This window comes from Vibrio sp. V30_P3S12P165 (assembly GCF_009904905.1).
Classification (GTDB): domain Bacteria; phylum Pseudomonadota; class Gammaproteobacteria; order Enterobacterales; family Vibrionaceae; genus Vibrio; species Vibrio fujianensis.
Map to the genome: position 1 here is coordinate 1 of NZ_WXWH01000060.1, position 115,343 is coordinate 115,343.

General features: G+C 45.6%; 109 protein-coding genes and 2 pseudogenes (1 of these 111 running past the window's edge). 45 read left to right on the forward strand and 66 right to left on the reverse strand.

Going from position 1 to position 115,343, the window contains the following annotated elements; translation table 11 throughout:
• Nucleotides 1-198: 198 nt before the first annotated feature.
• The 14 genes and pseudogenes from CAG57_RS12045 to pilM form a co-directional block, all read right to left on the reverse strand.
• The gene (locus tag CAG57_RS12045) at nucleotides 199-777 is read right to left on the reverse strand and encodes an aminodeoxychorismate/anthranilate synthase component II (protein ID WP_099610489.1); all 579 of its coding nucleotides are present in this window, start codon (nucleotides 775-777) and stop codon (nucleotides 199-201) included.
• A 69-nt stretch (nucleotides 778-846) separates the two neighbouring features.
• The gene (trpS, locus tag CAG57_RS12050; protein ID WP_099610490.1) at nucleotides 847-1,869 is read right to left on the reverse strand and encodes a tryptophan--tRNA ligase; all 1,023 of its coding nucleotides are present in this window, start codon (nucleotides 1,867-1,869) and stop codon (nucleotides 847-849) included.
• Nucleotides 1,870-1,999: 130 nt separating this feature from the next.
• Nucleotides 2,000-2,680 (reverse strand): phosphoglycolate phosphatase, encoded by a 681-nt coding sequence (locus CAG57_RS12055; protein ID WP_099610491.1) that lies wholly within the window; start codon nucleotides 2,678-2,680, stop codon nucleotides 2,000-2,002.
• Nucleotides 2,681-2,708: 28 nt separating this feature from the next.
• Nucleotides 2,709-3,380 (reverse strand): ribulose-phosphate 3-epimerase, encoded by a 672-nt coding sequence (rpe, locus tag CAG57_RS12060; protein ID WP_161427858.1) that lies wholly within the window; start codon nucleotides 3,378-3,380, stop codon nucleotides 2,709-2,711.
• A gap of 103 nt (nucleotides 3,381-3,483) precedes the next feature.
• Complete coding sequence (locus CAG57_RS12065) at nucleotides 3,484-4,317, reverse strand: Dam family site-specific DNA-(adenine-N6)-methyltransferase (protein WP_161427857.1); 834 nt, start codon at nucleotides 4,315-4,317, stop codon at nucleotides 3,484-3,486.
• 70 nt (nucleotides 4,318-4,387) lie between these two features.
• Nucleotides 4,388-4,747: an SPOR domain-containing protein gene (locus CAG57_RS16300; RefSeq protein ID WP_425445493.1), complete on the reverse strand. Its 360-nt coding sequence runs from the start codon at nucleotides 4,745-4,747 to the stop codon at nucleotides 4,388-4,390.
• A gap of 75 nt (nucleotides 4,748-4,822) precedes the next feature.
• Nucleotides 4,823-5,869, reverse strand: a pseudogene (locus CAG57_RS12070) (ATP-binding protein); the annotation flags it as partial.
• Nucleotides 5,870-5,901: 32 nt separating this feature from the next.
• Nucleotides 5,902-6,984, reverse strand: coding sequence for a 3-dehydroquinate synthase (gene aroB, locus CAG57_RS12075; protein ID WP_161427855.1), 1,083 nt, complete (start codon nucleotides 6,982-6,984; stop codon nucleotides 5,902-5,904).
• A gap of 27 nt (nucleotides 6,985-7,011) precedes the next feature.
• Entirely contained in the window at nucleotides 7,012-7,530 is a 519-nt protein-coding gene (gene aroK, locus CAG57_RS12080; protein ID WP_099610495.1) for a shikimate kinase AroK, read from the reverse strand.
• A 186-nt stretch (nucleotides 7,531-7,716) separates the two neighbouring features.
• Nucleotides 7,717-9,339 (reverse strand): annotated as a pseudogene (locus CAG57_RS12085) (type IV pilus secretin PilQ); the annotation flags it as partial.
• A gap of 123 nt (nucleotides 9,340-9,462) precedes the next feature.
• Nucleotides 9,463-9,984, reverse strand: a complete 522-nt coding sequence (locus tag CAG57_RS12090; protein ID WP_161427853.1) for a pilus assembly protein PilP — start codon at nucleotides 9,982-9,984, stop codon at nucleotides 9,463-9,465.
• A complete protein-coding gene (locus tag CAG57_RS12095; RefSeq protein WP_099610498.1) occupies nucleotides 9,974-10,564 on the reverse strand; it encodes a type 4a pilus biogenesis protein PilO in 591 nt (196 codons plus the stop codon). Before CAG57_RS12095 ends, CAG57_RS12090 begins: the two co-directional genes overlap by 11 nt.
• Nucleotides 10,557-11,150, reverse strand: coding sequence for a PilN domain-containing protein (locus CAG57_RS12100; protein ID WP_161427852.1), 594 nt, complete (start codon nucleotides 11,148-11,150; stop codon nucleotides 10,557-10,559). The genes CAG57_RS12095 and CAG57_RS12100 overlap by 8 nt, the downstream gene beginning before the upstream one ends.
• Nucleotides 11,134-12,138, reverse strand: coding sequence for a type IV pilus assembly protein PilM (gene pilM, locus CAG57_RS12105; protein WP_161427851.1), 1,005 nt, complete (start codon nucleotides 12,136-12,138; stop codon nucleotides 11,134-11,136). The genes CAG57_RS12100 and pilM overlap by 17 nt, the downstream gene beginning before the upstream one ends.
• A gap of 138 nt (nucleotides 12,139-12,276) precedes the next feature.
• Between pilM and CAG57_RS12110 the strand changes: the two genes are divergently transcribed.
• A complete protein-coding gene (locus CAG57_RS12110) occupies nucleotides 12,277-14,754 on the forward strand; it encodes a PBP1A family penicillin-binding protein (protein ID WP_161433665.1) in 2,478 nt (825 codons plus the stop codon).
• 50 nt (nucleotides 14,755-14,804) lie between these two features.
• Here CAG57_RS12110 and oxyR read toward each other — a convergent pair whose 3' ends face one another.
• Nucleotides 14,805-15,695, reverse strand: coding sequence for a DNA-binding transcriptional regulator OxyR (gene oxyR, locus CAG57_RS12115; protein ID WP_161427382.1), 891 nt, complete (start codon nucleotides 15,693-15,695; stop codon nucleotides 14,805-14,807).
• 131 nt (nucleotides 15,696-15,826) lie between these two features.
• Between oxyR and CAG57_RS12120 the strand changes: the two genes are divergently transcribed.
• Nucleotides 15,827-16,081, forward strand: coding sequence for a DUF3624 domain-containing protein (locus CAG57_RS12120; protein ID WP_099610502.1), 255 nt, complete (start codon nucleotides 15,827-15,829; stop codon nucleotides 16,079-16,081).
• 129 nt (nucleotides 16,082-16,210) lie between these two features.
• Here CAG57_RS12120 and argH read toward each other — a convergent pair whose 3' ends face one another.
• The 4 genes from argH to argC all read right to left on the reverse strand — a co-directional run bounded on the left by argH (nucleotide 16,211) and on the right by argC (nucleotide 21,445).
• On the reverse strand, nucleotides 16,211-18,085 hold the full coding sequence (argH, locus tag CAG57_RS12125) for an argininosuccinate lyase (RefSeq protein ID WP_161427383.1): 1,875 nt from the start codon (nucleotides 18,083-18,085) through the stop codon (nucleotides 16,211-16,213).
• Nucleotides 18,086-18,313: 228 nt separating this feature from the next.
• Complete coding sequence (locus CAG57_RS12130) at nucleotides 18,314-19,537, reverse strand: argininosuccinate synthase (RefSeq protein WP_099610504.1); 1,224 nt, start codon at nucleotides 19,535-19,537, stop codon at nucleotides 18,314-18,316.
• A gap of 104 nt (nucleotides 19,538-19,641) precedes the next feature.
• Nucleotides 19,642-20,430, reverse strand: a complete 789-nt coding sequence (gene argB / locus CAG57_RS12135) for an acetylglutamate kinase (protein ID WP_161427384.1) — start codon at nucleotides 20,428-20,430, stop codon at nucleotides 19,642-19,644.
• Between the two features lie 10 nt (nucleotides 20,431-20,440).
• Nucleotides 20,441-21,445, reverse strand: coding sequence for an N-acetyl-gamma-glutamyl-phosphate reductase (argC, locus tag CAG57_RS12140; RefSeq protein ID WP_161427385.1), 1,005 nt, complete (start codon nucleotides 21,443-21,445; stop codon nucleotides 20,441-20,443).
• Between the two features lie 155 nt (nucleotides 21,446-21,600).
• On the opposite strand from argC, the gene argE reads away from it, so the two are divergent.
• From argE to CAG57_RS12155, 3 genes are all read left to right on the forward strand, one after another.
• Nucleotides 21,601-22,737, forward strand: coding sequence for an acetylornithine deacetylase (argE, locus tag CAG57_RS12145; RefSeq protein WP_099610507.1), 1,137 nt, complete (start codon nucleotides 21,601-21,603; stop codon nucleotides 22,735-22,737).
• A 226-nt stretch (nucleotides 22,738-22,963) separates the two neighbouring features.
• The gene (gene ppc, locus CAG57_RS12150; RefSeq protein WP_099610508.1) at nucleotides 22,964-25,597 is read left to right on the forward strand and encodes a phosphoenolpyruvate carboxylase; all 2,634 of its coding nucleotides are present in this window, start codon (nucleotides 22,964-22,966) and stop codon (nucleotides 25,595-25,597) included.
• Nucleotides 25,598-25,958: 361 nt separating this feature from the next.
• The gene (locus CAG57_RS12155; RefSeq protein ID WP_161434098.1) at nucleotides 25,959-26,498 is read left to right on the forward strand and encodes a PadR family transcriptional regulator; all 540 of its coding nucleotides are present in this window, start codon (nucleotides 25,959-25,961) and stop codon (nucleotides 26,496-26,498) included.
• 65 nt (nucleotides 26,499-26,563) lie between these two features.
• Here the strand turns inward: CAG57_RS12155 and cysE are convergent, their stop codons facing one another.
• From cysE to epmA, 5 genes are all read right to left on the reverse strand, one after another.
• Nucleotides 26,564-27,385 (reverse strand): serine O-acetyltransferase, encoded by an 822-nt coding sequence (cysE, locus tag CAG57_RS12160; protein WP_099610510.1) that lies wholly within the window; start codon nucleotides 27,383-27,385, stop codon nucleotides 26,564-26,566.
• 101 nt (nucleotides 27,386-27,486) lie between these two features.
• On the reverse strand, nucleotides 27,487-28,521 hold the full coding sequence (gene gpsA / locus CAG57_RS12165) for an NAD(P)H-dependent glycerol-3-phosphate dehydrogenase (RefSeq protein ID WP_099610511.1): 1,035 nt from the start codon (nucleotides 28,519-28,521) through the stop codon (nucleotides 27,487-27,489).
• Between the two features lie 180 nt (nucleotides 28,522-28,701).
• Nucleotides 28,702-29,172, reverse strand: coding sequence for a protein-export chaperone SecB (secB, locus tag CAG57_RS12170; RefSeq protein WP_099610512.1), 471 nt, complete (start codon nucleotides 29,170-29,172; stop codon nucleotides 28,702-28,704).
• A 170-nt stretch (nucleotides 29,173-29,342) separates the two neighbouring features.
• Nucleotides 29,343-29,777: a rhodanese-like domain-containing protein gene (locus CAG57_RS12175; RefSeq protein ID WP_099610513.1), complete on the reverse strand. Its 435-nt coding sequence runs from the start codon at nucleotides 29,775-29,777 to the stop codon at nucleotides 29,343-29,345.
• Nucleotides 29,778-29,848: 71 nt separating this feature from the next.
• Nucleotides 29,849-30,823 (reverse strand): elongation factor P--(R)-beta-lysine ligase, encoded by a 975-nt coding sequence (gene epmA / locus CAG57_RS12180; RefSeq protein ID WP_161428392.1) that lies wholly within the window; start codon nucleotides 30,821-30,823, stop codon nucleotides 29,849-29,851.
• Between the two features lie 312 nt (nucleotides 30,824-31,135).
• Here epmA and frdA point away from each other — a divergent pair, with 312 nt between their 5' ends.
• The 4 genes from frdA to frdD are packed head-to-tail and all read left to right on the forward strand — an operon-like array spanning nucleotide 31,136 to nucleotide 34,458.
• Nucleotides 31,136-32,941, forward strand: coding sequence for a fumarate reductase (quinol) flavoprotein subunit (gene frdA, locus CAG57_RS12185; RefSeq protein ID WP_099610515.1), 1,806 nt, complete (start codon nucleotides 31,136-31,138; stop codon nucleotides 32,939-32,941).
• A complete protein-coding gene (locus CAG57_RS12190; protein WP_161428391.1) occupies nucleotides 32,941-33,699 on the forward strand; it encodes a succinate dehydrogenase/fumarate reductase iron-sulfur subunit in 759 nt (252 codons plus the stop codon). The genes frdA and CAG57_RS12190 overlap by 1 nt, the downstream gene beginning before the upstream one ends.
• A 2-nt stretch (nucleotides 33,700-33,701) precedes the next feature.
• Nucleotides 33,702-34,085 (forward strand): fumarate reductase subunit FrdC, encoded by a 384-nt coding sequence (gene frdC, locus CAG57_RS12195; RefSeq protein WP_161428390.1) that lies wholly within the window; start codon nucleotides 33,702-33,704, stop codon nucleotides 34,083-34,085.
• Nucleotides 34,086-34,095: 10 nt separating this feature from the next.
• A complete protein-coding gene (frdD, locus tag CAG57_RS12200) occupies nucleotides 34,096-34,458 on the forward strand; it encodes a fumarate reductase subunit FrdD (protein WP_099610517.1) in 363 nt (120 codons plus the stop codon).
• A gap of 103 nt (nucleotides 34,459-34,561) precedes the next feature.
• Here frdD and efp read toward each other — a convergent pair whose 3' ends face one another.
• A complete protein-coding gene (gene efp / locus CAG57_RS12205) occupies nucleotides 34,562-35,128 on the reverse strand; it encodes an elongation factor P (protein WP_099610518.1) in 567 nt (188 codons plus the stop codon).
• A 32-nt stretch (nucleotides 35,129-35,160) separates the two neighbouring features.
• Here efp and epmB point away from each other — a divergent pair, with 32 nt between their 5' ends.
• Nucleotides 35,161-36,183: an EF-P beta-lysylation protein EpmB gene (gene epmB / locus CAG57_RS12210; RefSeq protein WP_099610519.1), complete on the forward strand. Its 1,023-nt coding sequence runs from the start codon at nucleotides 35,161-35,163 to the stop codon at nucleotides 36,181-36,183.
• Between the two features lie 272 nt (nucleotides 36,184-36,455).
• Here the strand turns inward: epmB and groL are convergent, their stop codons facing one another.
• Together groL and CAG57_RS12220 are read right to left on the reverse strand one after the other, a co-directional pair.
• Nucleotides 36,456-38,093 (reverse strand): chaperonin GroEL, encoded by a 1,638-nt coding sequence (gene groL, locus CAG57_RS12215; RefSeq protein ID WP_161428389.1) that lies wholly within the window; start codon nucleotides 38,091-38,093, stop codon nucleotides 36,456-36,458.
• A 51-nt stretch (nucleotides 38,094-38,144) separates the two neighbouring features.
• Nucleotides 38,145-38,435 (reverse strand): co-chaperone GroES, encoded by a 291-nt coding sequence (locus CAG57_RS12220; RefSeq protein ID WP_099610520.1) that lies wholly within the window; start codon nucleotides 38,433-38,435, stop codon nucleotides 38,145-38,147.
• Nucleotides 38,436-38,694: 259 nt separating this feature from the next.
• Here CAG57_RS12220 and CAG57_RS12225 point away from each other — a divergent pair, with 259 nt between their 5' ends.
• Both CAG57_RS12225 and CAG57_RS12230 read left to right on the forward strand, forming a co-directional pair.
• Nucleotides 38,695-39,312: a helix-turn-helix transcriptional regulator gene (locus tag CAG57_RS12225; RefSeq protein WP_161428388.1), complete on the forward strand. Its 618-nt coding sequence runs from the start codon at nucleotides 38,695-38,697 to the stop codon at nucleotides 39,310-39,312.
• Between the two features lie 129 nt (nucleotides 39,313-39,441).
• Nucleotides 39,442-39,780: a DUF3135 domain-containing protein gene (locus tag CAG57_RS12230; RefSeq protein WP_099610522.1), complete on the forward strand. Its 339-nt coding sequence runs from the start codon at nucleotides 39,442-39,444 to the stop codon at nucleotides 39,778-39,780.
• Here CAG57_RS12230 and CAG57_RS12235 read toward each other — a convergent pair.
• Both CAG57_RS12235 and CAG57_RS12240 read right to left on the reverse strand, forming a co-directional pair.
• Nucleotides 39,777-40,208: a DUF805 domain-containing protein gene (locus CAG57_RS12235; RefSeq protein WP_099610523.1), complete on the reverse strand. Its 432-nt coding sequence runs from the start codon at nucleotides 40,206-40,208 to the stop codon at nucleotides 39,777-39,779. The genes CAG57_RS12230 and CAG57_RS12235 overlap by 4 nt on opposite strands.
• 151 nt (nucleotides 40,209-40,359) lie before the next feature.
• Nucleotides 40,360-40,710, reverse strand: coding sequence for a 5-carboxymethyl-2-hydroxymuconate Delta-isomerase (locus tag CAG57_RS12240; protein ID WP_099610524.1), 351 nt, complete (start codon nucleotides 40,708-40,710; stop codon nucleotides 40,360-40,362).
• A 220-nt stretch (nucleotides 40,711-40,930) separates the two neighbouring features.
• Between CAG57_RS12240 and tpiA the strand changes: the two genes are divergently transcribed.
• Both tpiA and CAG57_RS12250 read left to right on the forward strand, forming a co-directional pair.
• Complete coding sequence (tpiA, locus tag CAG57_RS12245) at nucleotides 40,931-41,704, forward strand: triose-phosphate isomerase (RefSeq protein WP_099610525.1); 774 nt, start codon at nucleotides 40,931-40,933, stop codon at nucleotides 41,702-41,704.
• Nucleotides 41,705-41,874: 170 nt separating this feature from the next.
• Nucleotides 41,875-43,212 carry an MATE family efflux transporter gene (locus tag CAG57_RS12250; protein WP_161428387.1) on the forward strand — a complete coding sequence of 446 codons (1,338 nt, stop codon included), beginning with the start codon at nucleotides 41,875-41,877 and terminating at the stop codon, nucleotides 43,210-43,212.
• A 73-nt stretch (nucleotides 43,213-43,285) separates the two neighbouring features.
• On the opposite strand, the gene rraA is transcribed toward CAG57_RS12250, so the two are convergent.
• From rraA to priA, 7 genes are all read right to left on the reverse strand, one after another.
• On the reverse strand, nucleotides 43,286-43,807 hold the full coding sequence (rraA, locus tag CAG57_RS12255) for a ribonuclease E activity regulator RraA (protein ID WP_161428386.1): 522 nt from the start codon (nucleotides 43,805-43,807) through the stop codon (nucleotides 43,286-43,288).
• Between the two features lie 75 nt (nucleotides 43,808-43,882).
• Complete coding sequence (locus tag CAG57_RS12260; protein ID WP_099610277.1) at nucleotides 43,883-44,800, reverse strand: 1,4-dihydroxy-2-naphthoate polyprenyltransferase; 918 nt, start codon at nucleotides 44,798-44,800, stop codon at nucleotides 43,883-43,885.
• A gap of 89 nt (nucleotides 44,801-44,889) precedes the next feature.
• The gene (gene hslU / locus CAG57_RS12265) at nucleotides 44,890-46,221 is read right to left on the reverse strand and encodes an HslU--HslV peptidase ATPase subunit (RefSeq protein ID WP_099610276.1); all 1,332 of its coding nucleotides are present in this window, start codon (nucleotides 46,219-46,221) and stop codon (nucleotides 44,890-44,892) included.
• A 38-nt stretch (nucleotides 46,222-46,259) separates the two neighbouring features.
• Nucleotides 46,260-46,814: an ATP-dependent protease subunit HslV gene (gene hslV / locus CAG57_RS12270; RefSeq protein ID WP_099610275.1), complete on the reverse strand. Its 555-nt coding sequence runs from the start codon at nucleotides 46,812-46,814 to the stop codon at nucleotides 46,260-46,262.
• Between the two features lie 211 nt (nucleotides 46,815-47,025).
• Nucleotides 47,026-47,568: an SPOR domain-containing protein gene (locus CAG57_RS12275; RefSeq protein WP_161428385.1), complete on the reverse strand. Its 543-nt coding sequence runs from the start codon at nucleotides 47,566-47,568 to the stop codon at nucleotides 47,026-47,028.
• 123 nt (nucleotides 47,569-47,691) lie between these two features.
• Nucleotides 47,692-48,735 carry a DNA-binding transcriptional regulator CytR gene (gene cytR / locus CAG57_RS12280; protein ID WP_272870161.1) on the reverse strand — a complete coding sequence of 348 codons (1,044 nt, stop codon included), beginning with the start codon at nucleotides 48,733-48,735 and terminating at the stop codon, nucleotides 47,692-47,694.
• A 218-nt stretch (nucleotides 48,736-48,953) separates the two neighbouring features.
• The gene (gene priA, locus CAG57_RS12285) at nucleotides 48,954-51,155 is read right to left on the reverse strand and encodes a primosomal protein N' (protein WP_161428383.1); all 2,202 of its coding nucleotides are present in this window, start codon (nucleotides 51,153-51,155) and stop codon (nucleotides 48,954-48,956) included.
• Between the two features lie 243 nt (nucleotides 51,156-51,398).
• Here priA and rpmE point away from each other — a divergent pair, with 243 nt between their 5' ends.
• Nucleotides 51,399-51,617 (forward strand): 50S ribosomal protein L31, encoded by a 219-nt coding sequence (gene rpmE / locus CAG57_RS12290; protein WP_078927111.1) that lies wholly within the window; start codon nucleotides 51,399-51,401, stop codon nucleotides 51,615-51,617.
• Between the two features lie 276 nt (nucleotides 51,618-51,893).
• Nucleotides 51,894-53,168 (forward strand): malic enzyme-like NAD(P)-binding protein, encoded by a 1,275-nt coding sequence (locus CAG57_RS12295; protein ID WP_099610271.1) that lies wholly within the window; start codon nucleotides 51,894-51,896, stop codon nucleotides 53,166-53,168.
• 84 nt (nucleotides 53,169-53,252) lie between these two features.
• Here CAG57_RS12295 and metJ read toward each other — a convergent pair whose 3' ends face one another.
• Nucleotides 53,253-53,570, reverse strand: a complete 318-nt coding sequence (gene metJ, locus CAG57_RS12300; protein WP_078927113.1) for a met regulon transcriptional regulator MetJ — start codon at nucleotides 53,568-53,570, stop codon at nucleotides 53,253-53,255.
• A 244-nt stretch (nucleotides 53,571-53,814) separates the two neighbouring features.
• On the opposite strand from metJ, the gene CAG57_RS12305 reads away from it, so the two are divergent.
• The 3 genes from CAG57_RS12305 (at nucleotide 53,815) to metF (ending at nucleotide 58,567) form a co-directional block, all read left to right on the forward strand.
• Nucleotides 53,815-54,981 (forward strand): O-succinylhomoserine (thiol)-lyase, encoded by a 1,167-nt coding sequence (locus tag CAG57_RS12305; RefSeq protein WP_161428395.1) that lies wholly within the window; start codon nucleotides 53,815-53,817, stop codon nucleotides 54,979-54,981.
• Nucleotides 54,975-57,386: a bifunctional aspartate kinase/homoserine dehydrogenase II gene (locus CAG57_RS12310; RefSeq protein ID WP_161428394.1), complete on the forward strand. Its 2,412-nt coding sequence runs from the start codon at nucleotides 54,975-54,977 to the stop codon at nucleotides 57,384-57,386. Before CAG57_RS12305 ends, CAG57_RS12310 begins: the two co-directional genes overlap by 7 nt.
• Before the next feature lie 296 nt (nucleotides 57,387-57,682).
• Nucleotides 57,683-58,567, forward strand: coding sequence for a methylenetetrahydrofolate reductase (gene metF / locus CAG57_RS12315; RefSeq protein WP_161428382.1), 885 nt, complete (start codon nucleotides 57,683-57,685; stop codon nucleotides 58,565-58,567).
• Between the two features lie 86 nt (nucleotides 58,568-58,653).
• Here the strand turns inward: metF and zapB are convergent, their stop codons facing one another.
• Nucleotides 58,654-58,896, reverse strand: a complete 243-nt coding sequence (gene zapB / locus CAG57_RS12320; protein ID WP_099610267.1) for a cell division protein ZapB — start codon at nucleotides 58,894-58,896, stop codon at nucleotides 58,654-58,656.
• 311 nt (nucleotides 58,897-59,207) lie between these two features.
• On the opposite strand from zapB, the gene glpX reads away from it, so the two are divergent.
• Nucleotides 59,208-60,215 carry a class II fructose-bisphosphatase gene (glpX, locus tag CAG57_RS12325; protein ID WP_099610266.1) on the forward strand — a complete coding sequence of 336 codons (1,008 nt, stop codon included), beginning with the start codon at nucleotides 59,208-59,210 and terminating at the stop codon, nucleotides 60,213-60,215.
• Between the two features lie 80 nt (nucleotides 60,216-60,295).
• Here the strand turns inward: glpX and pfkA are convergent, their stop codons facing one another.
• From pfkA to CAG57_RS12340, 3 genes are all read right to left on the reverse strand, one after another.
• Complete coding sequence (pfkA, locus tag CAG57_RS12330) at nucleotides 60,296-61,258, reverse strand: 6-phosphofructokinase (RefSeq protein ID WP_161428381.1); 963 nt, start codon at nucleotides 61,256-61,258, stop codon at nucleotides 60,296-60,298.
• 259 nt (nucleotides 61,259-61,517) lie between these two features.
• Nucleotides 61,518-62,426 (reverse strand): CDF family cation-efflux transporter FieF, encoded by a 909-nt coding sequence (gene fieF, locus CAG57_RS12335; protein ID WP_161428380.1) that lies wholly within the window; start codon nucleotides 62,424-62,426, stop codon nucleotides 61,518-61,520.
• Nucleotides 62,427-62,648: 222 nt separating this feature from the next.
• On the reverse strand, nucleotides 62,649-63,185 hold the full coding sequence (locus tag CAG57_RS12340) for a CpxP family protein (protein WP_161428393.1): 537 nt from the start codon (nucleotides 63,183-63,185) through the stop codon (nucleotides 62,649-62,651).
• A 222-nt stretch (nucleotides 63,186-63,407) separates the two neighbouring features.
• Here CAG57_RS12340 and CAG57_RS12345 point away from each other — a divergent pair, with 222 nt between their 5' ends.
• The 3 genes from CAG57_RS12345 to CAG57_RS12355 are packed head-to-tail and all read left to right on the forward strand — an operon-like array spanning nucleotide 63,408 to nucleotide 65,989.
• Nucleotides 63,408-64,094 (forward strand): response regulator, encoded by a 687-nt coding sequence (locus tag CAG57_RS12345; protein WP_099610263.1) that lies wholly within the window; start codon nucleotides 63,408-63,410, stop codon nucleotides 64,092-64,094.
• The gene (cpxA, locus tag CAG57_RS12350) at nucleotides 64,094-65,473 is read left to right on the forward strand and encodes an envelope stress sensor histidine kinase CpxA (protein WP_161428379.1); all 1,380 of its coding nucleotides are present in this window, start codon (nucleotides 64,094-64,096) and stop codon (nucleotides 65,471-65,473) included. Before CAG57_RS12345 ends, cpxA begins: the two co-directional genes overlap by 1 nt.
• A gap of 42 nt (nucleotides 65,474-65,515) precedes the next feature.
• Nucleotides 65,516-65,989, forward strand: coding sequence for a tRNA (cytidine(34)-2'-O)-methyltransferase (locus tag CAG57_RS12355; RefSeq protein WP_099610261.1), 474 nt, complete (start codon nucleotides 65,516-65,518; stop codon nucleotides 65,987-65,989).
• A gap of 124 nt (nucleotides 65,990-66,113) precedes the next feature.
• Here the strand turns inward: CAG57_RS12355 and CAG57_RS12360 are convergent, their stop codons facing one another.
• Nucleotides 66,114-66,326 (reverse strand): cold-shock protein, encoded by a 213-nt coding sequence (locus CAG57_RS12360; RefSeq protein ID WP_099610260.1) that lies wholly within the window; start codon nucleotides 66,324-66,326, stop codon nucleotides 66,114-66,116.
• A gap of 323 nt (nucleotides 66,327-66,649) precedes the next feature.
• Nucleotides 66,650-67,144 carry an FxsA family protein gene (locus tag CAG57_RS12365; protein ID WP_161430979.1) on the reverse strand — a complete coding sequence of 165 codons (495 nt, stop codon included), beginning with the start codon at nucleotides 67,142-67,144 and terminating at the stop codon, nucleotides 66,650-66,652.
• Between the two features lie 467 nt (nucleotides 67,145-67,611).
• Here CAG57_RS12365 and aspA point away from each other — a divergent pair, with 467 nt between their 5' ends.
• Together aspA and CAG57_RS12375 are read left to right on the forward strand one after the other, a co-directional pair.
• The gene (gene aspA, locus CAG57_RS12370) at nucleotides 67,612-69,063 is read left to right on the forward strand and encodes an aspartate ammonia-lyase (protein WP_161427020.1); all 1,452 of its coding nucleotides are present in this window, start codon (nucleotides 67,612-67,614) and stop codon (nucleotides 69,061-69,063) included.
• A 209-nt stretch (nucleotides 69,064-69,272) separates the two neighbouring features.
• Entirely contained in the window at nucleotides 69,273-70,586 is a 1,314-nt protein-coding gene (locus CAG57_RS12375) for an anaerobic C4-dicarboxylate transporter family protein (protein ID WP_161427019.1), read from the forward strand.
• Between the two features lie 77 nt (nucleotides 70,587-70,663).
• On the opposite strand, the gene pdxY is transcribed toward CAG57_RS12375, so the two are convergent.
• Complete coding sequence (gene pdxY, locus CAG57_RS12380) at nucleotides 70,664-71,536, reverse strand: pyridoxal kinase PdxY (protein ID WP_099610257.1); 873 nt, start codon at nucleotides 71,534-71,536, stop codon at nucleotides 70,664-70,666.
• A 185-nt stretch (nucleotides 71,537-71,721) separates the two neighbouring features.
• Here pdxY and CAG57_RS12385 point away from each other — a divergent pair, with 185 nt between their 5' ends.
• Genes CAG57_RS12385 through CAG57_RS12390 form a run of 3 tightly spaced genes read left to right on the forward strand, consistent with a single transcriptional unit; the run spans nucleotide 71,722 to nucleotide 74,342 of the window.
• On the forward strand, nucleotides 71,722-73,488 hold the full coding sequence (locus CAG57_RS12385; RefSeq protein WP_161427018.1) for a protein-disulfide reductase DsbD: 1,767 nt from the start codon (nucleotides 71,722-71,724) through the stop codon (nucleotides 73,486-73,488).
• Between the two features lie 52 nt (nucleotides 73,489-73,540).
• Nucleotides 73,541-73,708, forward strand: coding sequence for a hypothetical protein (locus CAG57_RS16070; protein WP_202597793.1), 168 nt, complete (start codon nucleotides 73,541-73,543; stop codon nucleotides 73,706-73,708).
• 4 nt (nucleotides 73,709-73,712) lie between these two features.
• Nucleotides 73,713-74,342, forward strand: a complete 630-nt coding sequence (locus CAG57_RS12390) for a response regulator transcription factor (protein ID WP_161427017.1) — start codon at nucleotides 73,713-73,715, stop codon at nucleotides 74,340-74,342.
• Here CAG57_RS12390 and CAG57_RS12395 read toward each other — a convergent pair whose 3' ends face one another.
• Nucleotides 74,343-76,094: a potassium/proton antiporter gene (locus tag CAG57_RS12395; protein ID WP_161427016.1), complete on the reverse strand. Its 1,752-nt coding sequence runs from the start codon at nucleotides 76,092-76,094 to the stop codon at nucleotides 74,343-74,345. It abuts the gene before it with no gap.
• Nucleotides 76,095-76,483: 389 nt separating this feature from the next.
• On the opposite strand from CAG57_RS12395, the gene CAG57_RS12400 reads away from it, so the two are divergent.
• Both CAG57_RS12400 and CAG57_RS12405 read left to right on the forward strand, forming a co-directional pair.
• Nucleotides 76,484-76,750 (forward strand): DUF4212 domain-containing protein, encoded by a 267-nt coding sequence (locus CAG57_RS12400; protein WP_099610254.1) that lies wholly within the window; start codon nucleotides 76,484-76,486, stop codon nucleotides 76,748-76,750.
• A gap of 12 nt (nucleotides 76,751-76,762) precedes the next feature.
• Nucleotides 76,763-78,466 carry a sodium:solute symporter family protein gene (locus CAG57_RS12405; RefSeq protein WP_161427570.1) on the forward strand — a complete coding sequence of 568 codons (1,704 nt, stop codon included), beginning with the start codon at nucleotides 76,763-76,765 and terminating at the stop codon, nucleotides 78,464-78,466.
• 72 nt (nucleotides 78,467-78,538) lie between these two features.
• Here the strand turns inward: CAG57_RS12405 and CAG57_RS12410 are convergent, their stop codons facing one another.
• Nucleotides 78,539-79,213: a 7-cyano-7-deazaguanine/7-aminomethyl-7-deazaguanine transporter gene (locus CAG57_RS12410; protein ID WP_099610253.1), complete on the reverse strand. Its 675-nt coding sequence runs from the start codon at nucleotides 79,211-79,213 to the stop codon at nucleotides 78,539-78,541.
• 357 nt (nucleotides 79,214-79,570) lie between these two features.
• On the opposite strand from CAG57_RS12410, the gene gmk reads away from it, so the two are divergent.
• The 6 genes from gmk to CAG57_RS12440 all read left to right on the forward strand — a co-directional run bounded on the left by gmk (nucleotide 79,571) and on the right by CAG57_RS12440 (nucleotide 87,301).
• Nucleotides 79,571-80,194, forward strand: a complete 624-nt coding sequence (gene gmk, locus CAG57_RS12415; protein WP_099610252.1) for a guanylate kinase — start codon at nucleotides 79,571-79,573, stop codon at nucleotides 80,192-80,194.
• 102 nt (nucleotides 80,195-80,296) lie between these two features.
• Nucleotides 80,297-80,569 (forward strand): DNA-directed RNA polymerase subunit omega, encoded by a 273-nt coding sequence (gene rpoZ, locus CAG57_RS12420; protein WP_099610251.1) that lies wholly within the window; start codon nucleotides 80,297-80,299, stop codon nucleotides 80,567-80,569.
• Nucleotides 80,570-80,607: 38 nt separating this feature from the next.
• Entirely contained in the window at nucleotides 80,608-82,728 is a 2,121-nt protein-coding gene (gene spoT, locus CAG57_RS12425) for a bifunctional GTP diphosphokinase/guanosine-3',5'-bis pyrophosphate 3'-pyrophosphohydrolase (protein ID WP_161427571.1), read from the forward strand.
• A gap of 113 nt (nucleotides 82,729-82,841) precedes the next feature.
• Nucleotides 82,842-83,528 (forward strand): tRNA (guanosine(18)-2'-O)-methyltransferase TrmH, encoded by a 687-nt coding sequence (gene trmH / locus CAG57_RS12430; RefSeq protein ID WP_099610249.1) that lies wholly within the window; start codon nucleotides 82,842-82,844, stop codon nucleotides 83,526-83,528.
• Nucleotides 83,529-83,598: 70 nt separating this feature from the next.
• A complete protein-coding gene (recG, locus tag CAG57_RS12435) occupies nucleotides 83,599-85,677 on the forward strand; it encodes an ATP-dependent DNA helicase RecG (RefSeq protein WP_161427572.1) in 2,079 nt (692 codons plus the stop codon).
• Between the two features lie 223 nt (nucleotides 85,678-85,900).
• Nucleotides 85,901-87,301, forward strand: a complete 1,401-nt coding sequence (locus CAG57_RS12440; protein ID WP_161427573.1) for a uracil-xanthine permease family protein — start codon at nucleotides 85,901-85,903, stop codon at nucleotides 87,299-87,301.
• Nucleotides 87,302-87,457: 156 nt separating this feature from the next.
• Here CAG57_RS12440 and envZ read toward each other — a convergent pair whose 3' ends face one another.
• From envZ to CAG57_RS12460, 4 genes are all read right to left on the reverse strand, one after another.
• On the reverse strand, nucleotides 87,458-88,765 hold the full coding sequence (envZ, locus tag CAG57_RS12445; protein WP_099610247.1) for a two-component system sensor histidine kinase EnvZ: 1,308 nt from the start codon (nucleotides 88,763-88,765) through the stop codon (nucleotides 87,458-87,460).
• A 97-nt stretch (nucleotides 88,766-88,862) separates the two neighbouring features.
• Nucleotides 88,863-89,585 carry an osmolarity response regulator transcription factor OmpR gene (gene ompR, locus CAG57_RS12450; protein ID WP_099610246.1) on the reverse strand — a complete coding sequence of 241 codons (723 nt, stop codon included), beginning with the start codon at nucleotides 89,583-89,585 and terminating at the stop codon, nucleotides 88,863-88,865.
• Between the two features lie 209 nt (nucleotides 89,586-89,794).
• On the reverse strand, nucleotides 89,795-90,403 hold the full coding sequence (locus CAG57_RS12455; protein ID WP_099610245.1) for a bifunctional 4-hydroxy-2-oxoglutarate aldolase/2-dehydro-3-deoxy-phosphogluconate aldolase: 609 nt from the start codon (nucleotides 90,401-90,403) through the stop codon (nucleotides 89,795-89,797).
• A gap of 9 nt (nucleotides 90,404-90,412) precedes the next feature.
• Nucleotides 90,413-91,786: a GntP family permease gene (locus tag CAG57_RS12460; protein ID WP_099610244.1), complete on the reverse strand. Its 1,374-nt coding sequence runs from the start codon at nucleotides 91,784-91,786 to the stop codon at nucleotides 90,413-90,415.
• A gap of 158 nt (nucleotides 91,787-91,944) precedes the next feature.
• On the opposite strand from CAG57_RS12460, the gene CAG57_RS12465 reads away from it, so the two are divergent.
• Both CAG57_RS12465 and edd read left to right on the forward strand, forming a co-directional pair.
• Complete coding sequence (locus CAG57_RS12465) at nucleotides 91,945-92,469, forward strand: gluconokinase (protein ID WP_099610243.1); 525 nt, start codon at nucleotides 91,945-91,947, stop codon at nucleotides 92,467-92,469.
• On the forward strand, nucleotides 92,463-94,274 hold the full coding sequence (gene edd, locus CAG57_RS12470; protein ID WP_161427574.1) for a phosphogluconate dehydratase: 1,812 nt from the start codon (nucleotides 92,463-92,465) through the stop codon (nucleotides 94,272-94,274). Before CAG57_RS12465 ends, edd begins: the two co-directional genes overlap by 7 nt.
• On the opposite strand, the gene CAG57_RS12475 is transcribed toward edd, so the two are convergent.
• Both CAG57_RS12475 and greB read right to left on the reverse strand, forming a co-directional pair.
• Nucleotides 94,275-95,273 (reverse strand): LacI family DNA-binding transcriptional regulator, encoded by a 999-nt coding sequence (locus tag CAG57_RS12475; RefSeq protein ID WP_161433942.1) that lies wholly within the window; start codon nucleotides 95,271-95,273, stop codon nucleotides 94,275-94,277. It abuts the gene before it with no gap.
• 23 nt (nucleotides 95,274-95,296) lie between these two features.
• On the reverse strand, nucleotides 95,297-95,788 hold the full coding sequence (gene greB / locus CAG57_RS12480; RefSeq protein ID WP_099610241.1) for a transcription elongation factor GreB: 492 nt from the start codon (nucleotides 95,786-95,788) through the stop codon (nucleotides 95,297-95,299).
• Nucleotides 95,789-95,924: 136 nt separating this feature from the next.
• Here greB and CAG57_RS12485 point away from each other — a divergent pair, with 136 nt between their 5' ends.
• Both CAG57_RS12485 and CAG57_RS12490 read left to right on the forward strand, forming a co-directional pair.
• Nucleotides 95,925-96,596 carry a hypothetical protein gene (locus CAG57_RS12485; protein ID WP_099610240.1) on the forward strand — a complete coding sequence of 224 codons (672 nt, stop codon included), beginning with the start codon at nucleotides 95,925-95,927 and terminating at the stop codon, nucleotides 96,594-96,596.
• 18 nt (nucleotides 96,597-96,614) lie between these two features.
• The gene (locus CAG57_RS12490) at nucleotides 96,615-98,936 is read left to right on the forward strand and encodes a Tex family protein (protein WP_161427885.1); all 2,322 of its coding nucleotides are present in this window, start codon (nucleotides 96,615-96,617) and stop codon (nucleotides 98,934-98,936) included.
• 88 nt (nucleotides 98,937-99,024) lie between these two features.
• On the opposite strand, the gene CAG57_RS12495 is transcribed toward CAG57_RS12490, so the two are convergent.
• Both CAG57_RS12495 and bioH read right to left on the reverse strand, forming a co-directional pair.
• The gene (locus tag CAG57_RS12495) at nucleotides 99,025-99,495 is read right to left on the reverse strand and encodes an ATP-dependent Lon protease (protein ID WP_161427886.1); all 471 of its coding nucleotides are present in this window, start codon (nucleotides 99,493-99,495) and stop codon (nucleotides 99,025-99,027) included.
• 117 nt (nucleotides 99,496-99,612) lie between these two features.
• The gene (gene bioH / locus CAG57_RS12500; protein ID WP_161427887.1) at nucleotides 99,613-100,395 is read right to left on the reverse strand and encodes a pimeloyl-ACP methyl ester esterase BioH; all 783 of its coding nucleotides are present in this window, start codon (nucleotides 100,393-100,395) and stop codon (nucleotides 99,613-99,615) included.
• 85 nt (nucleotides 100,396-100,480) lie between these two features.
• Here bioH and CAG57_RS12505 point away from each other — a divergent pair, with 85 nt between their 5' ends.
• From CAG57_RS12505 to cysQ, 4 genes are all read left to right on the forward strand, one after another.
• Nucleotides 100,481-101,200: a ComF family protein gene (locus CAG57_RS12505; RefSeq protein ID WP_161427888.1), complete on the forward strand. Its 720-nt coding sequence runs from the start codon at nucleotides 100,481-100,483 to the stop codon at nucleotides 101,198-101,200.
• A gap of 79 nt (nucleotides 101,201-101,279) precedes the next feature.
• Nucleotides 101,280-101,867, forward strand: a complete 588-nt coding sequence (gene nfuA, locus CAG57_RS12510) for a Fe-S biogenesis protein NfuA (RefSeq protein ID WP_099610237.1) — start codon at nucleotides 101,280-101,282, stop codon at nucleotides 101,865-101,867.
• Nucleotides 101,868-102,084: 217 nt separating this feature from the next.
• Nucleotides 102,085-102,648, forward strand: a complete 564-nt coding sequence (gene nudE / locus CAG57_RS12515) for an ADP compounds hydrolase NudE (RefSeq protein WP_099610236.1) — start codon at nucleotides 102,085-102,087, stop codon at nucleotides 102,646-102,648.
• Nucleotides 102,649-102,656: 8 nt separating this feature from the next.
• Nucleotides 102,657-103,490, forward strand: a complete 834-nt coding sequence (gene cysQ, locus CAG57_RS12520) for a 3'(2'),5'-bisphosphate nucleotidase CysQ (protein ID WP_099610235.1) — start codon at nucleotides 102,657-102,659, stop codon at nucleotides 103,488-103,490.
• A 24-nt stretch (nucleotides 103,491-103,514) separates the two neighbouring features.
• On the opposite strand, the gene CAG57_RS12525 is transcribed toward cysQ, so the two are convergent.
• The 12 genes from CAG57_RS12525 to gspC all read right to left on the reverse strand — a co-directional run bounded on the left by CAG57_RS12525 (nucleotide 103,515) and on the right by gspC (nucleotide 114,767).
• A complete protein-coding gene (locus tag CAG57_RS12525; RefSeq protein ID WP_161427889.1) occupies nucleotides 103,515-104,273 on the reverse strand; it encodes a type II secretion system protein N in 759 nt (252 codons plus the stop codon).
• Between the two features lies 1 nt (nucleotide 104,274).
• Nucleotides 104,275-104,769: a type II secretion system protein M gene (locus CAG57_RS12530; protein WP_099610233.1), complete on the reverse strand. Its 495-nt coding sequence runs from the start codon at nucleotides 104,767-104,769 to the stop codon at nucleotides 104,275-104,277.
• Complete coding sequence (gspL, locus tag CAG57_RS12535) at nucleotides 104,766-105,995, reverse strand: type II secretion system protein GspL (RefSeq protein WP_161427890.1); 1,230 nt, start codon at nucleotides 105,993-105,995, stop codon at nucleotides 104,766-104,768. Before gspL ends, CAG57_RS12530 begins: the two co-directional genes overlap by 4 nt.
• On the reverse strand, nucleotides 105,964-106,977 hold the full coding sequence (gene gspK, locus CAG57_RS12540) for a type II secretion system minor pseudopilin GspK (protein ID WP_161427891.1): 1,014 nt from the start codon (nucleotides 106,975-106,977) through the stop codon (nucleotides 105,964-105,966). Before gspK ends, gspL begins: the two co-directional genes overlap by 32 nt.
• Nucleotides 106,961-107,623 carry a type II secretion system minor pseudopilin GspJ gene (gene gspJ / locus CAG57_RS12545; protein ID WP_161427892.1) on the reverse strand — a complete coding sequence of 221 codons (663 nt, stop codon included), beginning with the start codon at nucleotides 107,621-107,623 and terminating at the stop codon, nucleotides 106,961-106,963. The genes gspK and gspJ overlap by 17 nt, the downstream gene beginning before the upstream one ends.
• Nucleotides 107,610-107,963: a type II secretion system minor pseudopilin GspI gene (gene gspI / locus CAG57_RS12550; RefSeq protein WP_337247047.1), complete on the reverse strand. Its 354-nt coding sequence runs from the start codon at nucleotides 107,961-107,963 to the stop codon at nucleotides 107,610-107,612. The genes gspJ and gspI overlap by 14 nt, the downstream gene beginning before the upstream one ends.
• Nucleotides 107,953-108,534: a type II secretion system minor pseudopilin GspH gene (gene gspH / locus CAG57_RS12555; RefSeq protein ID WP_161427894.1), complete on the reverse strand. Its 582-nt coding sequence runs from the start codon at nucleotides 108,532-108,534 to the stop codon at nucleotides 107,953-107,955. Before gspH ends, gspI begins: the two co-directional genes overlap by 11 nt.
• 84 nt (nucleotides 108,535-108,618) lie before the next feature.
• Nucleotides 108,619-109,062, reverse strand: coding sequence for a type II secretion system major pseudopilin GspG (gene gspG / locus CAG57_RS12560; RefSeq protein WP_099610227.1), 444 nt, complete (start codon nucleotides 109,060-109,062; stop codon nucleotides 108,619-108,621).
• Nucleotides 109,063-109,094: 32 nt separating this feature from the next.
• Nucleotides 109,095-110,315 (reverse strand): type II secretion system inner membrane protein GspF, encoded by a 1,221-nt coding sequence (gspF, locus tag CAG57_RS12565; protein ID WP_099610226.1) that lies wholly within the window; start codon nucleotides 110,313-110,315, stop codon nucleotides 109,095-109,097.
• The gene (gene gspE / locus CAG57_RS12570; protein WP_161427895.1) at nucleotides 110,315-111,817 is read right to left on the reverse strand and encodes a type II secretion system ATPase GspE; all 1,503 of its coding nucleotides are present in this window, start codon (nucleotides 111,815-111,817) and stop codon (nucleotides 110,315-110,317) included. The genes gspF and gspE overlap by 1 nt, the downstream gene beginning before the upstream one ends.
• Complete coding sequence (gene gspD / locus CAG57_RS12575; RefSeq protein ID WP_161427896.1) at nucleotides 111,814-113,844, reverse strand: type II secretion system secretin GspD; 2,031 nt, start codon at nucleotides 113,842-113,844, stop codon at nucleotides 111,814-111,816. The genes gspE and gspD overlap by 4 nt, the downstream gene beginning before the upstream one ends.
• A 35-nt stretch (nucleotides 113,845-113,879) precedes the next feature.
• On the reverse strand, nucleotides 113,880-114,767 hold the full coding sequence (gene gspC / locus CAG57_RS12580; RefSeq protein ID WP_161427902.1) for a type II secretion system protein GspC: 888 nt from the start codon (nucleotides 114,765-114,767) through the stop codon (nucleotides 113,880-113,882).
• Between the two features lie 301 nt (nucleotides 114,768-115,068).
• On the opposite strand from gspC, the gene hslR reads away from it, so the two are divergent.
• Nucleotides 115,069-115,343 carry the 5' portion of a ribosome-associated heat shock protein Hsp15 gene (gene hslR / locus CAG57_RS12585; protein WP_161427897.1) on the forward strand. It continues 112 nt past the right edge of the window, so 275 of the gene's 387 nt are visible here — the first part of the coding sequence; the start codon lies at nucleotides 115,069-115,071; its stop codon lies beyond the right edge, outside the window.

Below are 115,343 nucleotides of genomic sequence, written 5' to 3' on the forward strand. Positions count from 1 at the left end.
GTATGACCCAATGTGATTATTTATGCATTAAATCACAAATTTTATGAAGCTTTTTTTCTCTTTAACAAAAAACAGTTCCCAAAGGACAATAAATTCAGAGAATGGATAGAACAGCAGAAAATCTGGCGCATAAGTTGTCAAAACTTAAAATGGCTTATAAAAGAAGGATAAATGTAAAAAAAGTGATCAAACAGAGGATTAGCGACGTAAAAAATTGGCCAATAATTGGTGGCCTTGCTCGGTTTTTATCGATTCGGGATGAAACTGCACCGCATCAATTGGCCAAGTTTTATGGTGATACCCCATAATCTCATCCATTGCTCCATTCGCATGCTCAGTCCAAGCGGTCAATTCAAACTGATCGGATAAGGTGTCTGGTGCTACGACGAGAGAGTGATAACGAGTTACGGTCAGTGGATTATTTAATCCAGCAAACACACCGCTTCCCGTATGGCGAATTCGCGAGGTTTTACCGTGCATGACTTGTCGAGCGCGAACAATATCGGCCCCAAAGACTTGTGCAATCGCTTGATGACCGAGACAAACCCCCAAAATCGGTAATTTCCCAGCAAAATGTTCAATCGCGGCGAGAGAGATCCCAGCTTCATTCGGTGTACCAGGCCCGGGGGAAATCACTAAATGGCTAGGTGCTAAGGCCTCGATTTGCTGAATATTGATTGCATCGTTACGCACAACATCAACCTTTACCCCCAATTGGCAAAAGTACTGGTATAAGTTATAGGTGAATGAGTCGTAATTATCGATAATCAGTAACATAGATGGCGATGAGCAAACGAATGATGAGCAAAAAAGAAAACAGGCCAGTTACACTGACCTGCCAAACCATTAAACGCGAGCAACAAAGCCAACCGCATCAAATACCTTTTTCAAGGTTGTTAATGCTTGGGCTGACGCTTTCTCGGCCCCTTGACTCATCACACTGTTAAGATAACTGCGGTCATCACGAATTCGATGATATTCTGCCTGGACGGGTTCGAGCATCGCAACCAGTGCTTCTCCGACATCTTTCTTAAATGGGCCATACATTTCAACCCCAGCATACTGGGCTTCAATATCTGCAAAAGATTGACCCGTTGCCGCAGAGAATAAGCCCATTAAGTTAGAAATACCGGCCTTATTTTCCACATCGTAAGCGATACGTGGTGGTGTCTCGGTATCAGTTTGTGCTTTGTTGATCTTTTTAATGATAGATTTAGGATCTTCCAACAAAGTGATCACGTTTTTGCGATTATCATCCGACTTCGACATTTTCTTCGTCGCATCCTGTAAGCTCATCACTCGCGCATTCACTTTGGGTATATACGGCTCTGGAATAGTAAAAATTGGCGTTTCAGAATCTGGACAATATATATTATTGAATCGTGTTGCAATATCGCGGGCCAATTCCAAATGCTGTTTTTGATCGCTACCGACCGGCACCTGATGCGCGCCATACAATAAAATATCCGCAGCCATAAGTACCGGATAGTCAAATAGCCCAGCATTGACATCGTTAGCGTAACGCGCTGATTTATCTTTGAATTGAGTCATACGGCTCAATTCGCCCATTTGCGTGTAACAGTTAAGAATCCAACCCAATTGAGCATGTTCTGGTACATGAGACTGAACGAATAATGTGCTCTTTTGAGGATCAACACCAACCGCTAAGCAGATTGCCAATGCATCTAAGGTTGCTTCACGCAATGCTTTCGGATCTTGACGAACCGTGATCGCATGGAGATCAACCACACAATAGTGACAATCATAATCGTCTTGCATCTGTTGCCATTGACGTAGAGCACCCAAGTAATTACCGATACTTAGTTCACCAGACGGTTGAACACCACTCAATACGATGGGTTTGCTCATGAGTATGATTCCTTGTTACTGAATACGAAATAAGACAGAAAACTCTGTGAAAAACAGTGCCCGCCGATTGCGGGCACAAGATAGCAGTGTACTCATTGATGAGTATTTTACTAGTGGCAAGTGATAATTTTTAAGCGCAAACCATAACGACATCAATGAGCTGAGCAATATCATCTGCCACCACATCAGGTTCAGCAGCCGAGATAGGCTCACCGTGGTTGTAGCCATAAGTCAAACCAAACGATGCGCATCCGGCATTTTTCGCAGCTAGAATATCATTTTTAGAATCACCTACCATTAACATCTGTTGCGGAGCTAGTCGATATTTAGCTAATAACCACTCTAATGCCATCGGATTCGGTTTTTTCTCAGCAAATGTATCACCACCAATGATATCGCGGAAAAATTCACGGATTCCATGTTGGGTTAATACATCTGGGACAAATTTACTCGGTTTATTGGTTACTAACGCTAAGATAAACCCCGCTTGATGAAGTTCGGCTAAGGTTTGCTTTACATGTGGGTAAAGGTGACTCTGTTGATGGCCGGTTTTTGCGTAATAATCATCAAATAACTCGCGAGCTTGATGACAGATAGCCGGATCTAATGCTGAATCAACCTGTAAACCTTGGCTCAAACAGCGAGCAATGAGTATATCTGCACCATTACCGACATAATCACGCACTTGCTGTTCAGAAACGCTAGGAAACCCTAACGCTTGCACTGCTTGATCCGCAGCAATGGCTAAATCAGGTACGCTATCGAGTAAGGTGCCGTCGAGATCAAAGGCAATTAACTTTATTGGTTGCAAAACTTATTCCTAATGAGTGAATGAGGGATTACTTAACCTTGGCCAATTCCGCACGCATGGCATTAAGTACCGCTTGATAATCTGGCTGACCAAAAATAGCCGATCCGGCGACAAACATATCGGCACCAGCTTGGGCAATTTCAGCAATGTTATCTACCTTCACACCACCGTCAATTTCCAAACGAATAGAGCGACCACTTTGTTCAATTCGTTCCCGAACAGCACGCAATTTGTCTAACGTGTGCGGTATAAATGATTGACCACCAAACCCTGGGTTTACCGACATCAGTAGAATAAGGTCAACTTTATCCATAATATAGTCAAGATGACTGAGCGGAGTGGCTGGGTTTAATACCACTCCGGCTTGACAGTCGTGTTCTTTGATCAGCTGTAAAGTACGATCGACATGATCTGAGGCTTCAACATGAAAGGTAATCATTGATGCCCCCGCTTTGGCAAAATCAGGAATAATTCGGTCAACGGGTTTTACCATCAAATGAACGTCGATAGGCGCGGTAATTCCATAATCACGTAGTGCTTGACAGATTGGAGCACCAAAGGTGAGGTTCGGCACATAATGATTATCCATCACATCAAAGTGAATAACATCTGCCCCAGCTGCCAGAACTTTTTCAACATCGTCGCCTAGACGAGCAAAATCTGCCGAGAGAATGGATGGAGCAATAAGGAAATCTTTCATGGCTAACCTCTTTGGTGATGGAATGCACAGAACGGCGGTAACGCATTCTACCCTAAGGAAGCGATGAGATCCTAGGATCTGTTGCCGAAAAATAATTGATCAATCAGCAAACAAACCCTTTATTCGGGGTAAACAATGCGAGCAATTCGTCCACTTTATTGCGTCCAGCACCATTACGGCTAATGGTGCGTTTCACTTGAACGACATTCAGTTGGGCACCATGATAGAGGCGACGAGTTAAAATTGTGTCATGGTTAGAGATAAGCACAGGAATACCTCGTTCTTGCGCGGTTTTTTCTGCAATATCAGCCAATGCAGCTTGATCATCAAGTGAAAAACCATTCCCCGCATACGAGGTAAAATTTGCGGTCATAGACAAGGGGGCATAAGGGGGATCACAGTAAATAACACTCTCTTGCGTCGCTTGACTGAATGTTTGATGATAACCGGCACAAATAAAGGTTGCTCGCTGTGCTTTTTCAGCAAAAAACTCTAACTCAGCTTCAGGAAAGTACGGTTTTTTATACGAACCAAAAGGCACATTAAACCCTCCTTTTTTGTTATAACGGCATAAACCATTAAACCCAAAACGATTCATATAAAGGAAGGCCAATGAGCGGTACATGATGTCATCACAGCTGTTGAACTGTTTACGGACATCCAAATAAGCTTCTTTGCGATTATTCTCCGGTGTAAACCAACGTTTTGCTTCGCGGATGTAATGATCCGGTTCCGTTTTTAACAGGTTATATAAATTGATTAAGTCAGGATTAATATCCGCCAACAAATAATGCTCAAAATCACTATTGAGAAAAATTGACCCAGCCCCGACAAAGGGTTCAACCAACTCTCGGGCGGATGGCAAATGGCGTTGGATCTCTTCGACTAGGCCAAACTTACCCCCAGCCCATTTCAAAAAGGCACGCTGCTTTTTCATCTACCGCTCTAATCAATCACCGAAAAAAATAAGGAGCGGAATGTAACATATTTTCCGCCCAAACTCAGCGTTATTTCGCACGTTCAATCTCTCGGTGTACTTGACTGAGTGATTTAGCCCATGGACCTAACGTTTGAATAGCGGTAGGTAAGGTAGCAACGGCGTCACGCGCTAACTGAATGGTTGGATAATTCTGGTAAGTCACGATATACCAATCAACGTCATTGCGTAAGGTAGGATAAACATTCACCTGCCCCTCTAGCTGGTATTGATCGATAAACGCTTGAACTTCTTGTAATGAGTTAACTGCGGCCAATTGCAAAGTGTAGCTGCGAGGTGACATGTCAAGCAACACTTCTCTAGCAAACGAAAAACGAATCAACCCAGGTTGCTCGGGAGGCTCAGTTAAAGCAACGGGCTCCAGTGGCATATCGGCATTATCCGCCTGAATATTGACTGCAGGCTGTACCTCACTGGCACTTGTCTCAACGGGCTGCTGAGGCTTTCCTTCTAACAAGGCATCGACCACATCAGAGCTAATGACCACTCGTTGATGAGCAGAATCAGCAATCCCCACTGCTTCTGAACTTTCTTTCACATCCGGAGGTAGTGCTGCTGAATCATCATCCATACCAGTGAAATCGGGCTGGGATGAGGCCGCATTCTCGACAAGTTCTGGTTGGCTCAACTCGATGTCATTTGGGGGTAGTGTCGGAATCACCGTTTGCTCAATGTTTTTTTGGCTGTCAATGAATTTCTGACTTTTTTCATCCGCAGAGGGTTGCAACCACATCCACCAATACCCCCCACCAATCATGAGTAGCAGCAAAACAGTCACCAGAGCAATATTTATTGGTGAGGCAATAATAGAACGAATAATGATCCGTTTTTCATTTTTCTGTTCAGTTAAAGCCATAATCTCCCCCGGAAGCAGTTTTACTTTTTTATAGGCGGCGCGAACCTGACGTTCGAGTTCAGGCTCGATATAGCGCATGACTCGTTGTTCAAATAACCGATCAGCCTCATATTGACTCAGAGGTTCAATGTCTAATTCTATCGGCTTATGCTCTTGCCCGTAGGTTAAGCGTGTTAACAAGGCATCAAGACGGTTTGCCTGAGCAAATAGCACAACATTAATCGTCCAACGAGGATGACTTTGCGCTTCCAACACCCACATCCATAATTCGGAAAGTAAAGCATCCGATAATAGATGAGCATCATCAATCGCAATCACCATATCGCATTCATCTTCACCAATCAGATAGCAAAAGCTATCGAGCAACGCATCACTCGGATTGAAGAGAGGCTCAGAGACCAATTGATTCAAAATGGTGGTTCTACGTTGCTCATCGCTTTGACTAGGATGACAAAGCAATAAGGATTGGTTCTTGTCTTCAGCCCAATGCTCTAGATAGCGCTGCGCAAGCCAAGACTTCCCGGCACCCAGTCCACCATAAACGTTAACAAAATTAGAACCAAAACGAGTAAGAAGCTGCAAACGTTCAAGCAGCTCGGTCTGAGAATCTAACTCTAATTCATGTGCTAAACTCATCAACTATCCTAATGATCCCAATCAATTGATTATTAGTTACGACACGCTTCAATGGCTTGCTTTATCACCGCTTGAGGAACGCCTTTCACCACTTCTGCACGGCCAATGGCGGTTGGTAATACCAAGCGCAACTCTCCCGCCAATACTTTTTTATCTCGCATCATATGCTGAATAAAATTCTCAAACGTCATGCTCTCAGGGGTGTGTACTGGCAGATGTGCTCTTTCCAGTATGGCACGGATACGCGCTTGCTGCTGCTCAGTAATCAACCCTTGTAATTGTGCTGTCACGGTCGCCATCATGGTACCAGCAGCAACGGCTTCACCATGTAACCAACACCCATAGCCCAGCTCGGCTTCAATCGCATGACCAAAGGTATGGCCTAAATTAAGTAACGCGCGAATGCCTGATTCTTTTTCATCCAAAGCCACCACTTCCGCTTTAATTTGGCAGCAGCGAACAATGGCATAGGATAGTGCTTGCTCATCTAACGCATATAAGGCTTCCATATGCTCTTCTAACCAGACGAAGAAATCGTGATCATAAATAATGCCATATTTGATCACCTCAGCCATTCCAGCAGCAAATTCACGTGCTGGTAGCGTGCTTAAGCACTGAGTATCAATAATGACAGCTTTGGGTTGATAAAACGCGCCTATCATATTTTTACCCAAAGGGTGGTTTACCGCGGTTTTTCCACCAACAGAAGAGTCTACTTGAGCCAATAATGTGGTAGGTATTTGAATAAAGTCGATCCCTCGCTGATAACAGGCCGCAGCAAAACCGACCAAATCCCCTATCACGCCTCCACCCAACGCAATAACCGTTACATCACGGCTATAATTATGCTCCAGCAAATAACTCATGATGGTATTAAACGTTGCTAGACTTTTATACTGCTCACCATCAGGCAATTCTAACACTGCGGATAAACAGCCTCGCTGTTCAAGTAACGAAAGAATACGTTTTGCATATAACGGAGCAACCGTGTGGTTAGTGATCACCAACACGTGTTGTTTTGCAGAAAGAGGAAGAAGGGCCGGATTATTAAATAATCCGGCACCAATTGAGATGGGGTAGCTACGCTCACCTAAACTGACCGTAATCCGTTCCATGGTTTGCACTCCAAATAAAAGAACTGGTTAATGTTCTTCTAGCATTTTTACGATCTGGTTGGCTACCACTTTTGCACTTTGATCGTCGGTACGTACAGTAATATCCGCAATTTCTTCATACAGCGGATTACGTTCACCAGCCAGTGCTTCTAAAACTTCACGAGGGTTATCCGTTTGCAGCAACGGACGTTTTTTATCACGGTTAGTCCGCGCTAATTGTTTTTCGATCGTGGTTTCTAAGTAAACAACCACACCACGAGCAGAAAGGCGATTGCGATTTTCTTTGCTCATCACCGAACCGCCACCCGTGGCGAGAACAATACCTTGTTCTTCAGTGAGATCATTGATCACCGCTTCTTCACGTTTACGGAAGCCTTCTTCACCTTCAACATCAAATACCCAAGCGATATCTGCGCCGGTGCGCTCTTCAATGACAGTATCAGAATCAACAAACTCCATATGCAGTTGTTGAGCTAAGTGTCTACCAATTGTACTTTTGCCAGCACCCATTGGGCCGACAAGAAAAATATTGCGTTTCTCAGCCATGTTTAGCAGTAATTTACAACGTTAATTCAATGACATCGCCACAAAGTTCGCCATACTAATGTTAGCGATGGGAATGCTTGTGGCACCGATTCCTCACAGATAATTCGTGATAAGACCCGAAATTATCTAGATAAGGTGCCACTAATGCAACTTTAATTTCACTTTAGCGAGAACAATGACGCTAAGTCATTGAATTACCACCTTGGGTGTCACGAAAATGAGTAACTCACTTTTGCCCAATTGCTGATAACTACGACGAAATAGCGCACCAAGAAACGGTAAGTCTCCCAATAATGGCACTTTATCTATGGTATTAGTCAGACTATGTTGAAAAATACCACCAAGCACAACCGTTTCTCCATTATTGACTAAAACTTGCGTGCCAATCCGTTGGGTATTGATCGCCACGGCCTCCCCCGTTCCAGTTTTAACCACATCACCAGGACGGTCTTGTGTGACACTTAAATCCAGCACCAACCGGTTATCCGGAGTAATTTGCGGTGTAACTTTTAAACTGAGCACCGCTTTTTTAAACGCCACTGTCGTTGCGCCACTGGAAGATGATTCTAAATAGGGTATTTCTGTCCCTTGTTCAATGTAAGCTGGTTTTTTATTGGTAGTGATCAAGCGTGGGCTAGAAATGATCTCCGCTTTCGATTCACGTTGCATCGCCGATAGTTCGAGATCCAGCAAAGTACCAGAGCCAAGTTTAGCAACCTGAAAAGCAATGCTTGAGGCGTTAGCAGCCGTGGCTCCCAAATTCACGTTCAAGAAATTATTGATCCCTTCGGTACCATCTTCCGGTTCATATAAACCTATCGTGTTCATATTTCCTTCAATTGATCCGCCCACCGTATGGCTACCGTTTTTCGATGACATCCCCCATCGGATCCCTAATTCGTCCAAATTACCCTCATTCACCGTAACAATTCGGGCTTCAATCTGAACCTGTTTGACCGGGATATCGAGCGATGCAATGATTTGATGAATCACTTTAATATTTTCCGGCAACTCACGGATCAACAGTGCGTTGGTTCGCTCATCGATACTAATCGAACCGCGCTCAGAGAGCATATTTACCGCGCCACTTCCACCTATCATTTCCGCGATATCGGAGGCTTTGGCAAAATGCACTTTAATAATATCGGACTGTAAATCACCTAATTCTTCCGCCAACCGCGCTTTTTCTAATTGCTGCTTCTCTCTTAAATCTAACTCTTCTTTCGGTGCCACAAGAATAACACTGCCATCAACTCGCTTATCGAGCCCTTTAACTTGTAAAATAATATCCAGCACTTGCTGCCAAGGCACACCATCTAAGCGAAGGGTTAAGTTTCCTGTGACCGAATCGGAAACCACCAAATTGAATTGGTTATAATCCGCAATCAACTGTAAAACATTTCGTACTGGAATGTCTTGAAAGTTAATGGAAATCAGCTTGCCTTGCTTTTCCATCAAGCTTGGAGGTGGTGTTGGTTCTGCTTGTTTGAGTTCAGTAATAACAACCTCTAAGTATTTTCCTCGTAAGGCATAATCATACTTAAACGGCCCTTGAATAGTCACTTGCAGTAAAGTACTCGGCTCTTGACGAAAGACCTCAACACTCTCAACAGCGGTCGCAAAGTCTTTCACATCTAGTAGGTAGAGTTGATCATCTGCGACATCGGTTTTAAGCAGTTCAATCGCTAACCCTGGCTCTGTTTTTTGTACATCCACCACAGTAGAGGGAGAAGCCAGCTCAACCACTAAAACGGCCGCTTTATCTTTATTTAAACGAAAATCAATATTTTTTAACTGATTTGCTTGTGATAATTCGCTAGCCACAACACTGGTTGCTAACAGCATCCATATCCCAATACACAGATAACGCATATTACGTACCATGGTTGAATTTAATCCTTTAATCATAGTTAGGTCTCTACACTGAAAAACTTACTTTAAAGCCAATTTGACATTGCGCTGATTCCAACACCCTAGGCCATCTGGCAAGGTTTCTTTTATCAGCAAATAATTATCGGCAACCCGAGTAATTCGGCCATTATTTAAACCGATATACTGCCCAGCTTTTACATTGACGACGGTACCATTCGGCGTCTGAATGAGAGCGGAAATATGACCGCCACTACTGATCACACCTCTTAAACGCAACTGATTAAGAGGATAACGTTCTAAAGCGCCACTCTTATTGCGAGCGGCAGGTTGCCAACAATCAGACTTGGTTACCGACTGATTTTGTACTAGCGCTTCTTGTGGCAAGACAAATGGCTCTCGCTTACCGTGTTGCCCATAATGAAAAGCTTGAAAATGAACGGCGGGCGCAAGCTGAGTGACTTGTTTTTGCGTCTCTAGCTCAACCATACGTAAATAATCATCGAGGGAGTCATCATTCGCCTGACATCCAACCAATAACCAAGCACATACCCCACCTAGAAGAAAATAGAACCTATTTTTCATCGCTCACCTCCGCTTTAAACTGGTAAGTGTATGCGCGAACCCTGAAGTGTAATGTGCTACTTTCTTGGCTGACTCTTTGCCAATCAACATCTTCAAAGCTAATTATTCTCGGTAGTTTGGCAATGGCTTCCGAAAAATCGCCGATGTTATGATAATTTCCGGTCAATTCAATATTGAGTGGAAGCCGATAGAGGAATTCTTGATTGAGTTTTTCCCCCCAATCAATTCGAGTGAAGGTGAGCGAATTTTGCAGACCTAACTCATTCACCGACGCCAACATACTGGCTAACTCTTGTTGAACGGGTAATTGACGTAATAAATAATCGTAACGCTCGCTCAATTCATTGAGTTGTGCCTGTAATTGGGGTAAGGCAGCGACTTTACTGGCCTTGATTCGAACAGTCGATTTTAGTGTTTGCTCTTGCTGCTTTAATCCCTCTAACGTTTCTTGTTTCGGTAAGAGATAAAACCAATATCCCACCGCTTGAATGACGATGATCAGTAATGCGATAACCACCAACTGAGCCGTTCTAGGCCATTCCATTAACTCGTCAAAATCGAGGTCACGCGCCTTAGTCATGAGTTCCTACCTCCTTGACCGGTTTTAAAGCCACTTGCTCGGAAGCATGGAATAAGAAAGAGACTTTGAAGCTCTGAAACTGTTTACCAAAACGACGGTTGCCCGATACAATCGAATGCATGCCCACTTCCGATAACTGTGGCGATTTTTCCAAATTATCTAACATGGTGGCTAAACGAGCCGTACTATCGCTGATGCCGCTCATTTCCACTTCTTGCCCATTCATTTTGATTTTATCGACATAGACACCTTCTGGAATTAAATCAGGCATCAGGTGCATAAACTCAGTACTTTTATTGCGCTTTTGCTGTAACGCCTCTACCACGTTTAAGCGCGTTAGTAAGGCCTTATGTTCTTGCTCGGTTACCTTTAATGCATTGAGGCGCTGATCTAATTGCCGGATATGTTGATTCAGAAAATCGAGCCGCCCCTGTTGTTGCTGATTTTGTTGTTCAAAATAGCTACCGGCCAGCCATTGTGCTCCCAATGCGAGCAGTACACCCAGAATCAATAAATGGATAAAATGCTGACGATAGTTTTCTCGCTGCGTTTCTCGCCACGGCAACAAATTAATGGTATGCAGCATGTTCACCCTCCAGCCATTCAATGCCTCGTAACGCTAATCCCGCCGCGGTACTAAACTTTTGTTGTTCATCAAGTGCTCGCCTACGCTTACTCAATTTATGGCTAAATACCGAGAGCGGCATAAAAATCTCACAGGGTAGATTCAACCGCTCAGTAATGGCATCCGTTAACCCAGAGATTGTCGCACCCCCTCCAGACAGCCATATGCCGGCCAGACTTTGCGGGCCATGCACTGAAGTTAAGAGCTGAATTTGACGAGCCAACCGATCGATAAACTCTTGAGTAAAGGTATCAATTCCGCTTATGCCTTGCTCATGTTGCCGAGTTTGATCAAACCAACGCGTTCCTAATGGAATATCCTTACAAAATGGAGCCTTATCGCTAAAGTCGAGGCATAAAGAACTTTGGCTATAGCCGATATCCAATAGCATCCAGTTTGTTCTTTGCTGGGTCTTACTCACTTGCTGCCAAATACGAACAAGACTATGCATCTGCACGTCTAGCAAGACAGGCTCAAGGCCAGCTTTTTCTGTCGCGGCAACCCGACTGTCAACCACTTCACGACGCGTAGCATAAACTTGATAGGTCGCACTGCTGCTTCTTGTTAGTGCTTTTTCCGTCACTTTGACAAAATCTAAACTGAGTTCTTCAATCGGCAATGGCGATTGATGAGAAAATGTCTGATAAATAGCAAACTCCTGCTCTACCGGATCCAGATCACTCTCGATCTGCAAAATCTTGCTGATCACCGCATTATCAGGGACTGCGATCGAAACCTTACGGCTAAACAGGGGTAAGCTCTTTTTTAGTTCTTTGAGTTTCTTTACAATTTTCTGATAATCGAGTGTGTAGTTATCGGCGAAAATATCGTCCGTTACGACGATTTCCTTATAACTAACCAGCGAATATGTTTCGCCGCTTAGTTTTAACACCACAGCTTTAATACTGTGATGTCCGATATCCACACCTGTAACTAATGATTGACTCATGCGATTAACTCCAGTAACAACACCAGCATCGAGCGATAATTTAAAAAAATACTCGCTCATTATTTTTAAGTGTTGAGGTTTTAGTCTAGAGTACAGGGGTTTGCATCAAGACAGCCTCTACTAAACAGGGATTCTCCGGTGAAGTTCATAAAGCGTTTACTTATATTTTCATTGATTTGCATTATTCTTGGAGCCACTACAATTTTTGGCTTCTACTTTTATGTGAAATCTGATTTGCCCGATGTGGCGACACTCAGAGACGTCAAACTGCAAACCCCCATGCAGGTCTTTAGCCAAGATGGTCAATTGATGGCGCAATTTGGTGAGAAACGACGTATTCCGCTGAAACTAGACGAGATGCCAAACGAATTACTTGAGGCGATTATTGCAACCGAAGACTCTCGCTTTTACGAACACTATGGATTTGACCCCATTGGAATTACTCGTGCCGCTTTTGCTGTTGCCGCCTCTGGCAGTGCCTCACAAGGTGCCAGTACCATTACTCAGCAATTGGCGCGAAACTTCTTTTTATCTAATGAAAAGAAGATTATGAGAAAAATCAAAGAGATATTTATCGCCATCCACATAGAACAGCTCTTAACAAAAGATGAAATTCTAGAACTTTACCTTAACAAAATTTATCTCGGTTACCGTTCTTATGGGGTAGGCGCAGCCGCTCAAACCTATTTTGGTAAAGAGGCAAAAGATTTGACTTTAGGTGAAATCGCGATGATTGCCGGATTACCCAAAGCCCCCTCAACCATGAATCCGATCTATTCAGTAGAACGAGCAACCCAACGTCGCAATGTGGTACTACTGCGTATGTTGTCTGAAAAGTACATCAGCGAACAAGAATATGAACAAGCACGCAACGAAGTGCTTGACGGCAAGTTTCATGGTGCAGAAATCGAACTGCACGCACCTTATGTCGCCGAAATTGCCCGCGCTTGGATGGTTGAACGTTATGGTGAAGAAGAAGCCTATACTTCAGGAATGAATATCTACACCACTATCGATTCCACACAACAACAAGCCGCGAATCAAGCGGCGATCAATAACTTACTTGCCTACGATGAACGCCATGGTTACCGTGGAGCCGAGAAAGTACTGTGGAAAACCGGACAAACCGCTTGGGAAGAAAATAAACTCAATACCCATCTTCGTAATCAACCAATATATGGCGATCTTTTCCCCGCGGTAGTCCTACAGGTTGCAGAGCAATCGGCACAGGTGTGGGTAAGAAATCATCAGTTAAACACCATCGCTTGGGAAGATATGAATTGGGCCAGACGCTTTATTACTGACAATAAGCAAGGGCCATTACCCAATAAAGCGAGTGAAATTTTAAGTGAAGGCGAACAAATTTGGGTCCGACGGATGACCGATCCTGAAACGCAAGAGATACATTGGAAACTAAGCCAAGTCCCGAATGCTAATACCGCCTTTGTGGCGATGAATCCAGACAATGGGGCAATTTTAGCGCTAGTAGGTGGGTTTAACTTTGTACACAGCAATTTCAACCGAGCCACACAATCTATTCGACAAGTTGGCTCTAGCATTAAACCATTTATTTACTCCGCTGCCCTTAATAAAGGTCTGACCTTAGCCACTCTTATTAACGATGCTCCGATTAACCAATGGGATGAAAGCCAAGGAACCGCATGGCGACCTAAAAACTCCCCTCCAACCTATGTCGGCCCAACTCGCCTACGAGTTGGCTTAGCACAATCGAAAAACGTCATGGCTGTTCGGGTACTACGTGAAGTCGGTTTAGATGAAACTCGCCAATACCTAACTCGCTTTGGTTTTGAATTAAGCCAAGTTCCTCGCTCTGAAACGATTGCACTCGGTGCGGGGAGTTTAACCCCAGTGAAAATGGCTCAGGGTTACTCAGTTTTTGCCAATGGTGGTTACTATGTTGAGCCATTCTATATCAGTAAAGTCGAAGACGCCTATGGACAACTTGAGTTTACTGCGACCCCAAAAATCGTTTGTCATCATGACTGCCAAACCGCTGATCACGGATTTGATGAACAAGATCTAGACTCACATTATGCCCCCCAAGTCATCTCCGAACAAAATGCCTTTTTAGTTCGCGAAATGCTTTATAGCAATATATGGGGAGGTGGCAACTGGCGAGAAGGGACGGGTTGGAATGGAACAGGCTGGCGTGCTCAGGTTTTAAAGCGGCGCGATATTGGTGGAAAAACCGGCACCACGAATGATTCGAAAGATGCTTGGTATAATGGTTTTGGGCCTGGAATCGTGGCAACGGCCTGGGTTGGTTTTGATGATCACACCCGGAATCTAGGGCGAAGTGTTCCAAATCCGAATACTGAAGATGATATCTCTGGTGCAGAGGCTGGCGCTAAAACAGCTCAGCCCGCTTGGATTGATTTTATGCGTTCTGCGTTAGAAAACATTGCGGTAGAAAAGCCGTCCATCCCCGACAACATCGTGCGTGTCCGAATTGATCGTGAAACTGGGCTACTCACCAACAAACTTGATGGAAGCTCGATGTTTGAATACTTTATTCAAGGTACCGAACCGACTGAATATGTAGTAGAAGAGGCACAAAGCCTCTACTCCACTGACAGTGAAAGCGAACTGTTTTAAGTAAACAAATAGCCATCCTCATAGGGATGGCTATTGAGCAACCCAGCGGATTATCGCCCATTGAGACAGTTTTTCATCGCTTGGGCTAACTGTTCAAAACGTTGTCGTAAAGGAGAGCCGGGACGATAGACTAATACTATCCGGCGTGAAGGCTCTGGATTGACCGCTTTGATGTAGCAAACGCCATCTTTCACCTTCTCTTCAGGCAATGAAAGCTGAGGCAGTAACGTAATACCAGAGCCCGCAGCAACCATATTACGTAAAGTTTCTAAGCTCGTAGCTTTGAATCGTTCATCATCCTTTGCGCCAGCAGCAAAACAGAATCCCAATGCTTGATCTCGCAAACAATGCCCATCCCCTAGAGCCAATACCGTTTTCCCATTGAGTTCCAACATGTCAATTTCATTCCGATTGGCCCACTCATGATCACATGGCACAGCAATACTCATTGGTTCACAAAAAATATCAATCGCTTTAAAAGGCTCGGTCTCTTCTACTGCTGCAAGCACTAAGCAGTCCAACTTTCCTTCTTCTAATTGTTGCACTAATTGATGGGTCTGTGCTTCATATAAATACAACTCTAGTTCAGGGAAGTTTTCTTTCAGGCCCGGAATGATCCGAGGTAGAAGATATGGGCCTAAGGTTGGAATAAAACCGATATGCATAGGGCCATTCATAGCACCACCTTGCTCACTGGCCATATCTTTAAACGTTTTAATTTCCATTAAAATGCGTTTCGCTTGCTCAACCAGCTGTAATCCCGAGTCGGTAAACAAAACGCGCCGACTGCTTCGTTCAAGCAATACCGCACCTAATTCATCTTCCAACTTACGAATTTGGCCGCTGAGGGTCGGCTGACTGACAAAACAGGCTTCTGCCGCTTTACGAAAATGCTTATGTTCCGCAAGAGCGACTAAGTATTCAAAGTCTCGAATATTCATTTTCTTTCCAGATAGGGGTTACCTATTAAAACCATAACATCTTACGATTATGACTATCAAAGTTTTTCTTTTCTTCCCATTCTTCTCGTATACTGTCGACAGATATTTTTACTGCAAATATGACACAAACGATGACTTGTAATGATTGTCGAGAGCACTGGTTTTGGAAAAAAATAGGCCGTTGTCAGCGCTGCATGGATCAACTCACTTTATTCTCCGTAGCTTGCTGGGTAATTTGGTTTTGGTTATTTAGAGATGAGCCGCGTAGCATTGGGTCAATTAGCCTTCTCTTTGCCGGTTTCGCATTTAACGGTTTACTCTTCCTACACTTGTGGATGAAGTTTGTGGTATTGCCTTGGCGTAAACGACAAACAAAAAAGCCCTAAAACGAAAGGAGTTTTAGGGCTCTCTTAGATCATTCTAAGAAAAAGCAGTGGTACAGTTATAGACTCAGCTTTTTCTTAATGGTTCCCAAAAAAATCGATCTTTATTGATCTTTTTTATCTATACGTCTTTTATACCCACGTTGTTTTTATTAGTCGCTGTTCAACTAAGTTCACTTCTAATGCCACTTCATCGCAGGCATGCTGACGTGGACACTGGCCACAATCTTTGAGGACTTTCTCCGGCAACAAGGTTTTTGAGGTAGGAATGAAATCCAACTTCATAAAAAATTCTGGGGTACGCGTGAGCACAAAAACTTTTTTGATTGCCATTTGCCGAGCTTTTCTTACTAAGTATTCAACAATGGCAGAACCCTGCCCTTGGCCTTGCCAGCCCGCCTCCACACCTAACGAGCGAATTTCCGCTAATCCAGAGTCATACACATATAATGAAGCACATCCGGTGATCTCACCGTTATGTTCAGCAACGACAAAAGAACCAATATCTCGAACAATTTCATTGCGTGAACGCGGAAGATTTTCGCCCATATTGGCCCAATAAGCGACCATGCCTTCTAAGGTTTCAATATCGGTCAAACGAGCTGAGCGTACCTTAACTGAGGTCGCATCTCGTTTTGCTAGCCGTTTTTCTGCCGCCCCTACAGCGTAAGCGACTTGATGAGGTGCGACCCCACCTAAAGCACTGCGCTTTTCTAAACAAGAGTCGATAGTTAAAATTGCGTATACATCCTCTTCAATAACCGCAGAGAACGCTTTTAACTCTTCCAGAGATAGTTCTTCTAATGCACAGCCTTTGACTATCGCGCCTACAACTGCGACACCGACGATATGATGAGCTTCACGGAATGGGATACCTTTGGCAACTAAATAATCGGCTAACTCTGTCGCGTTCGCGTACCCTTGTTTGGCCGCTTCTAAGGTGCGCTCGCCATTAACTTTGATGCCATCAAAACACAAGGCTGCCATTTCCATACAGTCATTCCAAGTATCCAACGCATCAAATAGGCCTTCTTTGTCCTCTTGCATGTCCTTGTTATAAGCAAGAGGCAATGCTTTTACGGTCATCATCATACCAGCCAACGCGCCATAGACTCGGCCTGTTTTTCCTCTAATCAACTCTAATGCATCTGGGTTTTTCTTTTGCGGCATTAAAGATGAGCCTGATGTCACAGTATCTGCCAATTCAATAAAACCAGATTCGCCGGAATTATAGAAAATCATGTCTTCTGCTAAGCGAGAAAGGTGCAACATAGAAATAGAAGCAATCGACATCAGTTCCATCACATGATCACGATCTGACACTGAATCGAGTGAATTTCGCGTTGCGCGACGAAAACCTAAGTTATAAGCTAATTTATTACGATCAATAGCATAAGCCGTACCTGCCAATGCGCCTGAGCCGAGCGGGCAAGTATCTAAACGCTCAATCGCATCGTTGAGCCGTGAATAATCCCGTTCAAACATTTCAACATAAGCGAGACACCAGTGAGCAAAGGTCACCGGCTGAGCACGCTGTAAATGAGTATAGCCAGGCAATACGGTACCTTGATGTTGCCGGGCAACCATCACCATCTGACTCTGTAACCGATCAAGCGTCAACAACAACTGCTGCCCTTGTTGACGGCACCAAAGTTTTAAATCGGTTGCGACTTGATCATTACGCGAACGCCCGGTATGTAACTTTTTACCTAAATCGCCAACTTTGTTAATTAACTGCTGCTCAACCCACGAGTGAATATCTTCTGCATCAGATTGTAAAATTTGCTGAGGATCTTCCATCACAGCTAATTTTAACTCATTCAATGCCAGCTCTAATTTTTGTTGTTCTTGTTCGGTCAACACGTTAACCGATAACAGAGCTTTAGACCAAGCAATGGAACCAACAATATCTTGTTCAGCCAATCGATAGTCAAAGCGCAATGAATCATTAAACTGTTTGAATCTTGTATCTGCCGCTTGGGTAAACCTTCCGCCCCACAATGCCATTGCGTTTCTCCTAATGCTCACTATTGACTTGCTACACCACTGCATTATCTAGCCTGAATCAGGCAAGGATTGCTTCTTGCAAAGTTACGGTAAGTGGAGCAAAAAATAAAGTAAAAATTCACTTTTAAAACATATTTATTCAAATAAATTTGAATTTATTTACAAAAACAAAACCCGCATGCAAAGCAATACGGGTCATAATTATCACATGATGCGGCTGATTGATTGTTAATACGCTTTTTTGTTTCCTGCATTGAGCGCTTTAATACGGCTGGATAACGAGTAAAGGCGAATAAACCCAGCGGCATGACTTTGGTCATAAACATCATCAGCACCAAAAGTCGCAAATTCTTCCGAATATAAGCTATTTTCTGAACGTTTTTGCGTTGCTATCGCTTGCCCCTTATAAAGTTTAATGACCACCTCACCATTGACATCTTGTGCTAGCGTTTCCGCTGCGGCAAAAACGGACTGACGTAGCGGCGTAAACCAGCGACCATCATAAACCAGATGTGACGCTTTAATTCCGAGTTCCTCGCGGAATTCAAACGAGGCTTTATCTAACACTAATTGTTCAACGGCACGAAGCGCTTCCATCATAATGGTGCCTCCCGGAGTTTCATAACACCCGCGAGACTTCATTCCGACTAAGCGGTTTTCGACGATATCAATACGCCCAACCCCGTGTTTCGCTCCTTTTTCATTCAAACAGACTAAAGCTTGATAGGGAGAAAGTGGCTGGCCATCCACGGCGACCACTTCACCTTTTGCGACTTTTAGTGTGACATATTCAGCCTCATTGGGTGCTTGCTCAGGATCCACCGTCCATACCCAGCAATCGTCATTCGGTGCATTCCATGTACTTTCTAATACTCCCCCTTCGGTCGAGATGTGCCAAGCATTGGCGTCACGTGAATAAATTTTAGTCAAAGAAGCCGCACAAGGAATATTACGCTCGGCAAGATAATCAAGACACGCTTCACGGCTAACAAGGTCCCATTCCCGCCATGGCGCAATCACATGGAGATCAGGGGCAAGCGCTGCAAACGCGCCTTCAAAACGAACTTGGTCATTACCCTTACCGGTACAACCATGTGCCAGAGCATCAGCCCCCACTTTACGTGCAACGTCTACTTGTGCTTTGGCAATCACAGGGCGAGCCATCGAAGTACCCAACAGGTATTTACCTTCGTAATAAGCGCCCGTTTTCAAAGTCGGATAAATATACTCTTTGACCAACTCGTCTTTTAGATCCACCACATAACATTCTGAGGCACCAGAGGCGATGGCTTTTTCTTCAATACCAACTAATTCTTCCGCGCCTTGCCCAACATCCGCGACAAAAGCAACCACATCACAGTGATAGTTTTCTTTCAGCCATGGAATGATCACTGAAGTATCTAAACCGCCAGAATAGGCAACAACGACTTTTTTGACTTGTACTTTACTCATTTTATCTCTCCAAATCCTGGCGCTGCGCTTGGCGGTTAGTGCTCAGGGTGACGTCCATTAATTGATAATCTCTTTCTTTACTCAATTCTTTTCTTAGCCAAAAGCTAACAGGGCAAGAAACGCGTTCCAATACTTTGCCCAGCAAACAATTTGCTCAGCTTGTCAGGATATCGCCAACTCGCGACTTCAATCGGGCGACCAAGATCGTTGGCCGCACTCAATGCCGCTTTCACTTTAACGATCATGCCATCGGTAATCACTTGCTGGGTAATCAGCGCACTCGCTTGTGGCTCATCGAGGCTAGTAAGCAGATGTCCTTTTCCATCCAGCACACCACTGACATCGGAGAGCAACACTAATTCCGCATCCAATGCTCCAGCGACGGCAACGGCCGCTTGGTCAGCATTGACATTCATCATCTCACCGTCATTAGTTAAGCCAATCGAGCTGATGATTGGCAGGCCACCAAGGTTAAACAGCGCTTGAAGTAGCGCTGGATTACCCGGCGTGGCCAGACCTACCGCCCCCAATTCAGGGTCTAGCTGCTCTATATGACATAACCCGCCATCCGCTAAACACAAACCAATGGCATTAAGCCCATTTTTGATCGCCTGCCCTTGCAACATCTTATTCGCCGTTCCAGCCAGCGCGCCGGCAATAAAAGAAATCTGCTCATGGGGTGTTACGCGTAGGCCATCTTTTTTTATGGTCGTTAACTGTAGCTTTGCCATCAGCTCATCCACTAGATAGCCTCCCCCATGGACGATAACAATCGGCCGCTGGGCTTGCTCCTGGTACTGAGCGATAGCGCCAAATAACTTACTCAATGTTTCACTGCAAGAAAGCGCAGCGCCGCCTAACTTAACCACCAATGGACTTTGCTGATTCGTCATGTTTATTCCCTCACACTAGAGCAGTGAACTGATCAAAACCATAATGAATATTTAAACACTGCATGGCTTGGCTCGACGCACCTTTCAACAGGTTATCGATCGCAGCAACCACCACAATGTGCTCTCCACTAACCTTCCAGCCGACGTCACAAAACGGTGTGAACTCGACATCCTGAATACGAGGCAGGGTTGTCTTATGTAATCGAACTGCAGGTTTATCCTGATAAGCATGGATAAAGGCTTCTGCCACCTGCTGCTCGCTGATACCTTGAGCCAACTTCATGGTAATCGTGGCCAAAATTCCTCGTTTGAAATTACCTAAATGAGGGGTAAATATCACCTCACAGCCTAGGTGAACGGCAATTTCCGGCTGGTGTCGATGAGTAAAAACACCGTAAGGTTGTAAACTGACTTCACAAAAACTATTCGTCATGGTTGCTTTGCGCCCAGCACCGGAGACACCACTCACCGCATTAATCACCGGCCACTGAGACGGATCAACCATTCCTGCAACCAATAAAGGTTTAATCGCCAGTTGGCAGGCCGTCGGATAACATCCAGCAACTGCCACTAGCTGACTTTCCGTAATAGCAGCAGCATGCCATTCAGCTAAGCCATAAGCCGCTTTTGCTAGCCATGTAGGATGCTGATGTTTAAAGCCATAAAATTGTGTATAGAACCCCTCATCTTGAACACGATAAGCACCTGACAAATCAAACACCTGACAGCCTTGCTCTAAAAACAATGGTGCAAGATCATGGCTCACCTCATGAGCAGTCGCTAAAAAAACGACATCACACGATTTCGCCACAGCTGCAACATCCACGAGAGGCTGTACTGGCATGTCAAGTAAGCCCGCTAATTTGCCATGTAACTGACTGATCGGTTTTCCTGCATCAACACTATTGGCGGAAACATATAAACCTGATAGCGTGAGCTTTGGATGTTTTTTTACCATCAGTGCGAGTTCAGCTCCGGTATAACCACTGGCACCGATAATTGTCGTTTTTAGCATCTCAACACGTCCAACATTAGAATAAAAACACCATCAGCAAATGATTATTAATTTAAACAAACATAGCTTTAAATGGTTTTTTATTCATAAAAAGTGATTTAATATGTGTTTTACATTCTTAGCGTTATTCTGTCAATAGTAGGAGCAAAGATAATATGTCATTACCCAGTTTCCTTGAGGTCTATGAAGGTCTCATTTCAACCTCATCGATCAGCTCCACCGATCCTCAGTGGGATCAAAGTAACGAGTTAGTTATCGCTAAATTGGCGGATTGGTTGTCGGCGCTCGGATTTCAGGTTGAAATCAATGAAGTTGCTCCTGGTAAATACAACTTACTGGGAAAAAAAGGGCAAGGTGAGGGAGGGTTACTACTGTCTGGCCATAGCGATACTGTTCCTTTTGACGAAGGGCGTTGGAACTTCAACCCTCACGCTCTGACAGAAGCGAATAATCGTTTTTACGGCTTAGGAACGGCTGACATGAAAGGTTTTTTTGCTTTTATTTTTGAAGCCGTCAAAACACTCGATTGGAGCCAACAACAAAAGCCATTGTATGTGTTAGCAACCTGTGATGAAGAAACGACAATGCTGGGTGCGCGCCATTTTACCCAACACACGCCTTGCCATCCCGATTACTGTATTATTGGTGAACCTACCGGTTTAATCCCGGTTTATGGTCATAAAGGCCATGTTGCTAATGCGATTCGAGTTACCGGTCAATCGGGCCATTCCTCCAATCCCGCACTGGGCGTTAACGCGATAGAGATCATGTATGAGGTGATGTTTGCATTAATGCAACTGCGCGATAAGTTAATTAAAACGTATCATCACCCAGGCTTTGAAATTCCCCACCCAACGCTAAACCTCGGCCATATTCATGGTGGCGATAGCCCTAATCGGATTTGTGGCTGTTGTGAACTCCACTACGACGTGCGACCGCTACCTGGCATCAGTTTAGATGGATTAGACAACCTACTGCGCGGCGCACTCAAAGAGGTGCAAGAAAAATGGCCGGGACGAATTGCTATTGAGCCGCTGCATGATGCCATTCCCGGTTATGAATGTCCGCATGACCATCCATTTATTCATGCCGTCAGTGAACTTTGTCAGCAACCCGCTCAAACCGTGAATTACTGTACCGAAGCCCCATTTTTACAGCAGGTCTGTCCCACCTTGGTATTAGGCCCGGGTTCGATCGATCAAGCGCATCAGCCAGATGAGTTCTTAGCGTTTGAATTTATCGAACCCACCATCCACATTCTTCGTCAAGCGATGCGCAAGTACTGCTTTTAATGGCTAAAATTGATATTGCAGCGGCGTGTCCAGTCGTCACAAAGCTGCAATACGTAAGAAAATTTCAACAAATTTCGATATTTTATTACATATTGTTCAATGTTCATTCCTTACTGATAAATGAAATCTTAGTCTACTTTGTTTGACTCTACTGGACAAACTTAGCTAGATTGTGTAATAAAACACAAGAACATTGGATGTAATTTTTTTACAAGGCAGGATGACAATGAACGAAAAGTACGCCGCTCTGAAAAGTAATGTGAGCATGTTAGGTCGACTACTGGGCCAAACCATCCGAGATGCCGATGGTGAGGTTATTTTGCAGAAAGTAGAGACCATCCGACAACTTTCCAAATCGGCTCGTGCAGGTAATCAAGCTGACCGTGAACAGCTGATTGAAGAAATTAAGAATCTCAATAACGATCAATTAACCCCCGTTGCTCGTGCATTCAATCAATTTCTCAATCTGACCAATATTGCCGATCAATACCATACCATTTCTCGTCATGGAGATGAGCACTCAAATGAGCCTGATCCACTGCAAAGCTTATTCACAAAGTTAGCCACTCATAACATTAGTCAATCAGAGAGCGCACAAGCGATTCGCGATCTGAATATTGAACTGGTTCTTACCGCCCATCCGACCGAAATTACTCGTCGAACCATGATCAACAATTTGGTTAAGATCAACGAATGTCTCTCCGAATTAGAATTAACCGACCTTTCCACGAAAGAACGCCATAAAACTGAGCGTCGCTTAGAACAACTTATCGCTCAAGGTTGGCATTCAGATGTCATTCGTAAGCAACGCCCAACTCCGCTTGATGAAGCGAAATGGGGGTTTGCTGTGGTTGAGAACTCGTTATGGCAAGCGGTACCCGAGTTTTTGCGTGAGTTAGATGAAAGCGTAAAAGGCTACCTTGGTGAAGGGCTTCCTATTGATGCGCGACCTGTGCACTTCACATCTTGGATGGGAGGCGACCGGGATGGCAATCCATATGTGACCCATACCATTACTCGTGAAGTGTTACTACTGTCTCGTTGGAAAGCCGCTGATTTATATCTTGCGGACATTAATGAGTTGATCAGTGAACTTTCCATGGTCAAATGTAATGATGCATTGCGAGCATTGGCAGGGAAAGATGTTCACGAGCCTTATCGTGCCGTTCTCAAAGAGGTACGTACACTACTGCAAGAAACGTTGACGATTTTAGACAGTAAAATCCATGGTCAAAAACTTGCGGTCAAGGCACCACTACAAAACATTAGCCAACTTTGGGATCCCCTTTACACTTGTTACCGTTCATTACATGAATGTGGCATGGGGGTCATTGCCGATGGCTCATTGCTTGACACTTTGCGCCGAGTGAAAGCATTTGGAATTCATCTAGTGCGTCTTGATATTCGTCAGGAAAGTACCCGCCACTCTGATGTGCTCTCTGAATTAACCCGTTATCTGGGCATTGGCGATTATGACCAATGGAGTGAACAAGATAAAGTCGCCTTCTTAGTTAATGAACTCAGCTCTAAGCGCCCACTGTTGCCTCTTGATTGGCAACCATCAGAGCCTGTAAAAGAAGTATTAGACACCTGTAAAATTATCGCGGCTCAATCGCGCGATGCCTTTGGTGCTTATGTCATCTCGATGGCAAGAACCGCCTCCGATGTGTTAGCCGTTCATTTATTATTGCAAGAATCTGGCTGCCCTTATCGTATGGACGTCTGCCCTTTATTTGAAACATTAGACGATTTAAATAACGCAGAAAGCGTCATTAAGCAATTAATGGGCATCGACCTTTACCGTGGTTTTATTCAAAACCATCAGATGGTGATGATTGGCTATTCTGACTCGGCAAAAGATGCGGGAGTGATGTCTGCTGGCTGGGCGCAATACAGCGCCATGGAAGCATTAGTGAAAGTCGCAGAAGATGAAGGGGTTGAGCTGACCCTCTTCCATGGTCGCGGAGGTAGCATTGGTCGCGGTGGAGCCCCAGCTCATGCGGCTCTGCTCTCTCAGCCACCCAAAAGCTTACACGGCGGGCTGCGAGTAACCGAGCAAGGTGAGATGATTCGCTTTAAACTTGGTTTGCCTGAAGTGGCAATTAATAGCCTTAATCTCTATGCCAGTGCGGTGTTAGAGGCAAACCTACTGCCGCCACCCGAGCCAAAACAAGAATGGCGAGATCTCATGGACGTGCTATCTGAAGTCTCTTGTGAAGCCTACCGAGCCGTAGTCCGCGAAGAACCAGACTTTGTCCCATACTTCCGCCAAGCCACACCAGAACAAGAGCTTGGCAAACTACCGCTTGGCTCTCGCCCCGCCAAACGCAATCCGAAAGGGGGGGTAGAAAGTTTACGTGCTATTCCGTGGATCTTCTCATGGAGTCAAAATCGATTAGTCTTGCCGGCTTGGCTTGGTGCTGGAGAAGCCATTCAGTACTCCATTGATAAAGGACACCAAGCATTACTCGAAGAAATGTGCCGTGAATGGCCCTTCTTCTCAACCCGGTTAGGTATGCTGGAGATGGTTTACACCAAGTGTAATATTGATATTTCTCGCTACTACGATGAACGTTTAGTGGATCTCTCTTTACGTCCATTGGGTGAACGCTTACGTGCTCAGCTACAAAAAGATATTCAAGCTGTCTTAAACGTCGAAAATAATGAAAACCTAATGCAAAGTGATCCTTGGGGACATGAATCGATCCGATTACGCAATATTTATATTGAGCCACTCAATATGCTACAAGCCGAGTTACTCTATCGAACTCGTCAATCGGAAACCTCTGGCCCTGAATTGGAAGAAGCTTTGATGGTCACCATCGCAGGGATTGCAGCAGGGATGCGCAACACAGGCTAGCAAAGCCAGCATAAAAAACTAAAAAATTAAAAATGGCCACCTTGTTGTGGCCATTTATTTTAACTTACTTACCTTACTGAGAATAATATCAGCTTTTTAAGTTAAATAATTTTTTTATTCCACTTTATGCTTATTATTTAGATATACTACTGCGCTATTGCGATATTCTTTTAAATACTCCAAATCGCAGTCAGATATGCAAAGACATATTAATTCTAGGTGATAACGGCTTTAAAGGTGACATAACCCCAGTACTGATGTCTGGGAAAAGACTGATACCTTACGTCACAGTGTGCCAATAAGAAGCCCACGAGATGGTTAAGTCTATTTGTGCAGTTTATTAACCATTTGGATTGAAGACATGTCATTACCACACGTTATACTCACCGTCCTTAGTACCCGTGATGCCACTGGATACGATATTACTAAAGAATTCTCAGCCAGTATTGGCTATTTTTGGAAAGCAAGCCATCAGCAAGTTTATCGTGAGCTAAATAAAATGGCTCAACAAGGTCTGGTCACTTGTGTCCTAGAACCTCAAGAAGGTAAACCCGATCGGAAAGTTTACTCTATCACTGATACTGGTCGAGTGGCTTTGGGAGAATGGTTTGATCAGCCAACCGCTCACCCAACCGTGAGAGATGAATTTAGTGCAAAGCTGATGGCTTGCTCCGTGCAATCTGCCACGCCTTATATTAATCAACTACATGAATTAATCGAAGAATCACGCAAGCTGGTTACTCATTACCAAGACATTGAAGCGGCTTATTATGCCAACCCAGCAAAAATGAACAAACAACAACGTTTGGAACGTTTAACCCTACGCCGAAATCTGCTAGCTCGCCAAGCTTGGATTAGTTGGGCGCAAGAAGTCATTGATGAATTTGAAAATATGGCCTAAATACCATGATAAAAAAAGATGATGTCATTAAGGCATCATCTTTTTTATATAATGGACAAAAAGACTTAAATGCCATCTCCCCCGATAAAGGTTTGTGAACGGCCATTAAAATTTTGATCCATCTCCAGCGAGGGTTTATCTGTTTTCGGTCGCCCAACAATTCGTGCCGGAACCCCAGCAACAGTGGTATGAGCAGGAACAGGTTGTAATACCACAGAACAAGAACCTATTTTAGCGCCTTCTCCAACTTCAATATTACCGAGTATTTTCGCTCCAGCGCCAATCATTACCCCTTCGCGAATTTTAGGATGACGATCACCACTTTCTTTGCCTGTCCCGCCCAAAGTTACATCTTGTAAAATAGAAACATCATTGCCAACGACTGCCGTTTCACCAATAACAATACCGGTGGCATGGTCAAGCATTATGCCACGACCGATCTTAGCCGCGGGATGAATATCCACCTGACACGCGACTGAAATCTGGTTTTGTAAATACGTGGCCAAGGCAATTCGCCCTTGCTTCCATAACCAGTTAGCCACTCGATATCCCTGTAATGCGTGGTAACCTTTTAAATAAAGTAACGGCATAGAATACATAGAGACGGCTGGGTCACGATTAACCGTTGCACAAATATCGCAAGCGGCAAATTCAGCAATCGTAGGATCAGAAGAAAAGGCTTCCTCAACCACTTCACGCACGGCCATCGCAGGCATCGAGGCCGTGCTGAGTTTATTGGCCAAAATATAACTTAATGCGGCAGGTAAGCTGTCGTGCTTAATGATCGTCGCATGATAAAAGCTCGCGAGCATGGGCTCTTGATCCGATTGATCTCGCGCCTCTTTAATAATGGTTTGCCAAACTTTGACTTGTGCGCAATGTTTCATTTTTCTCTGCCTTTACTAAGCTTCATCACAGCTTATGATTAACCTTGGCCGAACCCTTCGCTTTAAATTCGTCCGTCACGGATAGACTGACATATCTGCCGTTACCGCTCCGCTTTTTTATCTCGTGCAAGTAAATCTTGCGCCGCTAAGCGAGTCGCTTTTCCTTGATACAATACTTGATAAATTTGTTCAACAATAGGCATCTCAACGCCGACGCGCTGGGCCAGCAACCACACCTCTTTGGTATTGCGGTAGCCTTCCACCACTTGGCCAATATCTTGCTGCGCTGATTCAACATCTTGACCTTGCCCTAACGCTAAGCCAAAACGTCGATTACGCGATTGGTTATCAGTACAAGTAAGCACTAAGTCACCCAATCCTGCCATTCCCATGAAGGTTTCCGCTTGTGCACCTAATGCAGCGCCTAGGCGAGACATTTCAGCTAACCCTCGAGTAATCAGTGCGGTACGAGCATTGGCACCAAAGCCGATCCCGTCTGATATTCCGGCACCAATAGCAATGACATTTTTTACCGCTCCACCAAGTTGCATCCCAATAAAATCATGGTTGGCATACACGCGGAAGGTTTTACTACAGTGGATTTTTTCTTGTAGATCTTCTACAAATTGTGCATCAGGCGAAGCAACCGAAATCGCCGTTGGCATTCCCATCGCTAACTCTTTAGCAAACGTTGGCCCAGAAAGTACCGCGAGAGGAATATGCCGCCCCACTACGTCATAAGCGACTTCCTGCAACAGTCGCCCTGTTTCTGGCTCTAGCCCTTTGGTCGCCCAACAAATCCGGCTATCTTCACGCAAATGTGGCTGCAAGCTACGCAACACCATACCAAATACATGGCTGGGAACAACCACGAGTAGATCTCGACTCGCTTTTACCGCACTAGCAAGGTCTGACTCAACCATTAAGCTGGGGGGAAATTCAATACCAGGAAGAAACTCATGGTTTGCTCTATCGGCTTGTAGCCGGGCCATATGCTCAGGTTCATGCCCCCATAGTACAATATTGGCACCATTACGAGCCAAAGAAATAGCAAGAGAGGTTCCATAAGAGCCTGCACCGATCACCGTCATGCTAATTGCGTTTGCATTGAGATTATTTGCCGTTGGAGTTGTCATTTTTCCACCTGATAGATAGCCATCGTGTGATTACCGATATCGGGTTACTGCGCATATCGATAAGGGTAAAGGGGAATCGTCATTTGATTCTAGAAAAAATAAAAAATGCACATCGCATCGCTCAATGAGCTGCTCTGTGCATTCTATTTTACCTTACATTAGACAAGAAATCGTAGTGGATTACGCCTCGCTTGGCGTCTCACTTGCAGCTTGTTGCTGTAGGTAGTTCATAAATAGCGCGTCAAAATTAACTGGAGCCAAGTTAAGCTGCGGGAAAGTTCCTTTTACTACTAGGCTAGAAATGGTTTCACGAGCATAAGGGAACAAAATGTTAGGACAAAATGCGCCAAGGCAATGGGCTAATTGACCGGCTTCCATCTGTTCTGCAGTGAAAATACCGCCCTGTTGCACTTCGCATAGAAACGCAGTTTCTTCTGCATTTTTCACAGTAACCGTCAAGCGTAAAACCACTTCATAAACGCCTTCGCCAAGTTCACGGCTTTGAGTGTCAAGATCCAATTTTACATCAGGGTTCCACTCTTTTTGGAACATGGTTGGTGAATTTGGTGCTTCAAAAGAAACATCTTTTAGGAAAATGCGTTGAATCGCAAAATTTTGCTGTGGTGCTTGTTGTTGTGCGGCTTCAGCCATGATTTCATCCTTAATACTGATCAATTCGGATATAAAAATTAATGTCCTGAGGAGACTAAACGAGTGTGAAGCAAATCACTAGATGAAAAACCGAATACGTGGCAAACATCACAACTCGAGTCAAATAGGTGCCGATTTATTGATCACCTAACCAGAACTGGCGGCAAGAACTATTTCTTGCCACGGACAAGAGGTAACTTAGCATCGCTCCATGCGACTAAACCATTTTTTAGTAAGCTAACGTTCTCAAACCCTGCTTTAACGAGAGCAAGAGCAACGTCACGAGCCGCATGACCGGTTTTACATACCACAATAATGGGGTCAGCTTTATGCTTTTCAATCCCTGCGAGATTTCCCGCTTTGATGTCGGACGGTAAAATATGAACAGCATCCGTGATATGACCCTGTTTAAACTCATCTTTAGTGCGAATATCAATCACGATACCGTTCTCACGGTTCATCAAATGAGTCACTTGAGACGGGCTAATTTCTTTAAAAGCTGCTGTTGAAGACTTATAAATATTAAGAATTAATGCAACCAAAACGCCTACCCAAGCGAGAGATAAGATCATATTTTGTTGGAAAAATTGTATGTACTCTTGCATATTGTGTGCTCTTGCAATGGTGGTTCAAAATAGTGATGAAGTATAACGAGGTTACCCGCCTGACGCGAGTGCTAAGCTCGAGGAAACGCAAAAGCCGTGACCTTATCGATATGATCTTCTGCTAAAGCAAGCATAATAAGACGATCAACCCCCAAAGCAACCCCAGCACACGCCGGTAACCCCGCGGCTAATGCCGCAATAAAGTGCTCATCAATCGGTTGCTCAGCTAACCCCATTATCCGACGTTTGGCATTATCCTGTTCAAAACGGATGCGTTGCTCTTGTGGATTATCTAGCTCATGGAAGCCATTGGCTAATTCAAGCCCCTTAAAATAAACTTCGAAGCGATCCGCTACACGAGGGTCGCGTGGATTAACTTTAGCTAGCGCTGCCTGTGATGCCGGAAAATCGTACACAAAAATCGGCTTCTGCTGACCAATGTGCGGTTCAATACCAAGACTAAACAACAATTGCAATAAGGTATCTCTATCTTGCTCTGGCTGAGCAATATCACTTAGTCCGAGAACTTGAGCAGCTTGCTTAAGTTTGGTCATGCTACTTTCCAAAGGACAAATGCCTAAGATACGTTGAAAAACCTGTTGATAAGTCATTATTTCCGCAGAAGGCGTAGCAAGAATAGCTTGTAACAGCGCATCAACCTCCGCCATTAAGTCATGGTGATCAAAGCCCACTCGATACCACTCCAACATAGTAAATTCAGGGTTATGGTATCGACCATGCTCTTCATTGCGAAAAGCCTTCCCTAATTGATAAATCGACCCACTACCGGCCGCTAGCAACCGCTTCATATGAAATTCAGGGCTGGTCATTAAGTAGAGTTTTTTCCCTTTCGCATAACCTGGACCAACAAACTCCGTTTGAAACGTTTGTAAATGAACATCGGTTACCGTTGCGTGGCTAATTGCTGGAGTTTCAACCTCAAACACCTCTCGCTCGGCAAAAAACTGGCGGATACGCTGCAATAAGCGAGCACGTTGCTGAAGTTGGTGAATTGATGCGCTAGGCATCCATGATGACTGGTTCATAAAACTGGCTACACATCTCAAAGAAAAGGCATTTTACTCGCTTAAAAAGAAAAACCCAACCAACCTACCCGCCCATTTTTTTCGTGATTAGCATCACACAAAGGATAATAAGTATGCTTGCTCTTGCACTACCGGAGTAAAAGCCTAACAAAATCAATTTTTTCTTTTCCTCACTCTTCTAAACTAGCCACTACCACTTTGGTACAAGTAGCGAGAGCCAACAGAAGACCCTCTTCGAATTGAATCACGCTGCAAATCATAATCAGGGACAACAACTGATCCCCATAATAATCACTACACTGGAGGATAACTGTGCAAACGATTACCACAGATATCGCAGTCATCGGCGCTGGTGGCGCTGGTCTTCGTACTGCTATTGCAGCGGCTGAAGCAAACCCAAACTTGGAAGTCGCGCTTATTTCCAAAGTTTATCCAATGCGTTCTCATACGGTCGCTGCCGAAGGTGGCTCCGCAGCAGTTATCAAGGAAGAAGACAGCTTAGATAATCACTTCAACGATACCGTTGGTGGTGGTGACTGGTTGTGTGAACAGGATGTCGTAGAATATTTCGTTGCGAATTCAACACGCGAAATGATCCAAATGGAGCAATGGGGTTGCCCTTGGAGTCGTAAAGACAACGGGGAAGTCAACGTACGCCGTTTTGGTGGCATGAAAGTCGAACGGACTTGGTTTGCTGCCGATAAAACGGGTTTCCATATGCTACATACCCTATTCCAAACTTCAATGAAGTACCCACAAATCAACCGCTTTGACGAATATTTTGTGGTTGATTTGTTGGTCGTCGAGGGTGAAGTCCAAGGCCTGATCGCTATCCACATGGCGGAAGGCGAGTTGGTTACGATTAAGGCCAAATCGGTTGTCCTCGCCACCGGAGGTGCGGGTCGTGTTTATCACTGTAACACCAACGGCGGTATCGTTACGGGTGACGGTATGGCAATGGCCTATCGCCATGGTGTACCACTACGTGATATGGAATTTGTTCAGTATCATCCAACGGGTCTACCCGGTACTGGCATCTTGATGACCGAAGGTTGTCGTGGAGAAGGTGGGATTATCGTTAATAAAAACGGTTACCGTTACCTGCAAGATTATGGCATGGGACCGGAAACACCGGTTGGACAGCCTAAAAATAAATACATGGAGCTGGGTCCTCGTGACAAAGTGTCTCAAGCTTTCTGGCACGAACAACAGAAAGGCAACACCATTAAACACCCATTAGGTGATGTGGTACACCTTGACCTGCGTCATCTTGGCGAAGAATACCTGCAAGAGCGTTTACCGTTTATCTGTGAGCTAGCAAAAGCTTATGTGAACGTTGACCCTGCCAAAGAGCCGATCCCAATTCGCCCAACCGTGCACTACACCATGGGCGGAATCGAAACCAATGGTCAATGTGAAACTCGCATCCAAGGCCTCTTTGCGGTCGGTGAATGTGCGTCAGTGGGCTTGCACGGTGCTAACCGTTTAGGCTCCAATTCATTGGCTGAATTTGTCGTTTTTGGTCGTGTCGCCGGTGAGCACGCAGTACAACGTGCTGAAGCGTTCAAAGGCTGGAATGACCAAGCCATCGCAGAACAAGTCAAAGCGGTAGAAGCTCGCCTTCAGGCTCTGATGAACCAAGAAGGTGACGAAAATTGGGCCACCATCCGCACTGAAATGGGTCACACCATGGAAGCGGGTTGTGGGATCTACCGTCAACAAGACTTAATGGAAACCACCATTGCTAAACTGACTGAGTTAAAAGAACGCTATAAGCGCATCAGCATTAAAGATAAAGGCAAAGTCTTCAATACTGACCTACTCTATGCGATCGAAGTCGGCTATGGCCTAGAAGTGGCGGAAGCTATGGCTCATTCAGCATTATTACGTAAAGAGTCTCGTGGGGCTCACCAGCGTCTTGATGAAGGGTGTACTGAGCGTGATGATGTAAACTTCCTGAAACACTCATTGGCATTCTATCAAGAAGATCAAGCACCAAGGATCGATTACAGCCCAGTTACGATTACTAAATCTCAGCCTAAAGCCCGCTTGTACGGCGAAGCAGCAGAGCAAGCTGCCGCAGCAGAGGCGAAGCAAAGCGCAGAGGAGCAAAAATAATGTCAGCGAATCGAATTCAGAAAGTAGAAATTCTACGCTACGACCCAGCAAAAGATGCCGAGCCGCATCTTCAAATGTTTGAAGTGCCCTTTGATGACACCATGTCGGTACTCGATGCTCTGGGCTACGTGAAGGATCATTTGGATAAAGATCTTTCTTACCGTTGGTCATGCCGAATGGCGATCTGTGGCTCGTGCGGTATGATGGTAAACGGTGTGCCAAAACTGGCGTGTAAGAGCTTCTTGCGCGACTATCCAGATGGCGTGAAAATTGAGCCGTTGGCGAACTTCCCGATCGAAAAAGATTTGATTGTTGATATGACACCGTTTATCGAGCGTCTCGAGGCAATCAAACCTTATATCATTGGTAATGATCGTAAACCCGAAGACGGAACAAACCTACAAACCCCAGAACAGATGGCTCGCTATAAACAATTTGCCGCCTGCATTAACTGTGGTTTGTGCTATGCCGCATGCCCTCAATTTGGCTTAAACCCTGAGTTTATTGGCCCTGCCGCCTTAACTCTAGCGCACCGTTATAACCTTGATAGCCGTGATAACGGTAAAGCTGAACGTATGAAACTGATCAACGGAGAAAATGGCGCTTGGGGTTGTACCTTTGTCGGTTATTGCTCTGAAGTGTGTCCAAAACACGTTGATCCGGCATCAGCGGTTAACCAAGGCAAAGTAGAATCGTCAATGGACTTTGTCATTGCCATGTTGAAACCTGACGGTTCACCAAAGAAAGTGGAGGCATAAGGATGACTAACCGTAAACCGTATGTCCGTGAAATGAAACGTACTTGGTGGAAAGATCACCCCTTCTACCGTTTCTATATGGTGCGTGAAGCAACAGTACTTCCGCTCATTTTATTCACGTTATTTTTAACCGTAGGCTTGGGCGCTCTAGTCAAAGGGCCAGAAGCTTGGAATAGTTGGCTTGGCTTTATGGCTAATCCATTAGTTGTGGCCATTAATATTGTGGCACTCGCGGGTAGTTTATTCCACGCCCAAACCTTCTTCAGCATGATGCCACAAGTGGTACCGATTCGTATCAAAGGAAAATTGCTGGATAAAAGAATCATCGTTTTGACTCAGTGGGCGGCAGTGGCCATTATTTCACTGATCGTTCTCATTGTGGTGTAAGGAGCTTATTGTGATTAATACCAATCCAAAACGTTCAGATGAACCGGTATGGTGGAGCCTATTTGGGGCCGGCGGCACTTGGTTTGCCATGATTACGCCAGTCACTATTCTGGTGCTGGGCATTCTTGTACCGTTAGGCATTATTGATGCCGAAACCATGAGCTATAAGCGAGTCGCTGAATTTGCCACCAGTATTATTGGCGCGTTGTTTATCATTGCAACTCTCGCATTACCAATGTGGCATGCGATGCATCGTGTGCACCATGGTATGCACGACCTGAAATTCCATACTGGGCTGGCAGGTAAAATTATATGTTATGCTTTTGCTGCATTGATCTCGATCCTCTCAGTCGTGTTTATCTTCCTGATTTAAAACACTCTTGAATGGATAGAAAGCAAAAGAGCCAGCATACGCTGGCTCTTTTTAATTCTGCTATTGAACTATCAAGCCCCTATAGGGTTAGGCACTCATTCAATTATTTTACGCGGCTAACATATTCACTGCTACGAGTGTCCACTTTGATCACTTCACCAATTGCAATAAAGAGAGGCACACGCACGACAGCACCCGTTGATAACGTCGCCGGTTTGCCCCCAGTTCCTTGTGTATCGCCTTTCAAGCCGGGATCCGTTTCAGTGACTTCTAATTCAACGAAGTTTGGCGGTGTTACCGAAATTGGGTTACCATTCCACAAGGTCAATGTACAGGTGGTATTTTCAACCAGCCACTTGGCATTATCACCAACCGCTTTGAGGTCTGCTGCAATTTGCTCAAAGGTTTCGTTGTTCATAAAGTGATAGAATTCACCATCGTTGTATAGATAGTCAAGGTCGATATCGATAACATCAGCAACTTCTACGCTATCACCTGACTTAAAGGTTTTTTCGAGCACTTTACCAGAAAGCAATTTACGGATTCGTACTCGGTTGAATGCTTGACCTTTACCTGGTTTAACAAACTCGTTTTCGAGAATGACACAAGGCTCGTTATCAAGCATAATTTTGAGACCGCCTTTAAATTCATTCGTGCTAACAGTAGCCATTATTTCCTCTTACATTCTTCGAGTTAAATTCAATGCCGCACATAATAACCCGAAAAGTCCAATCTGTTGAGCAAAACTGGCTACAACAGCTAGCAAATGGGATATCCGATCCGAGTCAACTACTGACCCAGCTTGATATTGACCCAACACCTTGGCAAGCCGGCTTCAAAGCGCGTGAAATGTTTGCGCAGCGAGTGCCGCTTAGTTTTGTTCATCGGATGGAGAAAGGAAATCCCAACGATCCCCTTCTGCGCCAAGTCTTACCGCTCAGTGAAGAGTTTGAGCTGTATCCAGGCTACTCAACAGACCCTTTAGCTGAGCAAAACAATGCCATTCCTGGTCTACTGCATAAATACCACAACCGTTGCTTATTGATCGTCAAAGGCGGATGTGCCATTAACTGCCGCTACTGTTTTCGGCGTCATTTCCCTTACCAAGATAACAAAGGCAATAAGCAGACATGGCAGCGCAGTATCGATTATATTGCGCAGCAACCGCCATTAAATGAAGTGATCCTTTCTGGGGGTGATCCTTTAATGGCAAAAGATCATGAACTGAGCTGGCTCATCGAACAGATTGCCGCTATTCCACACATTAAACGCCTAAGAATTCACTCTCGCTTACCCGTCGTGATCCCAGCTCGTATTACCGATGAGTTAGTCGACTTATGCGCAAAAACCCGCTTGCAAGTTCTTCTGGTGACACACATCAACCACGCCAATGAAATCAATCTCGAACTGCAACAACAGATGGCGCGCTTACGCGCCGTCAATGTCACCTTACTCAATCAAAGTGTGCTGCTCAAAGGGGTAAATGATTCGGTTGACGCTCAGGTAGCCTTAAGCGAAGCTCTCTTTGATGCTGACATTTTACCTTACTACTTGCATGTGCTGGATAAGGTGCAAGGCGCAGCGCACTTTTTTGTTAGTGATGATGAAGCAAGACTTATTATGGCAGGCTTAATTGAACGAGTTTCCGGCTATCTGGTACCGAAATTGACCCGTGAAATTGGTGGACGACCCAGTAAAACACCGTTGGATTTACACTTAGAGTAACCCGTTTTTATTGACCTATCGTTTTGTTAAAAACGTTTATTGGCCTTATTGAGCCATTAACGACGGAATGACTTGGGTAACAAGAGTATGCTATCGGTTAGATCAGCTTGAAAAGACCTAACAAAGCTTGCGCTAATACAGTCACCAACAGCGACGCCCTGATGATGAGATAAAGAACAGCTTACACTTATCGTATTAATATAAATGCAAATGTATATAAAAAAACCGGAGGTTACACTCCGGTTTTTATTAATTAGCGCATTAGGCTAGCATTACATCATGCCGCCCATGCCACCCATTCCGCCCATGTCAGGCATCGCTGGGGCATCTTTCTTTGGTAGGTCAGTGACCATCGCTTCTGTTGTGATCATCAAACCTGCAATTGATGCTGCAAATTGTAGCGCGCTACGAGTTACTTTCGTAGGATCTAAAATACCCATGTCGATCATATCGCCATATTCGCCCGTTGCAGCGTTATAGCCATAGTTACCGTCACCCGCTCTCACATTGTTAGCCACCACTGAGTCTTCATCACCGGCGTTTTTGGCAATTTGACGAATTGGCGCTTCCATTGCACGTAGTGCCAAGCGGATACCCACGGTTTGATCTTCGTTGTCACCTTCAAGGCCAGCAACTTTAGCCGCTGCACGAATTAAGGCAACGCCACCACCGGCAACAACGCCTTCTTCAACAGCAGCACGAGTCGCGTGCAGTGCATCTTCTACGCGATCTTTTTTCTCTTTCATTTCAACTTCAGTTGCTGCACCGACCTTGATAACCGCAACGCCGCCAGCCAGTTTAGCAACACGTTCTTGCAGTTTTTCTTTATCATAGTCTGAAGTTGCTTCTTCGATTTGTTGACGAATCTGAGCCACACGACCTTTAATCGCCTCTTCTTCGCCAGCACCATCGATAATGGTGGTATTTTCTTTGGTAATCGTCACGCGTTTTGCTTGGCCTAGATCTTCTAGAGCAGCTTTTTCTAGCTCTAGACCGATCTCTTCAGAAATTACCGTACCACCAGTTAAGATAGCGATATCCTGTAGCATTGCTTTACGACGATCACCAAAGCCTGGGGCTTTCACCGCGGCAACTTTTACGATACCACGCATATTATTGACAACTAATGTCGCTAAAGCTTCGCCTTCAACGTCTTCAGCAACGATCAGTAGTGGACGAGAAGCTTTCGCTACACCTTCAAGTACTGGTAGTAGTTCACGGATGTTGGAAACTTTTTTATCAACCAATAGGATGAATGGGTTTTCTAAATCCACACTTCCTGCTTCTTGATTGTTAATGAAGTAAGGTGATAGATAGCCACGGTCAAATTGCATACCTTCAACCACGTCTAACTCATCTTGTAATGCTTGACCTTCTTCAACCGTAATAACACCATCACGACCTACTTTTTCCATTGCTTCAGCAATGATGTTACCCACACTTGAATCAGAGTTAGCAGAGATAGTCCCCACTTGAGCAATCGCTTTGGTGTCTGCACAAGGTACAGAGAGTGTTTTTAACTCTTCCACTGCAGCTACAACAGCTTTATCAATACCGCGTTTTAGATCCATTGGATTCATGCCCGCCGCTACTGCTTTTAGGCCTTCATTAACAATAGATTGAGCTAAAACCGTTGCTGTTGTGGTTCCGTCACCGGCAGCATCGTTCGCTTGTGAAGCGACTTCTTTAACCATTTGTGCGCCCATGTTCTGGAATTTATCTTCCAGTTCAATTTCACGAGCCACAGAAACACCATCTTTGGTGATCACTGGTGCACCAAAAGATTTATCTAATACCACGTTGCGACCTTTAGGCCCCAATGTCACTTTTACTGCATCCGCTAGAACGTTAACCCCTTCCAGCATTTTTACTCGAGCGTCATTACCAAATTTTACGTCTTTAGCAGCCATTTTGCATTTCCTCTAGAATTCATTTTTTATCGGTTAGTTTGCTGTGAGCAATTACTCAACGATTGCCAAAATATCGTTCTCAGACAAGATTAGTACTTCCTTGCCGTCAATTTTTTCAGTCTTAGTACCGTAACCTTCAGCAAAAATTACCGTATCACCAACTTTTACATCCAAAGGTGATACAGTGCCGTTTTCAAGAATACGGCCTTTGCCAACAGCAAGTACGGTACCACGAGTGGATTTCTCAGCCGCAGAACCAGTGAGAACGATGCCACCAGCAGATTTTGATTCAACTTCTTGGCGTTCAACGATAACTCGATCATGTAATGGACGAATATTCATCGGTCCTCTCTCCTGAATAGATTTTCGTTTGGTTAATAAAACGCTGATTAAACAGCTTGTGAGTGATATGTGGGGGAGCCAAACACATAACCCAAGGGGGAAACACAAAAAAAACGTGATCTTGATAACAAATTTATTGAGAAGTTCACTGAGAGGCGATGGTTTCGTTTGGCCATAAGATTGTAAATTCTTTGCTTTATTAAACGGTTTATCCATAATAGTTGCTAGGGTCTGTTGGCCCTAGATTAAGAGGAAAACCATGAAGACCATCGAGCGAATATTACACACCATCAAACGTGAAGGGGCAGTAACAGCCAAACAACTCGCTAATGATCTAGGAATAACAACCATGGGCGCTCGTCAACATCTACAAAGCTTAGAGAAAGACGGGATTCTCGATTTCTATGATGTAAAAGTAAAAGTAGGACGTCCAACTCGTCACTGGGCACTGACGCAAAAAGGTCATCACCAATTTGCCGATCGTCATGGTGAATTAACGATTCAAGTCATTGAGGCTGTCGAACATCTATTTGGCCGAGCAGGGTTAGCCAAAGTAACGGCCGAGCGAGAGGCTCAAACACTGGCTTATTATCAGTCAGCGTTAGAAAACTGTGATTCATTAGCGAGTAAATTGGCCACCTTGGTTGCTTTACGAGAGCAGGAAGGCTACATGGCTGAACTTGAGCACACAGATTCAGGCTTCTTACTGCTTGAAAATCATTGTCCTATTTGTAAAGCAGCGAAGCGCTGCCCTGCTTTGTGTCAGTCAGAATTAAACATTTTTCAACACTTATTAGGCAACGACTGTACCATCGAACGACATGAGCACATCATTGCTGGTCAGCATCGCTGCGCTTATCGTATCACGCCTCATTAATAGCTAATGCCGCTCCCGTGCGGCTCCCTTTCTCAATATCAAGACAAATGTGATGCTTTTTTGTTCGTTCGAGTGATCTCACCTATACTCGTATCATGTCTAAACCATGACTCAAACGAGGAAACGCCGATGACTCCTCCAGACACCTCACCCGCACTTCCTTCATTTGATGAACTGGTATTGCTCGCCCAACAAGATTCTCAAGCCTTTGTCCAATTGAAACAAAACTTATGCAATGCGTTGATAGAGGCTTCATCATCAGCAATGCAAGAGAGGTTACGAGCCCAACAAAGCCACATTGATCGTGTGCTCAGCCAATGCAAAAATCCAACCCATGCCAATGTCATTTTAATGCGAGAACTCAGGTTACAAATGGTTCGATTTCGGGATGTGTTAGAAGGTGAAGTAGACAATAGTACCCCGGCAGATATTATCCCCTTTCGTCCTCGTCCAACGCAGTGGCGTTAGCGCGATAACGGATCGCGCCCAAATCGGTTATCACCTTGCGTGCCCATCAAAAAACCACACTCAACTAAGATCCAACTGCCACAGCCCAGCGCGGCAAAAGCAAGAAAGCTATCAAACCAACTCGGTGAGGTTGCCAGACTTGCCTCCCCCACAGGTACGCTCATTCTCCCTAAGATGAGAGGAAGGTTGAGTAATAGCCACCAACTGGATTTATCTCTGTCATGCCAACGTTTTGCCGTGATTGCGAGATCTGGTAGCAAAATAATCAGCATCACAACGGGTAATAGGGAGGCCGCCCAGTTTGGAAAAAAGCGATTTGCGATAACAATAAAGACGGCGATAAATAGATAGTAACAACCATTCCAAACCCAAAACGTTTGGCGGCTAATTCGCCCCTGAAAAGAAAAAAGTAATGATTGTAATGGCATAATTTATGTTACCTACCGCAGATGTGACAAGACATTAACTCGCTCGATGTTACTTTTTGCCTAGAATAACTAGGCTACAAACCTCTCGCCGCGATTAAAACACTTTTATCTCGAACAAAATTTAACCGCGAAAGATAAACAGACCCTAGCCTTAGTCATGGGTTATTTTTTGAAAATACGCACGATCCATGTCACGCAGGTTGACGGTTAAAGAATAGACTTGACCAGCCTGCTCCGAAAGAACACTGATCAGCTGTTGCGCGAGAATTGTTTTTTGCATTTCCGTTCGTCCATCCAGCAACTCAAGGTTTAGATGAATAAAATCAACACTGTTTCCTTGTTCACCAATCAACCAATGATGGCAACGTAGCGTACGAGATTTAACTGACGAGGCTTCAAACAAGCCACTTTGCAGGGCAACTTGGTGTAAATCTTCTAATAAACCTTGAATATTCACTCGTTCTTCGACCGAGTTGGAATACTCCAATACGAGATTCGGCATCACTGATTCCTTGTTTACTTATCTTACTTCACTATACCGAAATCAAGCATAAAGTTAGAGCCTTGGCTACCGATTCTGTCTAACACGTCACTGCTTAGTATCCGACATACAGAGCCTCGGATTCCAGAAAGTCATGACCATAATCATGATCTACGTAGTTTTATCTGTTATATTCTTTGCCAGTCGATTTTTTTTATCAATTGAAATTGGAGATATTCCTATGCGTCGTCCTGTAGTGATGGGTAACTGGAAACTTAACGGTAGCAAAGCTATGGTTACTGAGCTGCTAACTGGTCTTAATACTGAATTGGAAGGTGTCACTGGCGTTGATGTTGCGGTTGCACCACCAGCACTCTACCTAGACCTAGCTGAGCGCCTCATTAAAGAAGGCGGTCACAAGATGATTCTTGGTGCACAAAACACTGACCTACACAACAGCGGTGCCTTTACCGGTGATATGTCACCAGCAATGCTAAAAGATTTTGGTGCTTCTCACATCATCATCGGCCACTCTGAGCGTCGTGATTACCACAAGGAATCCGATGAATTTGTTGCGAAAAAATTCGCTTTCCTCAAAGAAAATGGCTTAACTCCTGTTTTTTGTATCGGTGAAACTGAGGCACAAAACGAAGCCGGTGAAACCGAAGCTGTATGTGCTCGTCAAATCAATGCTGTGATCGACGCCTGTGGTGTTGCAGCATTTAATGGCGCGATCATCGCTTATGAACCAATCTGGGCTATCGGTACAGGTAAAGCGGCAACGGCTGATGATGCACAACGCATTCATGCCTCTATCCGTGCTCTTATTGCGGATAAAGATGCCGCTGTCGCAGAACAAGTGATCATCCAGTATGGCGGTAGCGTGAAACCTGAAAATGCTGAAGCCTATTTCTCACAACCAGATATCGATGGTGCATTGGTTGGTGGTGCGTCTCTTGATGCGAAAAGCTTCGCTGCTATTGCTAAAGCGGCAGCAAAAATGAAAAACGCATAATTTTCCCTCGATTATGCGATAAAGGCCAGCCTTGCTGGTCTTTATTTTTTCTCTTATTTCAAACTTAAAGCAGCCTCTTACCAACCCAAAGTGAAAAGTAGCTCACCCCTAGTCCCTCTGCACAAGATCAAGTATCCTTAACTTCTTCATCCTTTACCTTGTTGTCCGCTATGCATGATAAACACGGCTTACTATCAGCGCCTATCCCTCAAGTATTACGTCAAATGACGCTTCCTATGACGGTCGGTATGGTCGCTGTGCTGATGTTTAATCTGGTGGATACATTTTTTATCTCGCTGCTTGGCACTCAATCGCTGGCAGCCATCAGCTATACTTTCCCGGTCACATTTGGTTTGAATTGCATCACTATGGGCATCGGGGTTGGTTTATCAACCTGTATCGGACGCTGTTTGGGAGAAGGGAGAACGCAGCAAGCCGCTCGATTAAGTAGTCATGGGCTATTACTGGCCGTTAGTTTAATGGTTTTGGCAGCCATATTGGGCCTCACAACCATGGATAAACTGTTCCCATTACTCGGTGCAAACGCCGATCTGATTCCTCTTATCCAACAATATATGCGCATTTGGTATTGTTCGATCCCATTGTTGGTGATTCCTATGGCGGGAAGTAGTGCTATCCGAGCAACGGGGGATACGAAAACGCCAGCAAAAATCATGTTATTAGCAGGGATCATCAATGGCGGATTAGATCCTGTACTGATTTTTGGCTATGGCCCCATCCCAGGGTTAGGCATCCAAGGTGCAGCGATTGCTAGCGCATGCTCCTGGTTTGGCGCTCTAGTCTGCTCACTCTACTTATTAATCAAACGGGAAAAACTACTGATATTTCCCAAGCTCTCTCTCATTTACCAAGATTGGCGACACATTTTACGCATTGCAACGCCTGCCGCTTTCTCCAGTGCGATGACCCCGATAAGCGGTGCACTATTAATGGTCATCTTGTCTCAACATGGAACCGCAGCGGTGGCGGCTTTTGGTGCTGCACAGCGCATTGAGTCGATCTTACTTTTAGTGCTTATGTCTCTTACATCAGCGCTTACACCGTTTATGGCGCAGAATTTAGGGGCCAAACAGCCTAAACGCAGCTTTGCTGGCTTATTTCTCGGGATGCGTTTTTCCATCTTATTTCAATTGATGATCTTTATTATGATGGTGCCACTGAGTATTCCTTTGGCCGCGATGTTTTCACAAGAACAAACGGTGCGTGACTTGCTTTGGCACTATTTACTGGTCGTGCCGATCAGCTATGGGTTTCAAGGTATTGTCATGATGCTAGTCTCAGCACTGAATGCTTTGCACTTGCCCATCAAAGCATTCCAATGGAGTTTTATGCGGCTTTTTGCCTTTACTTTACCATCCGCTTGGCTTGGCTCATATTGGTATGGTGTCGAAGGATTATTTATCGGTATTGCTCTGGGTAATATTTGTGGTGGTGTATTGGGATACATTTATGCGTTGTGGCTAAAACGTCGATACCTGATCAGTTAAAAAACAAAAAGCCAATGCGCAACGCATCGGCTTTTACCTTCAGCAAACTCGACAGAACATCTCAATGAGAGGATTAAAGCTCTGCTAGCTCTTCCTCGATGTCAACGTCTAAATCGACATTAAGAGGCTCAGGAGAAAGGATGATGCCCGTATTATCAGCATACAAGTAATCTTCCGGTAGGAAAGTCACTCCAGCAAAGTTGACTGCGACATCGACTTCACCCATGCCTTGTGAGCTGGCACCAACAGGAATAGAAGCTAATGCCTGAATACCAATGCTCATCTCTTCTAATTCATCGACTTCACGCACACTGCCGTAAACGACCATCCCTTCCCATTCGTTTTCTTCCGCTATGGCCGCCAACTCCGCATCAATTAACGCTCGGCGTAAAGAACCGCCACCGTCGATCAATAGAATACGTCCCGCTCCATCTTGTTCCAATACTTCACGGATTAAGCCGTTGTCCTCAAAACATTTGATCGTCGTTACTTGTCCAGCGAAGGATGCGCAGCCTCCAAAATTGCTAAACATGGGTTCTACCACATCAACTTGCTCGAGATAGATATCACATAGCGCAGAGGTGTTGTATTCCATAGCTTTACTCTCTCAACAAACGGTTATCCCACGAGTATATAGTGTCAGTAAGCCAATGCAATGACAGAGCGCAAATTAACTGGTGAGAGTTTGAGCAATGACGACGCCGACGAATAAAAGATTAGTGATCAGCGAACATTTCACCACCACAGGAAGCATAGGAGCGATTTGGGCAGGTTTATCGGTAGCACAAACAGCACGACCATGTTGCAAGACAAAAATAGCACTCAATAAAAATGGCAAACTAATCCACAACGGCTTATCTTGCATAACTAAATAACTAGCAAAAGAGAGCACTGCGCCCAGCAACAGTAAAAAATGGTACGTTTTAGCACGTTGCTGTCCCAAACGAACAGCGATAGTCCGTTTACCACACTCTGCATCGTTTTCAATATCCCGCATATTATTGATATTAAGTACAGCAACGGCCATTAATCCACAGCCTAATGACGGTAAGAAAAGCCCCCATTCAATGTGACCTGTTTGCAGAAAATAACTGCCAGAAACGCCCAGTAAACCAAAGAACAGAAAAACAGAGAGATCGCCAAGCCCGACATAACCATACGGTTTATTTCCCACGGTATAAGCCACCGCGGCCAGCATGGCTAAAATACCTAAGCCGATAAAAGCAAGAATACTGTGCAAACTCTCCAACGAATAAAAGACTAACGCTAAGCCGGCCGCAATCGTCAATACAATATTAATCACCATGGCTTGCTTCATATCCACCAGTGAGACGGCTCCGGATTGAATGGCTCGCATTGGGCCCAGCCGTTTTTCGTTATCGGTTCCTTTCATCGCATCGCCGTAGTCATTAGCTAAATTGGAAAGAATTTGCAGTAAGGTCGCCGTTAATAACGCCAACAAAGTAACAGGCACAGAAAAAGATCCTGACGAAAAAGCCAAGGCGGAACCAGTAAAAATGGAAACCAGCGCAAGAGGCAGTGTTTTTGGTCTTGCTGCATCAACCCAAATACGTAAAGAGTTATTCATAGCGATAAAATATGACTGAACATGGGCGCTCAGTATACGCATAAATGGGGGGGAGAAAAAAGCCCACCAGATCAAGGTGGGCGCAGATATTACAAGATAAAGCGGCTTAAATCTTCGTCTTCGACGAATTCGCTTAGGCGACTACGGACATAATCACCATCAATGGTATACTCACTGCCTGGCTGTTCTGTCGCATCATAAGAAATGTCATCCATTAAGCGCTCCATGACGGTATGTAAACGGCGCGCTCCGATATTCTCGGTGGTTTCGTTCACTTGCCAAGCCGCTTCCGCGATTTGCTTTATACCATCTTCGGTAAACGTAATCTGTACATTTTCCGTTTTCATCAAGGCAATGTATTGCTCGGTCAATGACGCTTTGGGTTCTGTTAAAATACGTTTGAAATCATCGCTTGATAATGCTTCTAGCTCAACCCGGATCGGTAAGCGCCCTTGCAATTCAGGGATCAGATCGGAGGGTTTCGCCACTTGGAAGGCTCCCGAGGCAATAAATAAAATGTGATCGGTTTTAACCATGCCATGTTTGGTGGAAACCGTACTGCCTTCAATTAAAGGTAGCAGATCACGCTGCACCCCTTCACGAGAGACATCAGGGCCTGAGCTTTCACCACGTTTACAGATTTTATCGATTTCATCAATAAAGACGATACCATTATTTTCTACGTTATAGATGGCTTGATCTTTCAACTCTTCTTGATTGACCAATTTGGCTGCTTCTTCTTCCACTAATGCTTTTAACGCATCTTTGATTTTCAGTTTGCGTTTTTTCTTAGTATCTCCCGCTAAGTTCTGGAATAACCCCTGCAACTGATTGGTCATTTCTTCCATTCCGGGAGGAGCCATGATCTCAACTCCCATTTGCGGCACCGCTACGTTGATTTCAATCTCTTTGTCATCAAGCTTACCTTCCCGCAACTTTTTGCGAAAAACTTGCCGTGTCGAAGAAGAGTCATCATTCTGCTCTGACTGCCCCCACGCATCACGAGCGGGTGGTAATAAGGCATCTAAAACTCGCTCTTCTGCCAACTCTTCTGCGCGAAATTTCACTTTTTCCATCGCTTGTTGGTGAGTCAGCTTAACCGCAACATCAGTTAAATCACGAATAATGGTTTCAACTTCCTTACCCACATAGCCCACTTCAGTGAATTTGGTCGCTTCTACTTTAATAAAAGGGGCGTTGGCTAATTTCGCCAAACGACGGGCAATCTCGGTTTTTCCGACCCCTGTTGGCCCTATCATTAAAATATTTTTTGGTGTCACTTCAACACGTAAGCTTTCATCAAGCTGCATACGACGCCAGCGGTTACGCAGAGCAATGGCTACCGCACGTTTAGCTTTATCTTGACCGATAATATGACGGTTTAATTCGTGAACAATTTCACGAGGAGTCATTTCTGACATGATCGATTCCTTAACATTCGCTTTCGGTAGGCACCGAGTTATTGGTTTTCCTGAGCGATCAACGCTTGAGGGATTTCCAGCTCTTCAATGGTGTGCTGATGGTTAGTAAACACACAAATATCACCGGCAATACTGAGTGCTTTTTCGGCGATATCTCTTGCGTCCAGCTCGGTATTTTCTAATAAAGCAATCGCAGCCGCCTGGGCGAAATTACCGCCAGAACCGATCGCAATCAAATCGTGTTCCGGCTGAAGCACATCACCATTGCCGGTAATAATTAACGATGCTGTTTCATCCGCAACGGCTAAAATCGCTTCTAAACGGCGTAAAGCACGATCGCTGCGCCAATCTTTTGCAAGCTCAACCGCGGCTTTAGTTAAGTGCCCTTGGTGCATTTGTAATTTACTTTCAAAACGTTCAAATAAAGTAAAAGCATCCGCAGTGCCACCAGCGAATCCTGCAAGAACCTTATTGTTATATAACCGGCGGACTTTACGCGCATTGCCTTTCATGACGGTATTGCCCAGTGAGACTTGCCCATCTCCGGCAATCACCACTTTGTTATTACGACGTACAGATACGATGGTAGTCACGTGAGGACCTCTTTATGCTTTTCACTAGGATGTTAGAGACTATATGAGGATAGAGAGAAAATATTTCAAGGGAAAGCCCTTGCATCTCGTGATGATAAAATAGGTTTAACGGTTTTTCATTCACAGATAGTGGTGAGTATTTGCTGAATGGCATGATCAGCACCAAAGGCGAGAAGGCATAACGTTAAGGCCTGCCCTCTCATTCGTCACTTTATTGCGCATCTTTCCAAATGGCACAAGGCTCGATTTTAGCACGCTGTAATTTATGTCGGTCACGCTCTGCGTCACGTTTAAAGGTATAAGGGCCCAAAACGACTCGATACCAACTACTATTTTCTTTCTTACGAATTTTGCTACTCAAACCCTGAAAGGCAATATCTAATTTTCGAGTTTCTGCTTGTTGCAGCGTCTTATAAGCGCCACACTGCATGATGTAAGGGATTTCGGAAATGACTTGCTCTTTGGCGATCACCTCAATCTCACGATTCGGTAACGACTCAACATAATCCCACTTTTCTGTTGGCCGGGGCGGTATAGTTTGAGTCTGAGTTTTACTCGATTGACTTTGCTGTCTACCAGCACTTTGGGGAGCCGGTGACTCGGGTGCTAAGCTTAACCGATAGAGACCATAAATAAAGCCACTCAGTAAAATAAGTGCCAATAACCCGCTCCGCCAGGGTTTACGACCACGTGCTGTTTTTTTGGTCGGCTTTTTGGGGCTACGACCACGCCTTACATAATCTTTATTCGCCACAGACAAATTCAAAAGTTGACAGTTTGACTCATATGTTAATGCAGTTTAAGGACAGATAACAGCAGCAAAGTATCCGTAAACCAGTCAGTCATATGACTCAAGCCAATCCACCATCCGCCATTATCATGTTCTCGGTGGCGCAGTGCTGTCTCTAATCACTAAGTGCGTCTCTAGCAGTCGAGAGCCCGCCTGTACATCATGACCACGTAAGAGTTCTAACATCATAAACATCGCTTGGCGGCCAATTTCATAACGTGGTTGAGAAATCGTGGTTAACGGTGGATCGCAATATTGTGCGAATTGAATGTCATCAAACCCTACCACTGATAAATCTTGCGGAACTCGTAATCCGAGCCGTTTGGCTTCTTGCATGGCACCGATCGCCATTGCATCGTTATGGCAAAAAATTGCGGTCGGCGGCTCAGATAAAGCCAATAATTGACGAACGGCTCTAGCACCAGAATCAAAGGTAAAATCACCTACAACATGATAGGTTGGGTTTTTCGTCAAACCGGCTCGACGCAAAGCCTGCTGATAACCTTGCTGGCGAAATTCGCACAGCACCGCACCTTCAGGGCCGCTGATTTGAGCGACTCGCTTATGTCCCATTTGGGTCAAATAGTTAACGGCTTCAAATGCAGAGGTCAGGTTATCAATATGGACTGTTGGTAGTTCAAGCTCAGGTGCATATTCACACGCCATCACCATAGGCGGCAGATTTTTTTGCTCTGACTTACTGACATCAAAAGGCAAATCGGCTCCCAGTAATAGCATACCATCCGCTTGTTTAGTAAAAACTAAATTGACAAAAGAGCTTTCCCGTTTTCGCTGTTGGCCACTATCGCCCAATAATACCAGATAACCGTGTTCCATCGCCGCATCTTCAATGCCGCGAATGATCTCGGTGTAGTAGGGATCACAAATATCCGGCACAATCGCCACAATGGTTTTGGATTCATTACGTCGTAGATTACGTGCTAAAGAATTGGGGGAATAGCCAGCTTCTAACACCGCCTCTTCCACCCGTTTTCGGGTCGAAGTGGAGACCTTTTCAGGGTTCATCAACGCACGAGATACCGTTGCGGTAGATACGCCTGCAAGCTGGGCAACATCCTTCATTGTCGCCATGTTAAGTTTATCCTCTCTTTCTCTTAATCTTGGGGCCAGCGTTTCGCGGTTGTTCCAGCACAAGCCAACCACAAGCTGATTAATTCAGCTTTAGTGCACTGAACGAAAACGATTCACTGACGCTATCGTGTTGATAGTGTATTGTTTTCTGTAGAGAAAGTTACGGCTTAATTAACAAAATTTGCATTGTAAGTGTGACCGCTATCACGAACAAGGAGTTTTCAGTTTCTTCTTCACCACTGTACGCGTCACATTGGTCAACTTAAATCTTGAGGCTCAATATCCATGCTCCAACGTACTTTACTGGCTAAGGGTAATGACTGAATAGCTGATTTGGCGCTGGTCAATAGACGTTGCATAACGCTACGCGTTGGAGCTTGCAGCAAAAGTTGCCAGCGATATTTGCCCGCTCGCTTGGCCAGTGGTGCTGGCGTTGGCCCCAACACCACCGCCCCTTGTGCAAAAAGAGGATGAACTTGTAACGTTTCACGCACTTGCCTTAAAAAGGTTTCCACCCGCGCCGATTGATTAGCCTCTGCACGAAATAACGTTAAATAGGTGTAAGGAGGCAGTTGTGCTACCTGCCGCTCAGCTAATGCGGTATGCGCAAAATCATCATACCCTTTGTGTAGTAAAGCTTGTAGTAAACGATGCTCTGGATGATGCGTCTGTAAAACCACCTCTCCTGGTTTACTAGCACGCCCAGCCCGGCCGGCAACTTGGATAAACAACTGCGCTAAACGCTCGGCGGCCCGAAAATCACTACTGTATAGCGAGCCATCAACATCCAGTAAGGCGACTAAGGTGACATTGGGGAAGTGATGACCTTTCGCCAACATCTGAGTGCCAATCAAAATCTGATACCGATTATCACGAATAGCCGTTAAGGCTGATTCTAAACTGCCTTTGCGACGCGTGCTGTCTCGATCAATACGAATGGTTCGATAGTCAGGAAAAAGGTGAGCAAGTTGTTGCTCTAGTTGCTCGGTTCCTACCCCAACCGTGACCAGCTGCGTAGAACCACAATGCTGGCAATGTTGAATAACAGCCCGTTGTGAACCACAATGGTGACAACGAATTTCGTTACTGTTTTGATGATAAGTATAATAAGCATCGCAACGCTGACAGTCGGCAATCCAACCACACTCATGACACATAAGTGCCGGAGAATAACCTCGCCGATTCAAAAACAACAGCACCTGACTCCCTTGCGCTAAATGACGACGCATTTCGGCAATCAAAGGCGCAGATAAGCCACTTTCGAGATACTCTCCCTTAATGTCCAGCACTCGGTTTTTCGTCGGCAGTGCCACGCCTGCCCGCTGAGTTAATTGTAAATGGTGATATTTACCAATTAATGCATTATGCAAGGTTTCTAATGCGGGAGTCGCACTACCTAACACAATCGCTACTTGCTCAAGATTTGCTCGCATCACAGCAACATCTCGCGCATGGTAACGTAAGCTATCTTGTTGTTTATAAGAGCTATCATGCTCTTCATCGACAATAATAATGCCCAGTTCAGCAAAGGGAGTCAGCAACGCTGAACGCGTACCAATGATGATCCCAGCCACCTTATCTCGTGCCGCCAACCAGGCATTCAAACGCTCAGTTTCATTTAACCCAGAGTGGATAACCACCACAGGAACGGTAAACCGCTCCCGAAAACGCTGAATCGTTTGTGGTGTTAACCCGATTTCAGGGACGAGAACCAACGCTTGCTTACCCTGCTCCAAAACCGGTTTAATCAAATTAAGATAGACTTCCGTTTTGCCCGATCCCGTCACGCCTTGCAACAGATAGCAAGCAAAACCGCTTTGGCTATTCACGGTGGCAATGGCGATCGCCTGCTCTTGATTGACTTGCGGTTTATCCACCTTAGCTTCAATGTGTTCAGGCCAAGGCTCAACGTATGGCGCTTGCTCTTTCACATCAATCCACTGCTTGTCGCGAAGGGCATTGAGTGTACTACTGATGACGCCTTCATCCAGCAACCTTTGATGAGATAACGGGCCCGCTTGCAATAACTTGATTACTTGTGCTTGCTTGATCGCTCGTCCAAACCCCTGCATAAGTTGGTTTCGTCCCAGCTCAGTCAAGCACCACTCTTTACTCACTGCAAACTCGGCCACCTTGCCTTTACGTAAAGCACTCGGTAAAGCATTGGCTAACGTTTCGCCAAGCGGGTATTGGTAAAACTGACTGCACCACTGAAGTAATGTGTACAGTTTATCTGGCCACAATGGTTGAGTATCCAATACTGATTGAATCGATTTTAACTGCGTGAGTGGAAAATCAGACTCTGACACCAAGGCCGTGACCACGCCCACTAGCGTTTGTCGCCGAAAAGGCACCAACACTCGCCCTCCAATTAATGGAAACAGGTGAGAGGGAATCAAATAGTCAAATTGCTTATCAAGAGGAACAGGTAAAGCAACACGAGCAATGGTTGGGCGCATAACTATCGTCAGCCGTCAAAAAGGAGCAGAAAGCACAGTCTACTGGATGATGCTAAGAAATTCGACTAACAAAAGTGGTGAAAATAGCGTCGAAACCTGTTGATCCTGTAGCGAGGATTCATTACTATATCGCGCCTTAAAGATGCGTAGTATCTTACTGGCATCTGAACAGTATCATTAACATTACGTGTGGTGTCCGGCAATGATTCGGATAGCGACACGGCCTACATTTGAGGTTATCCCATGAAAGCTGGTATCCACCCAGAATATAAAGAAGTTAGCGCAACTTGCTCTTGCGGCAACGCTTTCACTTTCCAATCAACTCTTGGTAAAGAAAGCATCTATCTTGACGTTTGTGACAAATGCCACCCATTCTATACTGGTAAACAACGTATCGTTGATACTGGTGGCCGTGTTGATCGCTTTAACAAACGTTTTGGCGCACTATCAAGTAAAAAGTAATCGCCAAGCAAAAAGTAATCGCGAGTTTAAGCAAAGATTACCCAAGGACGCTACGGCGTCCTTTTTGTTTGTTTTGTAGCGCGGGTTCTTATGCCATGGGCTCCCTTTCCGCCGCCACCGATTGCCAGATACCACAACGAATATAGCGGGTAAGCTGGTCTTATCAGATTAAATCAAACCAGCTTTGCTCGGTTTAAGCACAATCCTACCTAGGCAGTTTGTCTGACATCCTTTAGAATGAGTCGTTCGTTAACAAAACCATAAGAGAACCTCCCTATGTCAGAAGACCAGCAAGACCTTTCTCCAGAAGATGCATTTCGCCAAAGCGCCCTTGATTATCACGCGTTCCCAACGCCGGGAAAAATTGCGATTGCTTTAACTAAGCCAGCCGATTCGGCTGCCGACCTTGCGCTGGCTTACAGTCCAGGTGTTGCTGAACCTGTCCGTGAAATTGCACAGAATGCTGACAATGTCTACAAATACACCGGGAAAGGCAATATGGTTGCCGTCATTTCGAATGGCACCGCCATCTTAGGATTAGGAAACCTTGGCCCAATGGCTTCCAAACCCGTTATGGAAGGGAAAGCGCTCCTGTTTAAGCGTTTTGCTAATCTTGATTCGATTGATATTGAAGTCAAACACCGCACCATTGATGAATTTGTCGATACTGTCGCCAATATCGCCGACTCTTTTGGTGGTATCAACTTAGAAGATATTAAAGCACCAGACTGCTTTGAAATCGAACGTCGCCTAATCGAACGCTGTGACGTGCCCGTATTTCATGATGATCAACACGGAACCGCGATTGTGACCGCAGCAGGCATGCTCAATGCCATTGAACTGCAAGGGAAACAACTCAAAGATTGCATTATTGTCTGCTTAGGGGCTGGCGCAGCGGCTGTTGCTTGTATGGAGCTACTGATTAAATGTGGTGCAATGCGTGAAAAAATTTATATGTTGGATCGCAAAGGAGTGATTCATACTCGCCGAGACGATCTCAATCAATATAAAGCCTTATTTGCCAACAACACTGATAAACGGACTCTGGAAGATGTGATTGCGGGTGCCGATTTATTCCTTGGCGTATCTGGCCCGAATTTACTGCCACCTGAAGCATTAAAATTAATGGCAGACAACCCCGTCATCTTTGCTTGTTCTAACCCAGATCCAGAAATTAAACCGCAATTAGCCCATCAAGTTCGCGATGATTTGATCATGGGTACCGGCCGCAGTGATTATCCAAACCAAGTGAATAACGTACTCTGCTTCCCGTTCATTTTCCGAGGTGCACTGGATGTACGAGCCAGCGAGATTAATGATGAGATGAAATTAGCGGCTGTGGAGGCCATTCGTCAATTAGCCAAAGAACCTGTACCAGACGCAGTCCTACAAGCGGCGGGAGTCAAAAAACTCAGCTTTGGTGCTGAATACATCATTCCTAAACCCATGGATCCACGTTTATTGTCTCGCGTAGCAAGAGCCGTTGCACAAGCCGCCATCGATTCCGGTGTGGCCCGCATCGCAATGCCAGAAAACTATATGCAAGACTAAAACTATCTGCAAGACTAAAACTGAACTGGATCTTCTGACTACAATAAAAAACCTAGCGCTGCTAGGTTTTTTATTGTGAGTGGTTTATTCGTCATAGGCTTCAAATTCAATCCCCATCGCGGTCATTAATGCTTTAGCTTCAGTGGGAATATCATCTGGACGATCTTTTCGCAAGTCTTCATCAGTGGGCAGCGGCTGACCTGTGTAGGCATGCAAAAAAGCTTCACACAACAATTCACTGTTAGTTGCATGGCGCAAGTTATTGATTTGACGTCGAGTACGTTCATCAGTGAGGACTTTCAATACCTTTAGTGGAATTGATACCGTAATTTTTTTTACCTGTTCACTTTTTTTTCCATGCTCAGCATATGGGCTAATATACTCGCCATTCCAGTCTGCCATTGCGCACCTTCGTTGTTTGAATTCGAATCTAAATAATCAAAGACCCTAATTTTAGCGGGATTTACCGCCATAAGCAAAGACATATAGACATCTAGAAGTGTTGACGTCTCATTTAGTGATGAGTAAAGTGTCAACTTATCTAAAAGATCAAATAGCGTTATTTATCGTCATCAGTGTGATGATAGGTTGTGTGAATGAACCTATTCATTCCAATATCGGACGATCATCAGGAAAGGAAATCGTTATGACCACTCGTCAGTCAGCCACCATTGCCGCTCGAACCGGTATTGAATCAGATACTCAATACCATGCTGTTGTTCCCCCCATTTATTTATCAACTAACTATGGATTTCCTGCTTTTGGTGAAGTCCCCACCTATGACTATACACGCTCGGGTAACCCAAATCGAGGGCTACTTGAACAGGCCTTATCTGAATTAGAAGGGGGAGAAGGGGCCATTGTGACCAACTGTGGAACCTCCGCCATTAACCTGTGGATCTCCACCTTTCTAACCCCTAAAGAGTGGATTATTGCACCCCATGATTGCTATGGCGGCACCTATCGACTGCTCAATTCCAGAGCGAAAAAAGGGGATTTCAAGGTGCTATTTATCGACCAATCCGATCCGCAAGCTTTAGCGGATGCGTTCGCTCTCAAACCTAAACTGCTACTCATCGAAACACCATCAAATCCACTCGTTCGCGTGGTTGATATTGCCGACATTTGTCAACAAGCCAAAGCCGTGGGCACACTGATTGCCGTCGACAATACTTTTCTTACACCGATTTATCAAAAACCACTAACCTTAGGGGCTGATTTTGTCATTCACTCCACCACCAAGTATCTGAATGGTCATTCTGATGTGATTGGTGGTGCTATTATCAGTAAAACCAGCCCGCATGCAGAAGAGCTAGCATGGTGGGGTAACTGCCTCGGTTCTACCGGCACCCCGTTTGATAGTTACATGACACTTAGGGGGCTACGTACTTTAGCAGCCAGAATGCGTGGACATGAAGAAAGTGCGCAACGTATTTTAACTTATCTACAAAGTCAGCCTTTAGTGGCCACCATTTATCATCCCAGTTTAACCTCTCACCCTGGCCATACTATCGCTAAACAGCAACAAACTGGCTTTGGTTCAATGCTCAGTTTTGATTTTGCAGGCTCATTTGCTCAACTCAAAGCTTTTGTCGGTCACCTTGCTCTTTTCTCGTTAGCTGAATCATTAGGCGGGGTAGAAAGTTTAGTCTGTCATCCTGCCTCCATGACCCATCGCGCAATGGGGGAAGAGGCGTTAGCAAAAGCGGGCGTTTCAGAACAATTATTACGTTTATCCGTTGGCCTAGAAGAGGTGACAGACTTAATTGCGGATCTCGATCAAGCCTTTAAAAAAGTACAGGAGAGCTGTTAATGGAGAGACAACTGCATAAATTTGGAGGAAGTAGCCTCGCCGATGCCGCTTGCTACCAAAAAGTGATCGGGATTCTGAAAAGCTATTCACAAGCAGAAGATCTGATTGTCGTCTCCGCGGCAGGAAAAACGACCAATCACCTCATCGCTTTTTTAGAACAACGAGCAACCGATGGCCGTATCGCTCATGAATTATTACAGTCATTACGTCAATACCAAAGTCAACTGATTGAAGCTCTATTACCCGATAATAGGGCCGCCATATTACTAGAAAAACTCAATGATGAGTGTTCAGCACTCAGTGAATTGCCTACGCCACTGTCTAGTGCTGAGCGCGCTGCCGTACTTGGCCATGGTGAAGTGTGGTCTGCACGCTTGCTGGCTGCTTTACTCAATGATCAACAGCTTCCAGCGGTAGCTCTGGATGCACGCGATTTTTTGCGAGCAGAAAACGGCCCACAGCCAGAAGTCGACCGTGCACGCTCCTACCCCTTGCTAAAAGAAGCATTAATACAACAGACACAGCAACGAATCGTGATTACTGGGTTTATGGCACGTAATCATCAAGGTGAAACGGTACTGCTGGGGCGAAATGGTTCCGATTACTCCGCAACGGTCATTGGTGCTTTAGCTGGCGTTTCCCGCGTGACCATTTGGAGCGATGTCGCAGGCGTATATAGCGCCGATCCTCGAATCGTGGACAATGCTTGCTTGTTACCATTACTGCGTTTGGATGAAGCCAATGAATTGGCACGGCTAGCAGCGCCCGTTTTACATAGCCGAACCTTACAGCCGGTTGCACAAAGCACCATGGATTTATATTTACGTTGTACTCATCAACCTGAATCAGGCTCGACACGCATTGAACGTATTTTAGCATCTGGACGCGGCGCAAAAATTATAACCTCATTAGATGATGTATTACTGATTGAGTTGTCATTACCATCAGGACAAGACTTTCAACGTCTACAACAAGATATTCAATCACGCCTACAGCGCGCTCAACTCGAACCTCTTGCCTTTGAAATTCAAGCCGACCAGCAGCAACTTCGCCTTGCCTATACTCGTGAAGTCGCCAGTGAAGTGTTCACCTATTTACAAGATTCCGCTCTCGCGGCAGAAAGTAAACTCAAAGAAGGATATTGCTTATTGGCTGCGGTTGGCGCGGGTGTGACCCGTAATGCTCAACACAACTTTGGATTTTATCAACAACTTAAAAATGCACCGGTCGAATTTATCTGCCCTGCCGAATCAGAACTTAGCTTAGTCGCAATACTACGCCACACCCCGCTAAATCAACGTGTGATTGAACTACATAATCAACTATTCCAAGCTCAGAAACGCGTTGCGATTGCACTATGCGGTAAAGGCAATATAGGATCGAGCTGGTTAAAGCTATTTACAAAACAAAAAAACGCACTGGAAAAACGCTACGGCATGAATTTCGAACTAGTCGCCGTCATTGATAGCCAAACCTATTGGTTTAATGAACAAGGAATAGATGCCCGTAAAGTCGATGATAATTATCAAGATGAAGCTCAACCTAATGATGGACAAACGTGGTTAACGCAGTTAGGTCGATTATCTGGCTATGATGATGTGATCGTGCTCGATGTCACCGCTAGTGAAGAACTTGCTTATCGATATTTAGAGATTGCTCAGCAAGGGTTGCATCTCATCTCAGCTAATAAAGTCGCGGGTTCCGCTAGTAGTGAATACTACCAGCAAGTCAAAGAAGCCTTTAGCAAAATTGGTCGCCACTGGCTTTATAATGCAACCGTCGGCGCAGGCTTGCCTATCAACCATACCGTACGGGATCTGCGGGAAAGTGGGGATGAAATCACCGCACTCTCAGGGATATTCTCCGGTACCCTTTCTTGGTTATTTCAACAGTATGACGGCACCATTCCATTCAATGAATTAGTTGACCTCGCTTGGCAGCAAGGCTTAACAGAACCCGATCCTCGACATGATCTGGACGGCTCAGACGTAATGCGTAAATTGGTTATTTTAGCGCGCGAATCAGGACTCAACATTGAACCACAACAAGTCAAAGTAGAATCACTGGTACCGGAAAACTTACAACGATTATCCTTGGACGACTTTCTCGATCAAAGCCAGCAATTGAATCTAAATTTAGCAGATCGTCTCACTCGCGCTCAGCGAGAAGACAAAGTGTTACGTTATGTGGCTAGGTTAGAGAAAAATGGCAAAGCGACCGTGGGTGTTGAAGCCTTAGATCAAGAACATCCTTTGGCAAATCTACGCCCTTGTGACAACATTTTTGCGATTGAAAGTCAGTGGTATCGAGATAACCCACTGGTCATTCGTGGCCCAGGAGCTGGGCGGGACGTCACCGCGGGAGCCATTCAATCCGATATCAATTTACTGGCCCGATTACTCTGACACGGCTCGCCTATCTACGTTTTCAGCTCACCCATCGTGGTGAGCTTTTTTGTATCAAACCAGAGTGATTATAAAAGCGACGACAGCCCGATCATAGTAGGCTAAATTATCTTACATTAGCCTCACAATATGATCGATTCACAAGTCGCTGAGACTTGAAATCCCTTCACCTTGAAGATGAAAAAACTTCATATGATGAATGTTGACATTAAAAACCATTCAAGAGATGCTACAGACATATGGACGTCTATACGTAAATAATACTTAGGTTAAGTATTCGCCGCAGGGAGAGAAAAATGGGATACACACACGCAAGTCATATCGATGCTCTAAATCAAAGCATTTCTGAAGTTTCAGATATTAATGTCTCTTTTGAATTTTTCCCACCCAGCACTCCCAAAATGGAAGAAACATTGTGGAATTCGGTGCATCGGCTAAAAAATCTTAACCCTAAATTTGTTTCTGTCACTTATGGTGCCAATTCTGGCGAACGTGACCGGACTCATTCGATTATTAAAGCCATTAAAGAACAAACAGGGCTGATTGCCGCACCACACTTAACCTGTATTGATGCCAGCCGCGATGAATTAATCACCATCGCTGATGACTATTGGCACAACGGTATTCAAAGTATCGTTGCACTACGAGGTGACATTCCTCTCGGTGGCGGTAAACCAGAGATGTATGCCGCTGATTTAGTGGCTTTGCTAAAATCTCGCCATGACTTTGATATTTCGGTGGCCGCTTTTCCAGAAGTTCATCCTGAAGCCAAAAGTGCTCAAGCCGATCTCCTTAACCTAAAACGTAAAGTCGAAGCCGGAGCAAATCGAGCCATTACTCAGTTCTTCTTCGATGTGGAAAGTTATTTACGCTTTCGTGATCGCTGTGTCGCCGCCGGCATTGATGTGGAAATTGTCCCGGGTATTTTACCCGTTTCTAATTTCAAGCAAGCCTCTCGCTTTGCTGCGCAAAATCATGTCAAAGTCCCGCAATGGATGGCAAAACAGTTTGATGGCTTGGATGACGATCCCGTGACTCGTCAACTGGTCGGCGCGAGCCAAGCGATCGATATGATCCGCATCCTGAGCCGTGAAGGCGTGAAAGATTTCCATTTTTATACTCTCAATCGTGCCGAGATGACTTATGCACTCTGTCATACCCTAGGGGTAAGACCTCGCTAAAAAATGGCGAGTGATAAAAAAACACGCCGATTCAAGTCGACGTGTTTTTTTATTGATTGAGCATGTAACCGCTAACGGCAGTATCCTTACTCAACCTCTTCCATTTTACCCAACAAGCTGCGAATACGCTCTTGCCACTGTGTGTGTTCTTGTTCCATTTGTTGTGCTTTCTGCTCTAGTGCTTCGCGGCTGGATTTTAGCTCATGCACCTCAGTCACTAGCTGCTGTTTTTCTTCTTTCAGCTCTTCGACTTCCATTTGCAGTAAAGCGATTGTATCAACCGCCGTTTGAATTTTTGCTTCTAGCTGTTCTAGTACTTCAAAAGACATGCTACTTACCCTTTCATTGATTCAGTTGAGTGAACAATCTTCACTTTATCGCTCCATTCTACTCAGCCGAGCGCAGAGAAACACTCACTATATTCGATCTAACTCATCATTTGGCTAAAAAAAACTCATAATTTTACTTGAGACTCACATTGCTACTTTTCTCTGATAAAAAAGCAGGCTAAATACGGGTTTTTATACCTGATTTTGATCCACTGCAACTCCCAAGCTTAGTAAATAGCAAACGTTTTCTTATTAGTGTGCTAAAATCCGCGCACATTTTTCCCTCTTTCAAATCTCAGCTTGGAGTGATCATGAAACGCGATTTAGCAATGGCCTTTTCTCGAGTAACTGAAGGTGCGGCATTAGCTGGTTATAAATGGCTTGGCCGTGGTGATAAAAATAGCGCTGATGGCGCTGCCGTTGAAGTCATGCGAACGTTATTAAATAAAGTCGACATTAAAGGTGAAATCGTTATTGGAGAGGGCGAAATTGACGAAGCCCCAATGCTCTATATCGGTGAGAAAGTCGGGTTAGGTGGCGATGAAGTGGATATCGCGGTCGATCCCATCGAAGGGACCCGCATGACGGCGATGGGACAATCCAACGCTTTAGCCGTGCTTGCGGTCGGAGAAAAAGATAGCTTTTTAAAAGCCCCTGATATGTATATGGAAAAATTAGTGGTTGGCCCTGGTGCTAAAGGCTGTATTGATTTAACTAAGCCATTAGTTGAAAACCTGACCAATATTGCTAGCGTCTTAAATAAACCACTCAATCAACTCACCGTGATTACTTTAGCAAAACCTCGCCATGATCAAGTGATCAACGAAATGCAGCAAATGGGGGTGCGCGTCTTTGCCGTTCCCGATGGTGATGTTGCTGCCTCTATCCTTACCTGCATGCCAGACAGCGAAGTTGATGCCATGTACTGTATCGGAGGGGCTCCTGAGGGCGTCGTCTCTGCTGCAGCGATCCGTGCTTTAGATGGCGATATGCAAGGTCGCCTTTTACCTCGTCATCAAGTGAAAGGAGAAACAGAAGATAACCGCATTTGGGGTGCGAAAGAACTGGCTCGCTGCCAAGCAATGGGGGTAGAAGCCAATAAAGTTCTCGCCCTAGAAGAGATGGCACGCAGTGATAATGTGATTTTTTCCGCCACCGGCATCACCAAAGGGGATCTACTAGAAGGCATCACTCGCCAAGGCAATATAGCCACCACTGAAACACTATTGATTCGTGGCCGCTGTCGTACGATTCGTCGAATTAAATCCACCCACTATTTAGAACGCAAAGATCCTGAAGTGCGAGAAATTATTTTATAACCGAATGGCGTTAACTCACTCCGATAAAAAAAGACCGCCTGAGCGGTCTTTTTATAAGTCATCACAAATCAAGCGAGAACTTAAAATAGCTCTTCTGCGACTTTGAATAGATCTTGACGCACAGGGCGTTTCATCGTTTCAATCGCTTCAATGATGTCATGGTGAACCAACTCTTCTTTTTGGATACCGACACAACGGCCACCGTAACCTTCTAGTAAGAGATGCACCGCGTAGTTCCCCATGCGGGAAGCTAAAATACGGTCAAATGCGGTTGGTCGCCCGCCACGTTGAATATGGCCCAAAACCGTTGCCCGAGTTTCACGTCCGGTTGCTTTTTCAATTTCTTTTGCCAACTGGCTGGCATCGGTCATGAGCTCAGTCAATGCAATGATTGCATGCTTTTTGCCTTTAGATATTCCATCTTGAATATTAGAAATCAATTCCTCCATATCCAAACCAGTTTCAGGCGTAATCACATACTCACAGCCACCGGCAATCGCAGACATCAGCGTCAGATCACCACAGTGACGGCCCATGATTTCTACAATTGAGATACGCTGGTGAGAAGAGGAGGTATCACGCAGACGATCAATCGCATCAATAACGGTGTTAATCGCAGAAAGGTAACCAATGGTGTAATCGGTTCCGGCAATATCGTTATCGATCGTGCCCGGTACACCGACACAAGGGAAACCCATTTCAGTCAGTTTTTTGGCTCCCATGTAAGAGCCGTCACCACCGATTACCACAAGAGCATCGATGTTATGTTTCTTTAAGTTCTCAATCGCCTTTTTACGCACTTCTTCATCACGAAATTCAGGGAAACGAGCCGATCCAAGAAAGGTTCCCCCTTTATTGATCACGTCAGAAACACTGTAGCGGTCTAGTTGTTTGATATTATCTTGGTATAAACCCAAATAGCCATCATAAATACCATAAACACCTAAGCCAGCACCTAATGCGGTACGGACAACGCCGCGAATTGCAGCATTCATGCCTGGTGCATCACCACCACTTGTCAAAACACCGATATTCTTAATCATGCTCACCCTCGATTTTTTGAGAATTTAATACTCATTTTTAACGTTGCTCACTAACGAAAAAGAGCAACAAAATCTGTTTAAATTATCTGTTATGTTACCTTGCCCAAGCAGGAATACTACTGTTATTTGAGCGTATTTTGTAACTTTACTACTTCTGTAAGAGTATTACAGCTTTACCCGATAGCTTTGTTGATTCATATCAGGATCACGTTTTTTAGTTGTATTGGGTAAAAGATAGTCAAACTCAACTCATCTTTCCTTACCAAGCATGATGTTTTTGTTTTTTCTCCGCCCCAAATACGACGGAATAAGGATCCTGATGGATCAAGACATCTGCACCGGGAAACGTTTGGCACAATTTATCTTCAACTTGATCGGAAATATGATGCGCCTCAATCAATGGAATTTGATCTTCCAACTCAAGATGTAACTGAATGAAGCGAATCGGCCCGGCCATTCGCGTGCGTAATTGATGCACGCCCAGCACCCCGTCTACCGACAATGAAACAGCTTGAATCTGGGCTAATTCTTCATCAGGTAACTTTCTATCCAATAACGTTTGTACCGCCTGATACGCCATATGAAAGGCACTGTAAAGAATGTAAATACCGATGCCAATAGCAAAAATAGCATCCGCTTGTTTGAAACCAAACCAGCTTAAACCTAATGCCACAATAATGGCCGCGTTCATATAGAGATCGGTTTGGTAATGCAGTGAATCGGCGGCAATCGCTTGGCTGGCGGTTTTTTTCACCACGTAGCGCTGAAACATCACTAAAGCAAAGGTAACGAGCATGGCGAACACACTGACATAAATACCGTATTCAGGCGACTGTAATTCATGCGGCCGGAAAAAACGCTCAACACCGTTCAAAATTAAGAAACAGGCGGAGCCAGAGATAAACATCGCTTGCGCTAAAGCCGCCAAGGACTCGGCCTTACCGTGACCAAAAGTATGCTCCCGATCGGCCGGTTGTAAGGCATAACGAACCACGATTAAATTAACGACGGAAGCGGCAATGTCCAATAACGAATCAACCACTGACGCCAATAAACTCACCGAGCCTGTCACCCACCAAGCGGCTATTTTCACTAGCAATAAAAAACTAGCAACCAAGGTTGCCGTCCAAGCAGCAAGTGTGACTAGACGCGCATATTCCTTTTTCATTACCGATCACCGTTACGTTACGAGAGATATAAGAGACAAAGAATTAATTATACACATGAAGGGGCGATCAGCGGCAGATTTCATGCTCAGTAATAAGGCGCATAACAGACAAAAAAACCAAGAAGAATACCAGCAACCATAAAGCGTCATTGAACGCTACAAAAACCAAAAGCAGCACATTCAGCGCTGCTTTTGTTGCCGTCAAGTCAGTGTTAAGCGCAATTAAAAACGCCCCTTACCTCTTGAACCATCATGATGTCCGCGAGGCCGATCATTGTTTGCTCTTGGATTTTGCTGCCAGTTTTCATCCATGCATGTTTGCTGTAATGTTTGTAATTTGTCTTTCTGCTCATCCGTAAGAATACTCATCATCTGGTGGCGATTTTTAATCCTATCGACCCGATGCTCTATGTGTATATCGACCATCTGTTTTGCCAATTCAGTTGCCGCAGCTTGATCAAAATCAGCGGCAAGCATCAATTGACGCTCTTGCTCACGTAACGAACGCATTGCATCACGAGGGCCAGATGTACGCTTTTCTTGCATGATTTGACGATGTTGCTCACGCAGAGCGTTTATTTGACTTTGTTGCTCTGGCGTTAACTGAAGTTCTCTCGCCATCGTACGCTCATGGTGCATGCCACACAGACCATCGTGATTCGGTTTTCCTTTACCACCGCCATATGCGAAAACACTCGCAGAACCCAGAGTTAAAGGTAAGACCATTGCCGTCAACACCCATTTTTTTGTCATATTCATCATCATGTCCTCTCTATGAAGGTTACCGCCCAGCTTCTGCGATAACTAAAGTCTGGTACGATAAGAAAATCTGCCTACGCAGTGCTTAACTTGATCATAGGCTCTGGTAAGTAAAGTGGTGTTTAGCGTGAGTAAAGAATCGTAAAGAGTAAACTCTCTGCTGCTGCTTTGTTTACTTTCACAGTAAACTATCACTAACCTGATGTGAATGAAGAGGCATTTATGGCACATATTCTTCTGATTGATGATGATACAGAACTGACCAGCTTGCTCAAAGAAGTGCTGAGTTATGAAGGGTTTGAAGTCTCAGAGGCCAATGATGGGTTATCTGGGCTTGAAGCTCTAAATGAGCATGTTGACCTGATTTTACTGGATGTCATGATGCCCAAATTAAATGGCATGGAAACGCTGAAAAAACTCAGGGAGCAATGGCAAACACCAGTTTTGATGCTGACAGCAAAGGGAGAGGAGATCGATCGAGTGATCGGTTTAGAACTTGGTGCCGACGATTACCTGCCTAAGCCTTTTAGTGATCGAGAACTTCTCGCTCGTATCCGTGCGATTTTACGTCGCACACAAAGCCATTTAGCGAATAAATCGCTTGATGTTATCGAATGCCAAGACATCCAACTCTATCCCGGTAAACAAGAAGCCTACTGCCAAGGCCAACTGTTAGACTTAACCAGTACCGAATTTGCTTTGCTGGCTCATTTTGTGCAAAACCCAGGAGAAACATTGACCAAAGAAGCACTTAGCCTCGATGTATTAGGTAAACGACTCGCCGCCTTTGATCGAGCCATTGATATGCATGTTTCTAATTTACGAAAAAAATTACCGGCTCGATCCGATAACAAACCACGGATCAAAACCTTACGGGGTCGTGGCTACTTAATGGTTCAGGAGGATTAATGCGTCTTCCTAAAATCAATAACTTATACGGACGTATTTTTGCTATTTTCTGGCTAACCATGTTATTGGTGATTATCGCAGTGCTGTCTCTCCCACATCTCGATCCGAGAAAATCCCGAGATTTGCCCGCAAATAGCCACCAACGCATGCTCGATTATAAACGCAATATTGAAGATCGATTTAGTAAGCAAACTCAATTATCCAGTATCATTGCTCAGTTGGAAGCAATGGGACATATGCATAATGACACCCGCCCTCGTTTTTTTATCGCCGATCAAGAGGGAAATATACTCACCACTAAACGGCATGAAGATTTTAAACTCAAAGCACTCAGAAATTTCACCACCAGTATCGAATCCATTAACAAACCTCAACAACGTTTATATGGACGCTATATGATCTCAGGCCCGGTGCCCATTCATCTCGCTCAACAAGATTTATTACTGTATATCGGTTTACGCTGGGATGAGCCACCGCCCTTCTTATTACGCTTATTTGACAAACCCTTGCATCTTTTACTGTCGGTCATGCTAGTCAGTACGCCATTATTACTCTGGCTCGCTTGGGCACTCAGTCAACCAGCCCAACGGCTTGCCTCGGCGGCACAGCGAGTCGCAAGGGGAGAATTTGTGGTTGACCCTAATCTAGAAAGAGGCACCACAGAATTTCGTCAAGCAGGGCGTAGTTTTAATCAGATGGTTGAAGCCGTCAATCTGATGATTTCTGGCCAACAACGTTTATTGTCAGATATCTCCCACGAATTGCGTTCACCACTCACTCGCCTGCGCATGGCCAATGCCTTAGCCACTCGAAAGCAAGGACAAAGTAGTGAATTAGAACGAATCGATACCGAAGCTCAGCGGTTAGAGCGTATGATTGGTGAGCTACTCACGCTCTCACGCATGCAAACCAATAGCCATCTTAGTCGAGAGATTCAACCATTAAGCAGTTTATGGGAGGCGATCCTAGAGGATGCACAGTTTGAAGCGGAACAAATGCACAAAACGCTGATTCGTGATCCGATTCCAGAACGGTACATTTCAGGTAATCCCAAACTCTTAATGAGCGCTTTGGATAACGTGGTTCGAAATGCAATTACTTATGGTACTGATCATATTGAAGTACGCTTTATCGCCGAGCCTCATCAACTCACTATCACCGTCGAAGATAATGGCTCCGGCGTTCCCGAGCATGAATTAAATGATATTTTCCGACCGTTCTATCGCGTTTCAACCGCTCGTGACCGACACAGTGGGGGAACCGGATTAGGGCTAGCGATTACAGAAAGTGCGATTCGCCAACACAGTGGCCAAGTGATCGCCAGCCGTAGCTCATTAGGCGGGCTAAAAGTACAAGTCACGTTACCGATCCAGCCTTGAGTCAGGTATACTCAGCGACTCCATTGAAAAAAGTAGCCCACTATGTTTGACATTGCTCTTTATGAACCAGAAATTGCCCCCAATACTGGGAACATCATCCGTTTATCGGCGAACTGTGGGGCAAACTTGCATCTAATTGAGCCATTAGGCTTTGATTTAGAAGAGAAAAAAGTTCGCCGTGCTGGGTTGGACTATCATGATTTAGCGCGAGTCACGCGTCATAAAAATTATCAAGCTTTTCTCGATTATTTAGCCACTCGTGGCCATTATCGTATTTTTGCTTGTACCACCAAGACCACTGGCCATCATGTTGATGCACAATTTCAAGCTGGCGATGTATTGCTATTTGGCCCAGAAACACGAGGACTACCAGCCGATCTGATTGAAAGTTTGCCTATGGCTCAGCGCATCCGCATTCCGATGATGCCAGAAGCTCGTAGCCTTAACTTGTCTAATGCGGTCGCTATCATTGCTTTTGAAGCTTGGCGACAAATGGGATTTAACGGTGCTCAATAACGCAGCGCTTAGATGACTCTCACTCACCATTAAACGCCCGTTAAAACAGACCAAAACAAAAACTAACGAAAAGCAAAAAGGTCGCCTAAGCGACCTTTTATATATTCTGATAAGTATCAGTCTATTATAGAGTTACAACTTGAGCAGCTTGTAAACCTTTTTGACCGTTTTCAACGATAAACGATACTTTTTGACCTTCGATAAGCGTTTTAAAGCCTTCAGAAGCGATAGCATTGAAATGTACGAATACATCTGCGCCACCGTTGTCTTGAGATAGGAAACCAAAACCTTTAGTTTCGTTAAACCATTTTACTGTACCAGTTGCTTGATTAGACATAATTTGTCCCTTAATTTATAAAATTCATTGAATGATGCGCTGATGCGCCAATTCGCTTTAGCATGAATTATTTAATGTAACGAATCAGGTAAGGGAAATATTAGGACAACAACTTTTACGATGGGATACTAAGAATTTACTTTTACTTTTGATTTCATTAATAACTCTTAACTCTAGAGCCAGGACACTATAGGGTTTTATTCGATAATAAGCAATCGTTTTATTCCAAAACTGAAAAATAATTCTCCATACTTTAGCTAACGCAGAGGCCAGCGACACGCTATTAACTAGTTAAGTCGAGGTGACTAGTTAAGTCGAGGTGACTAGTTAAGTCGAGGCGGCGCATCGTGATCATCATCGTCATTTTTACGTTCAAACTCCCCATCAAAAGTATCGCCGTGTGACGTGCTATGACCGTCAAACGTTGAACTGCTGCTATAAAACGTTGCACCGCCCATGGAGTGAACCACCAGCTTACCCATTAAATAATTTGCCAAGTAAGCGCGCGGAACGGGTAGCAACAAAAGTAACCCGAGAAAATCGGTCACAAAGCCCGGCGTGAGTAATAATATACCGGCCACGGCCAACATAACCCCTTCCATGATCTGCAGAGCAGGCAACTCACCCTGCTGCATTCGTCTCTGCACCGCTGCCAACGTTAATATCCCCTGACTACGAACCAATGATGCGCCAACGATCGCAGTTAATACCACAAATGCTATTGTCGGCCATAGCCCGATAAAGCTCCCCAACTGAATAAATACAGCGATTTCGATAATCGGCACCGTTATAAAGGCAACCAAAAAAATAGCAAACACACTCGCTCCTTAACTTACACAGCTTATCGCTCAACAGACCCTAACAACGAGCGCTTCACGTAACAGATAAACCATAGCTAACCGTTGGTCTTATAATTCTCACTCACGGTAACGTGATGAAAAAAAGACTGCAACTTCTCCGCCTTATTTCTCACATTTTAGTTAGACATTTAGGGCCAAAAAACGAATTCTGCTTAAGGAGAATCATTCCTATTTCCCGCCAATTCGTAGACGTTTACTTCTTTTTCTACCTAGATTGAGATCGCCGTGTGATATCCGGTAAATCTTTTCATATCATTGGTAAAAAAGGTGATCCACTTCCTGTTTTTTATATATCACTCAAGTATTATGCCCGGAGAAGTCAGGACAGATTTTTCAGCCCCAAATTCTGATGAATGGATTCTTAAGGCAGATGTGGCTAAGCATTATCAATCTAAAGTTAGAATTATTATCTTAAGGATCCTGTTATGGCTACCCTATCCGATGCCCCTATCAACACCCCGAAAGCAACCCGAATCGAAGAAGATTTACTCGGTCAGCGCCATGTTCCCGCTGATGCTTATTACGGTATTCACACATTACGTGCGATTGAAAACTTCAATATCTCTAATGTTACCATTTCTGATGTCCCTGAATTTGTTCGCGGCATGATTATGACTAAAAAAGCAGCCGCGCTGGCAAACAAAGAGTTAGGCGTCATTCCGAAAGAGGTAGCGAACTACATCATCCAAGCTTGTGATCTAATTTTAGAGACCGGTAAATGCATGGATCAATTCCCATCCGACGTATTCCAAGGTGGCGCAGGCACTTCTGTCAATATGAATACTAACGAAGTAATTGCCAACGTCGCACTCGAGCTAATGGGGAAAGAAAAAGGTCAATACGAATTCATTAACCCAAATGATCACGTGAATAAAAGTCAGTCCACCAACTGTGCTTACCCAACCGGCTTCCGCATTGCTGTGTATAACAGCGTACTTAAACTGATTGAATCAGTTGAATATATTAAAGGGGCTTTTGAACTCAAAGCCGAAGAGTACAAAGAGATACTCAAAATGGGCCGCACCCAATTGCAAGATGCGGTTCCCATGACCGTGGGTCAAGAATTCCACGCTTGGGCAGTGACGCTCAACGAAGAAATTCGCGCCCTGCAATATACCTCAAAACTGTTGCTTGAAATTAACTTAGGTGCCACAGCCATTGGTACTGGGTTAAACACCGCTCCAGGTTATCAAGCAGCCGCAGTTAAGCACTTAGCGGAAGTGACTGGCCTTGAAGTGGTTGCAGCAGAAGACTTGATCGAAGCAACCTCTGACTGCGGTGCGTATGTCATGACCCATGGCGCACTGAAACGCTTGGCGATGAAACTGTCTAAGATCTGTAACGACTTACGACTACTTTCTTCTGGCCCTCGTGCGGGCTTAAATGAAATTAACCTGCCTGAATTGCAAGCCGGCTCTTCTATTATGCCAGCGAAAGTAAACCCCGTGATTCCTGAAGTGGTTAACCAAGTGTGCTTTAAAGTATTTGGTAACGACAATACCATCACCTATGCAGCTGAAGCGGGCCAGTTACAACTTAACGTTATGGAACCGGTTATCGCACAAGCGATGTTTGAATCGATTTCTCTGCTTTCTAATGCTTGCGTTAACTTACGCGATAAGTGTATCGATGGTATTACGGTCAATAAAGAGATCTGTGAGAATTACGTCTTTAACTCTATCGGGATTGTCACTTATCTAAACCCTTATATTGGTCACCATGAAGGTGATATTGTCGGTAAAATCTGCGCCGAAACAGGAAAAAGCGTTCGAGAAGTGGTACTTGAACGCGGTCTGCTCAGTGCTGAAGAGTTGGATGATATTTTCTCCGTTGAGAATTTAATGCATCCTCAATATAAGGCAAAACGCTACGAATAGTAGCAACGTATTGATGAAGGCTCTGATTAACAGAGCCTTCTTACTTTCTGACGGTCAAAAAATGGAAAAAACTTATTCTATGTCATGGCATAATCATTTTTTTTATTTTCTGTCGTTAATGAGTTTCCCTTAGCTAATGTGATGAGTTCGCTCATTTGACCGACAGCAAAAGGGAGTTAGGAATGATTAATAATCTTTAGGAGTATAAGATGTTTATAATTGAGTTCCTTATCGTATTAGGATGTATCCTAATTGGTGCAAGGATTGGTGGTATTGGACTTGGTGTGATGGGGGGGATCGGCCTTGCGATACTGAGCTTCGGCTTTGGCATGCATCCAACCAGCCCCCCTATCGATGTTATGTTAATGATTATGGCCGTTGTTGCCGCAGCTGCTTCTATGCAAGCGGCCGGTGGTCTTGACTACTTAATCAAAATCGCCAGCAATATTTTGCGCAAAAACCCTCGCCAAATCACGTTTATCGCACCTTTAGTCACCTACTTCTTTACGATGATGGCTGGTACTGGGCATGTGGCATACTCAGTACTCCCTGTGATTGCTGAAGTCAGCCGTCGTAGTGGCATTCGTCCAGAACGCCCATTGGGTATGGCGGTTATCGCCTCTCAGTTTGCCATTGTGGCTAGCCCGATTGCTGCCGCGGTGGTTGCTCTCGTGGCATTTTTAGAACCACAAGGTATCACTCTAGGTGATGTACTGATGGTCACCATTCCAAGTACTTTTCTTGGTTTGGCTTGCGCTTGTATCTTTGTCAATAAAATTGGTAAAGAACTGAAAGATGATCCTGAGTATCAACGTCGTCTACAAGATCCTGAATTCCGCGCAGAAATGGAGCAAGAGGTTGAAGTCGAAGATATTGTCATTACGCCTCAAGCGAAAAAATCTGTCTCTCTCTTCTTATTTGGTGCCATTATCGTCGTATTCATGGGCGCAATCCCAAGCTTACGTCCCCATTTTGATGGTTCACCAATGGGGATGGCCCATACAATCGAAATCGTCATGCTATCGATTGCGGCACTGATCATCTTAACCTGTAAGCCTGATGGCAATGCGATTAGCCAAGGTTCGGTGTTCCATGCCGGGATGCGTGCCATTGTCGCTATCTTCGGTATTGCTTGGTTGGGGGACACCTTTATTGCCGGTCACAGTGATATGGTAAAAGAAGCCGTTTCAGGCTTGGTTGAAGTCGCACCATGGACGTTTGCCTTCGCCCTATTTGCGCTTTCTGTGATGGTAAACAGTCAAGGCGCAACAACGGCAGTATTGGTGCCGGTAGCGATTACTCTTGGCCTACCACCAGCGATCATCATTGCGGTATTTGTGGCAGTTAATGGTTACTTCTTTATTCCAAACTACGGCCCCATCATTGCGTCGATTGACTTCGACCGCACGGGAACAACACGGATTGGTAAGTACATCTTTAACCACAGCTTTATGTTACCGGGCTTATTGAGCATGGTATTTAGTATTGGTTTTGGTCTACTTCTAGCCAATATTTTGCTCTAATCAGCGCGTAACGAATCAAAAAGCCGCGAGGGTAACCCTCGCGGCTTTTTAATGTCTGACAGAAATGGATTAAACCATTAAGCCGCGTTAGCTTGTGTGATCACTTGCAACGGTAAATGCAAACTGGGTTGAACAAATTCTTGCTGCGCGGCAATGGTTTGCAACTCCCATTCTTTCGCTTGATAGGTGGCCGCCAAAACGCCGTAGCAAGCATCATGGCAGTGCTGAAATGCTTGTTTTGCTCCCCAGCCTTTAACTAAACCAGCGGTGAACAGCGCGGAGATTAAATCCCCAACCCCAACGGGCGCTCGGTCAAATTCAAATTGAGGCCGTTGGGCTAAATAGACCCCGTCTTGAGTCGCTAACAACATATGGAACTCGGTGTCAGATAAACAGTATAAATGCTTCACCAATACCATTTTCGGCCCTTTACTGAGGGCTTTTTGGCAAGCCAGTAGCGCATCATCTAATGTTTGAATCTCCATCTCAGCAAACTGGCTTAATTCAAATTGATTCGGCACGATAACATCAGCCAACGGCATCAAACGAGTTAACAGATAGTCACTGATACCCGGAGCCACAATGCAGCCTTTGTCTGGAGCAGACATCACCGGGTCGCAGATGTATAGCGCTTCGGCATTGGCTTGCTTCACCTTGTTGACCGTTTCTTCAACCGCCAAACACTGTTCCGCACTGCCTTGATAACCCGTCAGAACAGCTTGGCATTTTTCTAACGCTCCAATGTTGGCTAACCCGCGTACCAGCTCTCGAATATCCTCTGCGGCAAAAGCTCGTCCAGTCCAACCTTGAGGGTATTGAGTATGGTTAGAAAATTGGACCGTATGAATGGGCCACACTTCAAATCCCATCCGTTGCATAGGAAAAACAGCACTGCTGTTACCCGCATGGCCAAAAGAGACGTGTGACTGGATAGTAAGGATACCTTGCATCGTTCCTAACCTTTTGTTATCAAGTTCAAAGACAGCGACTGCGTCAATCGCAAAGCAAATAGTGTATCTGACAATCTTGTATTGTCTAAATTATTTGTAAGAAAATATTAAGATAATTCACTTACTGTATCTTCAACAAGAGCTCGTATATAGTAGCGTTTTCGATTAACTCATATGTTGTGATAATGCGCCTGTTTCTTGCTCTCTTATTACTCTTAACGTCCGTCACTAGTTCGCCGCTATTCGCTGCATTTGAGACGAAAAGTGGCTTCGATTTTAACCCGCAAAACCGGTTTGTTTCCGTTGATAGCGCCTTTCCATTCGCCTTTTTCCAGCAAAATGATCAATTATTTCTCGATTGGCAAGTCAAGGAAGGTTATTACCTCTACCAAGATAAATTGTCTATTCACGTCGAGAAAGCACAACTCGGCGAATACACGTTACCTGACGGCTTACCTTATCAAGATGAATTTTTTGGCAAGGTGACTATTTATGATGCGCCACTCTCGCTGGTGTTACCCTTAAATAGCTATCAACCCGGTGCGCAATTAATTGTCGAATATCAAGGCTGTGCCAAGGCAGGATTCTGCTATCCCCCAGAAACACGTATCATTCAGATCGCGCCTTTCAAGGCTAAACCGACCACCCTCAACCAGGACAATAATCCGTCCTTAACGCCGAGCGCCGTATCGACGACATCCGCAAGCTCACTGACTGAACAACTGGCCCAAAGCCGCTGGACACCGCTGCTCTTTTTACTACTCGGAATTGGGCTTGCATTTACCCCTTGTGTTTTACCTATGTACCCCATCCTCACCAGTATTGTACTCGGTGGAGGCTCGCTGTCTCATCGCCGCGCCTTGTTATTAAGCTTTATTTATGTGCAAGGGATGGCCGTTACATACACTTTGCTTGGTTTAGTCGTCGCATCGGCTGGCTTACAATTTCAGGCGGCACTGCAACACCCTTATGTCTTAATCGGGTTAAGCCTGCTGTTTATTAGCCTCGCCCTCTCGATGTTTGGCTTATACAGCTTACAACTTCCCAGTTCACTACAAACCAAACTTAACCAATTGAGCCAACAGCAACAAGGCGGCCGACTCGGGGGTGTCTTTATCATGGGCATCATTTCTGGTTTAGTCTGTTCACCTTGTACCACAGCGCCGCTGTCAGGGGCTTTGCTATACGTTGCCCAAAGTGGCGATCTGCTGACCGGAGCGCTTGCTCTTTATGCCTTAGCGCTAGGCATGGGAATTCCGTTGATACTCGTGGCCGTATTTGGTAATAAATTGCTGCCTAAAGCAGGAGAATGGATGAACCGAGTCAAAGTCTTATTTGGCTTCGTATTACTTGCTGCACCGATTTTCTTACTCGAACGGATCTTACCCTCTTTTTGGTCAACCATACTGTGGTCGTTCCTCGGCTTAACGGCGTTTGGCTGGTTGTATCACATCAAAAATAGCCTGCCTTTTGCCGGATGGAAACAGAGTTTACTTGGGATTATTGCCATTCTAGGCTTATTAGCATCTGCTCAGCCGCTACTTAACCACTGGTTCAATCCGGCCGGCTATCAAGTTAAGCAAACCGCCCCCATGTTTCAACGCATTGATAACGTTGCAGAGCTAGAAGCGCAACTGGCATTAGCCAAAACCGCAGGGAAGCCGGTCATGTTAGATTTTTATGCCGACTGGTGCGTGGCGTGTAAAGAGTTTGAAAAATACACCTTCCACCGTCCATCGGTTGAAAGCAAGCTGCAACCGTTTATCTTACTGCAAGCCGATGTCACAAAGAACCAACCGCAAGACATTGAGTTATTGAAATACCTTGAAGTGTTAGGCTTACCCACCATTGTTTTCTGGGATGATCAAGGACAACGGCTTCCTCAAGCACAAATCAGCGGATTTATGCCTGAAGAACCTTTTCTCGCTCATCTGGATAAGTTCAACCTATAACCATCTTCAGCGCTACACCGAGCCATCACTCGTTTGGCGCTATGGTTTATCCGTGAATGGTTTATCCGTGAATGGTTTAGCCGTGAATGGTTTGGCTATGAATAATTTGGCCGTGAATCAGCAAAAAGAGGGATACAGTTCAGAGTTTTTATGTCTCGCGATTGTCCCTCAAGTCAAACAAGGTAATAATTTCGATAACCAAATAGTCAAAAGTAATTAACATCATGGACTCAAGCTACACCATCATTATTGCAGATGACCATCCGCTATTTCGTAATGCGCTCTTCCAATCCGTACATATGGCTGTCAGCGGAGCCAACCTTCTGGAAGCCGACTCACTAACGGCTCTCCTGAGTCTATTAGACAAACAAGCAGACCCTGATTTACTGTTGCTGGATTTAAAAATGCCCGGAGCCAATGGGATGTCAGGATTAATTCAATTGCGATCCGAATACCCGGAGCTACCGATTGTGGTCGTGTCTGCCAATGAAGAACCGACCATAGTGTCACAAGTAAAAACCCACGGTGCTTTCGGCTTTATCCCTAAGTCGAGTGATATGCGAACTTTGATCAATGCGCTTAATCAAGTCCTCAATGGTGATCCCTATTTTCCAGAAGGGTTGATTACCAATCACGCCGCTTGTGACGATTTGACCGAAAAGCTTGCCGCATTAACGCCACAACAATACAAAGTGTTAGGCATGTTATCTGATGGGCTGCTCAATAAGCAGATCGCCTATGAACTGAATGTTTCTGAGGCAACCATTAAGGCGCATATGACGGCCATTTTCCGCAAACTTGGCGTGAAGAATCGGACACAGGCCGTTATTTTATTAAAGCAGGTGCATGAATAATTAATGGTCTAAGCTTCCTTCAGCCACTTCAGAAGATAAAGGCAACCGCAAACCCACCTTGGTAACCTGCCAATCCACCACATCCGCCACGATCCAGTGTAAGCCATACCACTCAAACTGGTCGCCTAAGACGGGAGTGGTACCCAAATGCTCAGTCAACAATTCTCGCAGCGTCATTTGATGATCGAGCTGACCAAGATCCAACCCATACAGCAGCGCAACATCGACCAACTTAGCGTCAATATCTAAGAAAAAATCCCCAAAGAAACGTGATAAAGAGGCTTTTTCCGGTGCTTCGCTAAATAGTTGGCTCAATGCTTGAAGATCTTTTTCTTGCCCTAACACACACAGAATGTCGCCTTCTTGCAACTGAGTACTGCCGGAAGGGTGTAACAGTTGCTGTTGACGAAATACTGCAGCGATCCGAGTTCCTTCCGGCATAAATAAGTTACGCAGCGGTTCACCGATGCACCATTTATCTTGCTTTAGCGTGTAAACAAAAAGCTCCCATTCACTCGTAGGAAAAGCCTCGACACCGGTCCGATAAATCGGTTCTGGTTTCGGAGGCAACTCAACTTTCGCCAAACTCATCGCCTTAGTCAATGTACCGCCCTGCACAACCAAGGAGACCATGACCACGAAAAACGCTAAATTGAAGTAGAGTTGCGCCTCTGGTAATCCAGCCATCATTGGAAAAACCGCTAAAATAATAGGCACCGCCCCTCTTAAACCAACCCAAGAGACAAACCATTTTTCACGCGCAGTAAAGCTCTTAAACGGCAACAATCCAATCCAAACCGAGAGCGGTCGAGCAAAGAAAATCATCCCGAACGCCAACGCCAACCCGGGCAACATAATAGCCATCAGATTAGACGGCGTCACCAATAAGCCTAACACCAAGAACATACCGATTTGAGCGAGCCAGGTCATGCCATCAAGCACATTGAGTATTGAATGACGACTACGCGTTGGGCGGTTACCAAGCAAGAGCCCCACCAAATAGATAGACAAAATTCCACTGCCCCCTAACGCATTAGAAAGGGCAAAAATAATCAGTCCACCGCTGACCGTCAGGATGGAATAAAGTCCTTCTGGTAATTGCGTTTTGTTAATCAGTTTCCAGAGCAACCACCCACCCACTAAACCGAGCACTGCGCCTATCCCAAATTGCTGCACAAAGCTTAACGCCAAAAACCCAGCGCTTAATTCCACTCCTTGATGACCAAGCACCGTAATCAGCGTCACGGTTAAAAATACCGCCATCGGATCGTTAGTGCCTGACTCAATTTCCAGCGTGGCACCTACTCGTTCATTTAAACTTCTCCCTTTCAGCAAAGAGAAAACGGCCGCCGCATCGGTCGAGCCAACGATCGCGCCAACCAACACACCTTGCAACAAGGTCAGATCAAATAGCCAAGTCGCCATCAACCCTGTTAACAAGGTCGTTGCTGCTACACCAAAGGTTGCCAACGAAACAGAAGGCCAAAATGCGACACGAAAGCTGCTGACACGTGTGCGCATTCCCCCATCAAGTAAAATAATGGCCAGAGCGAGATTACTCACCAAATAAGCAAGCGAGTAATTATCAAAAACAATCCCCCCAACGCCATCTTCTCCAGCAAGCATACCGACAACTAAGAACACTAACAGAATGGGGATTCCTAACTTAGAAGAGACAGGGCTTAGCAATACACTTAATGCAATCAGTAAGGCACCCACCAGAAAAAAGCCATTAATTGTTATTGCGTCCACTTATCCTCCCAATTGTATCCATCATACCCTAGCCCTACGCATCACTATGTTAATCTAATTTCACCCAGTATTGTGCACAAATTCATAACCTCTTAACGAAAACTTTACGTAAATAATGTCAGGCACACCCTTTCTCTTCTTCGCAAAACGTTGATACCACCACACCGCTCTGTTTAGTCAGCCATTCAGCTGGCTTATTATACTTTTGGCTACATTCATCAACCAACCTCAGCAAATAAAATCAAAAAATAAACATAACCAACTGAATATAAAAAAATAAAATAAAAAAAACGCCAGACTAAAGTTGCACAGATCCCTTACCGAAAGACTGCTAACCTACAGGTGTTAACAAAATTTTAACACCTATTACTATCGCAAAGGAGAAGGTTATGGCGTTCGAATCAACCAAACACGCACAAGCCTACTGGAAAGAAAACTTAACCATCATGGGCTCACTACTCGCCATCTGGTTTGCCGTCTCTTATGGGGCAGGCATTTTATTCGTCGAACCCCTAAATAACATTCAATTCGGCGGCTTTAAATTAGGATTTTGGTTTGCACAACAAGGTGCCATCTACACCTTTGTCGCCTTAATCTTTGTCTATGTCTGGCGTATGAACGCGCTTGATAAAAAATACCAAGTTCAGGAAGACTAAAAGGTGGATCATATGGATATTCAAACTTGGACCTTTATTTTGGTCGGCATCACCTTTGCCCTCTACATCGGGATTGCAGTCTGGGCTCGAGCGGGCTCAACCAGTGAATTTTATGTCGCTGGTGGCGGCGTCCATCCTGTGGCCAATGGCATGGCAACGGCTGCTGACTGGATGTCAGCGGCTTCTTTTATTTCAATGGCAGGCATCATCTCTTTTGTCGGTTACGATGGTACCGTTTACTTGCTCGGCTGGACAGGAGGGTATGTTTTACTCGCCCTATGCCTCGCGCCTTACCTGCGTAAATTTGGTAAATTTACCGTGCCCGATTTTATCGGCGATCGTTACTATTCTCGTACTGCGCGAATGGTTGCGGTATTTTGCGCCATTTTTGTCTCATTCACCTACGTTGCCGGACAAATGCGCGGTGTCGGGGTCGTCTTTGCCCGATTCCTAGAAGTGGATATTAACCTAGGGATTATCATCGGTATGGCGATTGTGTTCTTCTATGCCGTGATGGGTGGCATGAAAGGAATTACTTATACCCAAGTGGCTCAATACTGCGTCTTGATTTTTGCCTTTATGGTGCCTGCTATCTTCACCTCACTAATGATGACAGGTAGCCCTATTCCACAAGTTGGTTTTGGATCAACACTTTCGGGCAGTGATGAATACCTCCTCACTCGATTAGATGGTTTAACTCAGGAGTTAGGCTTCAATGCTTATACCGACGGAACCAAGAGTATGGTCGATGTGTTCTTTATTTGTGCCGCATTAATGGTCGGAACCGCCGGACTTCCTCACGTTATTATTCGCTTTTTTACCGTCCCTAAAGTTTCCGATGCACGCATTTCTGCCGGTTGGGCTCTACTATTTATCTCTTTTTTATACACCACGGCTCCCGCTGTCGCCGCCTTTGCGCGAGTAAATATGATAGACACCATCAATGGCCCAGACATGCAAGGGGTGACCGCAGCTGAAGCGCCAAGCTGGTATCAAAACTGGGAGAGTACAGGATTAGTCAAATGGGAAGATAAAAATGGCGATGGCAAAATGTTCTACTCAGGAGATGAGCGAAATGAAATGCAAATAAACCGAGATATCATTGTGCTTGCCTCACCAGAACTCGCACAACTCCCCAACTGGGTTGTTGCTCTGCTTGCTGCCGGTGGCCTAGCGGCGGCCCTTTCAACGGCGGCCGGATTATTACTTGTAATATCAACCGCCATTTCACATGATCTACTCAAAAAAGGCTTTAAACCCAACATGAGCGATAAACAAGAGCTTTTAGCCGCGCGGCTAGCGTCAACAGTAGCGATTATCGGTGCCGGTTATTTGGGGATTAACCCTCCGGGCTTTGTTGCTGAAGTCGTCGCTTTCGCCTTTGGATTAGCCGCCGCCTCCTTCTTCCCTGCCATTATCTTAGGTATTTTCTATAAAAAGATGAATAAAGAAGGGGCCATCAGTGGCATGATCGTTGGCGTCATTTTTACCGCTGCTTATATTATCTACTTTAAATTCATCAACCCAACCGCGAGTACGCCGGATAACTGGTGGTTCGGGATCAGCCCAGAAGGGATTGGGACGCTCGGTATGTGCCTCAACTTCGTTGTCGCCATGGTGGTCAATAAATTTACCGCACAAGTACCAGACGATGTACAGGAGATGGTCGAGTCGATTCGTTATCCTAAAGGGGCTGGTGAAGCTCATAACCACTAGCCAATAGAAACAAGCATGATCAAAGCCCAGCGTTTTCTGGGCTTTTTAATTATTTCTTCGTAATGCGATGATTTAGTTACTGGGCACTTGCTGCGATGATAATGCTGGGTTCACTAAGGTCAGTTTACCAATCAAGTAATTTAGCAGCACCCCATACATGGGTACAAATAAGCCTAAACTGATGATCAATTTAAAACTGTAATCCACGAGAGCAATCTCTGTCCAGTGCTGTGCCATGAAAGGGTCGGGGCTTTGATAGAATGCAATCGCAAAAAAAGCTACCGTATCCAACGCATTACCAAACAAAGTTGAGGCTGTCGGTGCCACCCACCACTGCTTCATTTGGCGTAACCGATTAAAGACATGCACATCCATAATCTGACCTAACAAATAAGCCATAAAGCTGGCCGCTGCGATACGAGCGACAAACAGGTTAAAATCACCCAAAGGGGCAAAGCCTTGAAACTGCCCCTCATAAAAAACCACAGACAGCAGGTAAGAGACCAGCAAGGCGGGCAACATCACCCAAAAAATAATTTTCCGAGCCAGTCCAGCACCAAAAATACGTACCGTTAAATCGGTCGCTAAAAAAATAAATGGAAAAGTAAACGCACCCCAAGTGGTATGAAAACCGAAAATCGTAAACGGGATTTGCACTAAATAATTGCTAGAAGCGATAATCACTAAATGGAATAGCACCAAGTAAGTTAACGCTTTGCGCTGTTGCGCAGGGGTAAAATGACTCATATTGAACCTTTTTCGTTTGGTTTGGGGGTGAGGGAACCCAAATCGCAGCCGAAGCTGTCATATCGTTATTACACAGGAAAGCAGTCGCATTTCCCATTAAGGGCGGCGATTATACCTTAACCACTCGCCCCTGCAAGCCCCTAATCTCAAGCAAACGTTTGACCTTTATTTTATCAATAGACAGGCATCAACTCAGCTTTTACTTGAGAAGATCCTTCCGATCATGCTAATCTTCGCCTCCATTTTTCTGACCAAAATAACCACTTTCTGTGTCAAAATAACTCGGTCAGTGCTAGCTTTAGCATAGTGAAAGCTTCGTTTTTCACTTGTCTCCCAACCAAAAGTGGAATCAAACAAATGGGTAACGGTACTCTTTACATTGTCTCAGCCCCAAGTGGCGCAGGAAAATCGAGCCTGATCGCGGCATTATTGGAACAAAATCCAACTTACGCGATGAAAGTGTCGATCTCGCACACCACTCGCGATATGCGCCCCGGTGAACAAGACGGTGTACACTACCACTTTGTCGAAAAAACCCATTTTGAAACCTTAATTGAAAAAGGCGAATTTCTTGAATATGCCGAGGTATTCGGTAACTATTATGGAACCTCTCGGGTATGGATTGAAGAAATGCTGAGCAAAGGCATTGATGTGTTCTTAGATATCGACTGGCAAGGCGCTCGTCAAATCCGCGAACAGATGCCACACGCAAGAAGTGTATTTATTCTTCCGCCTTCAAAAGAAGAGTTAGCGCGCAGGTTAAACACTCGCGGTCAAGATAGCGAAAGCGTTATCGCAAAACGTATGAGTGAAGCACGTTCAGAAATTTCTCACTACCGTGAATACGATTACGTCATCATCAATGACGATTTCGATGCCGCGTTAGTCGATTTTAAAGCCATCTTGCGCGCGGAAAGATTGAAGCAAGATAAACAAGCGGCTAAATATAGCAGCATGCTTTCCGCACTTTTAGCGGACTAATTCCGTAACAATAAATTGGTCACCGCCTGCCGCTAGTATCTATTAACGTTAGGCTGTATACTTTCTCGTCAATCATATTTTAGTTAACTATTTGGAGTTCTCATGGCACGCGTAACTGTTCAAGACGCTGTTGAAAAAGTTGGCAACCGTTTCGACTTAGTTCTGATTGCGGCTCGCCGCGCTCGTCAAATTCAAACTGGTGGTAAAGACGCTCTAGTGCCAGAAGAGAACGATAAAACCACGGTTATCGCTTTACGCGAAATCGAAGAAGGTCTTATCACGAAAGACGTACTGGATGCTCGTGAGCGCCAAGAGCAACAAGAGCAAGAAGCAGCAGAACTAGCCGCGGTTAGCAGCATCGTGCACAACCGCTGATTCTGTCTCAGGAATCACTCAACATTCGGGCCTGAAATTTGTATCTATTCGACAGCCTCAAAGATGTTGCCCAAGAATATCTCACAGAGCCTCAAATAGAGGCTCTGCGCCAATCTTATATCGTGGCAAGAGATGCGCATGAGGGGCAAACCCGTTCCAGCGGGGAACCTTATATTATTCATCCGGTTGCCGTCGCTCGAATTCTGGCAGAAATGCGCTTGGATCTAGAAACGCTCCAAGCAGCCCTACTCCACGATGTCATTGAAGATACGCCTGCAACCAAAGAAGAACTGGAAAACCAATTTGGTACCGCCGTTGCTGAACTGGTCGATGGAGTTTCCAAACTAGACAAACTTAAGTTCCGAGACCGTAAAGAAGCGCAAGCGGAAAATTTTCGTAAAATGGTGCTTGCTATGGTGCAAGACATCCGCGTGATTTTAATCAAACTCTCGGATCGTACACATAACATGCGTACTTTAGGTGCATTACGACCGGATAAAAAACGCCGTATTGCTCGTGAAACCTTAGAGATCTACGCCCCGCTTGCACACCGGCTCGGCATCCACAATATCAAAACAGAGCTAGAAGAACTCGGTTTTGAAGCCCTATATCCCAACCGCTATCGAGTACTAAAAGAAGTCGTAAAAGCGGCACGGGGCAACCGTAAAGAGATGATTCAACGCATCCACAGTGAAATTGAAGGTCGATTACATGACGTTCATTTGCCTGCACGAGTGGTTGGACGCGAAAAAAATCTTTATTCCATCTACAACAAGATGAAAACCAAAGAGCAACGCTTCCATACCATTATGGATATTTATGCCTTTCGAGTCATTGTCGATAGCGCCGATACCTGTTATCGCGTATTGGGCCAAGTGCATAGCCTGTATAAACCACGTCCGGGTCGTGTCAAAGATTACATTGCGGTACCGAAAGCCAATGGTTATCAGTCTCTGCATACCTCGATGGTTGGGCCACATGGCGTGCCTGTTGAGGTTCAGATTCGTACCGAAGATATGGATCAAATGGCCGACAAAGGGGTCGCGGCCCATTGGTCGTATAAAACCAATGGAGAGCGCGGTGGCACGACCGCCCAAGTTAAAGCGCAGCGTTGGATGCAAAGCTTGCTCGAGTTACAACAAAGTGCGGGCAACTCGTTTGAGTTTATTGAAAATGTTAAATCTGATCTCTTCCCTGATGAGATTTACGTTTTCACCCCGAAAGGACGGATTGTCGAACTACCGGCGGGAGCCACCGCAGTCGATTTTGCCTATGCTGTGCATACCGATGTCGGCAACACCTGCGTTGGCGCGCGAGTTGATCGTACGCCTTATCCTCTAAGTAAAGCGCTAAAAAATGGCCAAACCGTTGAAATCATCAGCGCGCCAGGCGCAAGGCCGAATGCCGCTTGGCTCAACTATGTAGTCACCTCAAGGGCCAGAACCAAAATTCGCCAAGTATTAAAAACCATGCGCAGAGAAGAGTCGATCACCTTAGGTCGTCGCTTACTCAATCATGCACTCGGCGATTTCTCACTCAGCGATATCAGCCAAGACAACATCAAGCATGTTTTGACTGGGCTTAAACTGGCAACAGAGGACGATCTACTCGCTGCCATCGGCCTCGGTGAACTGATGAGCATTGTCATTGCCCGCCGTTTATTAGGTGACGCTGATGAATTGACAGAGAGCATCAATAAAGATGGTACGCCGAAGAAAAAACTCCCGATTCGTGGCGCAGAAGGCATTTTATTAACCTTCGCCAACTGTTGTCATCCGATTCCTGATGATTCGATTATTGCTCATGTCTCTCCGGGACGCGGCCTCGTGGTACATAGAGAAACCTGCCCTAACGTGCGCGGTTATCAAAAAGAACCCGATAAGTATATGGCCGTCGAATGGACAAAAGATTACGATCAAGAGTTCATTACCGAATTACGGGTAGATATGCACAACCGGCAAGGTGCCTTGGCTGATCTCACCAATGTGATCTCCAATACAGGTTCCAATATTCACGGGCTTTCAACCGAAGAGCGTGATGGTCGGCTGTATACGGTGATGGTATTACTCACCACCAAAGATCGTGTCCATTTAGCCAATATCATGCGTAAAATCCGCGTTATGCCTAATACGCTTAAAGTTCGGCGCAGACGGTACTAAGCGCCCCCGACGAATTGAGCCCTTGCATCACAACAAGGGCTTTTTATTGATCAAGATGTCACGGCTGCTGATCACACTTGCGCAGCGTAGACACAAAAACTGATACCCATGTTATGAATTTAGAACGCTACTTACGTATTCAAGAGGTGCTCAAAGCACGCCAGCCAGACTTAACCGTTTGCTTGGAGGAGGTACATAAACCGAATAATGTTTCTGCTGTCATTCGGACTGCAGATGCGGTAGGACTGCACCAAATCCATGCCGTCTGGCCGAGTGAACCCATGCGAACGCTGAGCCACACTTCTGCTGGTGCTCGTAACTGGGTAGAGGTCGAAACTCACGATAGTACCCAAGAGGCCATCACCCATCTGAAAGCGCAAGGTATGCAAATACTGGTGACCAACTTATCTGAGCATGCGGTGGATTTTCGGGCCATTGATTATACCCAACCAACCGCCATCGTCGTTGGCAGTGAAAAAACGGGTATTTCTCACCACGCCTTAGCGTTAGCTGATCAAGATATTGTCATCCCCATGGTTGGGATGGTGCAATCGCTTAATGTCTCGGTCGCCTGCGCGCTGATTCTCTACGAGGCTCAACGGCAACGGCAACAAGCGGGCATGTATCAACGAGAACAAAGTCCGCTATCCGAGCAGACCATTCAACGCATTTTGTTTGAACGAGGCCATCCGGTCTTAGCCAAGGTCGCTAAACGCAAAGGGCTGCCTTACCCATCATTAAATGAAAAAGGCGAGATTATCGCCGACCCAAATTGGTGGAACGCGATGCAACGCGGATAATTTCCCTGTACAAATACACAGCTCAATGGTTGAATAAAGCCCATTGAGCCTAACTCAGTGGGTTGATCCTATGTCGCAACTTCTTTCAGCTATCCCGTTAACGTCACTCTCTGGTGTCGGCGCTAAAGTCGCTGAAAAATTGGCTAAAGTTGGCTTACACAGCGTACAAGATCTACTTTTCCATTTACCGCTGCGCTACGAAGACCGTACTCGAATTTATCCCATCATCAAACTCCACCCTGGGTTATGGGCAGCAGTACAAGGTAAGGTCATGGCGGTGGACACCCATTTTGGTCGTAAAAAAATGCTCACGGTCAAAATCAGTGATGGCAATGGCACCCTCACCTTACGCTTCTTCAACTTTACTGCGGCGATGAAAAATAATTTTGCCGAGGGAAAACCCATCTACGCTTACGGTGAAATCAAGCGTGGTCATCAGGGGTTAGAAATCATCCATCCTGACTACCAGTTTTTTACCGCCACGCAAGAGAGCGTCACCGAAACCCACTTAACCCCCGTGTATCCCACCACTGAAGGGTTACGGCAAACCACCTTGCGTAACCTCACTGAGCAAGCGTTAAGTTTACTCGATAAAGCGGCGGTGGATGATCTATTACCCAGTGGGTTATATCCTAATCAACTGACTCTCGCTCAAGCACTGCACACCATTCATCGTCCTCCGGCAGGCCTCGACCTCACCCTCTTTGATCAAGGGCGTCATCCCGCTCAACTTCGCTTGATCATGGAAGAATTATTGGCCCAAAACTTATCCATGCTAGCGGTGCGCAGTCAAGGCCAGCAAGATACGGCCCTTCCGTTGCCAGAATGCCAGCAATTAAAACATCAATTGTTAGCTCAATTGCCTTTTAGCCCAACCCAAGCCCAAGCTCGCGTGGTGCGTGAAATCGAAGCCGACCTTGCTAAACCGCACCCAATGATGCGTTTAGTTCAAGGTGATGTGGGTTCAGGAAAAACCCTTGTTGCCGCCCTAGCCGCAGTTCGAGCTATCGAACACGGTTATCAAGTCGCACTGATGGCTCCGACCGAACTGCTGGCAGAACAGCACGCGATTAATTTTAGCCAATGGCTTGAACCGATGGGTATTGCTGTCGGCTGGTTAGCGGGTAAATTGAAAGGTAAAGCCAAACAAACTGAACTTGCCCGCATTGCCAGTGGTGAGGCGCAAATGGTGGTGGGCACACATGCGCTCTTTCAAGAGCAAGTGGCGTTTCATCAACTCGCGTTAGTGATTATTGATGAGCAACACCGCTTTGGTGTCCATCAACGTCTTGAGCTGCGTGAGAAAGGCGCTAAACAAGGAGCGTATCCACATCAGTTAATTATGACCGCCACACCCATTCCTCGCACCTTAGCCATGACTGCTTACGCCGATTTAGAAACCTCAGTGATTGACGAACTGCCTCCCGGTCGAACACCGATTCAGACCGTGGCGATTCCAGACACCAAACGCGCAGACATCATTGAACGGGTTCGACACGCTTGCCTTAACGAACATAAACAAGCGTATTGGGTTTGTACTTTAATTGATGAATCAGAAGTCTTGGAGGCACAAGCGGCTGCCGATACCGCACAAGAACTGCAGCAACAATTAGCCGAACTCAATATTGGTTTAGTTCATGGGCGAATGAAAGCAGCTGAAAAACAGCAAGTTATGCAAGCCTTCAAGGACAACCAACTGCATCTACTGGTCGCGACGACCGTTATCGAAGTTGGGGTCGATGTCCCAAATGCCAGTTTAATGATCATTGAAAACCCAGAGCGCTTAGGATTAGCACAACTGCACCAATTACGTGGCCGAGTCGGACGAGGCTCTGTCGCCAGCCATTGCGTCTTGCTTTACCACGCCCCACTCTCAAAAACCGCTCAAAAACGCCTTGGCGTATTACGCGAAAGCAATGATGGTTTTGTTATCGCGCAGCGCGATTTAGAGATTCGAGGCCCGGGCGAACTCTTGGGCACCAAGCAGACCGGCCTAGCCGATTTTAAAATTGCCGATTTAATTCGCGATCAATCGCTGATTCCTGAAGTACAACGCCTTGCGCGTCATATTCACGATCACTATCCCACCAATGCGAAAGCGATTATTGAGCGTTGGTTAGCAGAACGAGACGTTTACGCCAAAGCCTAATTGCGGTGGCGTACTTTTACCCACCATAACAGAGCAAGGGATCAACGCCCAAAAGCAATCGTTTGCTTTTTTGATAAAAACCTCTATAATCGCCGCCCAAAATAACCTGATGGTTATTAACACTCAGAGTTGAGCCTGATTAACAGCAATCACAGGTAAACACTCAACTCGACGGTGACTGCCCATTCAGCGCACTCAGCCAGACACGATTAGGAATAACACCATGAGTCAGCCACACGCTTCACGCCAATCGGACTTGATCTATCAATTAAATGATCGTCCACCTCTACCACAAACCCTATTTGCGGCACTGCAACACTTGCTTGCCATGTTTGTTGCGGTCATCACACCGTCCTTGATTATTTGTCAATCATTAGGGGTTCCTGCGGATCAAACCAACACCATCATTAGCATGTCGCTGTTTGCCTCTGGCTTATCATCCTTTATTCAGATTCGCACCTTCGGCCCGATTGGCTCCGGTTTGCTCTCTATTCAAGGCACCAGCTTTAACTTTTTAGGCCCAATTATTGGCGCAGGTTTAGCGTTAAAAGCTGGTGGTGCCGATATCTCCAGCATGATGGCGGCCATCTTTGGTACCATTTTAGTCGCCTCTTTTGCGGAAATTTTGCTCTCGCGCGTTTTGCAGTTTGCCCAACGTATCATCACCCCATTAGTGTCCGGTATTGTGGTAACCTTGATCGGCTTAACCTTGGTGCAAGTTGGCCTTGTCTCTATCGGCGGTGGTTATGCCGCATTAAGTGATGGCACGTTCGGCAGTTTAGATAAGCTAGCGTTAGCGGGCACCGTATTGGCCTTGATTGTGATCTTAAATCGCGCCCGAAACCCTTATGTCCGAGTCGCTTCGATTGTGATTGCCATGGTGGTGGGGTATATCATGGCTTACTTGATGGGCATGGTGGATACCAGCCAAAAGCCAGAAAGTAGCTTGATGGCGCTGCCGATCCCAATGCAGTACGGGCTCAGTTTTGATTGGTCGTTATTTATTCCTTTAGTTCTTATTTTCTTGATCACCGCGTTAGAGGCAATTGGAGACATTACCGCCACATCGGAAGTGTCTGGCGAGCCGGTCAAAGGCCCAATTTATATGAAACGGATTAAGGGCGGCGTCTTGGCCGATGGCCTGAACTCGGCCCTAGCGGCTGTCTTTAATAGTTTTCCTAATTCCACGTTTAGCCAAAACAATGGGGTAATTTTGCTCACCGGTGTCGCCAGCCGTTATGTCGGATACTTTATTGCCGCAATGTTGGTTTTACTGGGTTTATTTCCCGGAGTGGCAAGTTTTGTACAACTGATCCCAGAGCCGGTACTCGGGGGGGCCACCATTGTGATGTTCGGCACTATTGCCGCAGCCGGGGTACGAATTATTTCTCGCGTTGACCTCGACCGACGTGCGATTTTGATTATGGCTCTGTCGTTTTCAATGGGCTTAGGTATTGCACAAAAACCAGAAATTCTGCAATTTATGCCCGAGTTTATTAAGAGTATTTTCTCATCTGGCGTCGCCGCAGGTGGCATTACCGCCATTGTGCTTAACTTGCTGTTACCCGAGCATAACGCTCGCGCTAAAGCAACCAGAACCGAGCAAGCCCTAGAGCAAGAATAAAATGCCCGCAATGCTTATCGCGCTCGCGTCACCGAGGATAACTGTACTTTCTTCACATGATAGTCAATAAACTTGATGACGCTTAATATTTAAACCCAGTTAGAACATCTCGCACCTTCCCCCAAGCCGGTTGTTCTGGGCAACCGCTTCAATAATCTAACGAGATTGGGTTGGGAAACTGAGTTGAATTTTTAAGCCGCCTTCGGCACGGTTATTGAGCACCACCGCACCATGGTGCTGGCTTACAATCCGTTTTACAATCGCCAGCCCAAGTCCGGTGCCTTCACTTCCTCGAGCGGTATCGCCACGAATAAAGGGTTCAAACACTTTATTGACTTGGCTGGGCTCAATCCCTGGGCCATTGTCTTGCACACACACCCAAGCCATTTTTTTATCTGCGGTGATCCCAGTGCTCACTTGCACCCAGCCATTGCCATAGCGCAGGGCATTAACCACTAAATTACTGACCGCCCGCTTAATCGCAATCGGGTTGCCAAACACTGGCTCAATGTCTTGTGATAATTGCGCATCGATCTGCACTTCATATCCACCTTCAGAACACGCGACATCACTGGCAATGTCATTTAAATCGACCGATTGAAACGTCTGCTTATCGACCGGTTTTAAATAGTCCATAAACTGGCTGATGATTTCATTGCACTCTTCAGTATCGCTAATGATCCCTTCCGCTAAGTAGCTATCTTCTGGTGACATCATCTCGGTGGCTAAGCGAATACGTGTTAATGGCGTTCTTAAATCATGGCTGATCCCGGCCATCAGTAGTGCCCGATCCTCTTCTAATGCTTGAATGCCTTGAGACATTTGATTAAAAGCCCGAGTGACCGCACGGATTTCGCTGGCCCCTTTTTCGGCAATAGGTGGCGGAATTTCACCGCGTCCCACCGAGAGGGCGGCTTTTTCTAACAGGCTCAATGGGCGATTCTGTAAGCGAATGAATAACCAACCTCCGACTAGAATGAAAATCGCCACCACAATACTATTACGAAATAATGGGGCAAAATCCTCTTCTCTCAGCTCAGAAAGAGGAATCCGTAATATTTTGTCTGGTAGTGCTTCGATCTTCATCCATAAAATATAGCTTTCTTTGCCTACCCCCATACGAACTTGCGTGAATGAGCCCAGCTCTTTACTCATCTCTTCACTCATTAAGTCAATGCTGATCGCCCGCTGAAATTGCTCTCCTGCCGAGCTGTCAGCATGGAATAATTCAACGCCCAGTTTTTCCAGCACTCGTAAACGCATTGAGGTATCCAATTCATGGTCTAACTCGCTAAACGAGTCATCCAACATCAGGCTGATTTCATGGCTAAGAATTTTATTAAACTGCTGCAAACTGGGGATAATGGCGTAGTTGATTAATGCATAGTAGGAGTAGGCTTGGCTAGCAATCAACAAAGTAAAAAAGAGTAATAACGTTTGGGTAAAGGAGCTGCGAATGCGCATAAGGCACCTACAATCAATGGGGGAGAAAAGGAGTACCACGGCAGATGCCGCATCGGTCCGCTGGAGAAGCCAGTCACACCACTGGCTTTTCGTTCAATTAACTGGCTGATTTTCCATCAGGAACAAAGACATAGCCTAAGCCCCATACGGTTTGAATGTAACGCGGCTTACTGGGATCCACTTCTAGCATCCGTCTTAAACGTGAAATCTGCACATCAATTGAGCGCTCCATTGCAGAATATTCTCGCCCTCGTGCCATATTCATTAATTTGTCTCTCGACATCGGCTCACGAGCGTGGGTGACCAGCGCTTTGAGTACGGCGAATTCTCCTGAAGTTAACGGCATAGGCTCATCACCACGAAACATTTCTCGTGTGCCCAAATTGAGCCGAAATTCACCAAATTCGACAATGGTATCATCGGCACTCGGTGCGCCCGGTGCTTCAATGACTTGACGACGTAAAACTGCTTTAATACGTGCCAGTAACTCTCGCGGGTTAAAGGGTTTGGGTAGATAGTCATCGGCACCCACTTCAAGCCCAACGATGCGATCAATTTCATCCCCTTTTGCGGTAAGCATTAAAATGGGAATGGTGTTGTTGGCATTTCTCAAGCGGCGACAAATCGAGAGGCCATCTTCTCCCGGTAGCATCAGATCTAACACCATTAGATGAAAGGTTTCCCGCTTGAGTAAACGATCCATCTGCTCACTGTTTGCCACACTCCGGACTTGAAAGCTTTGTTCAGATAGGTAGCGCTCTAACAGTGCACGTAAGCGTGCATCATCATCAACCACTAAGATTTTATAATTTTCTTGCATGTTCACAGATCCCACGAAAAAGAGAGGCCACCCAAACGGGTTTATCACTCAAAATGTAACACTGTTTGTCGGCGAGCCACTCAAAGAATTGTTAGCATTTATTACTTATCAATATCATAGCGTAGATGGTTGACAAAAAAAGCGACATCGACGTCGCTAGGGTCTATTGACATTAGAGAAAAAGCCAACCTTACGGTTGGCTTGCTCGATTATCGTTCGCGTATCAGTTGCGCTAACGCATCCCAGTCACCGCGGTCGATCAGTTCAGTCGGCACCATCCATGTTCCACCACACGCCACAACGGAGCTTAAAGCAAGGTAATCTTGCACGTTACCGGGGTTGATACCACCGGTTGGCATAAACCGCACCGGATAAACAGCCGCCAGTGATTTAAGCATCGCAATGCCACCAGAAGGTTCAGCAGGGAAAAACTTTAATGTGGTTAACCCCATTTCCATTGCTTGTTCAACTAAGCTTGGATTATTGACCCCAGGGACAATCGCAATGCGTCGCTGCTGGCAATATTTCACTGTGGTTGGGTTTAGCCCTGGGCTGACAATAAAATCAGCACCGGCTTGCTGTGCTTTATCCACTTGTTCTGTTGTCAATACGGTGCCTGCACCAATTAACATCTCTGGATACGCTTCACGCATCAACCGAATTGACGCTTCTGCCGCTTCAGTGCGAAACGTGACTTCGGCACAGGGTAGGCCGTTCTCCACCAAGACTTTAGCTAATGGAACCGCCTGTTTGGCATCGTTAATCGCAATAACTGGGACAACTTTTATCTCAGCTAATCGTTGTTCAAGAGTAATCATAGATCCACCTTACAAAATAAAGCTTAGGGTCGCGACAATAATAAACGCGATACTACCAAGCAGAGTTTCCATTACTGTCCAAGTTTTGAGTGTGGTTTTCTCATCCATCTCAAGTAAGCGAGAGACTAACCAGAACCCTGAATCATTAAAGTGTGACAATACCGTTGCCCCACCCGCGATGGCGATCACGATAAAGCATAAATCCAGTTCAGACAAACCAGTCGTTTGCGAGACAATCGGGGCCATCAGCGCGGCGGTAGTCGTTAAGGCAACCGTTGCTGAGCCTTGTGCAACCCGCAAACAAGTTGAAATAACAAAGGCAGCAACAATCACCGGCATTCCGGTGTGTGCTAGTACGTCGGCCAACGCTTGACCAATACCGCTGGCACGCAGAACACCACCAAACATCCCTCCCGCACCGGTAACCAAAATCACCGCACAAATCGGAGCCAATGCATCGGTACACAGTTTTTCTAGTTTACTCATACCGTATTTACCGGCAAAGGTTGTCAGGCAAACTAATAAGGTGATGAGCAGCGCTATCGGTGTTTTACCCAACATGCGTAAAAAACCGACCAGAGGATTTTGACCATCAATCATCCCTGCTACCGCTAAGGTATTGAGCCCGGTGTCCATGAAAATGAGTAACACGGGTAACACCAAAATTAATAGTACGGTCGAAAATTTTGGTAGATCGGAGGGATCTTTAAACATCACTTCGGTGTTTAAAAACGCTTTAGAGAGTGGAATGTTAAATTTCTCACCACAATATAAACCAAAGAGATAAGCCCCTAAATACCAAGTAGGAATAGCCACCAGTAATCCGACAACCAGCAGTAAACCGATGTCGGCACCAAGCAGTTCGGCTGCCGCGACTGGGCCTGGATGAGGCGGTACAAAAGCATGCATAACCGCAAATGCCCCTGCGGCAGGTAACGCATACTTCAGCGGAGAGCCTCCGAATCGTTTCGCCACACTAAACAGAATCGGCATCATGACGATTAAGCCAGCATCAAAAAAGATCGGAAAACCAAACATCAGGGATGCGACCCCGAGAGCTAATGGGGCGCGTTGTTCACCAAATCGACCGATTAATGTATCGGCGAGCACTTTTGCGCCGCCGGTCACTTCTAAAATTTTGCCGATCATGGCACCAAGGCCAACCAGTAGTGCTACGGAGGCTAAGGTACCACCAAAGCCGGACATCATGCTGGGGACGACTTTTTCAGCAGGAATTCCGGTCGCAAGCGCGGTACCAAAGCTCACTAAAGTGAGCGACGCAAAAGCGTGTACTTTTAACTTCATTATCAGCACCAACAACGCAAGGATGGCGCAGGCAGCTATCAGTAATAGATAGGTAGGGCTATGTGCAAGTTGTTCCATTTTGTTCACCTTTATCAAGGATAGGATGTTTGTGTCTTAGTTCACAAATCTAAAAGTTACGGGTAACATGTTACCGATAACAACACTAAGATAAAGTCAATTTTTACGGCAAAGTTCAAAATTGAGATCTGGCTCAGATCTCGCAATAAGGAGTCGCTATGACGGGTAATAGCATTATTGTGATGGGCGTCAGTGGTTGCGGAAAAAGTACAATTGGCGCATTGATCGCCCAACGCCTTGGCGCAAAATTTATTGATGGCGATGATCTTCATCCTCGGGCAAATATTGAAAAAATGCGCCGCGGTGAACCCCTCAATGATCATGATCGAGCACCTTGGCTAGAGCGCATCCGCGATGCCGCTTTCAGCTTAGAAAATAAAAGTGAACAAGGCATTATCGTCTGTTCAGCATTGAAAAAAGCGTATCGCGATCAGATTCGAGAAGGCAACCAACATGTAACTTTCCTATTTCTTGATGGCGATAAATCGCTCATTATCGAGCGAATGCGTGCACGTCAAGGGCACTTTATGAAAAGCGACATGTTAGACAGCCAGTTTGCGACTTTACAACGGCCAAGCGCAGAAGAAAAAGATGTGCTTACCATCAATATTGCTCGAGATATTGATGGTGTCGTCGAACAGGCCATCGCCGCGCTACAACAACGGGAGACGCAATCATGTTAGATAAAACGGTATTCGCTGTCACAGAACGTATCGCGACCCGAAGCCAAGCTTTGCGTCAAGAATTTTTAGCCCGGACAGAGCAACAACGGGCCAAAGGGAAAGGAAAGGCAAGCTTATCCTGTGGCAACTTAGCGCACGCTATTGCCGCCTCTTGTCAGAATGAAAAATCCCAGATTCTGGATTTAACCAAAGCCAATTTGGCGATCATTACAGCCTATAATGACATGCTCAGTGCACATCAAGTTTATCAAGATTACCCTGCACGAATTAAAGCTGCACTCAAAACTTGCGGCCATACGGCACAGGTGGCCGGTGGGGTTCCTGCAATGTGCGATGGTGTCACTCAAGGTCAACCAGGGATGGATATGTCGCTATTTTCCCGTGATCTGATTGCGCAAGCGACGGCTATGTCACTCAGCCACAACATGTTTGACGGCACACTGTTACTTGGCATTTGCGATAAAATTGCACCGGGACAATTAATGGGAGCACTCAGTTATGCTCATCTCCCTACGGCATTTATTCCCGCTGGCCCAATGTCAACCGGGATCAGTAATGAAGAAAAAGTCGATATTCGGCAAAAATATAGTGCTGGGCAAGTGGGCCGAGATGCATTGCTTGAAATGGAGTGTAGCTCCTACCACTCACCGGGCACCTGCACCTTTTACGGTACCGCAAACACCAATCAATTAGTCTTTGAGGCAATGGGCTTAATGCTTCCCGGTTCGGCGTTTGTAGCCCCCAACACCCCTCTTCGTCACGCATTAACTGAATATGCTGCTCAGGCCATTGCCGCAATGGCACCGGGCACACCGAATTATCGTCCGCTTTGCCACGTGGTGACAGAAAAAAGCCTGGTTAATGGCTTAATCGCTCTTTTGGCTTCAGGCGGAAGCACCAACCATACCATTCACTTGGTGGCGTTAGCTCGAGCAGCTGGCTTGATTCTCACTTGGCAAGATATGAGCGATTTATCTCAAGTCGTGCCTTTGTTGACCAATGTTTACCCAAATGGAACGGCCGATATCAATGCCTTCGAGCAAGCGGGGGGCGTTCCCATGTTGATGACGCGTTTACACGAGCGGCATTTGTTGCACTGTGATGTCACGCCTGCTTTTGGCCAATTTAGCGACCAGTTAACTCGTCCAACGCTCATTGATGGGCAACTGCATTGGCAAGCCTGCCAAGAGAGCCACGATCCACAAGTGATCGCAACTAAAAATCAACAATTTCAAACAAGCGGAGGGATTAAGGTATTAAAAGGCAACCTCGGGCAAGCGGTGATTAAAATTTCTGCGGTAAAACCTGAGCATCATTGCATTGAAGCTCCGGCCAAGGTGTTTGACTCACAACATGATGTCGAAGCGGCATATCAAGCTGGAGAGCTGAATCAAGATTGTATTGTCGTGGTTCGCTATAGTGGGCCAGCAGCCAATGGCATGCCGGAATTACACAAGCTGATGCCCATTCTGGGGAATGTGCAAAAAGCAGGTTACCAAGTGGCATTAGTAACCGACGGCCGTTTATCTGGTGCATCAGGTAAAATTCCAGCCGCAATACATGTTTCACCAGAGGCATTACGCGGAGGAGCAATCCGGTTACTTCGTGATGGTGATCGCTTACGGTTGGATGCGAAAAATGGCGAATTAACTTGCTTAGTCTCGTTAGCAGACCGCCAGCCTCCCCTTCTGTTCACCGAACAAGAGCAGCAGAGCTGGGGGCGTGAACTGTTCACGATCGCGCGTCAACACGTCACGCCTGCCGATCAAGGGGCTAGCTTTCTCTTTGCTCCACTTGAGCCATGATTACCAACTTGCACCCGGGGTTAAGCGATAACCTAAATCATACACTTTAGGCTCAACCGATTGACCCGACAGTGCCGTCAGCAATAGCTCGGCACTTTTTTTACCAATCGCAAAACGCGGGGTCTCAACACTGGTTAATTTAGGAATAATGGCCTGACCAATGTCGAGCGCATTATATCCCACCACAGCAATTTTTTGAGGCACCGCAATACCATGATGAGAACAATACATCATGGCACCAATGGCTAGGTCATCATTGGTACAGAAAATCGCATCCATATCTGGATATTGCTCGAGCGCCTGCTGTAATAACTCGCCGCCCAAGGTAAAACTAGAATGCTCTCCGGTAGAGACTTGGATGGGCAAAAGCCCCGCTTCCTCCATCGCACGCTGATAGCCTTGCATCCGCAGTTTTGTTCGAGTATCCAACCGAGCCGCTAAATAGATGATTTTTTTTCTCCCTCTGGCGATCAATTGCTGTATCACTTCATAAGAGATCTGTTCATGATTCAACCCGACCGCCATATCAATCGGCTGAGTGGGGATCTCCATCGTTTCCACGACCGGAATACCGGCGGATTTAAGCATTTGTAACGCGCGTTCGGTATGGTTGGTTTCGGTTAAAATCAGCGCATCGACCCGATAAGAGAGAAAAGCGGCAATTTTGCTTTCTTCGACCTGCACGTTATAACCGGTATGGGCAATTAAGGTATCGTACCCCGCCGCTTGAGTGACCTCTTCAATACCTTGTACTAGGTGAGCAAACACTTGATTCGATAGTGACGGTAATATAATCCCAATCGCCCGACTAGAGGATTTAGACATAATAGAGGGCACGCGGTTATGAATATAACCTATACTTTCAATTACTTGAGATATTTTTTTTTGCGTTTTTTCTGCCACTGAACTGGGGTCACGCAAATAGCGTGAGACCGTCATTTTGGTCATACCAACCTGATCGGCAATATCTTGCAAAGTGGGTCTTGTTTTCTTTTGCATACGGTTCCTAGCCCCAACCTATCTTATCGGTTGGTGGACTCTTTCTCATAACGAATAGCATTAATAAACCAGAGTTTATCACCAGTTGGCGTTTTTACCGTGACTTCGTCATCCACTTGTTTTTTTAACAAGGCTCGTGCCATGGGAGAATCAATCGAGATATAACCTTTCGCCTCACCATAAATTTCTTCTGGCCCAACGATGCGTAAGGTTTTTTTCTCGCCCATTTCATTCTCTATTTCTACCCAAGCACCAAAAAAGACTCGCCCTTCTTGCTGAGGGGAGTAATCGACAATGGTTAACTCTGGTAATAACTTACGCAAATAACGAACACGACGATCAATTTGCCGGAGTAAGCGTTTATTGAAGGTGTAATCGGCATTTTCTGAGCGGTCACCAAGGCTGGCTGCCCACGTCACGATCTTAGTAATTTCCGGACGCTTCTCATGCCATAGATGATCGTGCTCTTGTTTAAGCTGATTATAACCCGCGCGAGTGATGAGTTTGGTTTTCACTATTGACTCCCAGGACAAGGTGATTACAGAAATTAAAATAATTCATTTTCGTGATAAACCTCACGAAAAATATTGAAATTAAAAACAGCGTTCATATAATAATCGACTACGCTTTCTCCACAACTAGGATCCGCCAATGAAACAACTCACCGCCAGGCAAACGGTTCAGCGACACATTCTAGAAGCTCTATTACTGACTTTCTTAACCTTACTGGCTCCCATCATGGTCTATGTGGATCTCAACATTTTCCAACACGGTGTACCAGAAATTGGAGCTACCGAAATTACCCAAGAACTCTTTGCCTTAATCAGTGCACTATTATTTACAAAACTGGCCTACAAATTACCACAACAACGCGGCTTCTATACTCTTGTAGCTGGATTTTTCTTCTGCGTTGTTATTCGCGAACTTGATCAGTTTTTTGATCTCATTTGGCATGGTTTCTGGCTTATTCCTGCAATCTTATGCGCTGTTGTTGCTATTGGTTATGCTGTCTTTCGCTGCCAAGGCTCCGTGTTACAACCCATGGCTAATTTTACTCACACCAAAGCCTACCCTTTTTTACTTATTGGTTTATTAATTTTGCTTATTTTTAGTCGAGTATTTGGTAGCGGTAGCCTATTTTGGATGAGTATCATGGGTGATGCCTATGTACATGGCTTCAAAAATGCCCTACAAGAAGGGCTAGAACTGCTAGGCTATAGTTTTATTTTTTATTCCGCTTGTCTAAATTACGTTAAAAATCATCCAATCACAGAAAAGACGTTGCAGCCGATGCCTGGCTACGTACAATCCGTACATCATTGATAGACAAAGAGACGACGGATGAGCCAAGCTATCTGCCAACAGATTGCCGAGGAGCTAAATGTTCGCTCCGAACAAGTAATCGCCGCTGTAACCCTAATTGATGACGGTAACACCGTCCCTTTTATTGCCCGCTACCGTAAAGAGGTGACGGGCGGTTTAGACGATACGCAACTGCGCCACTTAGATAGCCGCCTAGCTTATCTGCGAGAGATGGAAGATCGTCGCCAATCGATTCTCAAATCGATTCAAGAGCAAGGTAAGTTAACACCTCAATTAGAGCAAGCAATTCTCAGCGCCGAGAATAAAACTCGCTTAGAAGATCTCTACCTGCCTTACAAACCTAAGCGACGCACGAAAGGACAAATTGCCATTGAGGCTGGGCTTGAACCTCTGGCGGAACGCTTATGGCAACACGCCGATGTTGACCCAGAACAAGAAGCCAACCGCTACTTAAACCCCAACCAAGGTATTACCGATGCCAAAGCGGCCCTTGATGGTGCTCGAGCTATTATTATGGAACGTATTGCGGAAGATGCCGACTTACTCGGAAAAATTCGTCAGTACCTCCAACGCCATGCTGAGATTGTGTCGTTAGTTGTCAGTGGTAAAGAGCAAGAAGGTGAAAAATTTAAAGATTATTTTGCCCACCGCGAGCCAATCAGCAAAGTGCCGTCGCACCGAGCTTTAGCTATGCTGCGTGGTCGTAATGAAGGTTTTTTAACTTTAAGCGTGAATGCAGACCCAGAACAAGAAGAGACGCTTCGCCACTCCTATTGTGAAACCCTGATTGCAGAACATTACGGTTTGGCGCTGAGCCAAGCACCGGCAGATTCTTGGCGTAAACAGGTGGTCAGTTGGGCATGGCGAATTAAAGTGTCGATGCATATGGAAACAGAATTAATGGGGGCGATGAAAGAGCGAGCGGAACTCGAAGCCATTGATGTATTTGCCACCAATCTTAAAGATTTATTGATGGCCGCGCCTGCCGGCCCAAGAGCAACACTCGGTCTCGATCCCGGTTTGCGTACCGGATGTAAAGTTGCGGTGGTGGATGCAACAGGTAAAGTGCTTGCCACCGAAACCATTTATCCTCACCAACCCCAGAATCAATATGATCGCGCGTTGCAAACGCTCGCCACTTTGGTCAAAAAACATCATGTTGATTTGATTGCAATTGGCAATGGAACCGCCTCACGAGAGACAGACAGCTTGGTCGCCGATTTAATTAAACGTGAGCAGTTAAAAGTGCAAAAAATAATGGTCAGTGAGGCGGGAGCTTCCGTGTACTCAGCCTCCGAGCTGGCCGCAAAAGAATTTCCAGATATGGATGTTTCACTACGAGGCGCAGTTTCCATCGCTCGTCGTTTGCAAGATCCATTGGCCGAGTTGGTCAAAATTGATCCGAAGTCGATTGGTGTCGGTCAATATCAACATGATGTGAGCCAGACTTTACTGGCAAAACGCCTTGATGCAGTGGTAGAAGATTGTGTTAACGCCGTCGGGGTCGATGTCAATACCGCATCAGCCGCCTTGCTAACACGTGTCGCTGGGTTATCAGCCACTCTAGCGCAAAATATTGTTCACTATCGCGATGAGAATGGCCGATTTGATAGCCGCAACACCTTGAAGAAAGTCCCTCGCCTTGGGCCTAAAGCCTTTGAACAGTGCGCGGGCTTTTTGCGCATTATGGATGGAAAAAACCCCCTGGATGCTTCCGCGGTTCACCCCGAAGCTTATCCAGTGGTAAAAATGATTGCGGAAAAAAATCATAAAGCGCTCAAGTCACTGATTGGACATAGTGACTTCCTTCGTTCACTCCATGCGGTTGATTACACCAACGATCTCTTTGGTGTTCCAACGGTCACCGATATTATTAAAGAACTGGATAAACCGGGGCGAGATCCCCGTCCTGAGTTCAAAACCGCGACCTTTGCGGAAGGCGTTAATCGTGTTGCAGACTTAGAAATTGGCATGGTGCTCGAAGGGGTGGTGTCGAATGTGGCTAATTTTGGTGCTTTTGTCGATATTGGCGTCCATCAAGATGGCTTAGTGCATATTTCAGCACTCACCGATCGCTTTGTCTCTGACCCGAGAGAAGTGGTTAAAGCGGGCGATATTGTCAAAGTAAAAGTGATGGAAGTTGATACGCAGCGTAAGCGAATCGCTCTGTCTATGCGTTTAAATGATGAGCCCGGGCAACATTCAGCGCGGGCAACTCGCGCTTCATCTCGTTCAGAAGCTTCGCCTCGTCAGATAAAACCGACTCGACACAATGAAAAAGCCAACGCTGGTGCCATGAGTGGTGCCTTTGCGGCCGCATTTGCTAAAGCCAAAAAGTAGCCACGGGCTCGCTTGAGCCAGAAAAAATCCCCATCGACTCATTGCCGATGGGGATTTTGCTCTTTTATCATCCACCTTGTGATGACGACTACAAGATGGCTATCACATCCGAGGGCGTATTGGGCGCAACCGCGTGCCCGTAATAGAATTTTATCACGGTACGCCGGCGAGCCATTTGGCCCTCAGCTATCGCTGCATCAATGATTCGCTTTGGCAATCGAAAGCGCATCGCATAACCCTTACCTTGCTCTTCACTGTAAGAAGCTAAGGCTAATAAATCAAACAAGCGATCTAACTCATTACGTGACTCTTCACGTAATAATGCGGCGGTATCGCGCTCGCTCTCCTTCTCATAACCAGGATGCTCTGCTGGATCCCAAGCCGAATGTTTACGCCGCTTATCATCCTCCTTGATTTTACGCTCAGCCTGAGATTTGGTCAGCTCTACGGTTGCCGTAACAGGCGCGCGGCTCCGATTATCTCGTGACGCTTGCTCTGTCTGAATATTCACTGATGGGGCAATAAGTGGCACACTAACATGCGTTGGTGACACGATCATCGCTGAAACCTCCTCAGCATCGCCCGTCCCTCAAGCACCTTAACGCTTTCGGGTTAGCTTAATTATCGACCAATGGCAGAAAAGATTGAGCGCTAATTTACCGATTTGAAACAAAATTTACACCTGATTTGCAAAACGAATAATTCGCTGACAGAACTCATCCAGCTCGGTCAAAAAAGGGGCATGGGCTGAACATTGAAAAATATGTACCGCACTCGTTGGCATTAACGCGTTTAATGACTGTGCAATATAAACCGGCACCAAGCCATCTAATCGTCCATAAAGGCGCAGGATAGGAATAGAAAGCTCCGTCAGTGGAGCCCGTAAATCTGTATTCGATAAAATGTTTAACCCAGCCCGTAACGCCTCAGGATTCGGCGCAGGTCGCGACAAAATGGCTTGCTTTAATTGCTTAATATCTTGCCGTGCTGAAGGGCTTCCCATCGCTTGTAGAGCCAGAAAACGTTCCACAGTCGGATGAAAGTCAACTAATAATTGCTGCGTAAAAGCCGTCAACACATCAGGTTTAATCCCCCGCCATGCCGGCTCGTTCGGTTTTGCCGCGGCAAATTTGGGCGAAGAGGCAACGGTAATCAACTGTACAACATAATCTGGATAATTAATTGCCATATAGGTGGCGACTAATCCCCCTAATGACCACCCTAACCAAATCGCTTGACGTGGTGCTTGCCTCACTAATGCTTGCGCTATCTGGGCTAAATTTTCTGCATGACACCCAGCACTATGGCCATAACCAGGAAGATCGACAACATGGACGCGAAAGTTGGCCTGTAACTGTTCACACGCTTGCTGCCACACGGCCCCATTCATCCCCCAACCATGCACCAGTACCAGATCAGGGCCTTTCCCTTGAACTTGCCAATACAAATCTGTTGCCATCTTCACTTTTCCTCCTACCAAAATCAGCCTTATTTTCCCGCTCAAGCTGCACAATATAAACGGATACCTTATTCAAGGCTAAAATATGTCACTCGGAGTGATCGACGCTTTCAAAAAAATACCCACTTGGTTAGCACCAGCCTGCGCATTATGCCGTCTGCCACTGGATAATCAGGCACAATATGGTCTCTGTTCTGCTTGTCAGGCTTGGTTTGCTGCCACTGTTCGCTGTCCTCGCTGTGGTTTGCCCTGCTTAACCGTAACCGACGCATGTGGTCAATGTTTACACTCGCCCCCGCCTTGGCAACGGCTATTTTGTATCGGCGATTATCAATTTCCGCTTAGTCACATGATTCACCAGTTCAAATACCAGCGCCAATTCTGGCAAGCCCGTGACTTAGCCGCCCGTCTTGCTGACACGATCAAACAGCCCGCGCCACTGCTCACCGCTGTGCCTCTTCACTGGCGACGCCAATGGTACAGAGGGTTTAATCAAAGTGAGTTACTGGCGCAAGCATTGGCTCAACAGCTCGGCAGTCAGTTTTCACCAACGCTATTTACTCGTCGGCGAGCAACACCAGCACAACAGTCGTTGACCAAACAACAACGAGAACGTAATTTAACTGGCGCATTTGAGCTTAATCAGCGCCCGACTCACTCACATATTGCGATTGTTGATGATGTGGTCACCACGGGCAGTACAATGCGACAATTATGCCATTTACTACTTGAAGTCGGCATCGAAAGGATTGATATTTACTGTCTATGCCGTACTCCTGAGCCGAGTGTTCTCTTAACCCCTTGAGTATAAAAAGGGCTGGATCCTCTCTGTCACAGGAGTAGAATGGTCAACAGTAACCTACAAAACTACTCAGGTATTCGTCGTGTCAAATCCTATTATTATTACAGAATCTGCTCAGTCCCACTTCGCTAAACTCTTGGCTCAGCAACCTGAAGGTACCAATATTCGGGTGTTTGTGGTTAATCCCGGAACACAGAATGCTGAATGTGGTGTCTCTTATTGCCCGCCAGAGGCCGTTGAAGCCACGGATACTGAAATCTCATTTACTGGTTTTTCCGCCTACATTGATGAGTTAAGTCTTCCTTTTCTTGATGATGCAGAGATTGACTTTGTGACCGATAAAATGGGCTCACAACTCACACTCAAAGCGCCTAATGCCAAAATGCGTAAAGTAGCGGATGATGCGCCACTCATGGCTCGGGTTGAATACGCCATCCAAACTCAAGTTAACCCACAACTGGCTGGACATGGCGGCCATGTTAGCTTAATCGATATTACTGATGAGGGAGTGGCGTTAGTTCAATTTGGAGGCGGTTGCAACGGTTGTTCAATGGTCGATGTCACATTAAAAGATGGCATTGAGAAAGAACTGCTCGCTCAATTTGAAGGGGAATTGACCGCCGTGCGCGACTCCACCGAACATGATCGTGGTGAACACTCGTACTACTAAGGTCTGCTGACCTTGCGCGGTTAAATTTTGCTCGAGATAAAAGCGTTTTCATCGTAGCGAGAGGTTTGTGGCCTAGTCATACTAAGCAAAAGGCCTCTCAACCAAGAGTAAAATACCGGTTTTGCCGATCAGCTGATGCCAAACATCAGCTTTTTTATTCTCACAGACCCTTTTTTCTCATATATTAAGAAAGCGTTGTCTATGAAGGAGTTCGCCAATGCCCTCTAAAACCTTACCCGAGATTTTGACGCAACATACGGTTGCGCAATCTAAGCTTTTTGCAATCGAGGCACTTGATCTGCGCTTCTCGAACGGGGCAGAACGAACTTATGAACGGATGAGACCCAGTGGGCGTCATGCGGTAATGATGGTTCCGATTACTCAACAGGGCGATATTTTATTAGTTCGCGAATATGCTGTAGGCACAGAGCGGTATGAACTTGGTTTTCCGAAAGGGTTAATCGACCCCGGAGAGTCACCAGAGCAGGCGGCTATTCGTGAGTTAAAAGAAGAAATTGGCATGGGAGCAACGCAACTAACCCCATTAAAGGAGGTGGTGTTGGCCCCCTCCTATTTTTCTAGTCGCATGACCCTTTTCATTGCTCAAGGGCTATACTCAGAACAGCTAGAGGGCGACGAGCCCGAACCCCTTGAAGTGGTACGCTGGCCTTTAGCTCAAGCAGAAGAGTTGATCACGCATCTCGATTTTAGTGAAGCGCGCAGCATTAGTGCTCTGCTGCTTACTCTTCGTTGTTTATCAGCCTCTCCCATTCAGCGATAGGAGCGAGTATGCCAACGGTTAACGATCTTGCCCATTTATTGCCGGAAGTGATCAGCATTGCGCGTTCTGCCGGGCAGCTTATTCTCGATATTTATGAAAATAAATCGTACCAAGCGTTCACTAAGCAGGATGACACACCTGTCACGAGTGCTGATCTTGCCGCACATAAGCTAATTACAGAACGGTTAAGTGCACTGACTCCCGACATTCCAGTGTTATCGGAAGAAGCAGCTGATATCAGTTTAACGACACGAGAAACTTGGCGACGCTACTGGCTGGTTGACCCATTAGATGGTACTCAGGAGTTTATTGCCCGTAGCGGGGATTTTGCGACAGTCATTGCTTTGGTTGAAGATCATCAGCCAGTTATGGGCGTGGTGTATGGGCCGGTTTCTGGGGTCACTTATTACGCCTATAAAGGTAAAGGAGCATGGAAAATCCCCGATATGGCAGAAAGCCTGCGAATTCAGAGCCATAAACATCAGTTACCTGGTCAACCGATTGCTATCGCCATTAGTCGTCGACAAGATATTAATCGCATTACACGGCATTTGAGTGCGCAATGGAATTATGATTTAGTTCCCCTAGGCTCAGCAGCTCTGAAAGCCTGTCTGGTAGCAGAAGGGGCGGTTGACTGTTATCTAAGATTAGGCCCTACCGGAGAGTGGGATACTGCGGCAACACAATGTATTGTTGAAGAAGCAGGTGGACGAATCCTTGATACTGAACTCGACCCTCTGTCTTATAATGAGCGGGATACATTAGAAAACCCTAACTTCATTGTATTAGGGGATGCCGACTTACCTTGGCAGGATATATTAATCATCCAACACCAATGCTAAAGCAGGGCGTAATGCCCTGCCCGACTAGAAGCGCCCTTGCTGATTAAACGAATAACGGCCTAACCCATCCGGAGTCGGCAAATAGTTTAACTGCTCAGCTAAACGAGTAGGAAAATCTGCCCCAGGTTTGAACCATGCTTGCGCACTAAAACGGCGATCGGCCTGCACTTCCGCTGAAAATTCACTGCTCATTTGCTTGTTTTGCTGGCTACCATGCACCGTCAATACACTTTGCTGGCAAGAAAGATCAGCCATTATTGGGCCAAGCTCCAATTTACCGAGAGGGGTTCCAATTTCACTTTGCGTCCAAGCCAGTACGCCCTCCGCCTGAGCACACCACGGCGCTTGGTAACGATAATGCCGCAGCGTCAATTCAATTTGCCCTTGTAAGCTCACCGGAACTGGCAACCTTAAGTAAGGCTGCACCTGCTCGGCAGGCAAAGAAAGCACCACATGCTCAGCAAATGGGCCAGAAAAATCATAGCCCACGACGCCTTTACCTTGCACCTGCTTATCGCTTCCTCGACCAAAACGAACGTTAAGCTGGGCTTTCGCAGTAAATAAGGCTGACCAGTCCCATTGCCACTGTACCTGTCCCCAATTTTGCTGCTGCCAACGCACTTGCTTGGCACTGCCATGCCATACGGTGCCATCAACACCTTGGATCACCAAACCAGTAGGTAGTGGAAGATGAGTGAAAACAACCTGAGCGGGTAAATGTGCAATTGCACTCACCACCATGACCAACACAAATAAACAGCTATAACGCACTATCGGTTTCATCTCACCCTACCCGTTTGAACTGCAAACGTTTTACCTCAACCACACCCGAGGTTTTTCCTCGCTCCAAATCCATATACTCAACATCAATGCCTTGCCGTTCTTTTAAATAAGCCAGCCAATCAACTAATTGAGAAAAAGGGACGGGTTGAATCCAAACCTGCATTCTGTCACCACGCGGCTGGACTCTCACCAGCTCAACTTTAAATTGTCCAGTTGAAGAAGCAATCACCTGATTCAATGGCTGAGTTGAGCGAACCACACCGCTCTGCTGACGCAAGCTAACAATTTGATCAGCGCGCTTTTCTACCCACTGAAGTAATTGCTTTTCCGTGTTCAGACGCACATTTACGGCGGCACTCTGCTGCTGCAGAGGGACTAGGATTCCCCAATAAAGTAGCCCGAGTAATGCTGCAGCACCACCAATCAGCAATAATCGCTGCTCACGTTGGCTAATGCTCTGCCACCACAGTCCAAGTGCGGTTAATTTCTGTTTCATTCGTCACGCCCTGCCATTGCTTTCAGTACAAAGGAACCGAATACCCGCTCAGCATTCTTATTTAATTGCCCCTGCTCTACCACAAAATATTGGGCTAATTTTACTCTCGCCTGCTCAAAGCTCTGAAAATCAGGCCCGCTCACGTCAAGACGGAGCTCGGCTCGATTGGCATCAAAACGTAAGCTTTGAATTTCCATCCTTTCCATCTGTCCAATGCTTTCGGGGAGTAAATTCAGCCAGTTGAGTAGCACTTCAGCTTGCGAACCACCAGACAGAGCCGTTAACTCGTCACTCATTTGTCGTTTTAAATAACTCACCGTGGGAATACGTTGCTTATCAGGAAAAATCGTTCTGAAAATGCGTTCACTTTCAGCCCGATAGGCTTGTGCCGTTAAGCGAGCTTGATGAAGGTGTAACCCTTGGCTGACCAAGAGCACCACCAATAAGAACACCGCAGAGATGGCCGTCTTTCGCCAGATAAGCCAATGTTTAAGCCAAGATGATTTGGGTTTGAAGCTTCCGGTCAATAGGTTGATTTTATGGCTAAAAAGCTGCTCAGCGATCAATGGCATCCAAGGCCGTTCAAGAGCGTTCTCCCACACCTGATCTGCCGCTAACGGTAAGTCAGGCAAGGGCGTATAAGCAATAAGAGGCAGCGGTTGATCCGCCCCATTCACCCATTCTGTCGCACAAAACCAAGATAGCCAATCTTGCTCTATGCTAATACCGTGATAGTTTCCTTTACGGATCAACCAGTCAGATCCCAGCTGCAATGCACTCAGCCCGTCGTGGTTGACCGGCAGCGTCAACACATCTGGTACCACACGCTTAACGACAATCCCGAATGATGCCAGCTGATCTAGGATCGACTGCAACCAAGCTCGCTCGATCACGGCGACAAAAGCCTGTTCACCTTGCCTATCCACCACGGAGAAATGCAACTCATCAACATCCTGAGCGAGTTCATCTTCCAATAAATACGGTAAAATAGAGGAGAACTGGCGGCTGGCTCCGGACGGGATCGTCACTTGCGTTAATAACAGATCACTGCTGGCTAACAAGACAATGGTTGAGCGCTGAAGCGCATGTGGGGCTAACTGATCCAGCTGTTGCCACCCCTCCAGCGTTCCATGGTCAAGCACTTCCTGTTGAGTGGAAGACCAGACAAACCAAAGAATGGGCGCATTTTGTTGACTACTCAGCCGAACGATTAAGCTCTCGCTCACCGACTCCTCCATAGCGACGGCGTATCACCGTTGCATCCTTTTTATTACGACTATAAAACAGGCTGCGAATCCGTACTTGAGACGTCTCCACTTTCACCTGTGCATCTAATTCAAAATAGTGGCTATCAACGCTTAAATAAGCACGAGCTTCTTCACGACGAGCTTGTTCTACCGCTGCAATCTGTGGTTCAGCTAAAAAACTTGCCACACTGTCCCAACCATCAAAAGGGCGAGACTCTAACACGCTTTTGGCGTTCGATTCACTTAAATATGGGCTGAACATGGCCACCAATAATTTCGCTTGTTCTGGCGCAAGAGTGTTGATGTTTAAACGCCAATCTTGGTCTGGAAGGGCACACACATAGGGGGTGAGTAAATGCATCACCTTCCCTCCCATTTGATAAACCGCTCGAAGCTCACTGCTATCGGCTAATCGCCCATTAGGGGGTAAATAAGCTGGCGTCATTGATTCATACAGTGCATCTTCCGCACCATTGGCTCGGTTTACACGGTCATCATTGTCAATAAAATCCCACGTTGCATCGGCGATCGTTTCTGCTTGATAATTCTCGACTTCTAATTCATCCAGTAACGCTCGCCACACTCGGTAAACATAAGGTGGTGTATTATTACTGTTGGCTGCCAACCCTGAGAACACATTGACATTAAAGCAGGCCTGTTTATCGATAATACTTCCAGTGACCTGCCCATAATCAAGTGGGTAGGTACGGTTGCTTTGCGCCCAAGGTTGATTGAGGTTGATGGTGTCGTTGTCTTTATAGCTTTGTTCAATCGCGACTTTCGCTAATGATTCCACGCCAATCGAATACCAATACGCCTGCTGATAACCAACCTGATGATTAGCTCGCTGAAATTGGCTAAACATCCGTTGAGACATGGTCGCAGCAATCGAGACCATGATTGCTAAGAGCAATAATACAATGATCAGTGCCACGCCTCGCTGGTTATGATGACGAGTCATTCGTCTCTCCCACCGAGCCACCGGTTAATAAATAAATACGTTCAATCTCACCATAATCTTTTAATGTCAAACCGATCGCGATAGCTTGTGGTAGCACTTGTTGGGTTTCCCATTGATTAGACCATTGCCCATTAAGATAGAAGCGAACCGACCAAGCTTCGACATCATTCAATAAAGGGGCAATGATCGGCTCTTGCCCGGTCGGTGTATCGGGATAACGCCACCAGACTCTTTCGAGCACTTGCTCTTTGATTCGATAGCCGACTTTCAACACTTCCCCGCGTGGAAATTGTTGTTGAGGATTGTGCCAACCAAGACGAGTGAACAGCAAGCCTTTCGTGTCAGAGTCGAGTAAGTAATCCTGCCATTGTACAAGTTGTGCTGACGCCGATTCACCCTCGTGACGAAAGGGACGCAACGCCATCTGGCGGAAATCTGCATCCATAATGACCATCGCTCGCTGTAACTCACTCAACCTTGCTTCGCGCTGAGCCGAAACTTGATTACTTTGCTGAACTTGATACAACACTTGATAAGCTGCCACACTCAAGCTGGCAAAAATCGCCATCGCAACCAGCACTTCAATGAGTGTAAACCCGTGCGCTGTGCTTTTATTTCCCCACGCTGTGCTTTTATTTGGCCACATAGCTTCTTACCGTAATAACCGGAGAGGCTTTGGCCTCCGTGGCCACACTCACATCAAAAGCGGCTAAAATAGCGTTCGAAGTTTTCACTGGAGTGATGCGCCAATACCAGGTTCTGCCAGCGAGTTCTTCTCGTCCTTCACGTTCAGCTAATGACTTTGCATTCAAGTGCACTTTTGCCATCTGGTTATCAGCGACCATGGCAGCAAATGCCTTCTCTTCCAAATAACTGATGGTATTGACGTGTTGAGTCACTGAGCGCATCACACTCATGGCGGCGGTGGCAAAAATGGCTAACGCCACCAAGACTTCTAATAAAGTAAACCCTCGTCTATGGTGTATCATCTGACTCTCCGGGAGCAAGTAGACGAATCTGTCCATTCTCTTTCACCACGATCTGCCAACCAGTGTCGATACTTTGCTGAGTGGCATAAATAGTAAGATGAAACGGAGTGATCTCTCCACTGGATAAAATAAACACTTGAGGGGCGGGCTGTACTGGCTGTGTTTCGGATTCGGCAAGCATTTGTTCGTCGAATAAGGTGCTGGGAATAAATAATCTATCTTTGTCTTGCCAAGCCCCCCCACCGACCAAAAATTGCACACTGAGTTTATCATCTAACAATAGCTGTGCCGCAAAGCCGGTTTTATCAATCCGCTGCCAACCTTTCTCACTCAATTGCAAAAATGTCATGCGTTGTTTTTGTTCATCAACTCGCAGTCCAAAATCTAAACCACTTAACAAGGCTTCTTCATTCAACAATTGCAAACGCTGAAACAGACTTTGAGCACTTTTTTCAATTTCATCATTGTGTTTGGCAGGTAAGGTCGCAATCACAGCAACAGCGCTGAGTGAAAGTAACACTAACACCAACATTATTTCGAGAAGCGTAAAACCGCGCTGCCATCTCATCCAACATCACCCAATACCATAACCACCAAGATCAACGTGCTCATTCGCCGTGTTTATCGAAACCTTTATTGTTTATCGAAACCTTTATTGGAAATCTTGTAGATTCCAGTTACCAATATCGGCATTGGCCCCTTCGCCCCCTTCCTGACCGTCCGCGCCTAAGGTAAAGACATCAACACGACCATGTTCACCGGGGCTTAAGTATTGATAGTCATTGCCCCAAGGGTCTTTCGGTAAGCGACGAATGTAACCATCGTTGCGATAATTTCTTGGTTCTGGATTGGATGGTTTGCTCACCAAAGCGTCTAACCCTTGATCGGTGGTTGGGTAAACACTGTTATCTAATCGATACATGTCTAATGCGTTCTCGAGTGCAACAATATCGGTGATCGCTTTTTGTTGATCGGCCTTATCTTTATTGCCCAACAAATTCGGTACCACCACGCTGGCAAGAATGCCTAGGATCACCACAACCACCATGACTTCCAATAGAGTAAAGCCTGACTGTTTCGTTAGTTTTTTATTCATAATCACTCCATCTTGCGCTTATCATTCGCCCATTAGCGGCTCATTAAATTATTCATCTCTAAAATTGGCATTAAGGTGGCCATTACAATAAACAGGACTAATCCCGCCATCAATGCAATCAGCACTGGGGTAAAGATACCTAATGCAATATTAACCGTAGATTCAAAACTGGTGTCTTGGTTATCTGCCGCTCGTGTCAGCATACTTTCCAGTTCACCACTTTGTTCACCACTCGCTATCATATGTAGCATCATTGGGGGAAATAGCTTGGTTTGAGTCAACGCTTGGCGCAAGCTAGAGCCTTCACGAACGTTATCCACCGCCAATAATACTTGCTGTTTAACGTACTGATTTGTCATCACATCAACGGCAACGCGCATGCCATCAAGAATGGGGATCGCACTTGAGGTACAAATCGATAAAGTTCGCGCAAAACGCGATGTATTTAGCCCCCGGGCAATTTTACCTATCATGGGTAAATACAACAGTTTTTGATGCCAATAGAGCCGAATACTCGGCTTTTTCAGCAACCACTTGGCGAAATAGCTTAGTGTCAACATCAATAACAACAACGGGATACCCCATTGCTGAATAAAATCACTGGCCGACAACAAAAACTGCGTCGAAGTAGGTAAAGCCTGCCCCATTTGTACAAATTGGCCTATGATTTTAGGCACGACCGCCGCAAGCAAAAAGGCGACAATACCAACGGCAAAGATCACCAAAACAATCGGATACAATAAGGCTTGCAGTAATTTTGAGCGCATTTTTTGCCGATTCTCAGCATAATCGGCCAGTCGTTGTAAAATCGCATCGAGATGCCCTGACTTTTCTCCCGCAGCAACCATGGAGCGAAAGAGATCATCAAAAATATGGGGATAATCTGCCAAACTGTCAGCCAAGGTGTACCCTTCCGTCACTTTTGCTCTAACCGCCGCCAGCATGTTACGTATTCTTGGTTTTTCGGATTGCTCAGAGACCGCTTTTAAACACTCTTCAAGTGGCATCCCAGACTGAACTAAGGTCGAAAGCTGACGGGTGAGCAAAGCTAAATCGGGTGTACTGATCCCTCTCGGTTTAGTCCAACTGGTTTGCCGCGCTTTGGCAGCTTTAGCCTGCGTCTCGACCACTTCGATAGGGATCATCCCTTGCTCTTTTAACCGCTGACGCACCTGACGCGCATGATCACCTTCGATGATACCTTTCTTGCGTCGTCCTGCTGCATCCAGTGCTTTGTATTCAAATGCCGCCATTACGACTCCTTGGTCACTCGCATCACCTCTTCTAAGGAAGTGATGCCTTGGCGAACTTTATCTAATCCATCATCCCGTATACTAGGGGTTTTACTGCGGATCGCTTGTTCAATCGCTTGCTCGCCAGCTTCGCGGTGAATTAATGTCTGAACGTCATCATCCACCAACATCAGCTCGTGGATGCCGGTTCGCCCGCGATATCCTTTAAAATTACATTTTTCACACCCATGGGCTCGATACAGGGTCAATGACTCTTTTTTGCCCAAGCCAAACCATTTTTTCTGCTCTTTGTTAGCCTCATAAGGCTCTTTGCAATCAGGACATAACGTCCGCACGAGACGTTGAGCCAGAACCCCAAGTAAAGAGGAAGAGATAAGAAAAGGTTCGATTCCCATATCACGTAAACGGGTAATCGCACCAATTGCAGTGTTAGTATGCAAGGTTGACATGACCAAGTGGCCGGTTAATGACGCTTGCACCGCGATTTGAGCCGTTTCTAGATCGCGAATTTCACCGACCATCACAACGTCTGGATCTTGCCGTAGAATGGCTCTCAAGCCGCGGGCAAAAGTCATATCGACTTTCGGATTAACCTGAGTCTGGCCGATACCATCAATATCAAATTCGATAGGGTCTTCTACCGTAAGAATATTACGCTCACTACTATTGAGCTCTTGCAGACCGGCATATAGCGTGGTTGATTTCCCTGATCCTGTTGGACCGGTGACCAATAAAATACCGTGCGGACGTGCAATTAAATGGCAGAAATTATGTTGGTTTTGCTCGGTCATGCCTAAGCTGTGCAGATCAAGCCGAGTGGCATTCTTATCGAGTAAACGCATCACCACTCGTTCACCGTGAGACGCTGGCATGGTAGAGACTCGGACATCTACCGAACGGCCACCAATGCGCAAGGAGATGCGGCCATCTTGTGGCACCCGCTTTTCGGCAATGTCTAACTTAGCCATCACTTTCACCCGAGACACCAATAGGGGAGAGAGCTTACGACTGGGCGATAACACTTCTCGCAGTACGCCATCCACTCGAAAACGAATCGAGAGCGTCTTTTCAAAGGTTTCGATATGAATATCAGAAGCGCCTTCTTTAATCGCTTCACCAAGCATGGCATTGATCAACTTAATGATGGGGGCATCATCTTCCGATTCCAGTAGATCTTCGCTGTGTGGCAACTCTTCAGCGAGTGAAAAGAAATCATCGCTATCTGCCCCAATATCTTCCATAAGCTGACGCGCTTCTGACGAGTCTCGTTGATACACTTCGGTTAATTTGGCTTCAAACACGTCTGCGCTCAATGCGGTTAAGACAAACGGATGCTGTAACACTCGCTTTACCTCAACCAAAGCCAATAAAGCGATAGGCGCGACATAATAAAGAGTGGCATTTTCTTGTTGCTCATCCCATTCCAGCACGAGCTTATGCCGATTCGCAAAACTAAACGGCAAGCGACGAATCCGCTGTTTATCTTGTACTTCAAGCCTCATTGCTGAGCATCCATTTGATCAAGAAATGCTTGAATTTCTGCCGCATGACGACGTTCTTCACCAAACTTTGGCAGCACGGGAATATGGTTATTATCCATCAACTTCAGCCCCTGATCGGCTTTAAACAACTGCTCGGCACGGATGTAGTTGTACTTGCGCTGAGTGATACCGTCCGCAGTCATACCATCACGAATGATGGTTGGCTTAATAAACACCATCAGATTTTTCTTTTCTACCGTGGTATTGGTTGAGCGGAACAATTGCCCTAAAAAGGGAATATCGCCCAGTAGCGGTACTTTAGACTCACTTTCTGCTGTACGTTCATCAATTAAGCCACCCAATACTAACATCTGCCCATCTTGTACCATGACAGAGGTATTCAACTGACGCTTGGCAAAACGAACATCAACTGCACCATTGGCACCCAAAACATTCGACACTTCTTGCTCGATGGATAACTGAACTGAATCGCCCTCATTGACTTGGGGAACCACTTTAAGCTTAATCCCCACTTCTTTTCGCTCAACCGTTTGGAAAGGATTGTCATTGTTGGAACCAGCGGTAGACCCTGTTAGCACAGGCACCTCTTCACCGACAATAAATGACGCTTCGCCATTATCCATCACCGTAATACTTGGAGAGGAGAGAATATTGGTGCTGGAGGTACTCGATACCGCGCTGATCAATGCGGTCCAATCGCCCATCATGACCCCAAGTGCAGCACCATTCACCCCTGATAAGGCCGAGGCAAGCGTGGAGTAATCACCCGCTTGGGTACGGCTATATGGTTCATATTTTTGTGTATCTGAGTTCCAACGGCTATCTGTAATGGTTTTATCTTTCGCTTCTTCTAAACCGACCATAACCTGGCCCACTTGAGCGCCAGTATTGCCGTATTGAATCACCGCGCCCTCTTTTAAAGAGCCCCATTGCACACCGAGATTAATCCCATCACCTTCAGCCATTTCAACAATTAAGGCTTCAATTAAGACTTGAGCTCGGCGAATATCCAATTGTGCAATCACATCCAGTAACGCATTCATAATGTCTTGCGGTGCGGTAATCACAATCGAGTTCGTATCCGCATGAGCGGCGATCATCACTTTTTCGCCCTGCAATGCACCTGATTTTTGCCCTATGTGTTTTTCAGCCTGTAGGTTTTCTGATACCCCTTGCAACACGCTGACTAAATTTTCAGCTTTCGCGTACTTTAAATAGACCACTCGGTTGTTACCACGCGTGGCCATTTCAACATCAAGCTGACGAATTAGACGCCTCATTCGATCTCTAACTTTTGGATCGCCAGAGATCAAAATGGCGTTGGTTCTATCATCAGCGACAAATTTAGGTTGTAAAAATTCGGGCGTATTTTTGGTGTCATTCGCTTTGCTAAGTGCTTCAACAATTCTGACCATTTCTGATGCGGAGGCATTTTTTAGCTCAACCAGCTCGATATCTTTATCACCTGCCTGATCGACACGATGAATGATGTCAGCCAAACGGTTAACCACCGCGGCCCGTCCTGTAATTAAAATAATATTGGCTGGATCATAGTGCACCACATTGCCGGCACCAGCATTGTCGATCAATTGACGCAAGAGCGGCGATAATTCTCGCACCGAGACATTTTTAACCGCAACAACTTGGGTGATGACATTATCACCATCGGCTCGGTCATCATCACCGAGAACAGGAATGGCCGACGTTTTTGCATCTTTCGCGCGAATAACTTTTAGTACCCCGTTATCCATTTCAACGACCGCAAACCCGTAAACTTCCAACACATTTAAAAAGAAACTGTAATACTGTTCACTACTCAAGGTATCGTAACTGCGAACATCTATTTTGCCTCGTACCGAGGGATCAACAATGATGGTTTTTTCCAGGTTTCGCCCCACAATATTGATAAATTCTTGAATATCGGTGCCTTTAAAACTGGCACTGAATGCTTCGTTCGCCAATGCTAGGGGTGAAGCAAGTAAACTTCCAGCTAGCAGCCATACACTTTTCTTAAGCCAATGCTTCACACAACGCTCCCTGATTAATTACTGCCACTTGGCTATTAAAATTGAATATAAATATCATGTGGTTGCCCATCACGCTCGACCGTAAGGTTAAGCTCGGTTAAATCCGACATAGATTGAAATACTTGAGTCATCACACTCGGATCGGTTAAATCTAACCCATTTAGTTGTATTGCGATATCGCCCGCTTGTAGCCCCACCGCTTGAAATAATGCAGAATCTTTCCCCGGACTGACTCGATAACCGATGATGTTGTCATCCTGCTTAACTTGAGACAAAGCGACGTATTTAAAGACTTCTTGAGGGTTACGCCTGATCTCATCACGAATTGCAGCCAACTTATCTTCCACGGATGTGTCGATAGAGGCATGAGAGGATGAATGAACGGCTTGTTGAATGACGGCAGTCTGATACTCTCGCCCTTCTAACATTAACGTTTCATCCCGACCGGAATTATCAATGATGACTCGATCAGCAAACACCGCTTTTAATACTGCTTGCGTGCCTTCTATTTCCTCATGTAATCCATAAGTATTCTGTTGGCCTCGATTAGCAATCACCGCAAGACTACGCTGCTGCTCTGTACTTGCCACCACACCCACTAATGTTAAGTTAAGACGAGTCGGTGGGGCATCTACTTTTACTGTGCTTGTGACCGGAGATGCAATTTGTACCAAATAAGGGCCAAATAAATCACTCTTTCTTAACGACTGGATATTGAGACGAGCCGGTGCAGATGCGGCAACAGGAGCGGCTGCCACCCATTGGGCAACAGTCGGCTTAGGCTGAAAAATGAACCAGAAGCTCTGCCCGACCACCCAAGCGGATAACGCAACCGCTAAGATCGTGAATATCTGACTCAATGGTGACTGGCAACGTAAAAATAAGGGCCAACTTCCATTTAAGCGCCATTGGGTTAAGTCCATTCGTTTCACACGGTATCCCTAATGAGGTTTTAATATCGATAAATGACGTCGGAGTATCACGGTTAAGGTAATGGTTCAGTATACATGAGCCAAATAATAGGTGCGACAAGTGCCTTACTTTTCTTGTGATAAGCGTTGGCTTTCACTTGAAAAATGATAATTTGATCACCATTATTTTGAATAAATATCGTGATTCTAACGCTTCACTCATCAACAGCGAATTTGCTAGGCTCATTCTCATTCAAGATAATCAACGTATCCAAAAGAGTCTAAACCATTTACATAGAGGTAATTATTCAATATGAGTTCCCCTGCACCAGCAATTAGGCTGGATAAATGGCTATGGGCCGCAAGATTTTATAAAACTCGCTCGATAGCACGAAATATGGTTGACGGTGGAAAAGTCCACTATAATGGGCAACGAAGTAAGCCCAGCAAACTCGTTGAAATTGGAGCAACCATTACCTTACGTCAAGGTAGTGAAGAAAAAACCATCGTCGTTGAGCAACTGTCTGAGCAAAGACGAGGGGCCCCTGAAGCACAGGCCCTTTATATAGAAACCAGTGAAAGTATCGT

Excerpts from the sequence above, each read along its gene's own strand:
- glpX (WP_099610266.1), top strand. The coding sequence starts at position 59,208 with ATGAAACGCGATTTAGCAATGGCCTTTTCTCGAGTAACTGAAGGTGCG.
- CAG57_RS16300 (WP_425445493.1), bottom strand. The coding sequence starts at position 4,747 with ATGCCACTGGAGCCCGTTGCTTTAACTGAGCCTCCCGAGCAACCTGGG.
- CAG57_RS12155 (WP_161434098.1), top strand. The coding sequence starts at position 25,959 with ATGTCATTACCACACGTTATACTCACCGTCCTTAGTACCCGTGATGCC.
- CAG57_RS12440 (WP_161427573.1), top strand. The coding sequence starts at position 85,901 with ATGAGTCAGCCACACGCTTCACGCCAATCGGACTTGATCTATCAATTA.
- gspF (WP_099610226.1), bottom strand. The coding sequence starts at position 110,315 with ATGGCGGCATTTGAATACAAAGCACTGGATGCAGCAGGACGACGCAAG.
- cysE (WP_099610510.1), bottom strand. The coding sequence starts at position 27,385 with ATGAAACATTGCGCACAAGTCAAAGTTTGGCAAACCATTATTAAAGAG.
- CAG57_RS12485 (WP_099610240.1), top strand. The coding sequence starts at position 95,925 with ATGAAACAACTCACCGCCAGGCAAACGGTTCAGCGACACATTCTAGAA.
- argC (WP_161427385.1), bottom strand. The coding sequence starts at position 21,445 with ATGCTAAAAACGACAATTATCGGTGCCAGTGGTTATACCGGAGCTGAA.
- cpxA (WP_161428379.1), top strand. The coding sequence starts at position 64,094 with ATGCGTCTTCCTAAAATCAATAACTTATACGGACGTATTTTTGCTATT.
- CAG57_RS12235 (WP_099610523.1), bottom strand. The coding sequence starts at position 40,208 with ATGCCATTACAATCATTACTTTTTTCTTTTCAGGGGCGAATTAGCCGC.
- CAG57_RS12525 (WP_161427889.1), bottom strand. The coding sequence starts at position 104,273 with ATGAAACCGATAGTGCGTTATAGCTGTTTATTTGTGTTGGTCATGGTG.
- CAG57_RS12240 (WP_099610524.1), bottom strand. The coding sequence starts at position 40,710 with ATGCCGAATCTCGTATTGGAGTATTCCAACTCGGTCGAAGAACGAGTG.
- gspC (WP_161427902.1), bottom strand. The coding sequence starts at position 114,767 with ATGGACTTAACCCAATGGCGCTTAAATGGAAGTTGGCCCTTATTTTTA.
- CAG57_RS12225 (WP_161428388.1), top strand. The coding sequence starts at position 38,695 with ATGAAGACCATCGAGCGAATATTACACACCATCAAACGTGAAGGGGCA.
- CAG57_RS12120 (WP_099610502.1), top strand. The coding sequence starts at position 15,827 with ATGACTTGTAATGATTGTCGAGAGCACTGGTTTTGGAAAAAAATAGGC.
- envZ (WP_099610247.1), bottom strand. The coding sequence starts at position 88,765 with ATGCGCATTCGCAGCTCCTTTACCCAAACGTTATTACTCTTTTTTACT.
- ppc (WP_099610508.1), top strand. The coding sequence starts at position 22,964 with ATGAACGAAAAGTACGCCGCTCTGAAAAGTAATGTGAGCATGTTAGGT.
- CAG57_RS12220 (WP_099610520.1), bottom strand. The coding sequence starts at position 38,435 with ATGAATATTCGTCCATTACATGATCGAGTTATCGTTGAACGCCAAGAA.
- CAG57_RS12100 (WP_161427852.1), bottom strand. The coding sequence starts at position 11,150 with ATGCTGCATACCATTAATTTGTTGCCGTGGCGAGAAACGCAGCGAGAA.
- CAG57_RS12295 (WP_099610271.1), top strand. The coding sequence starts at position 51,894 with ATGTCAGAAGACCAGCAAGACCTTTCTCCAGAAGATGCATTTCGCCAA.
- CAG57_RS12465 (WP_099610243.1), top strand. The coding sequence starts at position 91,945 with ATGACGGGTAATAGCATTATTGTGATGGGCGTCAGTGGTTGCGGAAAA.
- aroK (WP_099610495.1), bottom strand. The coding sequence starts at position 7,530 with ATGGCTGAGAAACGCAATATTTTTCTTGTCGGCCCAATGGGTGCTGGC.
- cysQ (WP_099610235.1), top strand. The coding sequence starts at position 102,657 with ATGCCAACGGTTAACGATCTTGCCCATTTATTGCCGGAAGTGATCAGC.
- aroB (WP_161427855.1), bottom strand. The coding sequence starts at position 6,984 with ATGGAACGGATTACGGTCAGTTTAGGTGAGCGTAGCTACCCCATCTCA.
- oxyR (WP_161427382.1), bottom strand. The coding sequence starts at position 15,695 with ATGAATATTCGAGACTTTGAATACTTAGTCGCTCTTGCGGAACATAAG.
- CAG57_RS12505 (WP_161427888.1), top strand. The coding sequence starts at position 100,481 with ATGTCACTCGGAGTGATCGACGCTTTCAAAAAAATACCCACTTGGTTA.
- tpiA (WP_099610525.1), top strand. The coding sequence starts at position 40,931 with ATGCGTCGTCCTGTAGTGATGGGTAACTGGAAACTTAACGGTAGCAAA.
- rraA (WP_161428386.1), bottom strand. The coding sequence starts at position 43,807 with ATGGAATACAACACCTCTGCGCTATGTGATATCTATCTCGAGCAAGTT.
- trmH (WP_099610249.1), top strand. The coding sequence starts at position 82,842 with ATGAATTTAGAACGCTACTTACGTATTCAAGAGGTGCTCAAAGCACGC.
- CAG57_RS12340 (WP_161428393.1), bottom strand. The coding sequence starts at position 63,185 with ATGAATATGACAAAAAAATGGGTGTTGACGGCAATGGTCTTACCTTTA.
- metJ (WP_078927113.1), bottom strand. The coding sequence starts at position 53,570 with ATGGCAGACTGGAATGGCGAGTATATTAGCCCATATGCTGAGCATGGA.
- epmA (WP_161428392.1), bottom strand. The coding sequence starts at position 30,823 with ATGAACCAGTCATCATGGATGCCTAGCGCATCAATTCACCAACTTCAG.
- epmB (WP_099610519.1), top strand. The coding sequence starts at position 35,161 with ATGCCGCACATAATAACCCGAAAAGTCCAATCTGTTGAGCAAAACTGG.
- rpoZ (WP_099610251.1), top strand. The coding sequence starts at position 80,297 with ATGGCACGCGTAACTGTTCAAGACGCTGTTGAAAAAGTTGGCAACCGT.
- gspH (WP_161427894.1), bottom strand. The coding sequence starts at position 108,534 with ATGAGATGGCAGCGCGGTTTTACGCTTCTCGAAATAATGTTGGTGTTA.
- rpe (WP_161427858.1), bottom strand. The coding sequence starts at position 3,380 with ATGAAAGATTTCCTTATTGCTCCATCCATTCTCTCGGCAGATTTTGCT.
- pfkA (WP_161428381.1), bottom strand. The coding sequence starts at position 61,258 with ATGATTAAGAATATCGGTGTTTTGACAAGTGGTGGTGATGCACCAGGC.
- ompR (WP_099610246.1), bottom strand. The coding sequence starts at position 89,585 with ATGCAAGAAAATTATAAAATCTTAGTGGTTGATGATGATGCACGCTTA.
- CAG57_RS12495 (WP_161427886.1), bottom strand. The coding sequence starts at position 99,495 with ATGATCGTGTCACCAACGCATGTTAGTGTGCCACTTATTGCCCCATCA.
- CAG57_RS12130 (WP_099610504.1), bottom strand. The coding sequence starts at position 19,537 with ATGAGTAAAGTACAAGTCAAAAAAGTCGTTGTTGCCTATTCTGGCGGT.
- priA (WP_161428383.1), bottom strand. The coding sequence starts at position 51,155 with ATGCGCCCAACCATTGCTCGTGTTGCTTTACCTGTTCCTCTTGATAAG.
- argH (WP_161427383.1), bottom strand. The coding sequence starts at position 18,085 with ATGGCATTGTGGGGCGGAAGGTTTACCCAAGCGGCAGATACAAGATTC.
- pilM (WP_161427851.1), bottom strand. The coding sequence starts at position 12,138 with ATGAGTCAATCATTAGTTACAGGTGTGGATATCGGACATCACAGTATT.
- argE (WP_099610507.1), top strand. The coding sequence starts at position 21,601 with ATGTCATTACCCAGTTTCCTTGAGGTCTATGAAGGTCTCATTTCAACC.
- CAG57_RS12045 (WP_099610489.1), bottom strand. The coding sequence starts at position 777 with ATGTTACTGATTATCGATAATTACGACTCATTCACCTATAACTTATAC.
- CAG57_RS12360 (WP_099610260.1), bottom strand. The coding sequence starts at position 66,326 with ATGTCTAATCAAGCAACTGGTACAGTAAAATGGTTTAACGAAACTAAA.
- recG (WP_161427572.1), top strand. The coding sequence starts at position 83,599 with ATGTCGCAACTTCTTTCAGCTATCCCGTTAACGTCACTCTCTGGTGTC.
- bioH (WP_161427887.1), bottom strand. The coding sequence starts at position 100,395 with ATGGCAACAGATTTGTATTGGCAAGTTCAAGGGAAAGGCCCTGATCTG.
- hslU (WP_099610276.1), bottom strand. The coding sequence starts at position 46,221 with ATGTCAGAAATGACTCCTCGTGAAATTGTTCACGAATTAAACCGTCAT.
- groL (WP_161428389.1), bottom strand. The coding sequence starts at position 38,093 with ATGGCTGCTAAAGACGTAAAATTTGGTAATGACGCTCGAGTAAAAATG.
- CAG57_RS12095 (WP_099610498.1), bottom strand. The coding sequence starts at position 10,564 with ATGACTAAGGCGCGTGACCTCGATTTTGACGAGTTAATGGAATGGCCT.
- fieF (WP_161428380.1), bottom strand. The coding sequence starts at position 62,426 with ATGAAAAAGGAATATGCGCGTCTAGTCACACTTGCTGCTTGGACGGCA.
- CAG57_RS12305 (WP_161428395.1), top strand. The coding sequence starts at position 53,815 with ATGACCACTCGTCAGTCAGCCACCATTGCCGCTCGAACCGGTATTGAA.
- CAG57_RS12250 (WP_161428387.1), top strand. The coding sequence starts at position 41,875 with ATGCATGATAAACACGGCTTACTATCAGCGCCTATCCCTCAAGTATTA.
- CAG57_RS12405 (WP_161427570.1), top strand. The coding sequence starts at position 76,763 with ATGGATATTCAAACTTGGACCTTTATTTTGGTCGGCATCACCTTTGCC.
- CAG57_RS12345 (WP_099610263.1), top strand. The coding sequence starts at position 63,408 with ATGGCACATATTCTTCTGATTGATGATGATACAGAACTGACCAGCTTG.
- rpmE (WP_078927111.1), top strand. The coding sequence starts at position 51,399 with ATGAAAGCTGGTATCCACCCAGAATATAAAGAAGTTAGCGCAACTTGC.
- CAG57_RS12490 (WP_161427885.1), top strand. The coding sequence starts at position 96,615 with ATGAGCCAAGCTATCTGCCAACAGATTGCCGAGGAGCTAAATGTTCGC.
- efp (WP_099610518.1), bottom strand. The coding sequence starts at position 35,128 with ATGGCTACTGTTAGCACGAATGAATTTAAAGGCGGTCTCAAAATTATG.
- secB (WP_099610512.1), bottom strand. The coding sequence starts at position 29,172 with ATGGCTGAAGCCGCACAACAACAAGCACCACAGCAAAATTTTGCGATT.
- edd (WP_161427574.1), top strand. The coding sequence starts at position 92,463 with ATGTTAGATAAAACGGTATTCGCTGTCACAGAACGTATCGCGACCCGA.
- gspE (WP_161427895.1), bottom strand. The coding sequence starts at position 111,817 with ATGAGGCTTGAAGTACAAGATAAACAGCGGATTCGTCGCTTGCCGTTT.
- CAG57_RS12400 (WP_099610254.1), top strand. The coding sequence starts at position 76,484 with ATGGCGTTCGAATCAACCAAACACGCACAAGCCTACTGGAAAGAAAAC.
- CAG57_RS12230 (WP_099610522.1), top strand. The coding sequence starts at position 39,442 with ATGACTCCTCCAGACACCTCACCCGCACTTCCTTCATTTGATGAACTG.
- gmk (WP_099610252.1), top strand. The coding sequence starts at position 79,571 with ATGGGTAACGGTACTCTTTACATTGTCTCAGCCCCAAGTGGCGCAGGA.
- pdxY (WP_099610257.1), bottom strand. The coding sequence starts at position 71,536 with ATGCAAGGTATCCTTACTATCCAGTCACACGTCTCTTTTGGCCATGCG.
- CAG57_RS12390 (WP_161427017.1), top strand. The coding sequence starts at position 73,713 with ATGGACTCAAGCTACACCATCATTATTGCAGATGACCATCCGCTATTT.
- CAG57_RS12375 (WP_161427019.1), top strand. The coding sequence starts at position 69,273 with ATGTTTATAATTGAGTTCCTTATCGTATTAGGATGTATCCTAATTGGT.
- CAG57_RS12090 (WP_161427853.1), bottom strand. The coding sequence starts at position 9,984 with ATGAAAAATAGGTTCTATTTTCTTCTAGGTGGGGTATGTGCTTGGTTA.
- CAG57_RS12355 (WP_099610261.1), top strand. The coding sequence starts at position 65,516 with ATGTTTGACATTGCTCTTTATGAACCAGAAATTGCCCCCAATACTGGG.
- CAG57_RS12455 (WP_099610245.1), bottom strand. The coding sequence starts at position 90,403 with ATGATTACTCTTGAACAACGATTAGCTGAGATAAAAGTTGTCCCAGTT.
- argB (WP_161427384.1), bottom strand. The coding sequence starts at position 20,430 with ATGACGAATCAGCAAAGTCCATTGGTGGTTAAGTTAGGCGGCGCTGCG.
- CAG57_RS12175 (WP_099610513.1), bottom strand. The coding sequence starts at position 29,777 with ATGCAAGAGTACATACAATTTTTCCAACAAAATATGATCTTATCTCTC.
- gspK (WP_161427891.1), bottom strand. The coding sequence starts at position 106,977 with ATGACTCGTCATCATAACCAGCGAGGCGTGGCACTGATCATTGTATTA.
- frdC (WP_161428390.1), top strand. The coding sequence starts at position 33,702 with ATGACTAACCGTAAACCGTATGTCCGTGAAATGAAACGTACTTGGTGG.
- CAG57_RS12530 (WP_099610233.1), bottom strand. The coding sequence starts at position 104,769 with ATGAAACAGAAATTAACCGCACTTGGACTGTGGTGGCAGAGCATTAGC.
- CAG57_RS12410 (WP_099610253.1), bottom strand. The coding sequence starts at position 79,213 with ATGAGTCATTTTACCCCTGCGCAACAGCGCAAAGCGTTAACTTACTTG.
- gspG (WP_099610227.1), bottom strand. The coding sequence starts at position 109,062 with ATGAATAAAAAACTAACGAAACAGTCAGGCTTTACTCTATTGGAAGTC.
- CAG57_RS12460 (WP_099610244.1), bottom strand. The coding sequence starts at position 91,786 with ATGGAACAACTTGCACATAGCCCTACCTATCTATTACTGATAGCTGCC.
- gspJ (WP_161427892.1), bottom strand. The coding sequence starts at position 107,623 with ATGTGGCCAAATAAAAGCACAGCGTGGGGAAATAAAAGCACAGCGCAC.
- gpsA (WP_099610511.1), bottom strand. The coding sequence starts at position 28,521 with ATGACAACTCCAACGGCAAATAATCTCAATGCAAACGCAATTAGCATG.
- CAG57_RS12190 (WP_161428391.1), top strand. The coding sequence starts at position 32,941 with ATGTCAGCGAATCGAATTCAGAAAGTAGAAATTCTACGCTACGACCCA.
- metF (WP_161428382.1), top strand. The coding sequence starts at position 57,683 with ATGGGATACACACACGCAAGTCATATCGATGCTCTAAATCAAAGCATT.
- CAG57_RS12260 (WP_099610277.1), bottom strand. The coding sequence starts at position 44,800 with ATGAATAACTCTTTACGTATTTGGGTTGATGCAGCAAGACCAAAAACA.
- CAG57_RS12065 (WP_161427857.1), bottom strand. The coding sequence starts at position 4,317 with ATGAAAAAGCAGCGTGCCTTTTTGAAATGGGCTGGGGGTAAGTTTGGC.
- nudE (WP_099610236.1), top strand. The coding sequence starts at position 102,085 with ATGCCCTCTAAAACCTTACCCGAGATTTTGACGCAACATACGGTTGCG.
- CAG57_RS12385 (WP_161427018.1), top strand. The coding sequence starts at position 71,722 with ATGCGCCTGTTTCTTGCTCTCTTATTACTCTTAACGTCCGTCACTAGT.
- trpS (WP_099610490.1), bottom strand. The coding sequence starts at position 1,869 with ATGAGCAAACCCATCGTATTGAGTGGTGTTCAACCGTCTGGTGAACTA.
- CAG57_RS12475 (WP_161433942.1), bottom strand. The coding sequence starts at position 95,273 with ATGCAAAAGAAAACAAGACCCACTTTGCAAGATATTGCCGATCAGGTT.
- zapB (WP_099610267.1), bottom strand. The coding sequence starts at position 58,896 with ATGTCTTTTGAAGTACTAGAACAGCTAGAAGCAAAAATTCAAACGGCG.
- aspA (WP_161427020.1), top strand. The coding sequence starts at position 67,612 with ATGGCTACCCTATCCGATGCCCCTATCAACACCCCGAAAGCAACCCGA.